Here is a 113,654-nt window from a genome sequence, read left to right on the forward strand (position 1 = left end):
CACGGCGGTAGCCGTCCTTAAGTACAAGAACGGCGCCTTCGGCGTCATCCAGGGCACGACCTCGGTCTACCCGGGTATGGAAACTCGTTTTGAGGTGCACGGCGAGAAGGGCACGATCATCTTCGGCGACAGCGGCATCAAGGAATGGAAGTTCCTCGATTCCGACGAGCAGGCGCCGGACGTAGAAGGTACGCTCGCCGCGAGCAGCAGCGCCACCAACATCTCGGCGGACGGGCATTCGATTCTGGTGGAGGACCTCATTCAGGCGATCCGCGAAGACCGGGACCCGTACATTACAGGAGAAGAAGCGAGCAAAGCCGTCAAGGTCATTCTCGCCATCTACGAATCGGCGCGCACCGGCAAGGAAGTCAAGCTATAAGCGATATATGAGCAATGGCCCAGGCCCCGACTCCCGCGAGGGAACCGGGGCTTTGTTCTGTGGTTGACTCCTGTGAGCAACATGCGCCGCCTATTTCCGAGTTTGCTCCCCCCCACGGCTTTCCGACTCTATCCCCAGCCGGAGGCGTATAGTATAATGAGGGGCAAATGCCGACATGGCGATTCATGACCGAGGTGGTACCGGTGGCAATCTCCAGCTCCCCCTATCCGTTGCTCCATCAGTTTGCGTACAAGCTCGACAAGCCGATCGGGACGGCGTTTCACTCTCATGCCCAGTACGAGATCTATTATTTTCATTCCGGCAAATGCCGCTACATGCTTGGCGACCGGATGATCGACCTCGTGCCGGGAGACCTTATCCTGATGAACGGCATGACCCGCCACGCGCCTCAAATGGACCGGAGTACGGCCTATGTCCGGACGACCTTTCTGTTCGATCCGTCCTGCCTGCAGATGCTTGAGGAGAAGCCTCGGCACCTGAACCTGCTCATGCCGTTCCAGGTGCTGCGCAACCATCATCTGCGGCTGGACGGCGAGGAGCGCCGCGAGGCAGAGGAGCTGCTCGCGCGCCTGAACGCACATTACGGCAAGGACGATCTCCTCGCCTATCACCGGCTGCGGCTCGCCTTTCTCGATTTCCTGCTGTTCGTCTTTGGCCAGTGCCGGGAGGCGATCGACCTACAGGGCGGCCTGCCGAACGATAAGGAGCGCAATGTCCAGAACGTGCTCGCCTTCATCGAGAACCGGTACACGGAGGAAATTCACCTCGAGCAGCTGGAGGAGGAACTGCACGTCAGCCGGTACTACCTGTCCCGGATTTTCCGCGAGGTAACCGGACAGACGATCTTCGGCTACCTGTACCGGCGGCGCATCAACCAGGCCAAGATGCTCTTTCTGCTCGACCGGGAGCAGACGGTGACCCATGTCAGCTACCAGGTCGGCTTCAAGCACCCGGCCCACTTCAGCCGGCTGTTCAAGCAGCAGGTCGGGATGACGCCCGACCAGTACCGCAAGAGACTGTTTGCGGCAGCTGCACCTTGATTTCTCCCCTCGACTCTGTCTATAATAGGGGCATCCTTTAGAAACCGGAGGTAACCATCGCGCTCATGGATCATTTACATGCGTAATCCCAACATGCCTATAGCGAATCAGCTTATGCAGGACGGCTTCGCCGTGGCGGAGCACAGGGAGACGTATGTTCTTTTTCGAGAGTGCGATGGATTCGGTTTCGAGTTACGGAATCGGCGTTCGCAGGGCGGGAATCCAGCCTTGCGGATCGCCAGAAGCAGGCGGCGGCTGGCATAGATCAGCTGTCTCCGGCCCCCCTATCGGGCGTCCCGGAGACCTTGCGCCGCTGCGCGGGGCTGGCTGCCTTTTCGCCGAGCGCGACAAGTGCATCGCTGCCGCCATGCGCTTGCCGAGCGCGCGGAAGCGTGCTTGCTCCGGCGTCCCCTGCTTCCTTACGAATCCATGAGTGGCGGCTGGTATCCCCGCCGCCTTTGCCTCTCCCCTGTGCAATCCCCGCCACTGGCTGCTGCCGGTGGTTTTTTTTGTATGCAACCGAAGGGGTGAAGAAGCATGACATGGATCGTAAAAGGGAAAGAATTGACGAAGGAATGGAACGGTCGGCTGGTCTTCGAGAACGTCAGTGTGGAAATTGCCGAAGGCGAAAAGATCGCCCTGTTCGGCCGTAACGGCGTCGGCAAGACGACGCTGCTGAACGCCCTGCTGGGGCGGACGGAGCTGGAGGGCGGCAAGATCTCGCGCGCTTATCCGCCCGAAGAATGGGGCGTGCTGGAGCAGCGTCTCGATGTGCCTGCAGGGCAGACGGCGCTGGCGTTCGTCCAGTACGGCGTTCCCGCGCTCGTCTCGTGCCGGGAGGAGCTGGACGCACTGGAGAGCGCCATGGCGGACGGCGGACCGGACAGCGAAGCGCTGCTGGACCGGTACGGCGAGGCATTGGACCGTTTCGCCCGGCTGGACGGATACAACTGGGAGGTCCGGGCGGAGAAAGCGCTCGCACGCACAGGGCTAGAGGAGGCGGTCTGGCGGCGCGCCTATGAGGAGCTGAGCGGCGGGCAAAAGACCAAAGCCCAGCTGGCCCGGGTGCTGCTCGCCGAGCCGGCGTTCCTCCTGCTTGACGAGCCGACGAACCATCTTGACCAGGAGACTATTGTCTGGCTGGAGGAATGGCTCGCGGACTACAGCGGCACCGTGCTCCTCGTCTCGCACGACCGGGCTTTTCTGGATCGGGTCGTTCACGCCGTCCTCGAGCTGACTCCTGCGGGAACGAAGCGGTATGAGGGCGGCTACACCGCCTACCGTGCTCAGAAGGAGCAGGAGCGGCAATCCCAGGAGGCGCTGTATCGCAAGCAGGAGCAGGAACGGCAGGAGCTGCTGGCCAGCATCCGCCGCTACCAGCAATGGTTCCATACTGCGCATCGGACGGCGGGGGAACAGTCTGAAGTCCGCATCACCAAATCGTTTTGGCTCGCCCGCGCGAACAAGAACATCTCCCGCTACCACGCCAAAGAAAAAGCGTTGGAGCGGCTCGAGGCCGAGCGCGTCGAGAAGCCCCGAGACGCGGCGCAGCTCAGCATGCAGCTGGATGCCGAAGCGATCGGGGCGCCTACGCTGCTGACGTTCGAAGACGTCTCGTTCGGCTACGACGAAGCCGACCCGCTCTTTCGCGACGTCCGCTTCTCGGTTGAGCGGGGAGACCGGCTGGCGGTTCTGGGACCGAACGGCGCCGGCAAGTCGACGCTGCTGCGGCTGCTCGTCGGCGAGCTCACTCCTGCATCCGGACGCATCACGCGCAACCCGCAGCTCAAGATCGGGTATTTCTCGCAGGAGCTGCGCAGCCTGAAGATGACCGAGACGCTGCTCGACAGCCTGCTCGCCCTCCCCGATATGACGGAGACGCAGGCCCGCACCATTCTGGGATGCTTTTTGTTCTCCCGAGAGGACGTATTCAAGCGGATCGGCGATCTGAGCATGGGCGAGCAGTGCCGCGTCGCCTTCCTGAATCTCTACTTCAGCGGAGCGAACCTTCTCGTGCTCGACGAGCCGACCAACTACCTCGACGTGGAGACGCGGGAGCGGATTGAGGATACGCTCAGCTCTTATCCTGGCGCTTTCGTCGTCGTCTCGCACGACCGGTACCTCGTCCGCAAGCTTGCGAACCGCATTCTGCATCTGGATCGGGGCCGGGCTCTCTACTACCCCGACAGCTACGACGCCTTCCTCGCCTCCGGCGGGACCCGGCCGCTGACCGCAGGTGAGCAGAGCCGGCTCGCGGAAGCAAGCCGGCTGGAGCTTGCGCTGAGCGCGCTGCTGGCAGGGGAAGCCGGCGAGGAGCCCGAGGCGGCGGCACAGCTGCTGGAGGAGGCGAAGCGGCTCAAGACGCGCATCGCCGAGCTCCGCGTGCTGGAGCGCGATCAGTAAACCCGCGCAGAGGGGCGAGTGAAGTGGCTGGTGTCGGGACCGGGGCTCAGGAACCGTTACTTACGATGCACGAGTCCCTGCAGGCTTCCCGGTGACTTCCGTACGGCCTCCACGCCACTCCTCCCTCCCATACAAAAAAGAGGAACGAGCGATGCTCGTTCCTCTTTTGGTATGTTTGGCTTAGCTTCAGCTCGGTCGGAATCGGCAGCCCCTTAGAACGTGCCGAGGTTCGCCTTTTCCCAGTCCTCACTGAACTTGGCGATACCGGCATCGGTCAGCGGATGCTTAATCATCGCCTCGATGACCTTGTACGGCATAGTCGCGATATGCGAACCGGCCAGCGCTGCCTCGATGGCATGCGTCGAATGACGGACGCTTGCTGCGATAATCTCGGTTTTCAGACCGTGAGTGTTCATTATGGAGCTGACCTCGCGAATGAGGTTCATCCCGATCTGGTTGATGTCGTCCAGACGGCCGATGAACGGCGAGACATAAGTAGCGCCAGCACGGGATGCAAGCAGAGCCTGCGTGGACGAGAAGATTAGGGTGACGTTCGTGCGGATGCCCAGCTTGCTGAACTGGTACGTCGCCTTCAAGCCCTCCTCGCACATCGGCACCTTCACCACGATGCCCGAGCCGAGCTCGACCAGCTTTTTCCCTTGCTCCACCATCTCGTCGGATTGTAGGCTGATTACCTCGGCGCTGATTGGAACGTCGTCGCCCACAATCGAGATCATTTCCTTCAGGGTGGCGAATATATCTTTGCCTTCCTTGGCGATCAAGGACGGGTTCGTCGTAATGCCGGAGACGACTCCGAGCGCGTGGGCCTTGCGGACTTCCTCCACGTTGGCCGTATCGATAAAGATTTTCATTCCACTCAAACCTCCCGTATAGTCTGGATGTGCCCTCGAGCAGCTTGTCCTGCTTCATTGTTCCCCATCGGGCCGCTATGTACATGCCCCGGATTCAGGCAAAAAAAAGAACCCGCATATGCCGTCCGATTTGGCTGTTTCAAACCCGCTCTCGCAGGTGGGTGTCCGCAGAACCGCATTTGAAGTCCCCTTTCGAGGGCAGGTCAGCTGACGGTCCGATCTAGGACTCCCTAGAAACAAACATTGGTTCAAAACAACGTTAAACCGAGACGTACATCGCAGGATGTGTTCTTATTATAGTGGCTCCGAGAGCAAAAGTAAACCGGAAGCCGATCCGATTCCGCTCTTATTCTCCCGATCTCGTCGATCCGGACGGCTTGCGCCCGTCCTCATCCGTACGTGGCTCGTTGATGCTTCCATTCTCTCCGCCCTCCGGTAGTTGCCCCGGCGTCTCGGCTGTGCTCTCCCCGGGAGCCTCTTCCTCCGTCTGGCGGCCCTCCTCTTCCAGGGCTTCGCGCTCGGCCTGCTCCATCCGTTCGCGCTGGTCCTGCAGCTTAATGTAGCTGCGGTGGAAGTACCAGAACGACGCCGTCGCGATTAGGCTGCAAACGAAGAAGGGAATGAGAAAAGTGAACTGGTAGCTGAAGAACAGAATCGCTCCTGCCGTGACGACGATCGAGACCGAGGTGATAGGCCGGCCGATCGTGATGAAGAAGCTGTTCTTCAAGAGCTGGCTGAATTTCATGTGAAAGTGGACCATGATCGACAGGAAGTTCAGAAACGAAGCGGCGGCAATGAAGAACAAGGTGATGAACAAGAAGGACAGAACCCGGAGCATGCCCTGCTGATTGCCGTAAAAATGATAGTTGACGTACAGCAGAACGCCAAGGAGGAGGTAGAACAGCCCGCCCAGCATGCTCTGCTTATAATTCTCCTTGTAGCCGCGGAAATACGTTTTGAACAGCGGCACATCCTCGTCTCCCGTTACCCATTTGCGGGCGACGGTGAAGACGGCGGCGGTAGCCGGGACGAGCGTGAAGGGCGATAGGATGCCCAATATGACCAGCCCCTGCTTCAGCATGTCCACCGTGACGTCGGGACTGACCATCAGGACGAGCCCGAAGTAGAAAAACGGCAATGAGCAGACGAGCCACAGCAGATTGATGACGGTGAGGCGCATCACCCACTCCGAAATACGGTAAAATCCTCCCATGATGCCTCTGAATTCCAAAATCCGGTTCCCCCTTCAACTCACCTAAAAGCGTTTTCGTATTGTTCCATTATAACGTACTCGCTGTACAGAAGTGAAGCCATCCTCCTCATCGTTTGAACCTGATTTGTTGAGGATAAAAAAAACAGACGGGGCGGATGCCCCGTCTGTCTGAGAGCCCGGATATATGGATGACGGTTAGTCGCGGTAGCCGCCGTCGCGGTCACGGTCCCGATCGCGGTTGAAACTGCTGCCGCGGTCGCGGTTATAGCCGCCGCGCCCGTCGCCGTCACGGCGCTGGTAGCCGCCTCTGCTGTCGCTGCGGCCGCCGCCAGGCCGGTCGTTGCGGCGGTAATTGGAGCCGTAGCCGCCGCCAGGCCGGCGTCCGGACGAGCGGACGTCGTTGCGTCTTTTCTTCGCACGGATCGGATCCTCCGGCGTGAGCTCGATGTTGACTTCCTTGCTATCGCCGGTGATCATCTTGAGCGAAGCCGCGAGCAGGGCTACCGAATCGTATTGCTCAAGCAGCTGAATAGCCACTCCCTTGAACTCGCCGGCCGACTCGCTGTTGACGATCTCGAGCAGGCGCTCCGCCACGATCCGCTGCTTGCCTTCGATTGCTTCCGCGAGGGAAGGAACAGGCTTACGGGTGATCTTGTGACGGGTGACGCGCTCGATGAAGCGCAGATGGTCGATCTCGCGCGGCGTAACAAAGGTCCAAGCAGTCCCTTCCTTGCCGGCGCGGCCGGTACGGCCGATGCGGTGAACGTAGCTCTCGGGATCCTGCGGCAGGTCGAAGTTGACGACATGGCTGACGCCGGAGACGTCGAGGCCGCGAGCCGCCACGTCGGTCGCGACGAGTACGTCAATGCTTCCGTCGCGGAACTTGCGCATAACGTTGTCGCGCTGGTTCTGCGACAGGTCGCCGTGCAGGCCTTCCGCGGAGTAGCCGCGCTTCTGGAGCGCTTCGGACAGCTCGTCGACGCGGCGCTTCGTCCGGCCGAAGATAATGGCAAGCTCAGGTGCTTCCATGTCGATCAAGCGGCAGAGAGCTTCGAACTTCTGCTTCTCCTGCACTTCGATGTACGCCTGCTGGATAAGAGGTGCGCTAACCTGCTTCGGAATGACCGAGACATGCTCCGGGTTCCGAAGGAACTGGTTGGCGAGCTTCTGGATGTTCGGCGGCATGGTGGCCGAGAACAGCATCGTATGGCGATCTTCGGGCACGAGGCTCAGGATGGACTGAATGTCTTCCATGAAGCCCATGTCGAGCATCTCGTCCGCTTCGTCGAGCACGACGGTCTCGACGTCGTCGAGCTTGATCGTCTTGCGGTTGATATGGTCGAGCAGACGGCCCGGCGTGCCGATAATAATCTGCGGACGCTTCTTCAGAGCACGGATCTGCTTCACGATATCCTGGCCGCCGTAGATCGGCAGCGAGCGGATGCCCTTGAACCGGCCCAGCTTCTCGATCTCCTCGGCCACCTGAATGGCCAGCTCGCGCGTCGGGCACATGACGAGCGCGACGATCTTGTCCTGGGTAGTCTGAATCTTATGAATAAGCGGAATGCTGAACGCAGCCGTCTTCCCGGTACCGGTTTGGGCTTGGCCAATCAGATCGTGGCCTTCCATGGCAAGCGGAATCGTTTTTTCCTGAATCGGAGTGGATTCTTCAAACCCCATCTCGGTAATGGCTCGGAGGACCTTGGGTTCGAGACCGAATTCACTAAATGTTTTCAATGCGACATTTCTCCTTTAAATAGGCGCTGTCCGCGCCTCTTCTGTTTAGTTGACTTAAGTGCGACGGTTCGACATGAATTCTCCACTTCTATCTTCTCCATCCGGACCTCTCACGATTACAAACAAAAAAGCATTTTCCTTCATCGGAAAATACCGCCGTACTGCCGTACTTAAGAGCAATATAAGAAAGTATAGCACATCCCGACTATTCTTTACCAGTTTCCAGCCCGCCTTTTTGGAAAATGCGAAACCGGCCGGCCGCAGGGACGTATATAAAAGTATGTTCCCACCCGATAGAGGAGAGTTGACCTTATGTCCATTATAAAACGTATCGGCTCCATTCTGAAGAGCAACAAACAGCAGCCCGCCCCCGTCGTCTCCCTCCCGTTCGAGGATTCGGCTGTCGGCGATATCGTCACCGTCGATCTCGAGCAGTACGTGATCAGCGGCAAGGTTTCCTACTACGACCGGGGGCATGCCCCGCACCGGTTCGCCTATTATTTGCAGAACGGCAGCGAGATTTCGTGCCTGATCGTCGAGAAGGGGCGCAAGTACGAGTGCTTCCTTTGCTCCTTCCTCGAAGGAGCGCTCGATGACCCGAACGACGTGCCTACAAGGCTCGACGTAGACGGTGAGGTTCACTATGAGCTCGAGTGGCACCGCTCCGACCTGACCAAGGCCGAAGGCAAGACCGACTTCCGCAGCGGTGACGAAGCGCTCCTGTGGCGTTATTTTTCCACCGAGGACCGGTACTTCTTCCTGCAATGGCAGGACGGCAAATTCATCGCCCTGCAAGGACACCGCACCCCTGAAGCCGACGTCAAATTCATGAGAACCGCCCACTAAGACAGGAGGTGATCGGCATGAACGGGAAGAAGCGTTGGCCGGCCTGGATCGCCGCCCTGCTCGTCTTCACCCTTCTCGTCGGCTGCTCCGATGCCGGCAGCTATGTCAAGGAGCATTATCCGCTGACCGACGTGCAGGGCTCGGGCAAGGACATCTCCAAGATCTATCTTGTGGAGGGCAAGAACGTACCCCAGGTGGCGAAGGAGATTGCCTCTTCGGAGAAGCCCAAGGAAGTCAGCGAGGACAGCAATGACCGGATGTTCCTGCTGTACACCGACAAGCTGATCAATCTGCAGAAGGATCCCGAGGACGACAGCAACACGCTCGTGGAGGTCAGCACGGTCGAGTACGTGAAGAACCATTACGACAACTCGTTCCTGGAGGGCTATCTGACCGCCAGCCTGCTGCAGTCGCTGTTCGGCAGCGGCGGAGGCTTCTTCGGCGGAGGCTCCTCCGGCAAAACGTACCGCGGCTATTCGTCGGATACGAAGAATTACTCTGGCCGCGGCGATCCATCCACGGACAGCTCGTCGAAGACCAAGACGCCGGCGACGACCGACCGGACGGGAAGCTTCAACACGAAGCCCGGCTCGAGCGATTCCGGCTCCTCCTCGAGTACCGCGCCCAAGGCCGGATCGTCCGGGAGCTTCAACACCAAGCCTTCCACAGGCTCGAGCTCTTCGAGCAGCAAGAGCTCGAGCAGCTCAAGCGCCCGCAAGAGCGACGGCTCCAGTCCGTCATATAAGAGCAAAACTACGGCGCCGAAGACCAGCAGCCGATCCGGCTCGTTCTCAAAAAGAAGGTAGCCGGCTGAGCAGCGGCCGGCCCGCCCCTTCCCCCTTCCGATCGCCGGAAGGGGTTTTGGCATGCAGCCCTACTATGGCAAAATAGCCCATTACTACGGTGCTTCAAGACAGTGATTCCGCTTCTCGAATCGATTATACTGGCAGGAGACAAACTACTAAGCAAAAAAAGGTGTGGACCTGCTTGAAAAGAACCGTCGGCGAAATTCTCGTGATTATTTTGGGTGCGCTGCTCATCTCCTCCAGCTTCAATCTGCTGCTCATTCCCCACCAGCTGCTGAGCGGAGGGGTATCCGGGATCGCCATGCTCGTCGGTTACTTCACCGACTGGAATATCGGCATATTGTACTTCATCTTCAACCTCCCTCTCATCGTCTGGGGACTTCTCGTCATCGGGCGCCGCTTCGTCGTGCTCAGCGTCGTCTCCGTCATCTTCACCACCTGGTTTATGCAGCTGGTTCCGGTTGTGCAGGTGACGTCCGATGCGATTCTCGGGGCCGTCTTCGGCGGCGTGCTGATCGGACTTGGCACCGGCATATCCCTGCGGGCCGGCGGGTCAACGGGCGGCTTCGACATTGTCGGCTCCATCATCACCCGGAAGCACGATTTTCCGCTCGGGACGTTTCTCTTTGTACTCAATGGCGTCGTCATCATCGCACTTGGGTATTTTAAAGATAATTGGGATCTGGCCCTCTACTCCATGCTGTCCATGTATATCACAGGCAAGCTCGTCGATACGATCCATATCCGTTATGTCAAAGTAACGGCCTTCATCGTGACCCACCGGCAGCAGGAAATGCTGGACGAGCTTGTCCGCCTGCCGCGCGGGGTGACGGTCATGGAAACCGAAGGCGGCTACACGAAGTCCAAGCACTGCATGCTCATGACCGTGACGACCCGATACGAGCTGGCCGAGCTGAAACGGATCGTCCGCGAGACCGATCCGAAGGCGTTCGTCAACGTGGTGGAGACCGCGGCCGTCTGGGGAGAGTTCCGCCGGAATTTATAACGGCACCACGGCCCAGACCAGCATATTTTTCCATCCTGTTCCCAGGAACGTTCGGACTTCCCGCGAATTGCCATACTTTTCGGCGTTTGGCTATGGTATACTTAAGTTGTCAATTTCATAAGTTCTGGCAAGGCAGCTTTCCTTGTTTCGGGTTCGAATCTTTCCCTGAGCGCCAACCTTACTACTAAGATTGGAGAGGTGATGAAGATGGAAACCGTAAAACTGTCCAGGATTGTTATGAAATTAACACCCGAACTATATTCGTCTTTAAAGCCTAACGAACTCAATTCCGAAATTGTCCTTGCCAACGGCATCGATGCATTAGAGAGCGAAGATGCGCTGGAAATTATCCAGTACAGCATCTCCGAGCACCAAAAAGACGCGCCTCTGCAATAGAGGGCGTCTTTTTTTCGTTTGGCGGGGAAGCCTATCCCCAAGAGAGGCCTGCCCTGCCCCGCTCCGTCCGATCTTCCGGCGGCAGTCCCTCGGATTAAGCAAAAATAGGGACGCGGGACCTTCCTCCCGGCGTACCGTTCCCCTATAATAAAGATGTTTCATCGCGAAACCGGACGGTTAAGGAGAGAGACATGTCCGCACATTTTGACGTGTGATTCGGCAAGCAAGACAGGGGAGAGATGGCATGGAAATGATACTGGCATTGTTGATGATGGTCTGGGGGAATGCGTCCGCCGCCGATCCCGGCCTAACGCTCGACCGGCTGGTGCAGGCCGCCGAGGCCGCGCCCGCCATCGCCCAAGCGGACGGCTCCGCCGATCCGCTGAAGCCGCTCATCAAGAGCGATCCGCAGAAGGACGCGCCGAAGGTCAAGGGAGTCTACGCCACCGCCCACAGCGCGGGAGGCGCCCGGCTCGATACGCTGCTGAAGCTTCTCGACGAGACCGAGCTGAATTCACTCGTTGTCGACATCAAGGACGACTGGGGCAATCTTACATACGATATGGGCAGCGACAAGCTGAACGAGCTCGGCACGACCCAGCGCATCATTCGGGATATGCCCGCGCTGATGGAGAAGCTCAAGGAGCATGACGTGTACCCGATAGCGCGGATCGTGGTGTTCAAGGATACGATGCTGGCCAAGAAGCGGCCCGATCTGTCGTTCCTCAACCCGGACGGCACGTTGTGGGGCAACGGGAAGAACCCGCCGGACAGCTTCGTCAATCCTTACCAGAAGGAAGTGTGGGAGTATAACGTCGAAGTCGCCAAGGAGGCTGTCAAAGCCGGCTTCAAGGAGATCCAGTTCGACTACGTCCGCTTCCCCGAAGGCTTCGAGAACCGGGCGGATATTCTGAAGTACGAGAAGGACGAGCGGTCGCGCATCGACGCCGTTGCCGGCTTCATCAAGTACGCCCGGGAGCAGCTGAGCCCGCTGGGCGTCCGGGTGTCGGTCGACATCTTCGGCTATGCCGCCTCGGTGCCCGCGGCCGAAGGGATCGGGCAGGATTTTCAGAAGATCTCGCAGAACGTCGATGTCATCTGCCCGATGATCTATCCGAGCCATTACAGCACCGGCTGGTTCGGCGCCAAAGTGCCGGACGCCGCCCCTTACCAGACGATCAGCGGAGCGAGCGTCGACACGCACAAGAAGCTCGAGCCGCTGGCTGAGCTGAAGCCGGTCGTCCGGCCGTGGATTCAGGATTTTACCGCCACCTGGGTGCCGGGACATATCAAGTACGGCAAGCAGCAGCTGGACGACCAGATCCGGGCGCTAAAGGATAACGGCATCGACGAGTATCTGCTGTGGAACGCGGCCAATACGTATACGCCGGGCGTCCAATACTAGCGGAAGAAGCGACCCAACGAGAAAAAGGCTGCCCCGGCCCGTACTAGCGCGGAGGCAGCCTTTTTCGATATCCGATCCATGCCGAATCGGACGGGTCAGGGAGCCGGCTTCGTTTCGATGACGAATCCGGTTCCCTTCTCCAGCCGCTTCTTTTCCACGAGGACCGTCTCGCGGACATCCGGGGCTTTGACATAATGGCGAACGAGCTGGCTTTCCGCCGCGGCGAACGCCTTGTCGTCGGACTCCGCCGCGACGATCAGATAAATTATCTGAATCCTCCAGCGTCACTTCAATCTTGTATAGATACATCCTGTCCACCTACCGCTACTTTTCTCAGTTTAGCACGCCCGGCGGCTCTCCGCACTGCTGCGCGAGCCGAAACCGCCGTTATCATCTCTAACCGCTAGGAGGAACCGCTCATGCACATTGTAGCCGCCACTTCCCTGAAGATGCTTCCCTTCGTCGAGCAATGGCCCGCCGATCTCCAGAAACGTCTCCGCATCGCCTGGTTCGCCTCAATCGACGAGGCGGAGCCGTATCTGGCGGAGGCCGACGCTCTGCTTGTCCAAAGCCGCTTGAACGCCGCCCAGCTGGCCAAAGCCGAGCGGGTCCGCTGGATCCATTCGCTCTCGGCGGGAGTCGACCGGATGCCGCTCGCCGAGATGGCGGAGCGCGGCATCCGGCTGTCGAACAGCTCGGGCGTCCATACGATCCAGATGAGCGAATACGCGCTTGCCATGATGCTGCAGCTCGTGCGCGAGGCGCCCGCCTACCTGCGCATGCAGCAGCAGAAGCAGTGGAAAGGCGGCCCCCCGATCGGCGAGCTGTATGGCAAGACGGTCGGCGTCCTGGGCCCCGGGGCGATCGGCCGGGGCATTGCCCCCCGCGCAGCCGCATTCGGCATGCGGGTGATCGGCTACAGCCGGTCGGGCCGTCCGGTCGAAGGCTTCGAGACCGTCTATACCGGTTCCGACGGCCTGACTGCGCTGCTTGAGGCGAGCGATTTCGTCATCAATCTGCTGCCCGGCACGGCGGAAACCCACCACCTGCTCAAGCTGGAGCAGTTCCGGCAGATGAAGACGTCCGCCTGCTTCCTCAACCTCGGCCGCGGCAACGTGGTCCGCGAGCCGGACCTGATCCGCGCCCTGGAGGAGGGGACGATCGCCGGCGCCGCGCTGGATGTATTCGAGGAGGAGCCCCTGCCGCCCGAATCGCCGCTCTGGACAATGGAGCAGGTCATTCTGACGCCGCACATTGCCGGGCTGTCTCCCCATTACGCCGAGCGGGCTGCCGAGATCTACTTCCGCAACATTCGCTCGTATCTGAATGGAGAGAAGCTCGAGAACGAGGTGTCCTACGAGAACGGATACTAACTAGAGCCGGCAGCAGGCGCCCCCTTACCAAAAAAACGACCGCCAGAACGGCGGTCGTTTGTTATGACTTCCTTAAGACCCTGTCTGGAGTCGTACGGCGGCTGGCCGCGATCGGCTTACTGAGACAGACGAAGCGCCAGGTTGTACAGCTCCATGTTGAAGTCCTTCTTCGTATTCACCACGAGATCGATGTCAGTCGCCACGAGCTCTCCCTTGATAACGCCGCAGCCCTTGCACGAATCGCCTGCGATCAGACGACGCACGGCGAAGTCGCCGAGCCGGCTCGCCAGCACGCGGTCCATATGGGTCGGCGTACCGCCCCGCTGGATATGGCCGAGCACAGTGACGCGCGCCTCCATGCCGTTATAGGACTGAATCGTCTGGGCAATCTCCTCTCCCTTGCCGATTCCCTCTGCGGAGATGATGATACTATGCCGCTTTCCATTGTCGAAATTCTCGCGCATGCGGGTAGCGACCTCCTTGAGGTCGAACGGCACCTCGGGCACGAGAATCGTCTCGGCTCCGCTCGCCAGACCAGCGTAGAGCGCGATGTCGCCGCAATGGCGGCCCATAACCTCAACGACGGACGAGCGCTCGTGCGACGTCATCGTGTCTCTCAGCTTGTTGACGGCGTCGACAACGATGCTCACCGCGGTATCGAAACCGATCGTGAAATCGGTGAACGCGATGTCGTTGTCGATCGTGCCCGGCAGCCCCATCGTCTTGATGCCGAGCTTGCTGAGCTTGTTGGCTCCCTGGTAGGAGCCGTCGCCTCCGATGACGACGAGGCCGTCAATGCCGCGTCTCTTGAGATTCTCCGCCGCCTTCTGCTGCCCTTCCTCCGTCATGAATTCCATGCAGCGAGCTGTCTGCAGAATCGTCCCGCCGCGCTGGATAATATCGCCTACGCTGCGCAGATCCATCTGCCGGATGTCGTCATGAATCAGGCCGAGGAAACCTCTCTGCACCGCATAGACCTCCAGATTGTGAAACAGGGCGCTCCGCACGACGGCTCGGACGGCGGCATTCATTCCCTGACAATCTCCGCCGCTCGTCAGGACGGCAATCGATTTGACTGACATACGTGGTTCCTCCTTAAGTCTGTATGATGGATCAGAATGTAGTACGAATCCACATGCTGTTCATCCAAAAAAACAAGCGGGTCATTGGGCTGTTCTTCATCAGTTCGCGCGAAACCGCCTGGACCTCGCGCTGTCCCTTCACTTTGGGATCGGACAGATAGAGGGCGATCAGCCCTTCGATGATCATTCTATGAAAAGCGGGCGCTTCGAGCGCCTCGACCTTTTTCCTGGCTTGACGGACGATGATCGCGATCCGCTCGACCGCCTCGTCCTGCGACAGATAGTAGCTGCAGAAGTTAAGATCCCCGCCGATTCGGTCCTCTTCCTGGTCGATCAGGTAGTCGAGCAGGATGTGCAGGCCGCATACGTAAGGAAAATACGCTTCGCGGATGCAGGTAACCTCCTGGGGCTGGAGCGCCGGGTTCTGCGCCGACAGGAACAGCATGAACACGCCGAGCGTCGAGCCTGTGGCTGCGGCGAATTCGTTCCAGCCGAGCTCCGCGTATCGGCTGCGGTGACCGTCCCACCATCGATGGAGCGCCTGCTCGCGCTGATCCTTGCGGATGTGCTTGTACACCTGCAGATCGCCGTACAGCGAGACGAGCTCGCGTACCTCTTCGGCAACCAGCGAATAGGACGGGAGCCGGCGGATGTTCTCCTGGCAGGTCTTCACCAGGCTCGCCAGATAGCCGCCGTCCTCCTTCTCCTCGCGCAAGGCGTAATAGTCGTGCAAGGGCGCCTCGGGATCGACGGCGTCCAGCATCGACTGGTGCAGCAGCCGGAAGTCCTCGGGATCGAGCGAGGTGCTGCGGTCACACAGGTTGTCGAGGTAGTCGCTGATCGTCTGGAACGCCACGATCAGCGGGATGAGGATGTGGCGCCCCGGCAGGTTGGCGGCGGCGTAAACCGAGCCTCCCTGGCAGTGAAATTTTTTATGAGTAATGCTGGCAAGCGCTTGGGTGCGCAGCTCTTCGTCGGGCATACGGTTCGCCATATCCCGCCAGCGGTCCAGCTCCTCTCGCACGCCCGGCAATACATACCGGTATACTCTGTGCATCAGGAGAAGCGGAGATCGGGGGATGGCGCCGATTCGTTTCTGTTGATTCCTCAAGTGGTGAACCTCCAAAGTGCTGGTACGGTGGACGGGTTCGGCGGGCACCGGACCCTCGGCTGCGGGAACGCCTGCGTCAGGGAACGCGGGCTCTTCGGTTACGCAAAGCGGCTGCGGCAAGAAACGCCGAACGCCTGTCTTAGGTATGGCTCTTCGTGTCCGTCCGGTCCTGCTGAACCCGGTACCAGATATGCAAATCGGTAATTGTGCTCGCCAGCTCCGCGATCTCGCTGTTCAGCCGGCAGGATACCGCAAAATCGTCTTCTCTGTCCAATTGGTCTTGCTTCCGGATAATGATCCTCTCCAGCCGGTAGATCCGGTCGGGAATCGTCCCGCGGATCGCTTCCCATTCCAGGAGAATCGACGCCTGTTCGGCAGCGGAGTAGTCATCCCACTCCCGAGACAGCGAGGGCACCGGGATCCCCAGTCGTTCATCGTAAACAAACTCTGCTCTCACCTCTACCGTTTCCCCTTTGCCGGTCAGGATTCGTTCCTTTAACTCTACCATGTTCGGGCCGCTATCGCCAGTCCGTGTCAGGTTTGCGGACGCAGGGGAACGTTATTGCGCCGGAAGCTTTTTCCCCACCAGTCACTGGAAAGGTGCTATACTGAAGGCAAATCTTAAGACACGTGAAATGGTTCACCCTTGCACCATCGCCACGCGACCCGCCAAAGGAGATTCATCCATGCCCGCCACCCAGGAGCTACTGCAACCCGTCCCGGAGAGAAGGCAAGTGCCGCTCTCCAAGCTGTTCGCCTTCTTCCTGCCGCTCGGTTTTTCGGCGAGCCTCGTCACGATCTCGCACGTCATCATCAACTCCACGCTCGCCCGCGCGGCGCATCCCGAGATCGTGATCGCCACCTATTCGATCGCGATCAGCCTGATGAGCATTACCGAGAAGCCCGGGGTGCTGCTCCGCCAGACCTGTTCGGCCCTCGTCCGCGACCATGTGTCGTTCCGCGCGCTGGCGCAGATCGCCTTCTATGTCTTCTCCTGCATTCTGGCCGCTGGTCTTCTCGTCGCCTATACGGGACTAGGCCCTTGGCTGTTCCGCAGCGTCTTCGGCGTCGAGGAGCGCCTGCTGCAGGAGACGGTCGGCGTCTATCGGATCCTCATGTTCGTCACGATCTTCTCCGGCATCCGCTGCTTGTATCACGGAATTATCATCTTCAACAAGAGGACCGCCTGGATGACGATCGGGATGATCATCCGTCTGGCGGGCATGTACGCGCTCGCCCAGTATTTTATCAGGACCGACCAGATCAACAGCGGGAACGTCGGCGCCTACATCTTCCTCACCGGCATGGTGATCGAATGCCTGATCGCCGTATGGGAGGGACATTCGCTATTGAAGAAGCGGATTCCGAAGAAGCTGGAGGGCCATACGGTCGAGAACAAGCGGCAGATCTTCCGATTCTACCGGCCGCTCCTGTTCTACTCCCTGCTCGCGGTCATCGTCTCGCCGGCCATCAACGCGCTGCTCGGCAAAACGAGCCAGATGGAGCTCGCCATCGCCTCCTACGCGATCGCGCTCAGTCTGGCGAACCTTGTGCAGAGCTTCTTCTCCTACGTGCATCAGATTGTGCTCAACTATTACAAGACCGACCGCGAGCAGGTCATCCGGTTCACGCTTCTGCTCGGCTTCCTGCCCGCCATTCTCGTGGGTGTGCTTGCCTACACGCCGGTCGGTCCCTGGTTCATGCAGAATCTGATGGGCGTGAACGAACAGCTCATGCACGCGAGTCTCGCCGCCCTGCGCATCTTCATGCTGATGAATCTGATCTTCCCATGGCTTGACTTCTGCAACGGCATCATCATGCTGCGTGGACAAACCAAGATTATGGTCTGGTCGCAAAGCGCCAACGTAGCCGTGACGCTGCTTACTCTCGTCGTCTGCGTGCTCGCCGTCCCGTCGTGGAACGGCATGATCGGCTCCTTCGCCCAATCGCTCGGCTTCGCAGCGGAGCTGGCGGTCGTCCTCTTCGTGCTCCGCCGGATTGCCAAGGAAGGCGCCGTCGACACGCTCCCCGCTTCCCGGGGCTGACGAGGCTCGGCTTGCTGCTCCGATCCGGCCTTTACTACATCGAGAAAGAAGGATAGACATGTCCAGCATCCAGGAGGCCACACCGGCCATGTCTCCGCGTGATTCGGGGGCCCCACTCAAGGCGTTCTCCTTTACGTTCTACATGATGATGGCCGTCACGGTCTCGGTCTTCCCGATTTACTTCAGCTCGCTCGGCTACAGCAAAATGCAGATCGGCGTCCTTTACTCGATCGGCCCCACGGTCGGCATCATCTCAAACTTGTTCTGGGGCTTCCTGAGCGACAAGCTGCAGCGAATCCGGATTATCCTGTTCATTGTGCTGTCAGGCCAGCTCGCCGCCGCACTGCTGCTGTTCCAATTCGACGCCTTCTCGGTCGTCTTCGTTATCATGACGGCGTTCTACTTCTTCCAGACGCCGCTCGGCGGCCTGACGGACAGCCAGATTCTGCTCACGGTCGCCCGCAACGGCAAAAGCTACGCGTCATACCGCGTCTGGGGCTCGTTCGGCTTCGCCTTCGCCTCCGTCGCCTTCGGCCTGCTGCTCAAGGAGCTCGGCGGCGGCTATGTCCCTTACTTCTCCATCGGCACGCTGCTCGTCACGCTGCTGCTCGTCTTCGGGCTGAAGGATCAGCGGAGCACGTACACCAAGATGGACTTCAGCGGTCTCTTCCAGGTGCTGACGTCCCCGAGGCTGATCCGCTTCCTTCTTTTATGCTTCATCCTGGCACTAGCCGCGCGGGTGAACGACGGCTTCCTGGCGCTCTACCTGATGGACCTGGGAGCCGGCGAAGCGGTCGTCGGCTATGCCTGGATGGCGTCAGCCATCAGCGAGACGCCGATGTTCTTCCTGCTGTCGCGCTACGGCCACCGGTACAAGGAACTGCCGCTGCTCGGCTTTGCCGCGCTCGCCTATGCGATCCGTTTCTTTCTCATGTCCATTGTGCATGATCCCAACTGGATTATCGCGACCCAGGCGCTGCACAGCTTTTCGTTCGGCATCTTCCTGTTCACCGCGCTGCGCTATCTGACCCAGCTCGTGCCCGACCGGTTCCGTGCAACGGGACAAGCTGTCTTCAACGTCATGTGGGGCGGATTCGCCGGCCTCATCAGCGGGGCGCTGGGCGGCCGCGTCTTCGATTATTGGGGCGGCCAGACGCTGTACCTCATTGCCGCAGCCTGTGCGGCAGCGGCCTGCCTCGGGTTTTTCCTGACCCATATTCTCAAACGGTTCCAGGAGTAAGAATTTCGCATGATCCACATCCACAAGCACCATCACTTTAACGTTAAGGAGCTGGTTTTTCGCATGCAGCATTCTCCCGTTACGTTCTTCTCCGGAGCTTTGCATAGAAGACTGACCTACTATCTCTTCCTGCCGCCGAGCTACGAAGCCGAGCCTGAACGCCGGTATCCGGTCGTCTACCTGCTGCACGGCCGGTACGACAGCGAGATCAGCTGGCCGGTCCGCGGCTCCGCTTACGAGACGGCGGATCGGCTGATGAGAAGCGGAGCGATCCCCGAGGCGATCCTCGTCATGCCGAGCGACGGCGGCTACGACCGGGGCACTTACTACATGGATTGGTACGACGGCAGCGGCCGGTTCGAGCAGTACTTCGTCCACGACCTCATCCCGCATATCGACCGGATGTATCGGACTCTTCCCGGAAGGGAGACACGGGCGATCGGCGGCTTGTCGATGGGCGGCTACGGCTCCTTGCTGCTGGCTCTGCGCAATCCGGATCTCTTCGTCGCGGCCTCGAGCATGAGCGGGGCGCTCGGGATGATGCCGGACTCGGCCCATCTCCACCTCGCGCCCGACTGGCAGGAGGCGGAGCTTGCCCGGATCGCCGGCCCTCTGGACGGCCCTTACGCGCAGGAGCACAACCTCGCGTTTCTCGCCCGCCGGGTGCTCGCCGGAGAGCATCGCCCTTCTCTGGCGTTCGACTGCGGCACCGAGGACTTCCTCCTGCCTGCGAACCGCTGGCTGAAAGGAGAGCTTGAGTCCATGGGCTATCCGTTCGTCTACCGGGAGTATCCCGGAGCCCATACGTGGGCCTACTGGACCGAGCATCTGGAGGACACGCTCGTCTTCCTGAGCGGCCATCTGGGGTCTGCCGACGACGAAGCGGGCGCATGAGCCCGTGCCCCCTTTGCGGGAATGCGCGAAAAAGCTTACACTAAGAAGGCGAGCCCGTCAGACCGTTCTCCCGGGACGCAGGTTAACCTATGAACAGAAAGGCTGAAGGTACATATATGGAAACTTCCATCGACTCGCAACTCGACTATCAAAAATTCAAGCAAATCGTGCTGGACCGCCGGAGCATCCGGAAGTTCACCGAACAGCCCGTCTCGATCGAGGACATTCGTGAAATCATCGATTGTGCCCGGTACGCGCCGAGCGATACGAACTCCCAGACGTGGCAGTTCGTTGCCGTCCGCAACAAGGACAAGATCAAGGCGATCGAGGAAATGACGTGGGAGCAGCTGCGGCAGCGCGCCGCCGACGCCGAAGCCCGCGGGCTGTCGCGGGAGGGCCGGCTGCTCGTCAAGTCGTTCGGCCCGTATGCGACCGCTTTCTCGGATGCGCCCGTGCTGATCGTCTGCCTGGCCACGCCGTACGCGTCGAAGTTCCGGGACAAGATCTTCGATCCGATCGGGCTCGTGGAAGATCACGTCTGGGCCGAGGAAGGCATCAAGAGCAGCTGCCTCGCCTCCCAGAACCTGATGCTCGCCGCCCATGCGCGCGGTCTGGCCACTTGCCCGATGACCGGTCCGGTTCTGCTGGCTGCCGAACAGCTGAGAGCCTACCTCGACCTGCCGGCCGACAGCCAGATCAACATGGTCATCGCTCTCGGCTATCCGTCCGAGCAGCCGGGTCGTCTCGCCCGCAAAGAGATCGACGAGATTCTGACGATCATCGATTAGCGGCGGGACACTCGCGTGAGCCATTCATTTGAGACGTTCGCAAGGGTGAGAAACTGAGAAAAAATAGAATGGATAGAGGTTCAGAGAAGATCTGAACCTCTATCCATTTCTTTTTGTTATTTATCGGTTACGGGTTCTCGTAGTTTTTTAGCGGCATGCCTACATATTCCCGGAAGGAGCGGATCCGGTCCTTCTCAAACTCGAAGACGATGGTAAGCTCATTGTGGAACGGGCTACCGTTCAGCAATCCTACCGAGCGAAAGACGACCATCCCGTAACTCTCATTCTCCAGCTCGATCAGAGGAGTGAGCCGCATCGGAAAGATGGAGCGCTCAAACCGGATCAGGTCCTCGAACCGCTCACGGCCTTGCTGCTTCTCCTTCCACCCATCCAGCGGGAGCGGAACGAAGAAATGAAAATCATCTGTGACCTTATTAAGGAAATCGACTGTCTCCCCTGTTTCCAAAGCACGCTTAAACGCATCAAACGCTTCACGGGTTGTCATCTAGCGGCCCCCCTAATTTCATAGTAAAATCTAACTCTGCTCTATGCACCCAATCGGGGATTTTCATTTGATGAGCTTAAGCTGGCTTGATAGAACGCCAAGGTGAAGGGCTTCATGGATCAAAGCGAAATTAAACAATTCTCCTGCTGTAACGAATTGGAACGGTCCCATTTCAAACGGCGATGGCAGCTTCTCTTCGAGCATTTGGGGTGTCCATTCAGCAAGGCGGGAAAGCTGTTCCGCCAATCTTCCGATCAGCTCTTCCTTGGATGGAGGGATAACCGTCCAATCCGAAGGTTTCGTTCCTGAGTTGAACAACGTCTCGTAATGAGACGGGATGGCCGACGGGGATCCGAAGCTTAGGGAAGCGTATTTATCGAACCAATAGACGATATGACCGATATTCCAGCGTACCGTATTGCGAAAGCCCTCCGGTTGAATGTCCATCTGCGCCTCCGGCACGTTCTGAAGCTGGCCGATTGTAAGTTGACGAAGCACTTTCCCCGTATGAAGAATCGAATGTTCCATTTTGAATCCTCCCTGTACCTGAGTTTGTTCGTTTCTTATCTAAAGCTTACGTCACGCACCTCTGCTCAACAATCACGAGATTCCGATGCAATCGATCGGTTTCAGTAATGATGAATTAGCAATTGTTGGCCCTCAGGTGGAACGGTATAATGGCGGAGGGAGATCGATTATCGAAGGGGGACCGGGCATTGGAACTTCGACAGCTTGAATATTTTGTTGCCATATGTAAGGAAATGCATTTCTCCAGGGCGGCGGAAACTCTCTGTACCACACAGTCGAATCTGAGTCAGCAGATCAAGTTTTTAGAGAACGAGCTGGGGCTCCCTTTGTTCGATCGGATCGGCAAGCGAATCCATTTAACCGACGCAGGGAAACTACTACTCGAACAAAGCGAACGGATCTTTCAACATGTTGACTATGCAAAAAGGGCGATAACGGATCTGAAGAGGATGGAAGGAGGCACGCTGGATATCGGCATATTACCGGGGGACGGGGATTTGCTGTTTGACGCACACGCACTACTCATCGATTTCCACAAGTCGTATCCTAAGCTCGCGATAAGCGTCACGGAGACCACGGATGTCTACGAGCAGGTTCTTAACGGCACCAGAGATCTCGGCGTGACTACGGTACCCCTGAACCTTGATGAGCGGATTTCGATGATTCCTTTGTTTCACGAAGAGTTTGCTTTAGCGATCCGGTCGGACCACCCTGTTGCGAAGGCAAAGGCGATTCCATTCGAACAGCTTCAGCATCTCAAGATGGTCATGTTCCATTCGGACCATCAGATCACGAAGGTCATTCATTCGTGCTGTCGGGAGAAAGGAATAGCGATCGACAATCCGATTGTCACGTCCACTTTATCGACGCTGCTGTCCTTGGTCGAACAAGGCATAGGAGCCTCTATTCTTCCGCGGATGCTGCTGGATTACAGGAATCAAGAGCAGATCGTCGCCGTAAAGCTGCTGAATCCCACCCCTGCTCAAGACATCTGTATCCTCTATCGTACGGACAAATTCATGGGACAGGCGGCGAAGGTATTCATTAAGGAATTGCAGTCTTTCCTTCAGAGCGTTATGAATCATACCGATCGCTCGTTGGGTTAGTGGATCGGGAATAATAGCTGACACGCCTGGCTTTTGCGACCGGAGAGGCACTGTCCTATTGCCCTCCCGAAACAGCGAAAAAGCTCTGCATCGCTGCAGAGCTTCCGTTGCTGAACCATCATTTATAAGGGTCGTTCGTTATCTTATAATTTAATGACGTTAGCAGCTTGCGGTCCACGGTTGCCTTCGGTAATTTCGAACTCAACCTCTTGGCCTTCGTCCAAAGTTTTGAAGCCGTCACCTTGGATAGCGGAGAAGTGAACGAATACGTCGTCACCGTTTTCCACTTGGATAAAGCCGTAACCTTTTTCTGCGTTGAACCACTTAACTGTACCTTTCAAGTAAACAACCTCCTAAAATATCGTCATTGAATGACGAATGTACTTTATTATAGCACCCGGTTTCGGCAATTTCAAGCGATTCACCGGCCGCAATTTCTATTTTTTTGCAGGACGAGCAGGCGGTCCGATCCGGGCATAAACGGCAGCTCGCTCGGCTCGTACCGGTAGGAAATCGAGGCGCCGTCCAGCTCGCCAAGAAGCCGCTCCACGAACGCCGACGGTTCATACCGCAGATTAACGAGGGGATAGATCCTGGCCTCCCCTCCCGATCTCAGCACACGCAGCATGTCCCGAACCGCGGCCGCATGCAGCTCATACGGCAGCTGCTCGTCGTAGAGAAACAAAAAATGGCTGCACAGCACCAGATCGAACGATTCGCTCTCAAACGGCAAATTCGGAACGCCGCCGCACCGGTAAACCGTCTCGCCCTCCTCGTGCCGCTTACGGTAATCGGCCGTAAACCGCTCGAGCGACCGCTTCCTTATCTCCAACTGCCGCTCGGGCGAGCCGTAGAAGGACCAGTCCATATGGCGGCTCAGCCGCCCGATCTTGCCGGCGGCCGTCTCCATCTCCCGCCGTCCGAATTCTTCCATCTCCGCCGGCGTCTTGGCATATTGAGGGTCGACCGCATAGGCCCGGACGCCATGGAGCCGTGCCTCGGCCGTGTAGGAGGAAGCGCCGGCCGCGACGTCCAGGACGTCCCGCTCCGCCGGAAACGGCTCCTCCAGAGCGAACATGGCGGCATATTCCTCGGGCGATCGGCAGGTTACCGCGAATCCGGCCTGCTCGTAGACCGGCTTGCTTGCTTGCATTGGGTTCAATTCAACTCGTCTCCTCTCAACTGGCTCATCTCATCTAATCTCGTCTCCTCGGCTCTGCATGCACCGCATGCAGGCGCCGCTTGAGGCTGCTCCTTGAGCGCCTTCCCATAGTTTACCAGCGGGGGAATCCGCCTGCAACGGGGGAAGCAGGGGCGCAGACGGTTTTTTTTGATATCCGGGGACGTTTCGTGCTAAGGTATGGAGAGAAGGAAACGGGCCTCTCCGCCCTTCTCCCGCGGCACGGCCGGACAGAGGGGTCTGCGCCCCGCAGCCGGCGGCTATGCAGGCGTGAGCTTGTGCGGATGTGCCCCATTACCACTACGAAGCGAGGGACAGGCCTTGAAGAATCAGGGAGTCAAGAAGCACACCATCTATAAAACCGACAAATGGAATATGCTCACCGTCGAGGTGAACGGCAAGTCGCTGATCGTCCGCGAGATCTCCGATCAGTGGGGCGAGGACTGCTATACCTTCCTCAGCCGGCCGGAAATGATGCGCTGGGTCGAGGAGCGCTTCCCCAAGGACAAGTACGAAGGAACCGAAGAGGAGTGGGAGGCGATGATGCAGGCCTTCCGCGAGGTGTAAGCTTATTTTGCGTGAGGAAGCTTGACAGGGCCAAGCTGCATTCTCTATACTAAACGTAATCGAATAGCATCCTCAAAGGGGAGTAGCTGTACAGTAAAGTCGTCAATTCGGGATTCGCGTCCCCGGCTTTATTGGCAACGTAACGTTGTTAGCAAGACCTTTGCCCGTTAGTGGTGAAGGTCTTTTCTTGTGTTTAGACCTTCACCGGAATCGGTGAGGGTCTATTCTTTTTTGAGCCATACTATCTAAAAAAGGAGCTGTTGCAACTTGGATGTGCTGTCCACGGAATTCCTGCTTGCCCTCGTCAACATCATTATCATTGATCTCGTACTCGCCGGAGATAATGCGATCGTGATCGGTCTCGCGGCCCGCAACGTGCCGAAGCACCAGCAGAAAATGGTCATCCTATGGGGAACTTTCGGCGCGGTCGTGCTGCGTGTCCTCCTTACGCTCGGGGTCGCCTGGCTGCTCAACATCCCCGGTCTGCTCCTGCTCGGCGGCTTGCTCCTCATCTGGATCGCCTTTAAGCTGCTCGTCGACAAAAAGGATCACGAGCTGGATGCGAAGCCCAGCATGATGGGCGCCATCCGCACGATTCTGATCGCCGACGTCGTCATGGGCCTCGACAACGTGCTGGCGGTAGCAGGCGCGGCACACGGCAGCTTCTTGCTTGTCGTTACGGGTCTCGTCATCAGCGTACCGATCGTTGTCTGGGGCAGCACACTGTTCCTGAAGCTGATGGAGAAGTTCCCCTGGATTCTGTATATCGGCGCCGGTGTGCTGGCCATGACAGCCGCCAAGATGATTGCCGAGGAGAAGTTCATGGTCGATTACCTGGCCTTCCACCCGCTCGTCAAATGGGGCTTCGTCGCAGTCGTAGTGACCGCCGTCCTGACCGCCGGTCTCGGCAAGAACAAACGGGACGAAAAGAAGGTCAAGTCGGCGGCGTAACGGTCCGCCGGCGTTCGCCAAACGATTGTTTCACGACCAACAAGATTTGTTGCACAATTTCGACAATTATTCTTCTTGGCAGGCCGTATACTTGCCGCCATCCGCACCATCGCACCAAAAAAAGCAAGGACGCCGTCCCGCCGACATTCGGCTTGGGACGAGCCCTTGCTTTTTGTTTTGTTTAGAGGCCGCCGTTCCGGCAGCTCTCCTAACGCTTCTTATTTGAAGACGCGTGCGCCGCCTTTGTAATGGTTCTTCCAGTAGCCCTTGGTCAGATCGCTGATCGTGACGTCGGCCTTCGGACTCAGGTTGTGAATGAACTTGCCGTTGCCGATGTAGATGCCGACATGGCCGATTGTCTTGCTGCTGCCTACGCTGAAGAAGACGAGGTCGCCGACCTTCAGATTGGCTTTGCTGACGTGCGGGAATTGGTTGTACTGGAGCCTTGCGCCCCACTTCAGCTTGACGCCTTGCTTCTCATACACATATTTGGTAAAGGACGAGCAGTCGAAGATAAACTTCGTCCGATTGTTGACACCCCATTGGTATTGAACCTTGCCCTTCAGCGATTTGGCGAGAGCGACCACGCGCTTTGCTTTTACCGCCGACGACGCGGACGATACGGTAGCCGTGCTGTTCGCTGCCGCCGAAGCCGGAGCCGCGGCCAGCCAGGAGCCGGTTCCGATGAGAGATACGGCCAGCGTTACAGTGAGCGCCTTCTTCTTCCAGTTGTTCCTTAAGCTTATGTAGTTCACAAGCAGTTCCTCCCCTAGGTGTTTATCTTGGTGTACAACCCGAGTATACCAGAGGGAGCTTTCCCACCAATTCCCTCGGCTGCCGTGAACATGCGAAGGATAGGGGGTTCCGCCGGTTTCTGATAATTCGATGAGAAATTTCTCAGGAAATGCTCCTTGCTTCGCCATCAGGTTTAACGGGGAGGATAGAGGACACAAAAAAACCGGCCGCTCGCGCGGCCGGTCTATCCGGAATCCATCCGGTACAAGAAGAAGAGACAGGGTTACAGATTCAGCACCTGCTTGAACTTCGTCACGTTCATGCCGAGAATCTTGTTTTCTCCGATGACCGTTACCGGTACGGACTGCATGCCCATGTTCCAAAGCTCTTCGGCGAACGCTTCGTTCAGCTCCACGTTCTTCTCGACATATTCGATATTGTTGGTCTGCAAATATTTTTTCACTTGATCGCAGTACGGGCAATGGTTACGGGAATAGACGGTGACTTCTTGGGTTTCGGACATCGGTCAGCACACTCCTTCTGGAATTAAACGCACATTGGCGGTAAAGAGACGCCGGATAAGCCTCTCTCTCTCGACGCCACACGTTGAGAATCATTATCACTCTATCTTCTAGTATAGCAAACTCCAGATGAAAATCAATCCTTCTTTATAATAATTATAATCTGGAAAGACAGAAAAACCGGCTTCCGCCGGCCTTCCTACTCTTCGTTTCGCTTGCGCAGATGCTGATCGCGGTATTCCTGAGGCGTCACTCCATAATGCTTCTTGAACACGTGAATGAAGGAGTGTGCTCTTTGGTACCCGATTTGCGCGGCGATCTCGTATATTTTATCCTTGCTCTCCTTGAGCAGAAAAGCCGCCCTCTCCATCTTGAGCCGCTGGACATAGTCGCTCAGATTGTCTCCGGTCTCCAGCTTGTAGATCTTCGATAGGTAGACTGGATGAAGATATACGTGATCGGCGATCGCCTGCAGCGAGACGTCTCCGTCCAGATTGCGCTCGACGAACTGGCGCACTTGACGGATGATGGTCGTCCGCGTATCGCGGGACTCCTTCTCCATATCCGAGCGGAGGAGGCGCAGCACCCGCCCGGTCCATTCCTTCAGCTGCGACAACGTCTGAAACGGAATGCCCGCGGACAGCCGGTTGTAGTCCTCACCCAGAATGGAAGCGAGCGGCCGTCCGTTCTTGTGCGCGATAAAGGAGAACGCCGCCGTCACGGTAAAGTAAACCTCCAGGGCATGCTCCTCCGACTCCGCTCCTTTGGCATCGAGCTCCGCCATAATCTGCTGGAGGCGCTCCTCCGTGTCCTGCCATCTCCCCGCTTCCAGCAGATGGGTCAGAGACGGCGTCTCGTACAGACTGCCGATCGTCTGGATTTGGGGAGGCCGTTCCTCCTCGCCTACCGGCAGGAAGAGCCCCTGCTCCTGGCCGACCTGCTTGCGCAGCGCCGACAGGGCGCTGGTGTACAGCCGGCTCATATCCGACGGAAAGACGCCGCCCCGGCTGACCAGCACAGAGACGCTCCCCTTCAAATACGTCCGGACGGCGTCCTGCAGACGGGCCGCGCCGCGCTGAAGGGCATCCTGCCAAGATTCCGGCGACCTGCCCGATCCAGCGGCCTCCGCCGCGTCTCGGTCTCCTGCAGGCCCGTCCCCGTCCTCCCGCGTCACGACGAACACGAGGAAATCGTGGGAATCCCGGCAGGTCCACAGCCGGTAGTCCGGTGCGAACAGCTCCTCGGCCATGTTGCCGATCGCATAATCGAACAGCGATCGGCTGCGCGTATCGGCACTTTGAAACGGGTCCTCCGGCCGGATCAGGAGCAAAGCAAACGAGCGCCCGTACAAATCGGGCATCTCCAGCACGTCCAGCTTCTCACGAAGCTGCTCCTCTCCCATTCGTCTGCCCTGCAAAAGCTCGTTCAGGAGGTTACTGCGCAGCAACGGCAGATGCTCCTTGAACGTACTCGTCAGCCTCCGGACCGACGTCAGCTCGGCCCACTCGCTCTTCAGCTGCTCGACCTGCCGGGCGACCGTAGCGAGCAGTTCCTCGTCGCTGACCGGCTTGAGCAAATAATCGGCGGTGCCGTGCTGGATCGCTTCCTGGGCGTAGCCGAACTCGGCGTGCCCCGACAGGAGGATGCACTTGGTCATCTTCCACCGGTCCCGGATCGTCGAGACAAGCTCCAGGCCCGACATGCCGGGCATGCGTATATCGGTGATCACTATGTCGATCGTCTCCGTCTCCAGAATCGCTAGCGCTTCCCCTCCCGACAGCGCCTTGAAGACCCGGCCGATGCCGATCTCTTCCCAAGGCAGCAGCTCGGACAGCCGCTCCACGACGTGAAGCTCATCATCGACGATTAACAGACTGAGCATGATTCTCCCCCTCTTCCCGGCCGTCCCCCCGTGGAGACGGCCTTCCTGACGCCTTGAACGCGGGCCGGCAGGCGTCTCTTTCTATTCGGAGGCCTGTCCCTCTCTCCCGCTCATAATTCGTTTCACACGTCCTACCTGGCCGCTTGTCAGCCTCACCTTGATGCCGTGCGGATGGGTCGGCGAGTTGGTGAGCAGGTCCTTCACGACGCCGCCTGTCAGCTTGCCGGTTCGCTGATCCTGCTTGAGCACGATTTCCACCTGCATGCCAGGCTTGATATGGGCACGGACTTGACCATTGTTGTCCATTCGTTATCCATCCCTTCTCTGCTTGCATCGGCCATCCTGACGGTCGTCCCCCGACCCACGGGCATCCACGACACCCTCCAGCGATTGTGCGGGGCCAACGGAGCGGCCGTGGCGGGACAGCGGCACCGGACTTACAGGCTGCCCGTCCCGCCGTTCTCCGCCAGTCTCGGCTCCCGCCGCCAGACGAGCGTCACCCGCAGGCCGCCCTCCGGCCGGCTGGCGAAGCGAAGTCCCGAGCCTTCTCCGTACAGATAGACGAGCCGCTGGTGAACGTTGCGGACTCCTGTCCCGATTTCCTCCTCCGCAGGCGCCTGAATCCGGCTCTCCAGCTGGGCAATCTCCTCCGGCGTCATGCCGACGCCGGTATCCTCGACGGCGATCCAATAATACGTATCGTCCTGCCCGGCCGTGAGGAGAATGACACCGTCTCGCGGGAGCGGCTCAAGCCCGTGGACGACCGCGTTCTCGACGATCGGCTGCAGCAGCAGCCTCGGGATCAGGAGGCCGAGCATCTCGCCCGGAATTTCGACTTCATAGTGAATGCGCTGCATGCGCAAATTCTGAATGACAAGGTAATTCTTGACCAGCTTCAGCTCTTCCGACAGCGGGACGAGCTGCTGCGCCGTCTTGGTGGCATACCGGTAGTATTCGCCAAGATTGTGCGCCATAGCGACGACCGCCTCCCGGTCCCCGAGCTTCGCCGTGTTGACGATGAAGAACAGGCAATTGTACAGAAAATGCGGATTGATCTGCGATTGAAGCTGCTTGAGCGTCGCCTCGCGGGACCGGATTTTCTCCTCGTACACAGTCTCGATCAGCTGCTGAATCTGCTCGGCCATCTCGTTGAACCGCTGAAACAGCAAATCGAACTCATTGTTCGAGCGATAGCCGATTCTCGTGGAGAAATCGCCCCGCTTGAGCCTCTGAACGCCGCTCAGCAGGTTGAGAATCGGAATCTGCACGTTGCGGTACAGCAGGAACGCGGCCAGAATGCCGGTCATCAGCATAAGCGATAGCACGATATAAAACAAGTTGCGGCTGGTCGTGATCGGCTTGACGATCTGCTGGAGCGGAACATAGTCGACAAGCAGCCAGCCCAGATTTTTGCTCTCGACGGCGTTGACCAGGTAGCTCTCTCCGTTCAGCTTGACGATCTGCCTGCCCTCCTGCTCCAGCACGGACAGATCCATGAGAGGGATCAGCTGCTGGACGAGCGCCTGCTGGGATGAGGAATTGAGGATCGGTTCGTAGCCCGGGGCGTAGAGAAACGGATCTCCCCGGCCGCCCTCTTTGTACTGATCAAGCGCATGCGTAATGTTCGCCGTCCCGATGCTGACCTGGATAAGCGCAGTCGCCTCCTCCAGCTGGCGGGCGTAGGGAGGCTCGACCACCTGGCGGACGAACCGCTTACGCTCCGGCTGGGTGGGATCGCCTTCGTACGCCCATCCGTTGAAGATGTGCGTGCGCAAATACGCCTCGTCGTAATCGAGATACTTGTTCGACGAGATCACTTTCTTCTCGTCAGGCAAGTACAGAGAAAGAACGTTCAGATACGAGCTGGCGACGCTTTGAAGGCTCAGCTTCTCATACAGCCGGGATTCCTTGCGCAGCTGCTCGAACGAGCCCGCCTCCCGCCGGTCGATCACCTCGCGCACATAAGGATCTGCGGCGACGATGACGGGAAAGAGCGACAGCTGATCAAAATCGGCGTCCATCTGGCGCAGGAAAAAGGTCAGGCGGTTCATGCTCGAGGTCAGCAGCTCTTTCTCCACGACGTTCACGCTCACCTTGCTGGACAAGCCGAACAGAATCAGGATCGGCAGGAGCAGCAGGACGAGCAGCAGCACGATTTTGCGAAATATGGTAGTCCGAAACATGGCCGATCCCTCATCCTTCCATGGGTCACTGGCGAAGCATAGGCCCGTCCGGCCGGAGCCGGACAGCCGCTTCCCCTATTATCGCAGAGAAGGGAACCCGCCGTTAGTCCCCGAACGGCTCCCCGGTTAGGAGTCGCTCTTCTCGACCGAATGCCCCCCGAATTCGTTGCGGAGCGCCGCGACGACCTTCCCGTGGAAGGTGTCGTCTTCAAGCGAACGGTACCGCATGAACAGAGACATCGCTATCACCGGTGCGCTCGCCTGCAGCTCGAGAGCGGTCTCTACCGTCCAGCGTCCCTCGCCGGACGAATGCATCACGCCGCGGATCGTCTCCAGCTTGGCGTCCTTGGAGAATGCCCGCTCGGCCAGCTCCATCAGCCAGCCGCGAATGACCGAGCCGTTCGACCAGACACGAGCCACCTGCTCGAAGTCGTAGCCGAATTCGCTCTTGTCCAGCACCTCGAAGCCTTCCGCGACCGCCTGCATCATTCCATATTCGATGCCGTTATGCACCATCTTGAGAAAATGCCCGCTGCCCGGCTTCCCCGTATACAGATAGCCGCCCGGCACGCAGAGCGAGGCAAAGAGCGGCTCCACCTGCCGGAACGCCTCTTCTTCGCCGCCGACCATCATGCAGCCGCCGTGGCGCGCGCCCTCCATCCCGCCGGACGTGCCGCAGTCGAGGAACGCGATGCCCTTATCCGCGCACAATGCCGCATGGCGGATCGAATCCCTGTAGTGCGAGTTGCCTCCCTCGATCACCCGGTCGCCCGGCTCGAGCAGCTCCGCCAGCTCACCGACGACTGACTCGACAGGCCCGCCGGCCGGCACCATTACCCAGACGGTACGCGGAGCCTGCAGCCTGCCTGCCAGATCGGCGAGGCTGTCCGCCGGCTCCGCACCTTTCGCACGCAGCTCCTCCGCCAGCGCCGGGTCCCGGTCATATACGACGACCTCGTGCCCCTGCTCCAGCAAATTCTTTACCAAGTTGCTTCCCATTTTTCCGAGCCCGATCATTCCCAGCTTCATGCTGTAGTCCCCCTTCATGTAATCCAGTATCGGCGCGCTAGGCCGATGAACAGAAACGGCCCCGGCGCCGGGAAGGCGGGAAAAGCCGGCCATATGCCCGCATGCATGCGGCAGGTCGGCATTTCCCGGCAGTCTCTCCCCGTCCGAGGCGTTATCCGTTGTCTTACTATTCTTACACCACTAGGGCCCTGCTTAACCGGAAAGCGCCCGGGATGTCCCGGGGCGCCGAACCTCTGTCCGCCGGCATGAAAGCCGCGAGAGAGGAAGAAGAATCAGCCTTTGACCGCTCCAGCCGCCAGACCGCTGACGATATAGCGCTGTGCTACGAGGGCGATGATCAGAACCGGCAGCGTGATGATGCAAGCGGCCGCCATCAGTGCGCCCCAGTTGGTCTCGGAGTACGAGATGAAGTTGAACACGGCCACCGGCAGCGTCTTCGTCTTGTCGCCCGCGAGAATGATCGAGAACATGAAGTTGTTCCAAGAGAAAATGAACGACAGGAGCGACGACGTGATCACGCCGGGTCCCGAGATCGGCATAATGATCTTCAGGAATACTTGGGATTTGGTGGCTCCGTCGATAAGTCCCGCCTCCTCAATCTCGTGAGGCAGCCCTTCGAAGAACGACATCATAACCCAGATGATGAACGGCAGACCGACCAGCATATGGCTGAGAATAAGCGCCGTATACGTATCGACAAGTCCGATCTTCGAGAACAGGATGTACCAGGGGATAAGGAACGTAATCCCCGGCACGATCCGCGCCACGAGGATGACCAGGCTGAGCTTTTGCATCTTGTAGCGGGCGATCGCATAGGCCGCCGGCAGGCCGAGCAGCAGCGAGCCGATTGTGGACACGACGGCTACCACCAGGCTGTTAACGATGAAATCCAGGAAGTCATACTGCTCGAATACGCTCTTGTAGTTGTCGAAGGTCGGCTTGAAGAGAAGCACATCCTCTGTGGACATGATCTGCGCCTGCGTCTTGAAGGAGGCCAGCAGCATCCACAGGAACGGGAACGAGAAGATCAGGATGACAAGGACGGTCAAAATCCCGAGAATGATGTTCTTTACCCTGTTTTTTTTCTTCATCGCCTCACGCCTCCACTTTCTTGCGCACCCAGATGAGCGCGAGAGTCAGCGCCATGACCAGCAGGAAGAACAGAACGAGCAGCGTCGACGCCGGGCCCATCTTGAAGTACTGGAACCCGAGCACGTATCCGTACAGGTTGAGCGTCTCCGATGCAAAGTTAGGTCCGCCTTGCGTCGTTGCGTAAATAATGTCGTAAGTCTTGAGCACGTCGATCAGCCGGAGCAGCAGAGCGACGACGATCGTCGGCCGCAAGAGCGGCAGCGTGATGTGCCGGAACTTCTGCCAAGCTGTCGCGCCGTCCACGTCCGCCGCTTCGTACGGATCGTTAGGCAGCGTGGACAGACCGGCCATGATGATGAGCGCGATCATCGGTGTCCATTCCCAGACGTCGATAATGATCAGCGAGGGCAGTACCTGGTTCGGCGAGCCCAGCCAAAGAAGCGGGTCGAGACCGAAGAACTTGAGCATCTGGTTTGCTGCGCCGATCGTCGGCTCGTAAATCAGCATCCAGACAAGACCCATCGCGACCGGCGTTGCGACCATCGGCAGCAGAAACAGCGTCTTGACGAGGTTCTGGCCGCGGAACGTGCGGTTCAGCAGCATCGCGATGGCGATGCCGAGAATCGCCTGGAAGAACAAGGCGCCGGCGGTAAAGGTAAAGGTTGCCCCGACGGCATGCCAGAACCGGCCGTCCGTCAGCAGGGCTTTATAGTTTTCGAGGCCTACCCAGCGGGGAGGCTCCGTAGCCGACATGCTCCACTCATAGAAGCTGATTCTGCCCGTGTACAGGATTGGAAATACCATCATGAGAAGCACGAACAGGAGGGCCGGCATCGTATATATCCATTTGAGGTTTCTGTCAAACCAGTTGTAGCCCATATTGCCACCTCCATTATTGCTATCCGAATCCGGACTCCGCCTCCCCGGCAGCGCCGGAAGAAACGCCGCTGCCCGCGGCCCCTCTGAAGCTGCCGGGAATACGGACTGCGGATCCATGAAAGAAGAGGGTCTGAAGAAGACCCAGACCCTCCATCTGCTGCGAGACTTACTTGCCTTTTTCTTTATCGATCAGCGCTTGCAGGTCTTTGTTAGCTTTCTCGGCCTGCGCTTTGACGTCCTCGCCCAGCATCGCCTTGAGTACGATGCCGCCGACGATGTCGCGCGCTTCGCCTACGTTGATCAGTACGGGACGGTCGTGGTCGACGCCGATCTTGGACGATTCCTTGATGACATTGACCAGCTCCGCCGGCAGTCCCTTCACGCCTTCTTCGGTGTTCCAGATCGAGGCACGGGCGCCTGTGTTGCCTTTTTCCTGCGTCTTCATGACGATGTCTTTGCTTGTTGCCCACTGCATGAACGCCCATGCTGCGTCTTTGTTAGCCGCTTTGGCGTTCATCGCAAGACCCCAAGAAGTGATGTTGTAAGGCTTGGCGCCGGCTGCACCAGCCGGGAAGACTGCGAAGCCTACTTTATCCGCAACCTTGGACTTGGAAGGGTCCGTTGCGTTGTTGTAGATGGCGCTGGCGTCGGTGTAGAACGCTGCTTTGCCTTGGGCGAAGATGCCCATCGCCTGGGTCCAGGCCATGTTCATGACTCCGGGAGGACCGTAGTCCTTCAGCAGCGAGCCGTACGTGGAGAACGCCTTGATCGCTTCCGGCGTGTTGACGGTCGCCTTGTCGTCCTTGATGAAGTCCCCGCCCTCGGAATAGAGGAAGGACGAAACCTGAGTCACGAGCGGCGATTGTTGGCCGCGTGCGACGAAGCCGTAGATTTCCTTGCTCGGATCATGCAGCTTCTTGACCGCTGCCACAAGCTCGTCGATCGTCTTCGGCACCGCGATGCCCGCCTGCTGGAGCAGGTCTTTGCGGTAGTAGAGAATCTCCTGCTCGGTGATGACCGGAATCCCCGTCAGCTTGCCGTCGACGGTGGTCGAGCCGATCGCCGATTTGGAGAAGTCGTCAAAGTTGTAATTCGGATCTTTCTTTACATATTCGTCCAGCGGCTGCACGAAGCCGTTCTTGGCGAACTGCTTGCCTTCCTGCAGCGGACGATACATGAAGACGTCGGGTGTGGCGGAGCCGGATGTAAACTGAACGGTCAGCTTCTGGGTCAGCTGGTCCTCGAAGTAGCTTTGGACGTCGACCTTCATGCCGGTTTCTTTTTCAAATTCGGGAATCAGCGGCTTGATGGCCTCGCCCCACGGGTGGTTGGCGGTGACGACCGTCAGCTTTTTGCCCTCGAACGGCTTTGCTGCCGACCCGCCTTCTTTGCCGTTGTCGGTTGCGGATCCTCCTCCGCAGCCGGCAAGCATGCTTGCCGCGGTAACGGTTACAAGACCTGCGCTAAACATTTTCTTTGTCATCCGCTTCATGGATAATGCCCCTCCTTAAGTCCAAGACCACATACTCTTTTTGGCTTAGTCCTAGCTTATCGAATTTTGTCGGATAGCGATATAACGCGAACTTAACATTGATAACCCATCGTTAGTCAGAAACGGAGAATTCGCGTCTGATGCCAAAGTCCCGGTGGGACATGGATTGACCCATCCATCATAGGCCTCTGGTCTAGCATCGGATTTTTTTAATATGCTTGATTCAGGACAGAAGTATGTGGGGATTGTTCTTACAAACTGTCTAAATTTCAAGCAAAGGGGACTGTCCGATGAACCAGCCACCGGAAAGCTATACTCGAGTTGCTCCCTCTGTTATGACCGACTTCGTCGTTGCCCTTGCCTGCCGCGCCGGCATGCCGGAGGACAAAGGGCGATTCCTCGCGGGCCTGCTCGTCGACAACGATCTGCGCGGCGTCTTCAGCCATGGCAGCCGCCAAATCGCCACTTACGCCCGCTTGATGCGTGACGGGAAGCTGAACCCGGATCCGCACGTCCGCCTCGTCCGGGATGATGACGCCACTCTGCTCGTCGACGGGGATGGCGGCCTCGGCTACTTCGCCTCCTACCGTGCGGCCGAGGAGGTCGTCTCCCGGGCGAAGCGGTACGGCATCGCCTCGGCCGTCACGCGCCACCACGGCCATTTCGGGGCGGCGGGCATCTATTCCCGGATACTTGCATCCGCCGGACTCATCGCCTACGTCACTTCCGGCCATCAGCTGGAGCTTGCGCCCGGCCGTTCGATCCTGGAGGCGCCCGGCGGCTCGCCGATGTCGTTTGCCGTTCCCGCGGGGGATGCGCCGGCCATGGTGCTCGACTTCGGCGCGATGCACGACCTGTACCCCGGCTCGCCCCATGTGCCCGGCCTCATGGCCAACACGCCCGGTCTCGTCTTCCGAAGTCTGGGGCTCGGCTATATGTGCCAAGCGCTGGGAGGCTTCCTGGCGGGCGTGCCGCTGGAGGAGGAGCGTGCGGTCAAAAGCCACCCGGGCGCCAACCAAGGCTCGCTCCTCGTCGCCATCGATGTCTCCCGCTTCCTCCCTCCGGAGCAGTTCGAGCGCGAGGTCCGCGCGTACAGCGAGATGGTGACACAGATGGAGCCACTGCCAGGCCAGAGCCGGTCTCTTGTCCCCGGCGCGCTGGAGGCGGAGCGGGAGAAGGAATGGCGGAACAGCGGCATCCCCGTAGGCGACGAGCACAAGAGGACGCTCGCTGAGGCGGCCCGCGAATTCGGCTTGTCCCTTCCTTTTTAAAAGCAAGAGCGTCCTGTCGAACCGCCTAGCCCCATAAACAATAAAATTCTCCTCTATTCAACCCTCTGGCCTCTGCTATACTGATGCCAAGGTACCAGAAAAAGGAAAGGCGGAGAGCTATGGAAGGACATTCGGTCGGTGTGGATATCGGAGGGACGAATACCGTCATCGGGCTGTTCGACGGTAACTTCGCACTTGTCGGCAAATCGGTGATCGCGACCGAACCGCATCGCGGTCCCGGACGGACGAGCAACCCTGCGTCTTATCTGGACGCACTCGCCCGGGAGATCGGGCTGCTGGTCGAGCGCGAAGGCGGAGGCAGGCATCCGGTCCGCGTGGGAATCGGCGTACCGGGGATGGTCGATCCGCTGGCGGGCGTCGTCCTGGGTGCCTCCAATCTGGCCTGGTCGCAAGTACCGCTGGCCGCCGAGTTGGAGGCACGTCTGGGCATCCGCGTCACGATCGACAACGACGTCCGGATGTATACGCTCGGCGAATGCATGGCCGGCGCCGCCCGAGGACGCCGCCACGTCCTCTGCGTCACGCTTGGAACGGGCATCGCCATGGGAATGATGTCGGACGGAAGGCTGATCCGGGGAGGCAGCTGGTACGCCGGCGAAATCGGCCACGACCCGGTGGACGGCGAGAGCTCCCGCTGCCCGTGCGGCAAGACGGGCTGTCTCGAGACGGTGGCGTCCGCGACCGGCATCGCCCGGCTGGCTTCCGAGGCGATCCGCCGGGGGACGGACACGCGGCTGCGGGAGCTCGGCCGGCCGGTCAACGCCTACGACGTGTACGAGGCCGCGGCGGCCGGCGACCGGGAGGCGGCGGCTATCTTCCGTTTCGCCGGAGAAGTGCTCGGCGGCAAGCTGGCGACGGCCGTCTCCCTGCTCGATCCCGAGATGCTCGTCATCGGAGGCGGGGTGGCGGCGGCCGGCGACTATTTGCTGGAGCCGCTTCGCCGGACGCTGAGCCTCCGGTACGGCAGGAAGCCGGGGCCGGTCGTCACGACGGGGACGCTCGGCGACACGGCCGGCCTCATCGGCGCCGTGCACTACGCATTGGCAAGAGAATCCGAAGACCGGAAGGATGAAGCGAGATGAGAACGCTATGGACGAATGCCGCCCTCTATCTGCCGGACGGCAGGCGGGAGCAAGGGCGCCTTCTAGTGGACGAGACAGGACGGATCGAGGCGGCGGGCGGAGCCGAGCTGACGGCATCGGGGCCCGTGCGCCAAATCGATGCCGAGGGACTCACGATGCTGCCCGGCTTCGTGGATGTCCATATGCACGGAGGGAACGGGTACAACGTCATGGACGCCCGCTACGAGAGCCTGGACGGCATCAGCCGGTTTCATGCGGCGCACGGCACCACCGCCTTCCTGGCCACAACGAATACGTCGACCGGAGAGCGTATCCGGGAGGCGCTGCGCTGCGCTGCGGCGGCCGTGGAACGGGGCGTCGGGGGCGCCGAGCTCGCCGGCATTCATCTGGAAGGGCCCTTCCTCGACGTCGTGCGCAGAGGCGCCCAACGGAAGGAGGACGTGCGCCCTCCGACGCCGGAGGAGATCGACCAGTTCCTCGAAGCGGGCGGCGGCCACATCCGGCTCGTGACGCTCGCCCCCGAGCTGCCGGGCGGGCTGGAGGCGGTCCGCCGTTTCCGCGGCCGGGGCGTCACCGTATCGGCGGGGCATTCCGACGCCACCTACGCCCAGATGGAAGCGGCCGTCGAGGCGGGCGTCACCCATACGACGCACCACTTCAACGGGATGCGGCCGCTCCATCACCGGGAGCCCGGACTCGCCGGGGCGGGCCTTCTCCTCTCCGAGCTGACGACCGAGCTCATCGCTGACGGCATTCATGTCCACCCGGCGGTCGTGCGGCTCTTGTTCGCCGTCAAGTCGCCCGGCCGGGTCTGCATGATCACGGACGCCGTCGGATGCTGCGGCCTTCCCGACGGCGATTACGGGCATGTCCGCATGACGGGCGGCCAGGTCTACCTGAAGGACGGCGAGACGCTCGCCGGCAGCTCGCTGACGATGCTCCAGGCGCTCCGCAACGTGCTCGCCTTCACCGGCCTTCCGCTCGAGGCCGTCCTTCCTTCCCTAACCTCCGTCCCGGCTCGTCAGGTCGGTCTCGACGGCCGCAAAGGGACGCTGGAGGCCGGCAAAGATGCGGACTTCCTGCTCGTGGACGACGAGCTTCGGCTGGTCGCCACCTATGTCCGCGGACGGGAGGTCTACCGGCGCGAGGAGCCGGCGGCCGAATAGAGCCTTTGCCCCTCCCTCTACATAAGAAAGAGCCGCCCGTGGGCGGCTCTTTCTTCTATTGCAAACGGCGGATTACTGCAGACGGCTGGCGATCTCGAGCAGCGTATCCTTGCCGACGGCGGGATCCTCCGCCCCGACCTGGTAGACGACGGTCCGTCCCTCCTGCTCCTCCATCCAGACGACCTCGCGGTAGGTGCCGGTCTGGCTCAGCAGGTAGTTGGGCGATTCGGTGTAGACCGCGTCCCGTTCCCCGATCCGGACCTGTTCGGCGACGGCCTTCTTGTCCTGCTTGCCCTCCACCCGGAAGACGCCGTCCTCCTCGCGGAAGACGATATACCGGATTTGGACGTCCTCTCCCGTCTGCGTCCGAATGACGAGCCCCGGGGTCGGCAGCAGCGGATAGGTGCCGGACTCGGCAGCCTTTTCCCAGGCGTAGCCGCTGCCCTCCGCTTTTGCCCGCTTCTTCAAGCCGGGCAGTACACGCTCGCTATCTTCCGGGGAATATCCTTGGTAGGCCGTCTCCAGCTCGCCTCTTACGAGCTGCCAACCCGTTGGCAGGGCAGCGGGAGTCTTGAGCGGACCGTAGACGGGCAGCGTCCGCTCCTTCCACTCCGCGAGATCGGGGATTGGGACCGGGTTCGTCACCTTGGTCAGCGGCGGGAGCTTCCACTTCTCAAGCTCGGTGCTGTAGACGAACGCGGCCTCCCCCGGGGCCAGCTGCCGGCGAACCGCTTCCAGCTGGCTTCCGACCCGGGCGGCCGCTCCTTCCGGGAGCGTCAGCTCGCCGGACAGCGTCATCCGGACCTGGCTCGTCTGGAGCGAGTACAGATAAGTGGAAGCATAGGCGACGCCGGAGATGAGCATCAGACCGACGAGGATCGCCGCGCTCCGGACCCTTGGCCGGGTCCGCCGTCTAGGCACGCGGTTCTCGCGGCCTCTCATCCGAGCCGACGCTGCGGCGGCAATCCGCTCATCCAGCGCCCGGGACGGCCCCCTGACGGCTTCCCCTTCCTGGTATGCCAGCTTCAATTCCTTTTCAATGGACATGGAACAAGCCCCCTTCTCGGATCTCTCCGGCAAGCTCCGCCCGACGGCGCAGCTGAGCCAGCGCTTTGTGATGCCTGGACTTGGCGGTCCCGACCGGGATGTCGAGCAGCCTCGAGATCTCTTCGTACGTGCACTCCTGGTAATACTTAAGCACGATGACGCTCCTCAGCTTGTACGGCAGCCGGCCGACCAGTTCCCGCAGCTCCTCGCGCCTCTCGTCGCGCAGCAGCCGTCCGTCCGTCCCCGGTGCGGCCGGATGCCGGTCGAGCAGCATCCGGCTGCGGTCCAGCAGGCGTAGCTTTCTCCACCGCTTCCGGTTCCAGCTGCCTGTCTGCCGGACGACCAGCCCGTTCAGCCAGGGCCGGAACGGACGGCTGGCATCATATGTCTCCACGGCCCGGATCAGCTCCAGATAGACTTCGCTAACGATATCGTCCGTCTCCAGCCCTCCTCCGGTCAGATAGGAGACCAGCCGGTACACATGCTCCTTCGTCTCTTCATAGACGACGGAGAACGCCTCCTCGGAGCCTTCTCCCAGCCTGCGGACCCATTGCCGCAGCTCTTCTTCGTCCATATGCCTGCCCTCCTTTCGTGTCGTTACTCTGTATTGGTCGCGAAACGCCGGACGGTTCCCTTTTTTTCTTGACCCCCATCCGATTTCTGATGACAATGAAGGAGTTCCGTCTCTTGCTGGAGAAGCTAGAGAGACCCGCAGTTCCCGGGAAAGGAGGTCCCAAATTGTTCGAGCCAGGCTCCGTGCTCTTGTTCATCATAGTCTCGTTCTGCCTCGCCTGGATCCTAATCATGAAGAAGGACGCGATCCCCCCGTCACTAAGGCCGTTCATGGCCGGCACGACGCTGGTCATGGTTCTGTTCTCGTTCTTCCTGCTCATGTACAGCCTGGTGAAGGGTTGAGCAAATGATTTATAATGAATGGAAAGAAGGCCCATACTAACGGCAAAAACGAAGACGGGAGAGCTTTCCTATGCGAAACCTGCCGGTCGTGCTGTCGTTCTGCCTGCTGGCCTGTGCCGTCCTGCCCGCAGCACCGCCTGCGGCGGCGGCCTCTATTACGAAACCGTCAAGGAGGGTTCCCATGAAGCAAGTCACGACCCGGGCCGAAGTGCCCCAGGAACACCGCTGGTCGATTGAGGATCTGTTCGCCGATACGGCGGCATGGAACAAGGAATACGAGGAAGTGAAGGGATCCCTCGCCAAGCTGGAGCCGTTCCACGGCAAGCTGAACAACGCGGAGACGATCAAGCAGTGCTTCGTGCTGGAGGACGATATTTCTTTACATACCGAACGACTATATGTCTACGCGCATATGAAGCACCACGAGGATATGGCCGATCCTGCCTATCAAGCCTTGTCCGAGAAGGCGACCAAGCTGAGCGTCGAGGTGAGCGAAGCGCTCTCCTTCATTACGCCCGAGGTGCTGGCGCTGTCCGAAGACAAGCTGCAGCAGCTCATCGCCGATCCGGCGCTTGCCGCGTACAAGCGGACGCTTGAAGAGATGCTCCGCCAGAAGGCCCACATCCTCTCCAAGCAGGAGGAGGCGCTGCTCGCGCAGGTCGGCAATCTGTCCCAGGCGCCGAGCAACATCTTCGCCATGCTGAACAATGCGGACATGAAGTTCCCCAAGGTCAAGGACGAGAACGGCGAAGAGGTCGAGCTGACGCACGGCCGCTACATCCAGTTCCTCGAGAGCCGGGACCGCCGGGTGCGCCAGTCCGCCTTCGAGGCGATGTACGGCACGTACCGCAAGCAAAAGAACACGATCGGCGCCACCCTCAGCGCCAACATTACGAAGAACCTGTTCTATGCCAAGGCGCGGAAGTATCCGTCCGCCCTTGAGATGTCGCTGTTCAGCGACAACATCTCCAAAGAGGTATACACGAATCTGATCGACACGATCCACGAGTCGCTGCCGATCCTCCATCGCTACCTCGAGCTGCGCAAAAAGCTGCTCAAGGTCGACGAGCTGCATATGTACGATTTGTTCGCTCCGCTCGTCGAGGAGTTCAAGATGGACATCACGTACGAGCAGGCGAAGCAGATGGTCGAGGACAGCCTCGAGCCGCTCGGCGAGGAGTACGGCAAGGCACTCCACCAGGGTCTCGACGGTGGCTGGATCGACGTATACGAGAACGAGGGCAAGCGCAGCGGCGCGTACAGCTGGGGCGCTTACGGCACGCATCCGTATGTGCTGCTGAACCACAAGGACAACCTGAACAGCATGTTCACGCTGGCTCACGAGATGGGACACGCGCTGCACTCGTTCTATTCCGACGCGAATCAGGACTACCGTAACGCGCAGTATCCGATCTTCCTCGCCGAGGTGGCGTCCACGCTCAACGAGGCGCTGCTCATGGATTACATGCTGAAGAAGACTACAGATCCGAAAGCCAAATTGTATCTGCTCACCTACTACGCGGACCAGTTCCGCACAACGGTCTTCCGCCAGACGATGTTCGCCGAATTCGAGAAGATCACGCACGAGAAGGCCGAACAGGGCGAATCGCTGACGCCGCAGGATTTCAGCAAAGTCTACTACGATTTGAACAAAGAATATCACGGACCGGGAATGGCCGTCGACCAGGACATCGAGATGGAATGGGCTCGCATCCCGCATTTCTACAACAGTTTCTATGTCTACAAATACGCGACCGGCTTCTCCGCGGCGACCAGCTTCGCCAAGCAGATTCTCGAGGAGGGCCAGCCGGCGGTCGACCGCTATCTCGGCTTCCTGAAGAGCGGCGGCAGCGATTATCCGATCAACATCCTGAAGCGCGCCGGCGTGGACATGTCGACTCCGGAGCCGATCAAGCAGGCGATGAGCGTGTTCAAGGATCTGGTCGAGCAGATGGAAGAGCTGACCAAATCCATGTAGCAGCATATATCACGACAGACGAACAGCCGGTACGGTCCATGACCTGTGCCGGCTGTTTGTGCTTTCCTTACAATTACATGCGGGCCAGGTACCGAAGAGAGCTTACTTGCGTAAGCTCCCAGCATTCTTCTTTCGAAAGGGGGTCCCTTTCTTTAAGATAGGATTTTTAAAGAGGAGTTTTCTTGAGGAAGCCATGCTCGTTCGCTGCTCGGCCGGCCTTCACATACTTCAGCTGGGCAACGATGATGACGCTGATGATGACGAGGAGGAACCACGAGCTGATCTTGCCGAACCCTACCAGCCGCCAGGCTTCCTGCTGGTCCGGATATTTCCATGCGCCCAAAAAGGTCGCTATATTCTCAGCCAGCCAGATGAAGAACCCGACGAGGAGAAACGCAAGCGACAAAGGCATGCGATACGTAACGGTCCGCACCCGATAGTAGATCCATGTTTTCCAGAAGACGAGAAAGACGAGCGGCGTCAGCCACCAACGAAAGTCGGGCAGAAAATGATGTGTGAAAAAGTTCAAGTAGATGGCGCCTCCCAGCAGCATAGAGGCTGCGGTCCCCGGCCAGCCGCTCATGTCCATCTGCAGTCTCCGCCAAATCTGACACATATAGCTGGCTACACTAGCGTACATAAACCCGCTGTAAAGCGGAACACCGAACAGCTTCGTATACCCGGGCTCGGGATAAGCCCATGACCCCATTCTTACTTTATAGAGCTCGAGCATAAGCCCAATGACGTGAAAGACACAGATGACTTTGATTTCATCCCGCGTCTCCAGCCCTGAGCGGTACATGAGAACTTGCACGAGAAGCAGAACCAGCAAGATGGCATCATAGCGAGGAAGGAAGGGAATGGGGATGGCGCTGGAAAGAGCTAGCGTTCCGAAAATGGCAACCGGAAAGATGCAGCTCATCGCTTGTTGATAGCCAAAGTGCAGCAGCTGTATGATCGGCTTCAATCCAGATCTCCCCCCTCTCCCGCTTAATCGCAAGTTTCGCCTCCATAATAGACGTCCCCCTATGGAGCAGCTTTTCCCCATCATAAAAGAGTCTGGGCTCCGAAAAAAGAGAAACTAGTTCCGTTCCCTTTTCCCCTTTTCCCAGCAGCCGTTCGGACGTTAGGCAGCACAAAAAAGCTGCCGCTAACAAAGCTCGGCAGCAGAGAGGCTATCTCACCATGTCCTTACCCCTGAATGTCCCGTCTCGCTTCCTGCTCGGCAAGAATCTCGTTGTCTTCGGCGTTATCCCTCGTCACTTTCTGAACGCTAATCGCGCTGTAGGAAATCAGCAGGATAACAGCTATGTAGTATCCTTTTACATTAAGCTCGAACGGGGCGTTGTAAAGACCGATAAAGAACATCGCAAACCCGATAACGAGCCCCGCAATGGCCATCCCCGTAAAGGCGGCGGTATTCCTCATCCGGTGTTTTGGGTTCTCCAAGCGCAGCTCCCTATCCTCCGTATTGTCCCGAACGACCTTCTGCACGACGATACAGGAAATCGTAATCAACACCATGCACAGCAAATAATACCCTTTCACGTTCAGTTCCCAATCGGCGTTGTACACACCGAGACAGAACAGAACGAGACCTGCCCCCAATGCAGCGTACGATGCCGCCGTAAAAGCTACCGTGTTTCGTTTGCGATATCTCTGATCCATACCGACGATTCCTCTCCCTCTACAATGGTTCTGCATCCTTCTTCACTATAAGGGGAACCCGAATGGAATTCTACCCTGAATTTCCATCATGTTCCATCAATTTCGCCCGCCCCCTCAAGTGATCTTATAGCTTTCCGTGAAGAACTTTGCCGATCCTTCTGCCGTCTAGCAACTTTTTACCCGGCCGCTCCGTCTGGTAGACAACTGTAAGATTATTCCTTATTGGAGGTTGGCTCCATGAAGCGTGATCGCTTAGTCAAACGTCTGCTCCTTTCCCTTCCCCTTGCCGCTCTGCTCGCCGCAGCCGGAGGCTATGCCGGCAGCGGGCTCGCCGGCAATGCGGATCCCGGACCTCCCCTTGCCGCGGCTCCTTCCTCCGCCGGGACCCTTTCCTTTTCGGTCGACGGGGTACCCCTCGCGTTCTCGTCTGCTTCCCCCTATCTCGAAGGCAGCACGCTGATGGTGCCGCTGCGGGACTTGGCGAGCGCGCTCCAGGCCGAGGTCGCCTGGGATGCCGGCGCCGGGGAAGCAACCGTGACACGGCAGGGCGAGGCGGTTGTCATTCGGCTGGCGGACGGAACCGCTTCCCGGAGAGCGTCCGTCTATCCGCTTGCCCCGCCTCCCGTTCTGACAGGCGGCAGCACGATGGTGCCTCTGCGCTTCCTAAGCGAATCGCTAGGCTTCGCCGTCAAGTGGGACGGTCCCGGCGGCCGGGTGGCGATTACGAGCGAGGAGCACGCGCTGCAGGCGGTCGGCTCGGAGGAGAAGCTGCTTCAGCTGCTTGCGGCCGGCGCTCAACCGACGACCGGGATCGCCGAACGCGCCATGACGACGGCCGAGTCGGCGGCTGCCGCGCCGGCGGCGGGGGCCGCCAAAGATGCCGCACCTGTCTCGGCGCAGAAAGCCAAGGAGGCCGAGAGCCACTCGACTACGAACGTCCAGGTTGAAGGCGTCGACGAGGGAGACATCGTGAAGACGGACGGCAAGTACTTGTATCAAGTGAACCGGGGCCGCGTCGTCATCACGTCCGCCGTTCCGGCGGCGGAGATGAAGCCGGTCGCCTCTCTGCAGCTGGAGGACGGCCTGACTCCGCTGGAGCTCTACGTGGAGGACGGCCGGATGATCGTCGTCGGCCATACCTACGGGGCCATTACGGTGCGGCCGATGCCCGCGTCGGGCGCCGGTACGGCCGAACGCGCCAGTCAGGCCAAAGAAATGATGCCGGCGGCCAGCCGCGCCCAGACGCGTGCGGTAGTGTACGACGTCACCAAGCCGGAGACCCCCGTCAAGCTCCGGGAGGTCAGTCTGGACGGCAACTATGTCGCCTCGCGGCGGATTGGAAGCAGCTTTTACCTGGTCGGCAACCAGTACCCGCGCTATTACGGCTTGAAGCGGGACGACGAAGCCCGCAAGCGCGAGCCGATCGCCCCCGCTTATCGGGATACCGCAGGGTCGGGAGATTGGACGCTCATCGGGTACGACAAGATCCGCGTGTTCCCCGATACGCAGCCGAACGCCTACCTGCTCGTCGCCGGGTTCCGGCTGGATTCGGCGGAGCCTGCCCAAGTGAACGCCTATCTGGGCAGCGGACAGTCCGTCTACGTCTCCGCGGACCATCTGTATGTGACGATGGCCAAGTATGAGGCGGCGCCCGCTTCGTCCGCCAAACGCAAATCTCTGGGCAGCGAGAACACGAGCATCGTGAAGTTTTTGCTCGATGAAGGGCGCGTACGCTACGTGGCCTCCGGGGAAGTGCCCGGCCGGGTGCTGAACCAATTCTCTATGGATGAACACGACGGCTATTTCCGGATCGCCGCTACCACCGACGGAGGCTTCGCCAAGGGTGAGCCGCTCACGGAGAACAACGTCTACGTGCTGGACGAAAGCCTCATGCCGGCCGGCCAGCTCATAGGGCTCGCCCCGGGAGAGCGCATTTATTCGGTCCGGTTCATGGGAACCCGCGCCTACATGGTGACGTTCCGCAACGTCGATCCGCTGTTCGTGCTCGATCTGGCCGATCCGCAAGCTCCCCGGATGCTCGGGGCGCTCAAAATTCCGGGCTACAGCGACTACCTGCACCCTTACGACGATACGCATCTGATCGGCTTCGGCAAGGATACGGTAGAGCTGCCGACCGGCAGCAAAGCCTCCGGCCAGGAGACGGCCGCCTACTACCAGGGCATGAAGCTCGCCCTGTTCGACGTCAGCGACGTCGCGAATCCGGTGGAGCTGTTTAAAGAAACGATCGGCGACCGCGGCACCGATTCGGAGCTGCTGCGCAACCATAGAGCGCTGCTGTTCTCGCGGGAAACGAACCTGCTCGCCTTTCCCGTCAGCGTTGCCGAAGTTCCAGGCGGTGCGGCGGTCAAGAATGGAGCTCCCGCCTACGGCGAGATCACGTTCCAGGGCGCCTACGTCTACCGGCTCGATCTGGCGAACGGGTTCCAGCTCCGAGGCAAGCTGACGCATTACACGGAAGCAGAGCTCGCCAAGCAGGGCCGGATGGGCGGGCAGCCCGACAAACAGATCGAGCGGCTGCTTACGATCGGAGACGGCCTGTACAGCCTGTCGCCGGCGCAGATTCAGGTGCACGATCTCGGCACGCTGCGCCAGACCGGAGCCGTCCCGCTCCCCTAGTGGCTCGCTTACTTGCTTAGATTCTAGCCCTGTGCATGCCAGACGCCCGGCTTCCGGACGACGGGGAACCGTCTGTACCGAAGGCCGGGCGTTTGCTGTGGGACAATATTCTATTCTTTCACCAATTCTTCCAAATTAAAGAAAGATTGCATTTTCAACCCCTGTGTTAGATTGACAATCTTGGAGATCATTCCTATGATGAAAGGGGGTATTTTCTTCTTTTTCTGTTATCATTTCGGAGAAAAACACCACAACCACAGTTAGTCAGAAAAAGGGAGGAGTCAGTTTGAAGCATGTAAAGAAGTGGGTCATGGTTTTGGTTGCAATGGTTATGGCGATCGTTGCAGGCTGTTCCGGTAGCGGTTCCAAGCCAGCCGGCGATGCGTCGCCGAGCGCGGGTGGAGGAGCCAGCAAGAATCCGGTCGAAATCACGTTCTGGACCATCTCGCTTAGCCCGACATTCGACGACTACATAAACGGAGTTATCAAAGATTTTGAAACGAAGAATCCCGGCGTTAAGGTCAAATGGCAGGACGTGCCGATCGACGCCATCGAGCAGAAGACGCTCACCTCGGCTGCGTCCGGTACGCTGGCCGACGTCATGAACCTGAACACCGACTATCTCAAGAAGCTCGCAGCGCTCGGCGCCGTCGCCAACATGGATAAACTCGCAGGCGACGTCAAGAAGGATTTCTACGAGGGCATCTGGTCGGCAGGCGAATTCCAGGGCGTATCTTACGCGCTTCCCTGGTACCTGTCCAACAGCGTCCTCCTGTACAACAAGGATATTCTCAAGAAGGCAGGCTTCGACAATCCGCCGAAGACCGAAGAGGAAGCCTGGCAGATGTCCAAGGTTATCAAGGAAAAGACCGGCGCTTACGGCAGCACGCTGAAGGACATTCACCTTTACCTGCCGTCGAACGGCGTTCCGCTTATCAGCGACGACTTCAAGAAAGCGGCGTTCAATACTCCGAGAGCGCTTGAAATCTTCAAGGCGTTCAAGCAGCGTTACGACGACAAGCTGCTTCCCGACGAGATGCTCCTCGGCCAGGCGAAAGCCCAGGAATGGTACGCCCAGGAGAAGATCGCTTGGTGGAGCACCGGTCCTCAGCTCTTCCGTCAGGTCAAGGACCTGTCTCCTCAAGTATATGATAAGTCTGACGCCGCTCCCGCTCTGCTCGGCTCTACCGGCAAAGTGCATGTCGCCATCATGAATATCGCTGTCGCCGAGAAGAGCAAGCACCAGAAGGAAGCCGCAGACTTCGCGAAATTCATCACGAACGCCGAGAACCAGCTGAAATTCAGCAAAATCGTCGCCGTTCTGCCGTCCGTCAAGAAGGCCGCGGAAGATCCGTTCTTCGCCGAGGGCAAGGATTCGAAGGATCCGGCTGAAAAGGGCCGTTACTTCGCCGTCCAGCAGCTCAAGGACTCCGTGAACAACATTCCGCCGGTCGAGAACATCTCCAAGATCAACAAGGCGATCAACGACGAGTTCCATCGCGTGCTCCTGGAGAAGAAAGACCCGGCCAAGGCATTGTCCGACGCGGAAGCCGAAGTCAATAAGCTGCTCAAATAAGCTACTCATCCTATCACAGGAACAACCGCAACTGGCCGCGTATAACGCGGCCAGTTCGGTAACAGGGAGGTCATAACGTCGTGTATAAATCCGTCCATGCTTGGGCTTTCCTGGCTCCTGCCGGACTATTCCTGCTTGTGTTCAGCTTAGGGCCCGCGGTTGCCGCACTCATTCTGAGCTTTACATCCTACAACATCTTCGAGCCGACGGAATTCGTCGGTTTTAACAACTACATGGAAGTTTTGAAGGACTCCGATTTTTGGAGAGCGATGTTCAACACCTTCTATTATTGGATTCTCGTAACTCCCGCGCTTGTTGTGCTGCCGGTCTTTTTGGCGGTACTCGTCAATCAGGCGCTGATCGGCGTCAAGCTGTTCCGGCTCGTCTTCTATTTTCCCGCTCTTGTCTCGGTCGTCGTCACGGCCTTCCTGTGGGGATGGATGTTCAACAGCGAAGGCGTGCTCAACTACTTCCTGTCTATTATCGGAGTAGAGCCGGTCAAGTGGCTGACGAGCAAGTACGTCGTGATGCCGAGTCTTGCGATCGTCACGGTATGGCAGGGGCTCGGTTACTATATGCTGTTCTATCTGGCCGGCCTGCAGTCGGTTCCGGAGGATCTGTACGAAGCGGCCGAGCTAGACGGAGCCGGCTTCTGGCGCAAGCATATCTCGATTACATTCCCGATGCTGCGCCCCGTCATTTTCTTCGTCGCCGTCGTTTCGACCATGTCTGCGTTCAAGGAATTCACACTGATGCTGACGATGGTCGAAGGAGGACCGCTCGGCGCTTCGACGACCGTCGTCTACTTGGTGTTCGACGAAGCGTTCAAGCAGCTGAACATGGGCTACGCGAGTGCCGTCTCGTTCCTGCTCTTCGCGGTTATCCTGGCTTTGACACTGCTCAACAAACGATCTTTGGACAGGGAGTGAGAAACCGATTATGCAGACGACAAGTCTCCCTACCGCACGGACCTCACCGTCCCGCCGGTTTTGGAACAAACGCAAGCTGCTTCAGCATACCGTCTCTTATTTCTTCCTTGTGCTGTTCGCCCTGATCATGGTCGTGCCGTTCCTGTGGACGCTATCCACCTCGCTCAAGGGACAAGACGAGGCGATCTACTCGATGCCGCCCAAGTTCATCCCCCAGAATTTCACGCTGGAGAACTTCGCGACGGTTTGGAACTCGCTGCCGATCCCGCTCTATATCTGGAACAGCCTGATTCTCTCGTTCTTCGGCGTCGTGCTGCCCCTCCTGTTCTGCTCGCTTGCGGCGTTCCCGCTGGCGCGGATGAACTTCAAGGGCAAGCAGCTCGTCTTCCTGACCATCGTCGCCACGATGATGATCCCCGGGGAAGTGACGATGATCCCGGTCTATCTCATCCTGAACAAGCTGGGCCTGCTGGGCACATTCGCCGGTATTATCCTTCCCGGCGCCGTATCGGCCTTCGGCATCTTCCTGATGAGGCAGGCGTTCGTGGGGATTCCGAAGGAAATCGAGGAATCCGCCATTATCGACGGCGCCTCGGTCTGGCGCATCTGGGCTTCAATCCTGCTGCCGATGGTGCGGCCGATGCTGGCTACGCTCGCCATCCTGAGTTTCATCGGCGCCTGGAACAACTTCCTGTGGCCGTACCTGATTCTCGAGGACGACAGCCAGTACCCGTTGACGCTCGGCCTTTACAAGCTGAAGGGTACGTTCGTGACCAACACGCGTCTCATTGCGGCAGGCTCCATCCTAGCGCTGCTGCCGATTCTGATCGTGTTCGTCGCCTTCCAGAACTACTTCATCAAGGGCGCCTACTCCGGTGCCGTCAAGGGCTGACGGCAGGTCGCACGCTCCCTCCGGGGAGTTTGCGGCAGCCAGTCTCCCAAGAGCGCCGTCCTGACGCCAAGCATAAAAAAGCTCCTCACGGTTCCCGTGAGGAGCTTTTTGTTCGTTATTTGGCTCTTCGCTTACTTCATCGAAATGGTGAGACATCCGGCGGATTCGGTTCCCCAGAACAGCTCCAGCCGGTCGCCGTCTGCCAGGCCGCCGACTCCCGCGGGCGTTCCCGTGAAGATCAGGTCGCCCTCGCCGAGGCCGTACTGTGCAGCCACATAATCGACCAGCTGCTGCGGGGAAAAGATCATCTCCGCAGCAGTGCCGCGCTGCACCGTCTCACCGTTCTTCTCGAGCCGGAAAGCGGTCTCCCGGAACGCTTCCGTCCCCGGATACGGCCGAAACGGCCCGAGCGGAGCCGAGTTCCGAAAGCCTTTGGCCTCCAGCCAAGGATGCCCCTTGCTCTTGAGCTCGCTCTGCACGTCCCGGAGTGTCAGGTCCAGGCCGATCGCGAAGCGGTCGACGAGCTCGTCGACTGTCATTCCCTTCTCGTAGGCACGGCCAACCCGGAGCACGAGCTCAGCCTCGTAATGAATCTCGCCGCGGCCGGCCGGGAGAACGGCTGTACCGCCGTCCATCGGCAGAAGGGCGTGGGTCGGCTTCATGAACACCATCGGCTTCTCCGGCACGGCATTGCCGAGTTCAGCGGCGTGCTGCGCATAGTTTCTTCCAATGCAGTAGATATTGCCTCTCGCTTCGTTCATTCGGTTCGTCTCCTTTGGTTAAGGGGAAGTGCTCGAAACGGTCGAGCGGATGCGTCCGTCTCTCCCGATCGCCGCCTGGGTCGACACCGCGGTCAGCCGCTGGAACAGCTGGAGGCTGTCCGCCTCGCCCATCACGACCGGGTGCGCCCATTTGGTGAAGATCGGTACCATCTTCAGCTCGCAGGACCGCTCCTTCGAGCAGCTCGCCTCGAGAATCATGGAATCGAGCGTCTTCGGATAATTGTTCGTCGTGAAGATAAAATTGCCGAGGCTGTAGGCGATCCACTTGCCCTGATAGCGTTCGAAGCCTTGAAGGACGTGCGGATGCCCGCCGATGATGAGATCCGCTCCGGCGTCGATGTAAGCTCGGGCCAGCTTCTTCTGATGCTCATCCGGGGTGTCACTGCGCTCCACGCCCCAATGCGCGATGACCACGACCAGATCGGCCTGCTCCCTCGCCTTGCGGATCGCATCGACCGGAGCTTTGCTGTCGTACGTGTCGGCCAGTCCCGGCCGGCTCGTCCCCGCCTTCCAGCTGTTGTCCGGCACGTTGCGGGTGAAGCCGACGAAGGCGATACGGATGCCCTTGCTCTCCAGAATAACCGGACGGAACGCTTCCGCGCTCGTCCGTCCGGCCCCTACTCGCTTGATCCCCAGCACGTCGAGATGGTCCATTGTATCGAGCAGCCCTTGTTCGCCCTGGTCCATGGAATGGTTGTTGGCCAGGTTGACCAGGTCGAAGCCCGCCTCCTTGAACGCTGGCAGTGCCTTGGGGCTGGAGCGGTAGACGTAGTCCTTCTGCTGAGGGGTTCCCCGCTCGGTGACCGGCGTCTCCAGATTGGCGATAGTGAGATCCGCGCCCTGCAGAAGCGTCTTCACATCGGAATACGGGTAATCGTAGCCCTTCTCCTTCAGCACGTTCTCCACCGTGCTGCCGAGGAGCACATCGCCGACGAACGCGAGCTTGACGCGGCCCGCCTCCGTTCCCGTAGCCGGCGCTCCTCCCGCTCCGGCGGCTGGTGGGGACGCCGGCGGTGTCGGGGTGGGAGCCGTGGGCTCGGTAGAGACAGCCGGCGGAGTCGTCTTCGGCTCCTCGGCCAACGCAGGCGTCGGCGCAAGGGAAGCCGGTGGGGTCGGGGTCGGCCGAGCCGCGTTTGCCGACGCTGGCGTCGCGGACGGTCCCGCCCAGCCAGGACGCAGCTCCGGCTTCTCCACGCCTATGTAGATCCCCACAATGCTTGCGATCAGAACAAAAAATAAAATAACGGTGCCTGCCATCATGCGGCGCTGGTTTTGCCTTCGCTTCGCCTGTTGTTTCTTGGTACGGGATTCCATTCTTCTCTCCTTTTGCTAACTGCTGCCTACCCATTATAGCAGAATTTCTTCTCGTCTCTCTTACGAAAAGATGAAGACTTGCGGCACTCCTGCAAAATAACCGTTGCGCTGGAAGGGATTGGTTTGGTATACTGGCTCTCGCTGTCTCCTTTTTTTTCTCTACGCTATTTCATCCGCAAGCAAAGCGCGCACCGGCCTGCTCCGCCGTCCGCCGCTCGCCAAACAGGCTGTTCAGCCGCCAGCATTCCTTCTTCTAAGAGTAAGCAGACGTTACTCGTCCCTATTCCAGCCGTTTCAGCACGTTATATGGTTTCCACGCTCCGTAAAGCGCTTTCTTTACGACAACTACATAGGAGGTGTCCCATGCTGTTTGCCGTTCTGGCGCGCAAAGCATACGCCCGCAACCTCCAGTACCGGGGCTCGCACCTGCTCAATACGATCGCGAGCTCTCTCTTCGGCTTCGTCTACGTCTCCATCTGGATCGGCGTCGGCGACAATAGGACGCTCGGCGAATACGGGGTCGACGGCATGGTCAGCTACGTCGCCTTCAACCAGGCGTGCCTGTGGCTTACCGTCTTCCTGACGAACGGACTGGGCTTGGAAACCGCGGTGCGCAGCGGCCAGGTGTCCCTTGACCTGATGCGGCCGGTCCATCTGTTCTACGTCCTGATGAGCCGGGAATGGGGCCAGCTGCTCTACCAGCTGTTGTACAAGGTCGTCCCGATCTACCTGCTGTATGTTCTGGCGCTCGGCATTCGGATGCCCGAGCGGCCGGTCACGTGGCTATGGACGATTCTAGCTCTGGCGCTGGCCTCTTATCTCTCGATCTGCATTCAGTATCTGATCGGCGTCTGCGCGCTCTGGACGACCGAATCCCGCTGGCTCGTCTGGGTCAATATTGCCCTCTCGCAGCTGCTGTCGGGCTTCCTGATCCCGCTCGAATGGCTCCCGGGCTGGCTGCAGACGGTCAGCCGGGCTACGTTCTATCCGTTCTTGCAGTACATGCCGACACGCATTTATCTGGAGATGGAGGGACCGAACGTTCTAGCCGGCACGATCGGCTGGTGCCTCGTCATGACCGTTCTCTGTCTCGGCATCACGCGGCTCGTCCGGCGCAAGGTGGAGGTGCAGGGAGGATGACGATGCTCCGTCTGTATTTGCTGCTGTTCCGTGCCAGCGTCCGCAGCCGGATGCAGTATAAGCTGAATTTTCTGCTCTCGTCTGGTCTTGCGGCGTTCATTAACCTGATGGAATTTCTGCTGATCGCCATCATTCTGCAGCGGTTCGGCGACATCAAGGGATGGAGTCTGTACGAGATCGGGTATCTCTACTCCGTCCTGCTGCTGTCCCGCGCGATCTACCGCATCCTCGCCTCGGACGTCCACCATATCGAGAAATACCTCGTCGGCGGCGAGCTCGATCAGCTGCTGACCCGGCCGATCCCCGTCCTCCTCGCGCTCATGACGCAAAACGTCACGATTCTGCTCGGTGAGGTGATCCAGGGGACAGTGCTGCTCGTCCTCTGCTTCCAGGGTCTGCTGGCAGCGGGACAGATCGGCTGGCTGGCGATTCCGCAGACGGCTCTCGTCATTCTGGCCGGCAGCGTCATTCTGTTCGCCATCGGCCTCCTGTCGGCGACGGCGGGCTTCTGGCTGACCCGGGTCCGCGACCTGCAGAACATCACCGAGGATGCCGCCCGCAACGCAGCGCAATATCCGCTCGTGCTGTATCCCGGCTGGCTGCGGATGATTCTGCTCACCCTCGTACCCGTCGGCTTCGCCAATTACGTGCCCGCGCTCTATATCCTACGCGGCGAATATGGCCCTTGGCTGCTGCTTGTCTCGACGGCTGCCGCGGTCCTCCTGCTTTGGGTAAGCTTTCGCTTCTGGAGGCTCGGCCTATCGCGGTACCAAAGCGCCGGCAGTTGAGCCCAGTCCTGCTTAAGAAGATTTGAAAGGAGACATCCGGATGATCGAAGTCAAGCATATCTCCAAACGGTTTCGGACTCCTCTCGTCCCCGAGGGGCGATTCGCCGGAGTCCGGGCGTTGTTCTCCCGCAAGTACAAGGAAAAGGTCGCCGTCGACGACATCAGCTTCTGCATCGGCCAGGGCGAATTCGTCGGCTATATCGGGCCGAATGGAGCCGGCAAATCGACGACGATCAAGATGCTGACCGGCATTCTTCATCCGAGCACGGGCGAGGTCGCGATCGGCGGCCGCAGCCCGCACCGGGACCGGCGCCATGTCGTCCGCGGGCTCGGCGTCGTCTTCGGTCAGCGGACCCAGCTGTGGTGGGATCTGCCGACTCGCGACTCTTACGACATCCTCGCGGCCATGTACAAGCTGAGGGAGCGGGACAAAGCCCGCAAGCTCGCCGAGATGAACGACCTGCTCGGACTGGGTGAATTTATGGATACCCCTGTCCGGAAGCTGTCGCTCGGCCAGCGGATGCGGGCCGATCTGGCCGCCGCTCTGCTCCACGATCCGGCGATCCTCTTCCTCGACGAACCGACGATCGGGCTGGACGTCATCGCCAAGAAGAATATCCGCGGCTTCCTCAAGACCATCAACCGGGAGCTCGGCAAAACCATTCTGCTGACCACGCACGATATGGACGACATCGAGGAGCTGTGCCAGCGCGTCATGGTTATCAATCACGGGCGGCTGGCGTACGACGGCTCGATCCCGGATTTGCGCAGCCGGATCGGGCTGCCGACCGTCATCCGTGTAAGCTTCCGGGAGCCGCTGCCGGAACGGCTTGAGACAGACGGCGCCCCCTTCTCGATCGCCGGGCGCAACGGTCTGGAGCTGACGCTACAGTGCAACCGGCAGGACATCCCCGCTATGGACGTCCTCCGGCACGTCAGCCAGTGGGGCGAGATCGCCGATGTCCATATGGAGGAGCCGGCGTTCGAGGAGATTATCCATAAAGTCTACTGAGCGGCTCTGGCCCGCCATGCCCACCGTGTCCATAGCCACCGCACGAAAGCCCGCCCCTCCGTCATACGGAGGAGGCGGGCTTTTTCGTACGGGTGGGGCCGGCCGTCAGGCAGCTACATCTCTCCTGCGGAAGACGGTCCAGCTCATCGCCAGGAAGAGAAGGTAGTAGCAGGCCATCACAACCAAGGAGAAGCCGATCGTCGTGCCCGGCACGATGGGCCTGCCCTCTAAGGACTGGCGCAGGTCAAGATGCGTGAACAGCAAATAGTTGACCCACGAATACTTGGCGAATTGCGCGACGATCATCGTGCCGCCGAGCAGCAGGCCGGCTGAAAACCCAATCGCCATCGTGCTGCTGCGGAAAACGGTCGAGACCATGAAGGCGAAGGTAGCCATCAGCAGCAGGCTGATGCTGTTCAGCCCGTATGTCTGTAGAGCCAGCGCGGCATAGCTCTTTTCCGTCACCGTCCCGTCCGAGCTTACCGCCAGGTACGGCTGCTCCGGGCCGAAGCCGTACAGGAGGCCGTTCACCCCGATCGCCGTCACGAACAGCACGGCCAGCAGGAAGAGTGCGAACAGCAGCATGGCGGCATACTTGGCCAGCAGAATCTTGCTCCGTGAAGCCGGCCGGATGAGAAGCAGCTTGATCGTGCCCCAGGCGAACTCTCCGGCCACCAGATCGCCCGTCACGATGATCACGAACAGCGTTACGACGGTAATGAGGTTCGCCGAATGGCTCACCATCTGCCACATCGTATTGACGAACGGGTTGATGTTGTGGTCAAGCGCATATTGCGATTCGCGAATGGAGTCCTGAATGTTACGGACCGCCTTCTCTCCCAAGCCATCTTGCTCCTGCTCCAGCATCTGCTGCATGTCCCGAATGTGCGTCTCCAGCTCCGGACGCCAGTCGCTGACGCCTATGGCCGTTGCCCTGTCCCTCCATTCCATGAAAAACAGCAGCGAAACGATCGCGATCAAAAGACCGACGAGCAGCCACGTCCTCGGTCTGCGGTAGATCTTCATCTGTTCATTGCGGATCAAGCCTGTCAAGTTAGCCAACTTGATCACCTCCCGTCATCGCCAGGAACTGCTCCTCTAGCGTAGACTGCACCTTGCGGATGCCGAAGACTGCGATGCCTGCCGCAATTAGCTGGGCGGTCATGCCGGGAATCCGCTCACGCTCCGCCTCGACCTCCAGCTGTTGATGGCCGATCGCTGCCGGTGCCAGCCCCATCGTCCGCTGCAGGACGGCGGCCGCGTCCGCAGGGCGGTCCACCTCAAAAACATGACGCGGCGCCGCGTCCCGCCCCATCCATTCCTTTAGGGATTTGACCGTCACAAGCTTCCCCTTCTGGAGGATCGCCACCCGATCGCACATCAGCTCCATCTCGGAGAGCAGATGACTGGAGACGATGACCGCCGTCCCCTCCTTGGCCGCGAGCGTCCGCAAATAATCGCGGAGCTCCCGGATGCCCGCCGGGTCCAGCCCATTCGTCGGTTCATCAAGAATAAGCACGGCCGGCTTGTGCAGCATCGCCTGCGCGACGCCCAGCCGCTGCCGCATGCCGAGCGAGTAGGTTTTCACCTTCTCGTGGATCCTCTGCCCGAGGCCCACCAGCTCGACAACCTCGTCGATCCGCGATTTCGGGATTCCCGGGTGCATCCGGGCGAAATGAATAAGATTCTGATACCCGGTCAAAAATTTGTACATCTCCGGATTCTCCACGATCGCCCCGACCCGGGAGATGGCTCGGGTGAAGTCCTTTTTCACGCTGATCCCATCGATCAGCACCTCGCCGCCGCTCATGCCCATCAGTCCGACCATCATGCGGATGGTTGTTGTTTTGCCCGCTCCGTTCGGACCCAGGAATCCGAACACTTCACCGCCCGGCACGTCGAATGTAAGCGAGTCGACGATCGTCTTTCCCTTGATCCGCTTCGTCAGCCCGCGGATTTGCACTACCGTTTCCCTCGTCATTGTTCCCTCCGTCATCTTCTCTATTGGGCGTACAGGCGGGTGGCGCCCGCATAGGCCCGATTCCGGTCCGGAGACCATGTCCGGCCCGACCAGAACCCATTGTAGATGGAGAATCTTAAGGAAACCCGTGGCGTTTTCTTAACGAACCCTTAACAGAATCTTACAAAAGTTCATTAGTCTCCAAATCGGGTAAAGGGAAATCGAGGCCGTCCACGCCGGCAGACTCACTTTCTCCTCATAGGAAACAAAGGGCTGGCATGGGGGAAGACTGCGGCGCGGCAGCTTTCTTTTTTTACGTGCACGTAAGACTTTTTGTGTCATTTTTTGCTATACTAATGCTATTCGCTTACGAGCGGCAACAAGTTTCGACAGAAAAGAGGAGACGTCTGTGGCCAGATGGCAAATCAACCTGACCGTGCTGTGGTTCGGTCAATTTTTCGTTATGGCCGGCATGACGATGATCATTCCGTTCCTGCCGCTGTACTTGCAGGATCTGGGCATTCACGATCCGAAGGAGCTCTCGTTCTGGGCCGGGATCGTCTTCGCCGGTAACTTCGTCACATCCTTCATCTTCCAGCCGATCTGGGGAAGCCTCGCAGACCGGTACGGGCGCAAGATGATGCTGCTGCGCTCCGGGTTCGGCATGGCGGCGGTCATGGTGCTGATGGGGTTCGCCCAAAACGCCTGGCAGCTTCTGCTCCTGCGGATGCTGAACGGCACCATCTCCGGCTTCGCGCCCGCGGCCGTCGCCCTCGTTTCGGCCAGCACCCCGCGCGAGAAGATCGGGTTTGCGATGGGAACGGTGCAGTCCGGAGGGGTAGCCGGGACGATCTTCGGCCCTCTCATCGGCGGGCTGCTCGCCTCGCACTTCGGGTTCCGGCCGATCTTCTTCATTACCGGCGGCAGTATTTTTCTCGCTTCGATGCTGGCGCTGTATCTTGTGAAGGAAACCTTCAACCGTGCCGAAGCGAAGGAAAAGCCGCGTGTGTCGGTGCTGAGCGGCTTCAAGCAGCTGGCCAGCATTCCGCAGCTGCCAGCTCTTTTCTCAGTCACCTTCCTGATCCAGTTCGCGCTGCTCAGCCCGCAGCCGCAAATGGCGCTGTACGTGCAGGAGCTGCACGGCACGACGGCGATGCTGGCCTTCTGGGCGGGACTGGTCGGCTCGATCAACGGTTTCTCGAACATGATTTCCTCCCCTCTGCTCGGCCGCTGGGGGGACAAGCTGGGCTCCCAGCGGATTCTGGCCGTCAGCCTGATCGGCTCGGCCATTGCCTTCCTGCCGCAAGCGTTCGTCGGCAGCGTATGGCAGCTCCTGATCGTCAGGTTCTTCGTCGGCATGTTCATGGGCGGCCTGCTGCCTTCGGTGAACTCCCTGATCCGGAAATACACGCCGGACGGCATGGAGAGCCGCGCTTACAGCTTCAACACGAGCACGCTCGCGCTCGGCAACCTGATCGGTCCGGTCATGGGCGGCCTGTTGTCCGGATGGATCTCGATCCGCGGACTGTTCGTCATATCGTCCGTGCTGCTGCTGCTGAACTTCTTCTGGGTACGCAAAACGCTGTACGCCGGAGGCAAGGCGTCGGCCGTCGATTGAAGGGAAACAAAAAAGGACCGCCTGTGGGGCGGTCTTTTTTTGTTTCTGGCATGCCGGCCGGCTGGCGCGGTCTTCCCGTTGCTAAGGAGACGGGTATCAGCCGCGCACGCGAGCAAGCACGAGTCCGTCGTAAGCCGGCAGCAGGGTCGCCTCCAGCCGCTCATCGCTGAGGGCGCGTTCATTGAAGGCCCGCACACTCTGCACGGAAGGGCCGCTACGCTCCGGGTCCAGGGTTTTGCCTCGCAGAAACGCGTTGTCACCCAGAATCAGCGCGCCGGGGTTCGCGAGCCGGATGGCCTTCTCGAGATATGCCGGGTAGTTGCCTTTATCAGCGTCGATCAGGAACAGATCGAACCTCTCGTCCTCGGCCTCCAACCGGTCCAGCGAGTCGAGCGCCTCGCCGACCCGGTAGTCCGCGCAGTCTCCAAACCCGGCGAGCGTCAGATTGCGTTTTGCGAGCTGTGCGTACTCTTCCTTCAGCTCCAGCGAGACCAGCTGCCCGCCGGGTGCCAGCCCCCTAGCCAGGCAGATGCCGCTGTAGCCGCCGAGCGCACCGATCTCCAGAATGCGCTTCGCTCCGCTGATCTTGACGAGCAGCGTCAGCAGCCGGCCGTAGCCGGGTGCAATCGAAACCTCTGGCATTCCGCTCTCCTTAATCGACTTCAGCACCCTTTCCAGCTCCGGGTCCTCGCCGAGCAGCGAGTCGGCATACTGCTCCTGTGTCATGCTTTCCATCTGGTCGTCCTCCTTAAGGCTGCCGCGGCCGGGGCGGCCGGCTATCCCGGAACCGCTGCTTCGGTCCTGCGGCAGGGCGTTCCGTCCGTTGTATCCAGTCGCGGATTCGCCTATACTAGTACCTATTGTAGGGAATTGTGCGGCCTGCCACAACGGGCAGTCCGTTTGGCGCAGCGGGCGGCTCAGGCTCCCCGCTTGGCGCCGCTCGCTTTTTCCGCTAGACCTTGACAAAATGAGGTGGACCCAATCGAATTGATAGCTACGTGCCCGATGGGACTCGAGGCGCTCGTCGCCCGGGAGCTGAAAACTTTGGGCTATGAAGATTTGCTGGTGGAGAACGGACGCGTCACGTTCCGCGGCGACGCATTGGCCGTCGCGCGGACAAACCTGTGGCTGCGCACCGCCGACCGGATTCTGATCAAGATGGGCGAATTCAAGGCCGTCACGTTCGACGAGCTCTTCGAGGGAACGCGCGCCCTCCCTTGGCCGGATTGGATTCCTGGCGACGCCGAGTTCCCGGTAGAGGGCCGCTCGCACAAGTCGCAGCTGTCCAGCGTACCGGCCTGTCAGGGAATCGTCAAGAAGGCCGTCGTTGAGAAGATGAAGGAGCGCTATCGGACCGATTGGTTCCAGGAGTCCGGCGCGCGCTTCGTGATCGAGGTGGCGCTGCTGAACGACATCGCCACCTTGACGATCGATACGACCGGGCCGAGCCTGCACAAGCGGGGCTACCGCAAGCTCGTGACTGAAGCTCCGCTAAAGGAGACGCTTGCCGCCGCCATGATCCAGCTCAGCCGCTGGAACCCCGAGCGGCCGCTGTACGATCCGTTCTGCGGCTCCGGCACCATTCCGGTGGAAGCCGCGATGATCGGCTGGAACATCGCGCCAGGACTGCGCCGTTCGTTCCCGGCGGAGCATTGGCCGATCCTCGGCAAGGCTGTATGGGAGGAAGCTCGCGAGGAAGCGTACGATGAGCTCCGCGACGACGTGCCGCTCCAGATCGCGGGTTCGGATATCGACCCCGCCGCCATTGAGGTGGCCCAAGCCGCCGCCAAGAGCGCGGGGCTCGGCAAGGAGCTGAAGTTCGAGGTGCTGCCGGTCGCGAAGATCCGGCCAAAGGGCGACTACGGCGTGATCGTCACGAATCCGCCGTACGGCGAGCGGCTCGGCGACAAGGCCGAGGCCGAGAAGGCGCTTCGGCAGCTCGGTTCCATCGTCACCCAGATGCCGACCTGGTCGTCCTTCGTCCTGAGTCCGAACAAGCAGCTCGAGCATTATTGGGGCAAGCCGGCGGACAAGCGGCGCAAGCTGTTCAACGGGCGGATCGAATGCGCGCTGTACCAGTTTTTTGCGCCGGGCGGGCTGCATCCGAAACGAAACAAAAGCAACGATTCCGGCCAATAGCCGGGTCGTTGCTTTTTTTCATGGAGGACACTTTATCGGTCTGTTGGCACTTTAGCCAATCCGTCCCCTTCTCGTGGAGGAGCCGCTGCTGCGGCTCTTGTCCGATCGGCTGTCAGGGATGTCGGTGAGTACGCGGCGGGGTGTCCCGGCGAGTCCATGACGGTCCCACGCAGGGTTACCTCTCAGACCCGGCGTTCGCAGGGACAGGGGCTTCTCCGTCAGCGGCATCCGAAGCCGGCCGCTTCATCGCTTCCGCAAGCTCGAAGCCGTACTGCCGGTAGAGCCCGTGCGCATCCTTCGTGCGCAGCGACATGCTGCATCCCGCTAGCGCCGGGTGGGTGACAAGGCAGTCCATCAGCCATTTGCCGAGCCCCCTGCCCCGTTCGTTCTCGTCGATGACGACATCGCATACCCAAGCGAAGCATGCGTAATCAGTGACCACCCGGAGAAAGCCGAGCTGCCGATCCCCTTCATAAAGGCCGAGGCAGAGCGAGCCCTCGATCGCCCGGGCGGTCTTCTCCCTTGGCCGCTCCGAAGCCCAATACGTCCGGGACAGCATCTCATGAATCTTGTCCAGCTGCAGCCGGGCCTGGTCGTCACTGATCAACAAGCTGCCTCTCGTCCACTCCATTCTCCCACTCCTCGTTGTATATCCGTTGTATTCCCTTCCTCGATTGGATCCGGGAAGGGCTTTGTAGAACAAGATACACCTCGCACAGAGCGGGGACAAGCCTTTCTTCCGCCAGTGCTTGTTATCGGCGGTCTCTTGATCCGTAAAGCGCTAGACAAATGTCGGAGGCAGATGTACTGGCCGAACGGCTGAACAAAGCCTAACCCGCATCCCTTTTCACGTGTGAACAGCTTGAAAAACACCTGCTAACGAACTCGGTGAACGCTCCAATAGCGGTCGATCGGACCGAGGATGCGCAGCGGAACGGTCGTCCGCTTGACTGTTCCGTTGGCATAAACCAGCTCGAATGCAACATCGTACAGTCCCTCGGGCAGTGCCTCCTCTACCGTTCCGAGCCTAGCATCGTACAGGGAGCCGGTGAACCGGGAATCGGCCCATTCCTGCCTCAGCTCCTCGACCAGGTCCACCAATCCTCCATCCGCAAGTACGGCGCGGAACGAAGCGGTCGCGCGGTCGATCGGAACAGTAGGAGGCCCGGCGGCCGCGACCAGCCAGCGTTCGCCCGAATAAAAGTCTTTGGGCGCAAATGTGACCTGATGGCCTCTCGCCAGGTGGTTCGCATACCACTCCGGCGTATGCGACACATCCGCCTCGATCGTCAGCTCCCGGATCGGAATACTCTTGGTCACGGAAGCCGATGCCCATCCATCCGAGACGGTCAGCGTCACCTTCACTTCTCCCGGCACTGTCCAGCGCCGCGAGAAAGAGGATGCGGTTCCTCCCGATTCAGTCCCCTGGGCAGTCACGATCTGCCAAGAATACGTGAGCGGATCGCCGTCGGGATCCTCAGCTCGGCTCACGACACGGACCGTGTCCCCTTCCCAGACGGGCTGCGGCGACCAGTCAAAATCCGCCGTCGGCGGACGATTGATGAGCATCCAGACCGGAGCTGACCAGTCCGACCAGGAGAGACCATCGTACACGCGTACGCGGACCTTCAGCTTCTCCCCCGCAGGCAGATCGGTAGGAACCGCCCATTGCCCTTTGGCGTCCGTTGTTTGCTGCCAGTGTTCACCCGAGTCCAGCACCATCCGGCCATCCGAGGCGCGAGTGATCTGCAATTGAAAATAGGTGAACACCGTCCCGGGGTCCGGGTCGCTCTGCTTCCACTCCAGCACCGGTCTTCGGCTCGCAAAGACGGTTGGCCGGGTTTCGCTGCCATCCGGAACCGTCATGACGGCGACCGGGGGGCGGTTGATCCGCATCCACGTATCTTCGGACCAATCGGACCAGTCGAGGCCGTCGGAAACCCTCACCCGCACCCGCAGCTTTTCCCCGGGCGGGAGAGGGGACGAGGCGGTCCAGCTGCCCGCCGAAGAAGTGGTATTCTGATCCTGCCTGCCGGAGTCCAGCAGCACCCGGTTCTGCTCATCGGCTATCTGCAGCTGAAATCCTCGGAAGACCGTGCCGGCATCCGGGTCCGTCTGCGACCAGGTCAACCGGGGAGTCGTTGTCGGCATGAGAGTAGGATTCTCCCGGGTCCCTCCCGGATCGATCATGCGAGCGAGTGGAGGCGAGTTGGTCCGCATCCAGCCGACGTTCGACCAGTCCGACCAGAGCAGCCCGTCGCTGACCCGGACCTGCACCTGGTAGCTGTTCCCTCGGACGAGCGCCTGCGTCATCGCCCACTGCTGAGAGACGGCCGTCGTCCCCTGCCCCTGCACGCCTGTATCGACTACCACTGTACCGGCTTCGTCCTTGACCAGCACTTGGTAGCCGGCAAACAGAGTGCCCGGATCCGGATCGGTCTGGTTCCATCGAATGGTTGGCAGCAAGGTGTCGACGGGAGTGGGGGTTGTCCGGGAGCCTGACGGAAAGGTAAGCTGAGCAGCCGGCGGGCGATTAGACAGCGTCACCGAGACCTCGACGCTCTGCTCGGCCCAATCGCTCCATACCCCGTCCTCCTGCATGACAGCAAGGCTAACAAGGTACGTGCCCTTCTGATTAGGCCGGCTTGGGAATCCGAAAGCCGTTGTGCCGTCCGGAGCCGTATACTTCCAGCGCCGGTCCAGGATACCCCGGTTCGTCCCATACCCCGCTTGGTAGTTCGACGGGCTGAGCCAGCGATCGGGGTTGTAGCTTTGGTCATCCGACTGGAGGGACTGGTCCGCGTTTCGTTTGATCGTGAACTGTGCGACCGGCTTCCGGACCACTTTGGCGTATTGCGTGTAAGGGTCCGAGAATTTGCTATAGCCGGCGAAGGTGCCGTCCGCGTATTTGTAAGGCGCAGGTGACGGATCGTCCGCCTGCTGGAAGTCAACCTTGTAATAGCCGACCCGGTCCAATGTCGGGATCGGTGAGGTGACTATCCGGTTGCTGTAGCTGTTGGCCGGCGGTGTATCCGAATAGCCGTCCCCGCTGTTCAAGTACTTGTATGGCTGCTCGTTACGGAACGTCCATTTGATGGTTTGCGGCAGCCCTGGGTCTCCCTCGGGATCCGAATAACTCGTGTTGTAACGGATCGGCTGCCCCACTACAACCACATTGTCTAGATACTGCACGCCCGGATATTCGAGTATGGAGAGTCCTTTAAACTCGGTATTTCCTTTGGTCGCATACGGCCCATAATAGCCGGCTCCCGTGATCCGGCTATCCGTCACGTCGATCAACGGAACTCCGTTCACGTATACCTTAATCTTGCTGCCGGTTACCTTTACCTTGGCGCTGTAAAACATCCCGGCGCTGATCGGATACGACTTGGATCCAAGCACCGTCCGAGCCCCATTCACATAGGCAACCAGGCTCGTCTTGTCCTTGTCGTGCTCCACTCGGTAGAAATTCTGGTTGTTGACCATTCGGAAGGAAAAGCCCGCTTGCTCGCCCGGCGTCGTCTCGCTGTCGAACTGGAAGGCATATTGGAATTCGGCGTTTTGGACCGATTTCCCCGGATGGTAGAACTGCCCGTAGGTGAAATAGGGCTCTTTCATCGGCCGGTTCGTCAGAGGGCCATCCAGCACCTTGTAGTAATAGTAAGTGGACTCCGAACTGTACGTGTATTCCAGGTAAAGCCTCCCGTCCTCTAACAGGTTAATGTCCCGGGAATAGGCATCAATATATTCTTCATTGCTTTCGTAAAAGAGGCGTTTGGTCGCAACAATGCCGCCATTGCGAAGATCCACCTGCATCAAGTCTATGATCGCTGCGTAACCTCCGCCTGCGGGTTGGTTTCCGCCTGGGTTCATCGCATACAGGTAGCCATCCTTGGAAATGACCCTTGGTCCGGTTGGAACTCCCCACGCAGCCCAGCGCCGATTCCCGTTCCAATCATAGGCCCGGAGCTCGCCCGATGTAGCGACCAGGATGGTGTCCCCGTAGGTTCCATAAATGGTGCCTCCTGCTACCTGGCCGGAAGGTTGTACGTCCGCCAGCCAGATGCTTCGGATTAGATTCCCGTTAGAGGCATTCCGGATTCTTAGGAAGGTCTGGTTTTGGGTTCCTTGGAAAGCAGAAGAGACATACGCAAATTGGGATAGGTCCGGACTCAGGAAGGCACCGGTTAACTTGTCCACCCAAAAAGCTGTCGAGCTGTCCTCCAGCACCCTCCACTGTTCTATGCCATCGACAGTTTTGGATATTTCCAATGGGTCATGCATGCTTCTGTTCTCCAGCTTGATGAACGGAAGCGCGCCAGATCCTCTTTTGATTCGTTCGGACGCATTAGCATCCCGTAAAGTGGTAGGCTTTGACAGGTCCAAACCGTTAAAGGGAGACTTGAAGTCCCGAAGCGTCGGCTGGTTAAAGAACTTTATGCTCTTCAGCGTGCCGGCGGCCGTCTTATACCAGCGCTGATCGGTCACTTCACCGTCCAGCGAGTTTCTCTTCCATTCGTTAAGCAGCGCATCCGTCCCTATGACGATCGGCAGGCCTAAAGGCGGCGGCTGTACTTCCCCCTGCATCGTGAAAGAGACATTTGGTTCCTCGTTGACCACTTCAAAGAAAAAGTCCTTGTCTGCCGTCCGCTTGTATCCAAGCCCTTCCTGCAGATGAATGTGAATACGATATTTGCCTACCTTCGTCGGCCGGTAGGTGAAGGTTCCGCTGCCGTCCAGCTTGATCGTCGCTGCCGCTTCGTCGGCGAACGATCCGTTATTATTGGAATCGTAGGCCAGCGTGACGGTATGGACCGCGATGGGATCGTCATCCGGGCTGTACGACGTATCCCGGAAGTTCATCGTTATGTTGCGGACGCCGGTTCCCGGATTGACGAGCTGCGCGATCGGCGGCAGGTCCGGAAGGACGTTCAGCCGGGCCGTCGCAGGGGCCAGGGACTTGAGCCCGACATCATCGATTACGTCCAGCTTGATCTCATAGCTGCCGGCTGTCGGGTAGACCGATTGCTTGGTGCCGTACCACTCATACGAGACAATGCGCCTGTCCTTGATTGGACTAAAGCTATACGCGCCGCTGATTTCGGGTGTGAATGTCCGTCCCTCTACTACCTTCGGCGGCAGCGTGATGATCGGAACGGGGTTCGGATCGGTAACAAAGAGCGAAACCGTCAGCTTTCTTGAATTTCCGCATAGATCCATCCCGTAGACATCAATCGTATGCGTTCCTCTTTCTGCTTCGGTAACCACCGCTCCATTGCCGAAGGTAAAGCGCGTATCGTACTCCCAAGGACTGTATAGATCTCGCAGCTTCTTCAACCAAGGACTGGTCACGTTTTGCCAATCCCAACGGAAATAGTAACCGTCTCCGTCTGGATCGTATGGCGTTGGTGGCGTGGACTGGTTATCCTCGATGATCTGCAGCCCGAGGCGGTTGCCGATAACGGCCGTCTCGAGCGGATTGACGGCGGACGTATTGCCGCTGTAAACCCAGCCTGCTTTGAACACTGGAGGCTGGTTTCCTTCCTTACAGGAAGCCGGTTTTACAATCTCGAATGTCTTGGGTCCTACCGTCTTCGTGGTACCGCACGTTGTTTTGAGCTCCATGGTGACGGATACCGGGCCGTTGGTTATGCCGGCAGGGTATGGGGGGCCGGCAAACGAAACAGCACTCGCTTGTTCGTTTACGACCTTGTAGGTCTGGCCGTTTTGTGTGACCCTCCAAGTGACGGTCGCGATGGTGCAGCTGTTGCCGCCGGTTACCGATATGGAGGGCTGGAACCAGTTGGATTCCCCGTAATTAATCCTCGGCTTCTCGATTTTAAAATCTGCGGCAACCTGTTCGGGACCACCACCACCGCCGCCACTACAAGAAGTGCTTGCTGTGATGGAGAAGGAGGCTGTATTGTTGTCCCTCTGCTTCTCTTCGACCGCGCCGGCCGTGTCCAGCTCGATCGTGAAACGAACGGTTGCAGGCTCTGTGAAGTTATATGGAAAGGAGCCGGTTACTTTCTGGCCGGCGTTAGCTCCGTTGTATCCTTTGTTCTGAAGTTGGGTGCCGTCCGCCAGGACGCGAACGTTAAAGGGGGTCGAAAACTCCTTGCCGCTGTTCGTGAAGGTGAATCCGAAGGTGACCGGCTTTCCGACTTCTACACAGCCTGGCGGCGTGAGAACGATGCTGCCGAGATCCGGCGTTTCAGATGGAGTGTAGGTGAGGGTGACGGTGCCGGCAGAGTATTTATAGGTGATGCCCTTCCAGTAGAGGTTTGCTCTCATAAAATAGTTTCTATCTTCCGCTATATCGCCGAGTTTTTTAAGTTCGTAATCAACACCAGCTAATAATTTTTCTCCTAATATTCGTCTGATTTTTAACTCCCCGTACCCAGTACCGGATCCTCCCCAAAAGTAGGGAGCTGCATCGGGTGTGCTGCTATCGGCTTCTGCCTCAAACACTTCTATGCTCGCAGGGGCCAGTTGCTCTTTCAGCACAGCGCCTTCCTGGAGGTTTCCCGGCTTTCCTGTAATTGGATCTGGGTCATAGTATTCTGTAGGTGATTCCACCTCATAGGCATGGGTAACGGCTGCCCCTTCAAAATTGTAGTTTGGCTTCAAATCATCAGGATCTTTACCAAACGTATATCTGAGGTCAATAGATTCCGGAATCCTACGATCGTTATTATCTGCGTCATACCCTTCCGTTGGAATTATACCGGGGTATTGACTGATACCATCTTTGAAAGTAGAAGGGCTCGGATCAAAGCGGATGCGTGCCGTTCTTGCTCCCTCGTGTTCCCATCGTTTACCAGTTGGTAAGCGATAGACGTGATGACCAGGGTTAGTCGTAGATTTAGAAACTTTTGTTTCCTCTTTTCCTTCTGCCGTTACTGTTAACACGCTTCCTGAAATAGAAGAAGCCACCGTCTTCCCGTTAACGGTTACGGTGGCTTTTGTAATGGTTCCGGGAACATCGCTAACATCTAAGTCAAAAATGCTAACCTTTGAAGCGGAGTAAAAGTCCTCGACATTCTCTGTCGTTATTTGCTTATTTGCAAAGTCAATGTTGTATATTTGCTCTGCAGCACTGGCTATCCCTGAAAAAAAGGGGATAATCAAGCTAATTAGCTGGGTCAGCAGGATAAATAAACTGATTTTTTTTTTTACGTATTTCAACTCGCTCACCTCTTATTTCCCTTTCTTACTAATCCATACTTTTTCTTTATTGCTGTCCAAGACCAAGGCAATTTGCTTTCCAGATTTATTAATCTCATCAATGACGTTCTTGTCCTGACTGAAGCAGATCCATCCCGAAGCTGGTCCTTCCTGATCCAACCAAAGGGAAACCAGGTCTTCTTTGATGTAAATTCCATTCCAAGGATACATGCTCAATAACATCCGCATAGCTGCTGTATCATGAACCTTCGCTCCTTCGTTGGTTACGCTGATGTGATAAGCTAACACATAATCGGTGAAGACCGAAGTATCCGGACGTTTGATCGCATCTTTGAACATGTCATACTGGTAACTCGACGAATCAGTCATATCGACCACCAGAACCTGGTCGATGACCATTTTTATATCGTTTGCAATATACGCTTCCAGCGGAAGAGGGACGATTTTAAATCCCCACATCGTTTCTGTGTTAGTCCCTGTAAGAGCAATTTCCGCCGCACTCTGCGCCGCCTTGTCCACCTCCAGCTTTTTCCCACTGTTCAGCGACAGAATGCGCTCAATGATCGTCACGCTCTGAGCCCGCGTCGTCGTCTCCTCCAAGCCGAGCTCTCCTCCAGCCAAGCCCTGCATCAAGCCGCGCTTGGTCGCATTGAACACGAACGACTTGTCGTCCATCTGCATGGCCGGATTCTGCAACAGCTTATCTGTAGCACGGACAGCAATCCGGGCCATTTCTTGGCGCGTGATCGGGGTATTCCAATCACCGGTTGTAAAGTCATGATACCGGTGAATATTTGCATTTACGGCCGCGTTCACATAAGGGACATACCAGTCCTTTGCCGTGCCGGACGTTACGGAAAGGTTCATGGCGGTCGCCGCCATTTTCAAAAACTCCGCTCGGGTGACGAGTCCTTCCGGACGGAACGAGCCGTCCTCGTACCCGTCTACATAGCCTTTGCGCGCCGCTTCCGTAATCGCTGACTTCGCCCAATGGGATTCCGTATCGCGGAACGAAATGGTCTCAAGTGCTGCCCGTACACTGGTTCCCGAAGCATTTCCTGCTCCGGCGGCAGTACCGCGGGAAGCGGCCACGCCGGCCTCTTTTTCCGCCTGCACCGGCAGTTCTCCCAGCGCCAGGACTGACGCGCCCACAAGCGCTACTCCTATGCCCAGGCTGACCAGCAAAGTATTGGCAGTTCTCTTGTCTCTCTTCATCGTTCGACGACCCCTTTATATGTAAATAGTTTTACTAGATGGTAGAATCATCCAGACTTTGCCAGTATGCCATGTCCCCTCCTGGCTGTCTATCCGAACAAACAAAAAACACCGCCCCTTCCTCGGTAGAGAAAAGGGCGGTGCTTCCGCTCGCTTTGTTAAGCCAATTGTAGGCGACAATGCCAAACTTTTCAAGAGAAACTTTCCTTCGCTTCCTCCCTAGTGCCCGCTCTTGGGCGGAGCGCGGGTTGTTCAAATCGCGCCGCCTTTGCTAAAATGAGCGAATACCGAGTTACTTTATGCCTGTACGTTAAGGAGATCTTACTCAATGAAAACGTTAGTCTTAGCCGAAAAACCGAGTGTCGCCAAAGAGCTCGCCCGGGTCCTCGGCTCCCCCAACAAGCAAAAATCGTATTATGAAGGCCCCCGCTACGTCGTGACTTGGGCGCTCGGGCATCTCGTCACGCTGGCCGAGCCGGAGGATTACAGCCCCGCTTACAAGACGTGGAAGCTCGAAGACCTGCCGCTCGTTCCCGAGCGGATGAAGCTGAAGGTCATCAAGGAAACGTCCCATCAATACCGCGCCATTGAGCAGCTCTGCAAGCGCAAGGATATCGGCGAGCTCGTTATCGCGACGGACGCCGGACGGGAGGGTGAGCTGGTCGCCCGCTGGATTATGGAGATGGTGCACTGGCGCAAGCCGTTCAAACGGCTGTGGATTTCCTCGCAGACCGACCGGGCCATCCGGGAAGGCTTCGAGCAGCTGAAGCCGGGCGAAGCCTACAACCGGCTGTACCAATCCGCCGTCTGCCGGGCAGAGGCCGATTGGCTCATCGGGCTCAACATTACCCGGGCGCTGACGACCAAATACGACGCCCAGCTGTCTGCGGGCCGGGTACAGACGCCGACGCTGGCGATGCTGATCCGCCGCGAGACGGAGATCCGGCAGTTCCGTCCGGCCGAATATTGGACGCTGACCGCCGATCTCGGCTCGTTCCAGGTCCAATGGCGGCATCGCGGCACGAACGACGCCCGGCTGTTCGACCAGGAGGGAATGAACCGAATTCTCGAAAAGCTCGGGGGCAAGCCGGCGCGCGTCGCCTCCGTGAAAAAAACCGAGAAGGCCGTCCCTCCCCCACTCGCTTACGATTTGACGGAACTGCAGCGGGACGCCAACAAACGGTACGGCTTCTCCGCCAAGCAGACGTCGAATCTGCTGCAGCGCCTGTACGAGCAGTATAAGCTGGTTACTTATCCGCGAACGGACTCCCGTTACCTTCCTTCCGACATGGCCGCGACGTTCAAAAGCCGGCTGCAGAGCGTCCAGACGGGGCCGTATGCGCCTATCGTCCGCGACCTGCTGCGCAAGCCGCTTCCGATCACCAAACGGATCGTCGACGACAGCAAGGTAAGCGACCACCATGCCATTATCCCCACGGAGCAGCCGCTCCTCCTGCACCTGCTGTCGACGGATGAGCGCAGGCTCTACGATCTGATCGTGCGGCGCTTCCTTGCCCTGTTCGCCCCGCCCTCCCGGTATGACCAGACGGCGGTTCAGCTCGAGATTGGCGGGGAGCTGTTCACCGCTTCCGGCCAGGTCGTGAAGGAGGAGGGCTGGAAGGCGGTCTACGGTGCGGCCGGCTGGGACGACCAGGACGAGGAGGACCGCGATCCGAACGCCGAGGAGCCGGCCGCGGTCCAGAAGCTTCCGGAGCTGACCGTAAACGAGACGCTCGCGGTCCGCAAGCTGAACAAGCGCAGCCAGATGACGCGCCCGCCAGCCCGCCTGACGGAGGCCGGTCTGCTGACGCATATGGAGAAGCATAACCTCGGTACACCGGCCACCCGGGCGGATATTATTGAGAAGCTCCTCGGCTCCGATACGATTGAGCGGCAGGGCAGCCACCTGTCTCCTACCGGCAAAGGGTGGCAGCTCATCGAGCTCGTCGCCGAAGAGCTCCGGTCGCCGGAGCTGACCGCCGAATGGGAACGCCAGCTGGAGCAGATTGCCAAAGGGAGCGGGGCGATGGAGACGTTCCTCGCCGGCATCCGACGGGAGGCGGAACGCATGGTCCGGGAGGTCAAAGCGAGCGAGGCGGTCTACAAGCCGCATAACCTCACCGGCAAAAAATGCCCGGACTGCGGGGAGCCGCTCCTGGAGCGAAACACAAAACGGGGCAAACTGCTGGCCTGCTCAAGCCGGGACTGCTCGTACCGGCGGGACGCCGAGCCTCCGGTCAGCAACCGGCGCTGCCCGCAGTGCCATAAAAAAATGGAGCTTCACACCGGCAAAGCGGGCAAATATGTGCAGTGCCGGCGCTGCAACATCGTGGAGACACTCAGCAGCGAAGCCCGGAGCGGCAAAGCTTCCCGCGCCATGCTGAAAGAATACACCGACAACAAGCCAATCGGCAACAGCCTCGGCGATGCGCTCCGGGCTGCTTTGGAGAAAAAGGAATAGCTTGCATGAAAAAAGAAGCGACGCGGTCGCTTCTTTTTTTCTGCGCAAAGCCCCCCTGTCAGGACGGGCGGGCGACTACGCAAAATCGTTTGTATGCCGGCACCTCGCAGTCAACGCAGAGCCCGCAGCGCCTCGCAAGCGACCGCGAACTCGTCCTCCAGCCGTTCCACGATCGGACCCGCACCCTCGAGGCAGCCCGCTTTGCCCATCTTCTCCAGCTCGGCGAACAAGCCGGCCAGCCGCTTGACGCCGATGCTCAGGCTGCTGGACTTGAGAGCGTGGGCCAGCTCCGCGAATTCGGCCGCATTTCCGTTCCCGAATGCCTGCTTCAAGCCTTCCAGCTGAGCCGGCGTCGTCTGTTCGTACAGCACGAGCAGCTCCGCCAGGATCGACGTGTCGAGATCCTCGTGCAGCTGCTTCAGCTCGTCGATAATCGACTGGTCGATCACATCGTCATTCTCCGGCTTCCCTTTGTCCAGGCCAGCTGCGGTCTCCTGCATCTGCGGGCGGTCGGGCAGCCAGCGGAGCAGAATCGCCCGCAGCGTGGCGATCAGGACGGGTTTGGACAGGAAGTCGTCCATGCCGGCCTCCAGACACTTGTCCCGGTCGCCTTGCATCGCGTTCGCCGTCATGGCGAGGATGGGGGTTCGGCGGCCGTCTCCGCGCCCTCGTTCCAGCTCGCGAATGGCGCGCGTCGCGGAGAAGCCGTCCATAACCGGCATGTGATTGTCCATCAGGACGAGGCCGAATGAATCCCGCTCGAACGCCCGGACGGCCTCCTCGCCGTTCGCGGCCGTTGTGACGCGGGTCAGGCCGAGCTTCTTGAGCTGCAGGATGGCCACCTGCTGGTTAATCAGATTGTCCTCGGCAATCAGAATAGGCGTGTCCAGCTGCTTGCTCCGCCGCAGCGCATCCTCCTCGGGAGAGTCCGCAGGCGTCCCCGGCTCGTCCGAGGAGGACATTCCTGCCTTCTCGAGACGGAGCTCGAACGAGAAGGACGACCCTTCTCCTTCCCGGCTGAGAACGCCGATTCGGCCGCCCATCAGGTCGACCAGCCGTTTGGAGATCGACAGGCCGAGCCCTGTTCCGCCGAACCGGCGCTTGGTGGACGCATCCACCTGTACGAACGGCTGGAACAGCTTGGCGCTGTCCTCTTCGGACATGCCGATTCCCGTATCCGTTACCCGCACCTCCACCGTCTCATGCGTCTCGCTTCCCTGCTTGCGGCGGGCCCGTACCGTAATCGAGCCCTTCTCCGTGAACTTGATGGCGTTGCCGAGCAGATTGAGCAAGATCTGCCGAATCCGGCTCGGGTCGCCCACATAGCTTCCCCACAGCTCACGATCCACTTCGAGCTGAACGGTGTTCTTCCGTTCGGCCGCCCGGCTGTCGAGCAGCTCCAGGACGCCGTCCAGCAGCTCGTGAAGCTGAAACGGGGTATGCTCGAGCTGCATTTTGCCAGCCTCGATTTTGGACAAATCAAGAATATCATTGATAAGCGACAGCAGCAGGTTCGCCGAGTCCAGGATGAGCTTGGTCCACTTCCGCTGCTCGGGAGGCTGCTCGGACTGCGAGAGCAGCTCCGCCATCCCGATAATGCCGTTCATCGGCGTCCGGATCTCATGACTCATAGTCGCGAGGAACAGGCTTTTGGCCTGGTTCGCCTGCTCCGCTTCCTCCTTGGACCGCTTGAGCTCGGTATTCGTCTTGGCGAGCGTCCGCTGGACGGAGACCAGCTCGTTGTTCAGAATCGTGAATTCCTCGTAGGCCCGCTGCTCCTGCTCCAGCGCTCGCAGCCGTTCGGTCGTCAGTGTCTTGATTGTGCCGCGAAGCGACACGATCTGCTCGTTGTTCATCCGCATCAGTTCATCGTAGAACTGGTAGTAGACCGAGCTCGTATTCGAGCCCATAATCATAATCTGTTCCTCGAACACGCCTCCGTTGAAATAAAACAACCGCGGCCGCCCGTCGATCGTGAGATTGAGCTCCCAGTTGAACAAGGCTTTGTTTTTCTTCAGCTCGCGCAGGAAGTGGCTGAATTTTTGGGCGCTGAGCTCGTCCAGCACGGTAAAGAAGCCCCCGGGGCCGCTCAGAATAGCGGACAGCTGAAAATCATCTCGCAAGACGCGAAGCACTTCCCCCTTCTCGCTCGACAACACCGCCAGGATCGCTTTTTGGTCCTCCATCACTTGGCAGACTCCTCAAGCTCCGGGCTGGAGGCGGAGAATGCCAGCAGGCGCCGGGCCTCCTGGATCGCTGCATCCGCATCCGGTGCGTATCCGTCTGCGCCCACCTGCTTCCATAGCTCGCGGTCGATGTTGAAGGGCAGGCCGCCTACTAAAACAGTCAGCGAGCCCAGCTCGTCCGTCTCGCGGATCGAAGCGATCAGCTCCTTGACCTGGTGAACATGGTAAGTCATCGTGGCCGAGATCGCCAGCACATTCGCCTCGCGCTTCTTCACTTCCGCCACGATACTGCGGGTCGGCACGTTGGCCCCGAGGTAATACGTATCCCAGCCGTCCATCTCGAAGTAATCCGCCAGCATCCGCAGGCCGATCTCATGCAGCTCCTCGCCGATGCAGGTAGCCACCAGCCGGTACCCGCTGCGCACTCCGGAGAAAATATACGGAAACAGCTGCGACATTATTAGCTGCGTGGCGGCCGAGCAGTAATGCTCCTGGGCCACGTTGATCTTGTTCGTTTGCCACAGCCGGCCGACCTCGTACTGCGACGCCTGGAAAATATAGCGGTAGATATCCCGAATGGGCCGGCCGTTCTCGACGAGCCGCATGACGGTAACGGAAGCGGTCCGCCGGTCGCCCTCCAGAAGTGCATTGTGATAAGCACGTGCTTCCTCCGCGAGCGGACTCTCGTCGGCCAGGAAAGTCTCCAGCTCGAGCGGGAGCCCCTCCACCTGGCTCAGGCCGAGCTCCACGTACGGCTCTATAAGCTGATAGACTTCATCGCCCAGCTCTTCGCGGACCGTTTCTCCGATCAGCCTCAAATTAACCGCCACGTCATCCGCGCTTACATGATACCCCGCCAGCAGCACCTTGAGCCACGAGATGTAGCTCGCAAACAGCTTGGGGCTCTGGATCATCAGGCTTTCGGCCAAATAGTTGAGGTTAAAGACGGTGTCTTCCATAGTTCGTCTGCGACCGTTCGGCCCGAACCGGCCCATGAGCTCCGGCTGCATCTCGTAGGTCTCTCGCGTGACGCGTTCTGCGAACTCCCCCGCCTTGCTCTTGATCGCCAGCCCTGTCTGCTTATATCGATCGTTTCCTTCGTTCATGTCCTCAACTCCTTCAGCGGCCCGCTGGCCGGCTGTTCGATTGGATTGCCGTCCGTACCTGGTCGTCAGGCTGGACGTCCATTCTGCTTATCTTTGCTATAGATGTCTATGAATTCATTTATCCATGCCTCTAGAGAGACAGCTACTTTCTAGGGAATTCTCTCTAGTTTTCTACCCATACTCCTTATAGTATAACAAACCTGAGAATAATATTGGCTTTCGACGCCCAGTTTCCCTTTTTCTGTATCCTGTCCCGCCAAAGGAAGAAACAAAAAAAAAGATCCCGGACGATTCGCAAAAATGTGGGTAAGACGGTACACTATATAAGAAGAAGCTCCAACGAAGGGCAGAACGAAACGAGAAAAGAGGGGGATCCGATGTCGGGTTGGAAACTTGCGGGATGGATAGGGGCGGCCGGCGCGGCCGCGGTTGCCGCCGGCGCGGCGGTCGTCTGGAAGATCACGGTCAAGAGCCAAACGCCGATGCGCCGGCCCATGATCGGGCTGCCCCCGGAGCCTTACGAAGCCGTCTCGTTCCCAAGCGGCGGCGCCACGCTCAAGGGCTGGTTCGTCCCGCCCAAGACTGGATCCGCATCCGGCGAGGGCGCCAGGCATCCGCTCATGATCGTCGTTCACGGCTGGGGCTCGAACAAGTCGCGGGTGCTGCGGTATACGGACCGGCTGTATAACGAAGGATACGCGCTCCTGCTCTTCGACGCGCGAAGCCATGGGGACAGCGACGAACATCCGACGCCGACCGGCCTCACGTTCCGTGACGACGTGCTTGCAGCTATCGCTTACGCCCGCTCCCGCGAGGATGTCGATCCCGAGCGGATCGGCCTGCTCGGCCATTCGATGGGCGGCTACGGCAGCCTGCTCGCACTCGGCAAGCAGGCTCCGGTCCAGGCGGTGGTCACGGACTCCATGCCGGTTCAACTCGATACCGTCGTCCGCGCCGAGCTGAAGCGGCGGAGAATGCCCGCCTTCCCGCTGTCCTCGGTTATTCCCCGAGTCGTCTACCTGCGCAGCGGCATTACAAGGCGCAACCTGCATGAGCTGGACGTCGTCGCGGCCGTCCGCTCCTCCCGGACACCCGTCCTGCTCGTGCATTCCACGGGCGACATGTTCATCCCTTCGAGCGAGCTCGACTATCTGGTGGCCGGAGCGGAGCGGCCCGGGCTCGCCCATCTGTTCGTGAGCAGCGAGGGGCACAGCAGCTCGGAGACCGACTCCCGCTTCTGGGAGCAGGTGCTCCCCTTTCTGCGCCAGCATGTGCTGAAGCAGCAGGTGCCGGCAGGCGAGGGTCGGCCCGCTTACCTGTCCGCCCAGCGCAGAGGCCCCGCCTCCGCCCCCCCGCAGACCGCGCCAGCCGCGGAGACGGCGGCCGACGTGCCGGTTCCCGCCCCGCTCATCCCGGGCGAGAGCGGGTAGCCAGCGCCTGCGCCTTCCCCAGCACGCAGCAAAGCCGTCCGTCCGGCATCCGCCGGCGGACGGCTTTGTGCTGTGCTGAGGCTGTACGGAGCGAACGTGCCGACGCGGCACGCGGAGCTTCTCCGGCGCGTCGCTTAGCTAGCCCGCATAGCGGCGGCAGACCTGTTTGCTTCAACCGGCCTCCCCCGCTCCCGTCTCCCGAGCCTTCGCTCTGCCTCCGGCCGAGAGCTCGCCTGCCCGGTAGAACCAGATCGAGAGAAGCGTGAAGACAGCCATGATGAGGAACATCGTATGCCCGCCGAATTCCGTCAGCAGCAGACCGCCAAGCCATGGCCCGACGAAATGGCCAAAATTCTGGAACGATTGAGCGCCGTAATAGGTGCCCCGCATTTCTCTCGGGGCAATACGGTCGATGAGCAAATTACCCGCCGGGAAGCTGAGAATTTCGCCAAGCGAGAAGACAACCATCGAGACGAGAAAGGCCGTTGTGCCGGTAGAATACGCAAAGCCGAGATCGCCGAGCGCGAACAGGACACTGCCGCAGGCGATGGCGAAGAGCGGCGACCGCTTCTCCAGCCAGCTGACGAGTGGCACCTGGCAGACGACGACGGTGATCGCGTTCACGCTCATCATCCAGGCGAACAGCTTCACTCCTTCCTCCAGCATCAGGCCTTCCAAATACTGCGACAGCGTAACCGTCATCTGGGAATAGCCCACGGCCGCTAGCATTCCGCCTCCGAGGAACAAACGGAAGGCGGAGTCCCGGCGAATGACGGCCCACGCGGCGCCGAACGTAAGCGGCTGCTTCTTCTCCCCCTCGATGCGCCGGATGCCGAACCGGTTCAGCAGCCGCTGCAGCAGGAGAGCGTACAGTAGATAAACGCCACCCGTCAGCAGGAAGGGCAGCCCTCCTGATACGGTCCCCAAATAAGCCCCGAGCAGCGGGCCGACGGCCACCCCGATATTAATAGCCAGATACCGGAGCGAGAAGACGCGGAACCGCTTGTCCGCAGGGGTAAGGTCGGCCATCAGCGCCTGGGAGACGGGCTCGTAGAACGACCGGCAGAGGCCGTTCGCCATGTTCAGCAGCAGGAACAGCAGCGGACTGCCCGCCGTGCCGAAGCCGAGGAACACAAAGCCCCACACATACAGCGCGGTCAGCATGACCAGGCGGCGGCCCACCCGGTCGGACAGCGTCCCGCCGATAAAGCCCCCGAACGTGCCGGCAAGCGAGCCGAGGCCGATGACGACGCCGATCAGGAACGGGCTCATGTCTGTCGTCCGGGCCAGGTAGAGCGCGAGGAACGGCATGCTCATCGACGAAGCGGCGCGCGCCATGACCGTTCCCGCCAGCAGTGTATGGACGATTGGATGATAACTCCGGTAAAACGATTGCAGCCGATTCAAAACAGCAAGACTCCTTCATTTCCGAATGCACGGCATCAAAAAAAGACCGCGGACGCGGTCCTTTACGCCTTGATATATTTCTTCGCCTTGTCCAGCGCTTCGTCCTCGGTGGTCCCGGTGAGATACCGGCCGTTGACGAAGATGAAGGCGGAACGCTTGCAGGGACCGCAATAGGACTTGCAGGCCACCTTGATCTCATCGTGCGGGGCCAGCTTCTGCAGCTTGGGCACCAGCGTTTTGACCTGGGTATGCGTGCACTTGTTGCAAATTCGAATATCGTTCTTCCCCATGATGGCTGACTCCGATCGCGGACGGCCTAGTGGTCGCCGTGGTTGCCCTTGCTCGGATTGGTGATGACGAAGCCTTCCTCCGGCAGGTACAGGTAGTCGATCTTCACACCGTCCAGAAGCGGCTCGTTCTTATCGAGCAGGACGCTGATGCCCTTGTCCGTCTCGATTACTTCGTCGTTCTCGCCGGGCTTGTCCAGATCGAGGCCGTAATGGGCATGGTCGCCATGGCTGTGGGTGACGAGCACGCGCAGCATAAGCTCCTTATTCTCTTCTTTATCCAATTCGCGCTGAATGACTTTGGCCGCGTTACGGGTGATTTTGCATTGCATCGTGTCTCTCTCCTTAAGTGAAAGGTCTATCCGTCCATTGTATCGGAAGCTCCCGGAATGCGCAACAAACAGCGGATACGAACCCCCGCGCCATGCTGGCGTCTGCCTCCCGTTTCCGCTATGATAGCAAGTAGCTGTCCCTTCGTGATTATTTTTGGATGAGGTGACCCCGGCATGCTCGCTTTTTGGAAACGCTACTACAAAACCATCCTAGACATTGCCCTGATTGTCTTTACCGTGTACGTCTTCATGCTCTTGTTCAGCTTTCTCTACTCGATCGCGGCGCCGATCTTCTACGGCCTGGTCATCTTCCTGTGCATCGAGCCGCTCGCCAAGTTCCTGAACAAGCGGGGCCTCCCCAAGCCTATCGCTGCTACGATCTCGACGCTGCTGTTCATCACGGTCGCCGTCGGCGTCCTCGTCGGGCTCGGCGCCATCTTCACGAGCCAAATCTACAACCTGGCTCAGAAAATTCCCGCCTACCAGCTGATTCTGCAGGAGAAGATTCTGCAGAACGCCGACTACTGGCAGGGCAAGATCGAGGCGCTTCCGCCGGATCTGACCGAGAGAGCGAAGGAATGGACCTCGGCTATCATTGCCAAAGGCTCCCAGTTCGTCACCTGGTTCCTGACCGGGCTGTTCCACAGCCTCTCGTCCTTCTCGTCGTTCATGCTGAACGTCGTCGTGGGGCTGATCCTGGCGTTCTTTCTTAGCCTGGAGATCGCCGATTGGAAGAAGCTCGCGCGGCGCAATACGCCGGAGACGTTCAAAAAGGTGTTCCAGTTCCTGCGCGTGAACGTCGTCGCCGGCATCGCGGGCTACCTGAAGGCCCAGCTGAAGCTGGTGTCGATCACCTTCGTCGTCATTTTCGCCGCTCTGCTGATTCTGCGGGTCAACAATGCGTTCTCGATCGCCCTGCTGTCCGGCGTCTTCGATCTATTGCCGCTGCTCGGTGTCACGACCGTCTTCGCGCCGTGGATCATCTACCTGTTCATCGTTGGCAACATCAAGCTCGCCGTCTCTCTATCCGTACTGCTGGCAGTCGTACTGATCGCCCGCCAGATTCTCGAGCCCAAGATTACCGGCGATTCGCTCGGCGTCTCGGCGTTTACGATGCTGTCGTTCATGATTATCTCGCTCTCCCTGTTCGGGGTCGCCGGTCTTATTATCTCGCCGATTCTGATCATCACAATCAAAGCGCTCATGAACGAAGGCTATCTGAAGCGCTGGATCCGCCTGCCGGAGGGAGAATATAACAGACCGCGTTAGGAAGGAGGCCGCTCCATGTTTCTCAGATCCGTCTCCCTGCTGCCGTCCGCCGGAGAGGAAGATCCGAGCGGTTACCCGTTCTCCATTCCGTCCATCCGCAGGCTGCCTGAGCTACGCTTCACCACCCCCGTGACGTTCCTCGTAGGCGAGAACGGCTCGGGCAAATCAACGCTTCTCGAGGGCATCGCCGACCAATGCGACTTCAACACCGCCGGGGGCGGGCGCAACAACCGGTTCGAGGTTCACGCGTCCGGCTCCTCCCTCGGCCGGCACCTGCGGCTGTCCTGGATGCCCCGGACGGGCCGCGGTTTTTTTCTACGCGCAGAGACGTTCTACCAGTTCGCCTCCCATCTCGACGTGCTCGCCGAGGAGGACGGGGCTGCCATCGCCTACGGCGCTTACGGGGGCCGGTCGCTGCATGAACAGTCGCACGGTGAATCGTTCCTCAGCCTGTTCGTCAACCGGTTCACCGAGCCGGGCCTCTACCTGCTTGACGAGCCCGAGGCCGCCCTCTCGCCCGCCCGCCAGCTTGCCTTCCTCAGCATGCTGCACGACCGGTCGCGGGACAGCCAGTTCGTCATCGCCACCCACTCGCCGATTCTGCTCGGCTTCCCGGGAGCTCGCATCCTGTCGTTCGACGAGCCTCCGGTCCGCGAGCTGACATACGAAGAAACGCCTGCGTATACCATCACGCGGCGTTTCCTGGAGCGGCCGGATTCGTTCTTCCGCCATCTATTCGAGGATTAGCGTCAGCACCGGCCCGCCTGCGGCAGGGCTGCGAACCGCAGCAGCAGCCGCCCGACGTGGAACAGATGCAGCTTCATCTTCTCCTGCGCCTCGGCCGCATCCTGGCGCCGGATGGCCCGGTAGATCGCCTGGTGCTCGCCGAGCAGCTGCTCCGAGACGGCCGTGTCGCAGAAGATGCGGGTTGCGCGCGCATGCTCCGAGACGAGCTCGATCCGGTCGAGCACTGTCTGGAGCAGATCGGCCAGCATGGCGTTGCGGCTCGCCGTGGACAGCGCGAGATGGAACGCGGCATCCGCCTCCTCGCCCTCCTCGCCGTTGCCGATCGACTGCGCCATGGCGGCGAGCGCCCGCTCCATCGCCCGCAGATCTTCCTCCGACCGCCGAGCCGCCGCCAGAGCGGCCTGCGTCACCTCCAACGCCTTGCGCGCTTCGAGCAGGTCTGCAAGCGGGATGCGGCCTGCCAGAGACAGTTCGCACGCCGTCCCCTCCCAAGAGACCGCTCGCTCGCGAAACACGCTTCCATTGTCCGAATAGGGTACCGTTTCCACAGACATCCACCTTTCCGCTACAGGCGATATTTCTTCTCGAACCGGGTGGCGAACCAATTGGCGAGCAGCATGGTGACCGCGATATCGTCGATCGGCAGGAAGGGAATCACGTCCGGAAGTACCCAGTACAGCGCTGCCGGCACGACGAACAGCAGTTTCTCCTTCATCGGCACGCGGCTCGATACCAGCAGCCGGCCTACCCGTTTGAAGACATGGACCCAATGCTTGAGCGAAAGAAGCTTACTCATGAAGTCCCCTCCTCGCGATGCTTCACCCTCTTCTCTCAGTATCGGTCTTCTTCCCCCTATATACACCTCGGCGCCGTCCGCTAATCAAAAAATGGTTCTCCATGTATATGCGCCCCGATGTGCGTTTATTCGGCACGCCTCCCGGCTTCCGCCGATCGTTCGAGCTGGTCCGCGGACCAGCTCCGCACCCACAGTCGAACGCTGCGGGCCTCACGCTGGGACGAACGGCTTATTCTTGTTCACCCGCCCCAAGTCGAGCAGGAATCTGGAGGGCATGCGAGGAATTGGGAATGAATGGGAAGCCAAGAGAACGGAGGAAGCCATGAATCGTATCCTCTCCCGATCCCCTGGGGGCAAGCTGCCCTACCTCCTGCTCCTCGTCTGTCTGGCCAGCTTCGCCTGCACCCTGGCGCTGATGATGGCGCTACGCTCCTCCCCTCGGCCGTATACATACACCAAAGTGAACGCCGCCGGGCCCGTCACGATGCACGTCCTGAGGACGACGCCCGACGCGATCGGCCTGAAGGCGATTGAGGGAAACGTGACCAAGATGGCGGAGGACGGCATCAACGGAGGGTTTTTCTGGCAGGGATACCTGCTCAGCATCGCCGTGAAGAACGACCACCCGGTCAAAGGCAATCCCGGCGATTACGGCTCGGGCTGGTACAATATCGACCGCCCTCGCGGCACTCTCGTCTGGGACGGCCGGACGCGGACGTTCTCCGTCCAGGTCGTGGACGACGCGGGTCTCCTGCAGGTGACCGACCGCTCCAACTATTGGGCGCAGGGCGGCGTCAGCATGAGCCTCGGCCGCAGCGAAGGCTGGGAACGGATCGCCGAAGCCGAGGAAATGCCCGCCATGGACGAGAAGCGGATGCGGTCCGCCGTCGCCTACGACCGGGACAACCGCGTCTGGCTGCTCGTCAGCCCGACCCCCTGCACCGTCGCCGTCTTCCGCGAGGCGGTGCGCGAGACGGTCGGGCGGGACCGCATTGTCGACGGCGTCTTCCTGGACGGCGATGGCTCCTCGCAGCTGAAGGCAGCGGGGGTGGCGCTGCCCGGCGACAGACGCGCCGTCTATCAGATGATTACCGTCCCGCGGTCTTAACCGGGCTGCTCATCCGACCCCGTCTTGGTACCTGTGCTTGCTTGGGCAATCGACGACATCCTCGTGACCGTCTGCCCGGCAGTGCCCCTCGGACGGCACTCACAGCACGATGACTTGCCGCTTACCTTACTCCGCACCATCTGCCCACCTGGCGCATATGCTGGCGCCATAGAGCCGCCCGCGAAGGGGCGGCGGTCAGGAGGAAGGTCCATGCCCGCACGCCGCATCATCGTCGATCTGTCCGAACGGCGCCTCTATCTGCTCGACGGTGGCAAAGTCATCCACGCCTACCCGATCGGGATCGGCACCGCGCTTACCCAAACCCCGGTTGGCGAGTATACGATCATAAACAAGCAGCCGAATCCCGGCGGACCGTTCGGCGCGTTCTGGATGGGATTGTCGCGCCCGCATTACGGCATTCACGGAACGAACAACCCCGGCTCCATTGGCGGCCCGGTTTCGCACGGCTGCATTCGCATGTACAACCAGGACGTTCTCCAGCTGCAGAAGCAGGTACCGGTCGGCACCCGGGTTACGATTCGCCGTTGAAGCTGCGAGGGCATGGGGAGCCTGCCGCCGGCAGGGAGGCAGGCTCTCGCTAGAGGCAGGCTCTCGGCAGGAAGCCGCCTCAAGTCTACTTGCCGAATGTGAACACCCCGGTGGCAATGTCCGCGGGCGAAGCTCTTGCTCCGGCCAACGCGAGTAGAACGGTCCTCTTTTGGGTAAAGGAAGAGGTAGGCTCCATTGGCGGCCTGCAGGCTGATCTATGGGGCGTAACCGAAAGGAGAGGGACGAGAATGGACAAGCTGTATACGGCGACGGCAACGGCTGTCGGCGGCCGCACGGGTACGGTTAAAACGGATGACGGCAAGCTGTCGTTCCAGCTGACGACACCAAAGGAGATGCAGGGGGAAGGCGGAGAAGGCACGAACCCGGAGCAGCTGTTCGCCTGCGGGTATTCGGCGTGCTTCGGAAGCGCGCTCCAACTGATAGCCAAGCAGCAAAAGGTCGATGCCGACCAAGCGGAGGTAACCGCCCATGTAACGCTCGGCAAGGACGCCGAGGGCGGATTCCAGCTGGCAGCCCGGATCGACGTCCGTATCCCAGGCATGGAGCGGGAGCGGGTGCAGGAACTGGCGGATGCGGCCCACCAGGTGTGTCCGTATTCCAAAGCGACGCGGGGCAACATAGAGGTGGAGGTCCGCGCCGTCGACTGAATGGCCGGAAGTCCGGCCGGGCCGGCAAACCTACCGTTATAAAGAAAGAGAGTGACGGCAAGTGAATCCCTTTATCTATCAGAACCCGACCAAACTGATCTTCGGCAAAGGCCAGCTGGAGCAGCTGGTGCAGGAAGTGCCGCGATACGGCCGCAAGGTGCTGCTCGTCTATGGAGGCGGCAGCATCAAGCGGACCGGCCTGTACGACCGGACGCTCGCCCTGCTCAAGGAAGCGGGGGCCGAGGTGGTCGAGCTCGGCGGCGTGGAGCCGAATCCGCGCCTCAGCACGGTCAATCGAGGCGCGGCGCTGTGCCGGGAGCATAACATCGACCTGCTGCTTGCGGTCGGAGGCGGCAGTACGATCGACTGCACCAAGGCGATCGCCGCAGCCGCCAAGTTCGACGGCGACTTCTGGGACGTCGTCACCAAGAAGGCTGCTGTCAAGGACGCCCTGCCGTTCGGCACGGTTCTGACGCTGGCGGCGACGGGCTCGGAGATGAACGCGGGCTCGGTCATCACGAATTGGGAGCTTAACGAGAAGCATGGCTGGGGGAGCCCGCTCGTCTATCCGCGCTTCTCGATCCTCGATCCCGAGCATACGTTCACGCTGCCGCGGGAACAGACGGTCTACGGTATCGTGGATATGATGTCGCATATTTTTGAACAGTACTTCCATCACCGGACGGATACTCCGATCCAGGACGGATTCTGCGAAGCGCTGCTGCGCGCGATCCTCCAAACCGCGCCGGTCGCCCTCGAGCGGCCGGACGATTACGAGGCGCGCGAGACGCTGATGTATGCGGGGACTATCGCGCTGAATGGCTACCTGTCGATGGGTACGCCCGGCGATTGGGCGACGCACGATCTGGAGCACGCCATCTCCGCGGTGTACGACATTCCGCATGGCGGCGGTCTCGCCATCCTGTTTCCGAACTGGATGAAGCACGTCGTCCGCGACAATCCGGCGCGGTTCAAGCAGCTGGGCGTTCACGTCTTCGGCGTCGATCCGGCTGGCAAAGCGGATCTCGAGGCCGCAGAGGAAGGCATTGCCGCCCTCCGCGCGTTCTGGAATTCGATCGGGGCGCCGAGCCGCCTCGCGGACTACGACATCGACGATTCCAAGCTCGGCGTGATGGCCGACAAGGTCGTCGCCAACGGGCCGAGAGGCCGTTTTCGGCCGCTCGAGCGGGACGATGTGCTGGCGATCTACCGTTCCTCGTTATAGGACCATCGAGAGAAGCGATCGGCTAGTGTTCCCAGGCAAAACCCTCTGCGCCATACCGCGCAGAGGGTTTTGGGCTTCCCGCGGATACGCAGCGGGCTGCGAACTTCCGGCGCACACAAAGAAAGGCTATCCCCTGTTCATCCATGATGACGGAAGGGATAGCCCTTTCTTATGGGACGGGCCGGCGACCGGCTCTCGCCCCGGTGCCCCGCCGGGCAGGCGTCTTGGTTCAGGAGCCCCGCCAGATTCTAAGCTCTGGAGCGGCAAGCGCTTCGCACGGCCGGCCCTCCGGCTGCTTCGAAGCCAGGGTACCCCTTACGGCTGTCGCCCGCCGGCACGGCGGCGGCTTAGCGGTTGCGGTTGCGTGCCTCCGCTCCCTTGCGGCCCGCTTCCTCACGGCTCATTTTGCCGTCGCCGGAGCTATTCGAATCGCCGCGGGCTTCGCCGCCCTTGCGGCCGATTTCCTGATAGAACTCGCGATCGTGCGAATCGGATGTCGCTTCCCCGCCCTTGCGTCCGATTTCCCGGTAGAAGTCGGAGTCATGGGAGTTGGAAGTGGCTTCCCCGCCTTTTCTTCCAATTTCTTGGTAGAACTCGCGATCATGGGATTTTGCGGTAGCTTGTCCGCCTTTGCGGCCAGCTTCTTCTCTGCTCATCTTTTGATCATCGTTGCGTGCCATTCTATCCACACTCCTTTTGGTTAGTTGGTGACATCCCGTCACGCTCATTTCTTAACCCCTTCTACCGGCGGCTAAACGGATATTCAACAAAATCCTATTTATTCCTACACGTACTTAGCAAAAAGAAAAACGCCCGGAGGCTCCGGGCGTTCGAGCGTACGACGTGAGGCGTTACGAAATCGTAGGGACCCGCCAGACGACGGGAGTCACCTGGATCTCTTCCTTCAGCCACGATTGGGCGATGGAGCGGAAGAGATGCGGATCTCCACTGCAGAAAAACTGGTGAACCGGCTCCTGGTTCGACTGCGCCAGCTGGCCGTTGTGGTACAGAATCGTACTGATCTCTCTGGCCGTCTCGTCGGCGGAACTGATCAGCGCTACCGATGGCCCCATCGCTTCCCGGATCGCGCCGGTCAGGTAAGGGTAATGGGTGCAGCCCAGGATGAGGCAATCCAGATGCTCTTCCCGGAAGGGCCGCAGCACGTGCTTTACCTCTTCCCGCGCGATGTCGTCCTCGTAGCGGCCCTGCTCCACGATCGGCACGAAGCTCGGACAGGCCATGCTGACTACCTGAAGCTGCGGCGAAATCTCGCGGAGTGCGGTCTCATAAGCCCCGCTCCGAATCGTGCCTTCGGTGCCGATGACGCCGACTCGCCCGCTGCGCGTCGTCTTGATGGCCGCCCGTGCGCCCGGATGGATGACACCCACGACCGGCACGGACACGCGCGAGCGGATATCCTCCAGAGCGACGGCCGTCGCCGTGTTGCAGGCGATGACGATCATTTTGGGCTTATACTGGAGCAGATAATCGACGATTTGCCGCGTGAACTGAATCACCTGCTCCGCGGGACGGGGGCCGTATGGCGTCCGCGCCGTATCCCCGAAGTAAACGACCTTTTCCCGGGGGAGCTGCCTCATCACTTCTTTGGCGACCGTCAGGCCGCCTACGCCGGAATCCAAAATCGCTATGGCATGCTGCACAATGATACGCTTCCTTTGCTGTTTGAGTAGGGCATCTGCTGCTCATGTATAGATTATGAGAATGCCACACGAAAGGTACTAAGTCAACCGAGCCCGTCTCTGGCGCCGGCGGCGCGAGCGGACGACTAGGCGGACCAAGAGAGACGTTACGGGCAGGCACACGGTCTTTCGCTACCAAGGGGGACATAGCCTGCCGCCGGATAGAATCGCCGCTTGGGGGCTTCTCCGGCGGCCTGCTTGCCTGCCTGTTCCTAGCGGTCCGCAAAATCCGTGAGCAGGCCGAACTCGTACCCTTCCTTCTTGATCGCCTTGAGAATGCGGTCCAGGGCGTTGATATTGTCCTTGGATCCCTGGTGCATCAGAATAATGTTGCCGTCATGCAGGTTGTTCATAATGTCGTTGTAGGCGTCGTCGGGACCGTTCGCCCGAGGCTCCCAGTCGCGCATCGCCGTCGACCAGAACACCGACTTGTAACCGAGCTCGGCGGTCAGATCCAGCAGATGCAGGCTGTATGTGCCGTACGGGAACCGGAAGATAGGCGGAACGGCCTTCCCTGTGATGTCCTTGTACGTCTTCTCGAAATCGAGCATTTCTTTCTTGAATTCAGCGTCCGAGACGGTCGTCATGTCCTTGTGCGACATCGTATGGCTGCCGACCATATGGCCATCGTTCACGAGACGCCGGATGAAATCCGGATGGGCTTTGGCATTATAGCCTGCGACGAAGAATGTTGCGTGCACGCCGTTGTCTTTCAGCACCTTGAGCATCTTGTCGACATCGCCCAGATCGCCGCCGGTGTCGAGCGTCAGGTAGACCTTTTTGCCCGTGCCGACCCAGACGGCCTGCCCCTTCTTGTACTGCTTCGTCTCCGCCGGGAAATTCGGAACCTTGCCCTTTCCCTGCTTCATGTAATACCAGGACACCGCCTTGCGGCTCGCTTCCGTCCCGGTGCCCGCCGGCTTCTCGGACGCCTTGGGCGTCGGCGATACCAGGGGCGCCTTGGACGGTGAGACGGAAGGCTTGGCGCTCTCCGAAGGCTTGGGCGTCTCGGTCGGCTTGACCGATGGGGACGGCGTGGCCGTTGGCGAAGGCGTAGCCGTCGGAGACGGAGACGGGGAAGCCGTAGCAGCCGGGGAGGACGCGCCGGCCGACGGAGACGGACTGCCTCCAAATTGCAAACCGCCCGAGGAGGAGCCGGAGCAAGCGGCCGCTACGGCCGCGAGCGAGACGAGCAGAACGACGGACGGCAAGGTTTTCTTCATCTTGATTATCACCTCATGGGAGAGTTAAGACTCTACAGTCCTCTACTCTATTCGACATTCCTTCGCCATTCCCTTGTCGGAACCGCCCATGATTCGGGCGGTCAAGCATCGGTACCCATTCTCATCCCGGGATGCCGGCGGTTAAAAAATGGGTATAGTAACATTGATAAGCAAATGGTAGAGAAGGAGTGATACGCGATGACCCCTTTCAAGACCGCCATCGTCGGCTGCGGCAAAATTTTTCCGATGCATGCCACCTCCGTTCGGCTATCCGAAATGGCGGAGCTGGTCGCGGTATGCGATATCAAGGAGGACCGCGCAAAGAAGGCGGCACAGGAGTACAACTGCAGGTATTATACCGATTATGATCAGATGCTGAAGGAAGCCGACATCGACGTCGTCCAGATCTGCACCCCTCATAACACCCACGCCCCGCTCACGATAGCGGCCGCCAAGGCGGGCAAGCATGTGCTGACGGAGAAGCCGATGAGCATCTCGGTCGAAGACGCCCGCGCGATGATCGAGACGTGCGAAGAGAATGGCGTCACACTCGGCGTCATCTTCCAGAACCGCTACAACCCAGGCTCCCAGCTCATCAAGAGCGCGCTGGAGGACGGCAGCCTCGGGCAGGTGCTCGGAGGCAAATGCTCCGTCACCTGGAAGCGAACGGACGATTATTACAGCAAGAGCGACTGGAAGGGCACCTGGGCGCAGGAAGGCGGTGGCGTGCTCATCGACCAGGCGATCCATACGATGGATCTGCTCCGCTGGTTCGTCGGCGACGAGATTGAGTATGTAGACGCACAGATGGGCAACCGGGCCCATGAACGTATCGAGGTCGAGGACAGCGTCGAAGGCGTCGTCAAATACCGGAACGGCGTGTTCACCGGATTCTATGCTATCAACTATTACAGCTATGACGCGCCGGTCGAGATCGAGCTTCACTGCGTCAAGGGAACGGCCAAGATGGTGGCCGACCGCGCGACCATCACCTACAACGACGGCACCGTCATCACACGGGACAAAAATCCTAACGACACGATCGACTACGGAGAAGGCGTCAAAATTTATTGGGGCGTCAGCCATTCCAAGCAGATCCGCGCGTTCTACCAGTCTCTCGCCACCGGCGAAAAGCCGTTCATCGACGGCCGCGAGGCGTTCAAGACGCAGGAGATGATCGCCTCCATCTATCGGTCCGCCAAGGAAGGAAAGCGGGTCTATCTGGCGAAGTCCGAGTAAGCGGACGGCCTAAGATGGACGACCGCCTATTCCTTCACGGCTCTCGCCAGCTGCCACTGCAGCAGTCCGATGAGGATGAATGCGGTCAAGGCAAGAAGCGGGATGGTAATGATGCCGAAGTAATCGAGGTAGTCGTAGGCGCACGACGCGTCCCCGCATGCCGAGGCGTTCTCGTGAAAGTAAGGCACCTTCTGAATCATGTAATGATAGAGCGAGATCAACCCGCCGATGCCGGCGAGCGGCAGCACATATAGATACACCTTGTTATCCTTGCGGAAGGTGGCGACGGCGAGCAGCACGACGAGCGGATACATGAAAATCCGCTGCAACCAGCACAGCTTGCACGGCTCGAAGCGCAGCACCTCGGACAGGTACAGGCTTCCGAGCGTCGCGACCAGCGCTACCGCAAAGGAAAGCTGCAGGGCGTTCGCCAGGATGAATTTTTTCCAGGCCATGGTAGGTTCCTCCACTCAACAAATGCGTTTTTTGGCAATCGACCGTGCGGCCTCTCTGCGACGATAGCGAAGCATGGATGCCCAAACAGGAGAATACGGAAGGCCGCGGCGGATTATGCAACCTTTTTGCGGGAGAATCGTCTATACTGGTAATATCCAGCATTCTCCAGGAAAGGAAGCGTTATGGCTAATTCCACCGTTACACAGGCACCGCCCACCGCCCGGCCCCGGCGCGCCAAGGGGAAGCGGCGCCGCCTGCTCCGGTTCGCCGCCATGCTCGCCACGATCGTGTTCGCGGTCGGCATCGGATTCGCCATTTGGCTGTTTCTGCTGCCATCCGGGCAGCAGTTCAAGACGATGATGGCCGACACGCTCATCTCGACCCAGCACCGGCACTGGGCCAAGTACCTGATCGGCCAGGAAGCGCTGGACAAGCGGGTCGACTCATACGCCGAACAGTTCGAGCAGTATGCCGAAGCCCCGGTCGTCGAGGTGCCCGTACTCGAGCCCCCCAAGCCGGAGGTCGTGAAGCCTCTCTACGAGATCGAGCCGATCGAGGGCAAAGGCTACAAGGGCTACCTGCTGTCGATCTCCGACCCCAAGAAGCTTCGGATCGGCGTACCCGGCAAATACGGCAAGGGAGAGAAGGTTTCGTCAATGGTCCAGCGGACCGGAGCGCTCATCGGCGTGAACGGCGGCGGCTTCATCGATCCCGAATGGATGGGCAACGGCTTCCAGCCATCCGGCATCGTCATGTCCGGAGGCACCATCTATTATCTCGATGCCGCCAAGACCACGCCGCTGCATATCGTCGGCATCGACCGGGACGGGCGGATGATCGCGGGCAAATATTCTCCGAACGAGCTGCTGCAGATGGGCGTCACCGAGGCGGTTACCTTCTCGCCGCGATTCATCGTGAACGGAGTCGGCCAGATCAAGAATCCGGCCGACGGCTGGGGCATCGCTCCCCGCACCTGCATGGCGCAGACCGCCGACGGAACCATTCTGTTCGCCATCATCGACGGGCGCCAGCCCGGCCACAGCATCGGGGCCACCCTGTACGACGTGCAGCAGCTGTTCCTTGAGCGGGGCGCCATTCTGGCAGCCAATCTCGACGGAGGCTCGTCCACCGTTCTGGTCAAGGAAGGGACCATCGTGAACAAGCCGGCGAGCGAATACGGAGAGCGTTACCTGCCGACCGCCTGGCTTCTGTTCGACAAGCCCGAGGAAGCGAACATCCGCAACATATGGGAGGGCGTCGATATAAGTAAGATCGACCCATCCAAATGGTAGCTCCCGCGCAAAAACCTGGTTTCCCCCATCCGGACGGATGGGAGAAACCAGGTTTTATTCGTTTGGCGCGAATTGCGGGCGAACCCGCTACTTCACGCCGACGGTCTCCCGCTCTTCGGCGGCTTCCGTCTTGGGGGCTGCTTCGTCCGCGGACAGAACCGGCTCCGACGAAGCCTCGGAAAGAGAGGAAACCGTCGCTTCGGCCGCCCGCTCCCCGGCCTGCGCTTCTTTCCACGACTTCACTTCGGAAGCGACGGCCTGGGCAACCTCCCGGGCCTTGCCGACCCAGTCGCTCGTCTGCGAGCCGATCGACCGCGCCACCTCATGCGCCGACTGGCTTACCTGGCCGGCGATCTCCTGCGTTTTGTCCGACAAGGTCGTCACCTGATCGGCGATGTCCTTGCGCAGCTCGCGGCCCGGCTTGGGGGCGAGCAAGAGCGCCGTGGCGGCTCCCATGACCGCACCGACCACCGCGCCGATTACAAAGGGTTTGCCATTCTTTTGCTCTGCCATCGCACACACTCCTTACTTGGCTTGGGATTGCTGCGTATCTTCCTTCTCCGAAGCCGCCTTCTTAGAGGCGCTCCGTTCCTTCCAGACCTGCCACAGCTTGGCGCCTACCGCCGCCCATTCGACGATGCCGGCGACCTTCTGTTCCTCCTGCCGCAGCGCGCGTTCGGCGCTTGCCGCTGTCCGGGAGAACGCGGCGGACACCTCCCGGATGGAGGTCGTCACTGCCTCGATGCTCTGGCCGGTCTGCCGGGCCGAGCGGAAGAGCGGGTCCACCGCCTGGAGCTTCTGCTCCACGTCCCGCGCCAGCCGGTCGCCCGTGCGCACCAGCTCCGCCGTCTCCCTGCTGACTGCGGTCACCTCGCTCTCCAGCCGCTCCAGCGCCTCCCGGCTTCTCTCGAGCGACCGGTTGACCTCCCGCAGCGTCCGGACGAGGAACCCGACGAGCACCGCAAAGGCCACCGCAATTACAGCCAAGCTAACCTGCCAGATCATCCGATCACCTCATTCTCCGAATGGGCGGGACACCCGCCCAGTTCTTACCAACAGTATAGGTGCGTCCGCCGCAATTTGACACTCGCTTCCGCCAAAAGTTTGGCAGAGCTCGTCCGGCAAACCGCTAATTTAGACTGCTTACCGTCCGTTTCACGCCTGGCTGGGGATGACGGACGCCCCGGCCTCCTCCGTCCGGACGAAGCCGTCCAGGACGAGCGCCTCCTTTATCTTGGCAAGCGCGTCGTCCGTATCGACGGCCTGAATATGCTTGACGACTCCCTCATACTGCTTGCCCGCGTGCTCGTAACGCGGATCGTAATAGTGCTCGAGCAGCAGGCCGACCGCTTCCTCGAACTGCTCCTGTTCGAGCAGCAGCTCGATCTCCGCGGCGATCGGGGTATGCATGCGGCGCTGAATGCGGCGGAACGCATCGAGACAGGCTTCCTTGTGGGCAGCCGGCTGGTAATCCTCGACGATCATGCGGATGCGCTCGGCGCGCGGCAGCTCGAGGACATAATGCGTGCCGTTCTTCTTGGCCTCTACCAGGAACGGCGGCAGGCATGCCTTGCCCACCCGCTTGCTCTCGGCCTCGAGGATCACATAGGGCGAGTCCTTCAAACGCAGCAGATCCATCAGAAGCAAGGACTCAAACGTTTTCTGGTTATTCGGCTCGCGGCCGACGTGTCCGAAGATTGACCCTCTGTGGTTCGCGAGCCCCTCCAGGTCGATGACGGGGTAGCCTTCGTCAGCGAGCCGCTGCAAGAGCAGCGTCTTGCCGGAGCCCGTATAGCCGTGGATGACGACGCAGCGCTGCTCCATCCGGTACGAGTCGAGCGTATCCACAACCCACTTCCGGTACGAGCGGATGCCGCCCGTCAGCCGCTGGACATGGACGCTCATCAGCGACAACAGCGTCGCCGTCGTCCGGCTCCTCATGCCGCCGCGCCAGCAATAGACGACCTTGGGGACGTCACCGAGCTCCTGGAACGACTTGATAAAGGCGGGCAGCTTGGCCGAGATGATCTCGAGTCCCCGCTCCTTCGCCTTCTCGACGCTGACCTGCTTGTACAGCGTGCCGATCTCGCTCCGCTCCTCGTCCGTGAAGAACGGAATATTGATGCTGCCCGGAATCGTCATCTCCTCGTATTCCGACGGAGACCGGACGTCGATGAGCGTCAGCTCGCCTTCGTCCCGTTTGCGGAGCAGCTGGTCAATCGTAATATCTTGAAACATGTTCGTGCACCTCTTCTTCCTGCTTAAGCCTGACCGCCTGCGTTAGACGACCTCGATGTGTCCCGGATGCTCGGCCACCGCTTCCCCGATAAGGGCCGCTTCCACGCCGGCCGCCACCAGCTCCTCCAGCAGCCGCTCGGACTGGTCGAAGGAGACCGAGATGAGCAGCCCCCCGGAGGTGACGGCGTCGCACAGCATCCATTGGCCGATCTGGTCAATGTGACCCGCAAACGTGACCGCGCCCTCCAGATGGGCGAAGTTGTTCTTCGTCCCGCCCGGCACGAAGCCGGCCTCGGCCAGCTCGCGGACGCGCGGCAGCATCGGCACCTTCGCGCTGTCGATGCGGATGCCGACGCCGCTGCCCTTGGCCATCTCCGAAGCGTGGCCGAGCAGTCCGAAGCCCGTCACGTCGGTACAGCCGCCGACATCGTACGGCTCCATTACCTCGGCCGCCGTCTTGTTCAAGGCTGCCATGACGCCGGTGACCCGGCGGACTTCCTCTTCACTCAGCTGATCCTTCTTGATCGAGGTGGTCAGAATGCCCACGCCGATCGGCTTCGTCAGAATCAGCTTGTCCCCCGGTCTTGCGCCTGTGTTGGCACGGACCTTGTCCGGATGGACGAGGCCGGTTACCGCGAGGCCGAATTTGGGCTCGTTATCGTCAATCGAGTGGCCGCCGACCAGCGTGGCCCCGGCTTCCTTCACCTTGTCTCCCGCACCGCGCAGAATCTCGGCGAGCACTTCCTTGGGCAGCTTGGAGATCGGGAAGGCGACGATGTTCAGAACCGTCAGCGGCTTGCCGCCCATCGCGTAGATGTCGCTGATTGCGTTGGCCGCCGCCACCTGCCCGAACGAATACGGGTCGTCCACGATCGGAGTGAAAAAATCGACGGTCTGCACGAGCGCCAGCTCGTCGCTAAGCTTGTACACACCTGCGTCGTCGCTCGTGTCTAGGCCGACGAGCAGATTCGGATTCGGCTCGGCCTGCGGCAGCTGCCGCAGCACCTGGGACAGATCCGCCGGTCCGATCTTGCAGCCGCAGCCGCCTTTGGTCGAGTAAGATGTTAACTTGATGCGTTCCCTTTCCTCCATGGTTCATCCTGCCTCTTTCCGTGTAATAGTCTTAGTTAAGAGCGTACCACAAGCAAGCGCAAAAAAACAGTTTTCGGCCCCAGCCCGCCCCCCTTGACAGCTCCCTCTCCTGCTCCCTTTCCAGTGTTGCCCGGCATACGCGGCCGGAACCCTTCGGAGCTCGTCCTTCCTTCGTGGACGCCCCTACCGCCGCGGGGTATAATGACAGAGTAACCAGACAGGAACGAAACGGAGTGACGAACCAGATGAATCGTGAACAAGGCTTGCAGCAAATCGAACAAACCCGGCTCATCGCCATTCTGAGAGGAGTGGAGCACAAGGACGTGTTCCGCATAGCGGATGCCCTGCTTGCGGGAGGCGTTACGGTCATGGAGATCACCCTCAATACCGAAGGGGCGGCCGGCATGATTGCCGATCTGCAGAAGGAATACGGAGACCGGATGTTCATCGGTGCCGGTACGGTGCTGGACGCGGAGGATGCCCGCAGGGCACTGGACGCGGGAGCTTCCTTCCTCGTCACGCCGAATACCGATCCCGAAGTGATCCACATGGGAGTGGAGGCCGGGCTGCCGGTATATCCCGGCGCGATGACGCCGACCGAGATTGTGACCGCCTGGAAAGCCGGTGCAACCGCGGTCAAAGTCTTCCCGAGCACAGGCCTCGGCCTGCCGTATCTCAAAGAGCTGATGGGACCGCTTAACCATATTCCGCTCGTCGCCGTCGGCGGCGTGAACGAGGACAATGTCGGCGATTTCCTGCGTGCCGGCTGCTCCGCAGTCGGCATCGGCGGCTCGCTGATCAATCTGAAGGAGATCGCAGCAGGCAACTTCGACTGGGTCCGCGACAAGGCCTCGCGCCTCACTGGCGCGATCCAGGCGGCCAGGTAGCAACGCGTGGATACACTCACTTTCCTCGGCACCGGCGACTCGATGGGCGTCCCTCGCGTCTATTGCTCTTGTACGGTCTGCGAGGAAGCGAGGACGACGGGACGCAACCGGCGTCTTCGCTCCTCCGTCCTGCTTGAGAGCGGCAGGGAGCGGCTCCTCGTCGACTGCGGGCCGTCCTGGGGGTGGCAGATGGAGCGGCTCGGCGAGCGATCGGCCCCGCCTCTTCTCATTACCCACGCCCATTACGACCACATCGGCGGCCTGCCCGAATACGCGGATGCCTGCCGCTGGCTGCACCGCAAGGGAACGGTGTACGCCCCGGCAGAGGTAGCGGACACGCTGCGCCGGATGTTCCCCTGGCTGGAGAACAACCTGGCTTACCAGCCTGTGGACGAAGGCCTCGTCTGGGCGGGCTGGGAGATCGCCGCGTGGAAGGTGTGCCACGGCCGCAACGGCTTCTCCTACGCCTACCGATTTGAGAAGGCGGGGTACCGCATGGTCTACTGCCCGGACTCCATCTCCCTGAACGAAGAAGAGAAGCGGCCGCTCCATGACCTTGACCTCCTCGTGCTCGGCACCAACTTCTTCAAAGAGGAGGCTCCGCAGGCGAGCCGTTCCGTCTACGACGTCACGGAGGCGCTGGAGCTTGCAGCCGAAGTGAAGCCCCGGCGGCTCCTGTTCACCCATCAGTCGCATGGCATCGACCTCGATACCGTCTACCCGCTGCCGGAAGGGACGGCGTTCGCCCGAGAGGGCATGACGGTCCCGCTGCGCCGGGAACAGCCCTAACTCGTGCCCAACGCCGCCCGTTTCCGCGGCAGCAGGCTGCATTCCGCATCCGGGAGCCGACCCTGTCTCTCGCTCCATCCAACAAAACCCTCCTGGCCCTCAGGCTGTGCGCCTGGGCAGGAGGGTTTTTGCATTCGCTTCTCTTGCTCTTGCTATAGAGAGTTACTCGGCTTCGGGAGAGAGGCCCGCGGCCTCCTCCCGTCCGGCATCCGGTACGAGAGCGGACAGGGGACGGATCCGGTAGACGCATCGCGTCCCTTCCTCCGTCAGGCATTCCGTCCGCTCGACATCGGCTTCGAGCAGCTCCGCGAACAGCTGCTGCTCACAGCGGCAGGCCGCTTTGTAGCGGCTTGCCACCTGGGCGATCGGACAGTTGTGCTCCCGGAAGAAGTAGCCGTCTTCCCCGTCCTCTTCCCACTCTGCCATGTAGCCGTTCGCCTGCTGGATTCCGGCGAGCAGCTCGACGCGTTCGGCAAGCGGCTTGCCCGCCAGCTCGCCTGCATGCGTCCGGAACAGCTTGCGCTTGCGGCCCTCAAACAGCGCCGCCACCGCCTCCCCCCCGGCATGGGCCTCGAGCTCCTCCAGCAGATCCAGAGCCAGCTGCCGGTAGTTGCGGGGGAACAGCTCCTCCGTCTCCGAAACGAGCGAATACTGCAGCATGGGACGCCCCACTCCCTGCCGGGAGCTGCTGGAGGCGACGATCCCCGTTCTCTCCATTGTATGCAAATGGCGCCGGACAGCCATCTCGGTCAAACCGAGTTCCCTGGCCATTTCCCCGACGCCAATCGGTCCTCTCGTCTTCAGCATGGTCAACAGCGCTTGTCGGGTCGACCTGTCTTGACCGTTCATTGGGTTTCACCACCTGTCCCCCATTGTAGCTCATTTGGGGTGTCCCGTAAATCACAGGGACGGCCGGCCCGGTTATCGGGAGATCCGCCGCGGCCTAGCCGGATAGGCGTGAGCTGCCCGCCAGAGGGGCGGACGCCGTTCCCCGTCCGGTCCGGTTTAGAGGCCGATCGCGCCGAGCTCCTTACGGACGAACGCCTCTACCGAGCGGGCGAATACTTCAAAGACCTCCGGAAGCTCGGGCAGGAGCGGATGCATGGCGGAGCGGTCCCAGCTCGTGTAGTCCTGGGCGATCGCCCGGCGCAGCCGGACGAGCTCCAGAAGCTTGGCCCCGGTTGCTGGGTCGAAGACCTGCTCCCCGATCAGGATCTCGACGATATCCTCGTAGCTGCTCGCATCCCGCATCATGAAGCCGTCAATGAGAAAACTCCCGACATCCGTGACCGCCTCGATGCCCAGATACAGCACGCGTTCCTGGGCGAAGGCGTGCAGAATGTCGTTCTTCCAGCCGGAGGCAAGCTCCTTCGCCGCTTGTCCGACCTGCGGAAGGAACGTCAGACGATTCCCGATTTGCTCTTGATTTACGTAATACATGCCCTTACCTTCTTTTCTTTTTTTTGTAGGATGACCATGCTAGCAAAGCCGCAAACGTAAGCGGGATGATTAAGATAAGCAGGACGCCCTGCATCAGATATTCCATTGACATGACCGTACTCCTCCTTGGCAGCGCCCCGCTTCCGCGGATCGTTCAACCTACTCAGTGTATCGCCACCGCCGAAATTCCGTCAAGCCGGGCGCCCAGAACGGGCGTCCGGCCGCCCGGGCCGCGTTCACCGCTTCCAAAAAGCGAGCAGCGCCCATCGTCTCTCCGACCGCCGCTTGTACTTGGGCAGACTTCGGTACAGCTGGACGGTCTCGGCGAACGCGCGGCGCGCCTCCTCCTCGCGGCCGAGCCGTTTGTACAGCAGGCCAAGACGGTAATACGCCTCGCACGAGGAAGAGTGGACCTCCCGGAACGCCTCGAGGTAGGCGAGCGCCCGGTCCGGAGCGGACTCCGCCAATGCCTCGCCCAGCCTCAGATAAGGCTCCCCATAATGAACGCGGGGATTGAGCCGCAGCGCCTCCCGCATCTCCCGCTCCCCTTCCTCGCGTTCGCCGAGACGCAGCCGGCACAGACCGATTCCGAAGCGAACCTCGGCCGAATCCTCCATCACGGGCAGCACGCTCTCGTAATAGTCCAGCGCCTCGCGGTACTTCTTCTTCTCCGCCAGCAGCTGGGCGGCCTCCAGACGTCCCCGCGAATCGTGCGGGTGCAGCCGCAGCTCCTGACGGAGCTTCGCGAGCCGCCTCGTCCGCTTGAGCGGCTTCAGGAAGCTCGGCGACAGGCCGAGAAAACGCCGGTCAAGCACATACAGAATTACGAGCAGCACGACAATCGCGAGGAACGGATTGCCGAGCAGCCACCACAAGAGCGAGAACAAAACAAACTTGCCCACGAATGCACCTCCGGAAGCGCTGGCCGACCCAGCGCCCTTCTATTGCTCCACATTTTACCACAATTCGGTGACATTGCCGAAAAAACGCCGGAAAAGACCTGCCTGTCTGGTTGCCAGAATCGGCGCCGAGCCGCTACAATGAAACGGATGACCAACAGAAAGAAGGCGTAAGCATGAACGCACAGCAGGCGGCCCGCTGGGAACGCCGGCGCCGGATCGGACGAACTTCCTTTATCCAGCGCTATTTTGCCCTGGGTTTCGGCACAGCCGTCGCCCTCCTCCTTACCTTAGTAGAATATTTGACCCAGAATACGGTCAACGGCTGGTATTTCGCCATTCGACTCGTCGTCTTCCCCATCATCGGCGGATTCGTCGGTACGGCCGTCTGGCAGTCCAAGGAGCGCGGCTACGAGGAATACCTTCAGCACAATCGCCAGAAACCCAAAAAAAAGAAGTCCTGAGACACGGGCAGCCGACCTTGAATCGGCACCCGGGCCGCAGGGCTTTTTTTTGTGTCCGCCTATCCCCCGCCGTGTCCCGCCGCATCTGTTTTTTGCCAAGCGTTCCTGGGCTTCGCACGGCCCGGCGAATCGTCCGGGTCGATACCGAAACGCATAAGAATTGGCCCGCTTGGAAGAATGATGAACAGACATCCGGACCTGCTCCGGTCCGGCTTCCGACAGGAACCAAAGGAGGGTACCGACATGGCCGACACCGCATATGAGCCCCTCATTGCCTATATGAAAAGCCAATTGAACGACCCGCCCGACCTGCAGACGCTGACGCTCAAGCTGGACGATCGCCTTGCGGAGCTGCTCTATCTGTCGAGCATGACGGACGAAGCCAAGCTGCAGTCGGACCTTGTGAGACCCTTCTTTGAGGCGGGAGCTCAATACGACAGCTACCTCGCTTCCCTGCCCGGCAGCAGCCTGCCCGCCACCTGGGACGAATCGACCGGCCTTCTACTGAGCGGGTACGTTCTCGTCATGATGAAGGACGGAGTGATCTACGCCTGCAGCGGCCTGAAGAAGCTCACGACCCAGCTCGGTACCGTGACGTCGGAATCGACGGTCTACGGCTCGGAGAAGGCGTTTTCGGAGGACATTTCGGTGAACATGAACGCTCTTCGCCAGTCCTATCCAGTCGCCTCGCTGCACTATGATATGCGCCAGATCGGTTCCGTCTCAAAGACCAAGGTAGCCATGGTGTACGACAATCAGGTGGTCGACAAGGAGGTTGTCCGCCTGCTGGAGGAGCGGCTCGACCAGATCCAGATCGACGTGCTGCTGGCCTCTGCGCAGCTGGAGCGGCTGATCACGTCGCGCAAATTTTCTCTATTCCCGACATTAAACATCTCGCAGCGGATCGATCGGGCGGTGCAGAGTCTGGGGGAGGGAAAGGTGGTCCTGCTCGTTCAGGGAACGTCGTTCTGTCTCATCGCCCCGGCCGTTCTCTTCGACTTCGTCGCCTCGATGGACGATCTCTATCAGTCGTACTGGGTCTCCCTCGCGCTGCTGACACTGCGGTATATCGGCATCATCGTGACAATCATGCTGCCCGCCGCCTATGTGGCGATCGTCTCCTACAACCCTGAATTTTTCCGAGTGCAGCTCACGCTGTCGATCGCCGGGAGCCGGGAGGCGGTTCCTTATCCTTCGTTCGTCGAGGTGGCCGTCATGCTGTTCCTGCTTGAGTCGCTGATCGAGGCGAGCATCCGGCTGCCCAAGACGATCGCCTCCACCGCCACGACGGTAGGCGGCCTCATTCTGGGACAGGCCGCCCAGCAGGCGGGTCTGGTCAGCAGCATCATGATCATCGTCATCTCCACGCTCGCGATCGCCAACTTCGTCATTCCGATCAATGCGATGAGCTTCTCGCTGAGGCTGGTTAAATACCCGCTCATCCTGCTAGCCTCCTTCTTTGGCCTGATCGGCCTCATTGTCGGGCTGTTCGGCTTCATCGTCTATCTGGCCGATCTGCGCAGCTTCGGCAAGCCTTACCTCAAGCTTCGCTTCAGCAGGCTCGGCCGCCCGCGTCCGGGCAAATCCTGACGGAAGGAGGAGATTCGATGAACCGTTACTATCTTTACTGCATTATGTGCAATCTGCTGACATGCTTCATTCTCTATATCCCCAACGTGCTGATCGAGCAGCGCTTCGACGGCGCCCTGATGAGCATGATTCTCGGCATCCCGATCAGCTTCTGTCTGGCCGGAACGTTCCTTCTCGTCATGCGGCGCGTGCCGCGGATGGACCTGGCGTCCTATCTGCGGACTCTTCTGCCCCGTTGGGTCTTCCTCCCGTTCACGGTTTACCAGGCATTGATGTGGTTCGCAGCCTCCTGCGGAGCGATCGGGGAATTAACGCTCGTGCTGCGGCGTTACACCGTTCCCGACATTTCGTTCACCATGCTCCTCCTCCTGCATCTGGCGGCGATTGCCTGGGCGGCCTCCCGTTCGACCAAGACGGTACTGGCCATCCTCGAGATCGTCAGTCTGCTCTGCGTCCCGCTCATGACCTTTCTCGTCCTAAAGGCGTGGGCCAACGAGAGGATAAGCTGGGACTCCATCTACGTGCTGACGGATTACGTCGTGCAGCCGCCTACGTGGATGGGACTCGCAGCCTCGACGTACGTGTTCAGCGGGTACGTTAACCTTGCGGTCTTCCACAAGGTCTTCCGTCACCCGATCGGCTGGCGGTCGCTCCTCGCCAGCGTGGTAATGGGGACGGGCGTGCTGTTCACCATCGTCCTCGTGCCGGTCGGCTTCTTCGGCACCTACGGCGTAGCCGATTTTCCTTACATAAGTGCTTCTACGGCGGACTCGATGCGGCTGGACTACGGCTTCATCGAGCGGGTCCTCTATCTCTACATGCTCTGCATGCTGCTGAGCATGCTCAATTTCGGCATGATGATTTGGCATGTCGGCATTGAAATGCTGAAGACCTGCATGCCGGCCCGTCTGCTCAGGACCAATGTCCGGGAGCAGCTCTTCGCGCTGTCCGTCTGCCTGCTCCTCTCGATTGCGACGCTGCTGTTTTTTAACCTTCTGGACGAAAAATCCATGCTGACCTGGACGACCGGCTGGCTGTCGTTTCGGCTTTTCAGTGAGATTGCGACCGTCGCGTTCCTCGCCCTGCTGCTGCTGCGCAGGAGGAAGCCGGCATGAGGGCGGTGCGGCGTTGCCTCGTCCTGCTGGTGCTGTGCAGCCTTCTCGTCCCCCTTTCCGGCTGCGCCTTCCGGGACATCGACAAGCGATTTTTCGTTCTCGCGATCGGCTTCGACAAGTCGAAGGAAGAGGGCAAGGCGTTCCGCATCAGCTTTAAGCTCGGACTGCCGACCGCTCAGCTGCAGGCGAACCAGCGAACCTCCCAGACGATCAGCGTCGACGCCTCCTCCATCCCCGAAGCGGCCCGCCTGCTGAAGTCGAAGGTCGACAAGGAGCTCGACTTCGGGCATGCGAAGGTGTATGTGTTCGGCGAAGAGCTCGCCCGCGAGTCGATCATCGTCCCGCTCGATTGGCTGACCCGCCGGCGGGACATGCAGATGGTGGGCTTCACCGCGCTAGGCTCTCCAACCGCCGAGGCGGTACTGCGGCAGAAGGTGGCCGGCGAGCGCTTCCCGGCCAACGCCCTCATGCTCAGCTTCGGAGATACCGGCACAACCTCTCCGTATATCTTCACCGTCTACCTTTACCAGATGTACCGGCGGACAACGGAGCAGGGGCTCGATCCCTACCTCCCGGTCATCCGGCCGGCCGGCGACCATCTGGAGATTGACCGCGTCGCGCTGTTCGACAAGGAGCGGCTCAAGCTCATTCTGAACCCCCACGAAACGGAGGTGCTTAAGCAGATCATCTCCCGCCGCGGCAGCAGTGGCATGAACACCAATATCGAGACACCGACCTTCTCGCTGTCAATTACCGAGTTCCGGGCTTCCTACAATATCGAGGAGAGCGAGCCTCCGACGCTCAAGGCCCGCATTTATCTGTCCGGGATCGCTGAATCGTCCAAAGCGCCCAAGACCAAGCCGTTCACGCAAAACTGGGGGGAGCTGGAGGAGGAGGCGGCCACGGTCGTCCGCGAGCGAGTGGCCGCGCTGCTCAAGAAGCTTCAAAGGCACAAGATCGACCCGATCGGCTTCGGCCTGCGGTATCGCGCCACCCAACACCGGGGACACGCGGAATGGAACGACTGGGTGCGGATCGCACCGAAGCTGAACTACGACATAGAAGTCAAGGTTAAGCTGGAGGGCACGGGCACGCTACGATGACCAGTTTCACGCAGACAGATGCCTCCTAAAAGCAAATGACTGCGGGACGTTGCTCCGGCGGAAGCAGCCGATTGCCGGAAAGGGACATCCAAAGGAGTCGAATTTAGCCCCGAAGGGCAGGGTCTCCGCCTCCCTTTGCCTCCGATCTGGAAGGATCAGGACACAAAAAAAGAGCGGGGCCGTCGGCTCCGCTCTTCTCCGGATGAGTTAAAACGCTAATAGGATGGCAATTGCACTGCTCTGCATGCGGCCGTGCCGCGCGAAAGATTAGTAGCGGATTTCCTTGCCGGACTCCGCCGACTCGTAGATGCCGCACAGAATCTTCATCATCTCGACGCCGTCCTGCACCGGACTGAGCGTCTCCTTCATACCGCGGGCCGCATCGAGGAAGTGATTGATCTCGTTGCTGAAACCGGCGGCGAACTCGAACGTGCGCTTGTTGATCTGAGGATCGATGTTCAGAATCGTGTCGTACTTTTCGGCGATTATGGTGAGCTCCGGCTCCACCTCGGCTCCGCCCTTGGTGCCGTAAAGCTTGACGCTGAGCTCGTCTTTCTTTGCGTGCAGCGTGAAGCTGACGTCCACGAGCATCGAGGCGCCGTTCTCGAATTTGATCAATGCGTTCGCTGCGTCTTCGACCGTGTTCTTGGACGCATCGTAGTCGGACGCACGGTAGAACGCGAGGTTTTCTACGTTCGCCCGGTTGCCCAGGCTGTTGTATGTATTGCCGGAAATCGACTTAACCTTCGGCCGGCCCATCAGGTACCAGGCGAGGTCGATGACGTGTACGCCGATGTCGATCAGCGGACCGCCGCCCGACCGTTCCTTGTCGGCGAACCAGCCGCCCGGGTTGCCGAGTCGGCGCAGACAGGTCGCCTTGGCGAAGTAGACGTCGCCGAGATCACCTTGGTCGATGAACTTCTTGAGCACCTGAGCGTTCTCCGCATAACGGCGCACGAAGCCAACCTGCAGCAGCTTGCCGCTGCGTTTGACGGCTTCCTCTACTTGGAGAGCTTCCTCGACGGTCATGCAAAGCGGCTTCTCGCAAAGCACATGCTTGCCCGCATCCAGTGCCGCGATGCTGATGGGAGCGTGGCTGTTGTTCCATGTGCATACGCTTACAGAGAAGATCTCCGGGTCTGCGAGCAGCTCGTTATAGTCGGTGTAAACTTTGGTCGCCCCGTACTTGGCCGCTTTCTCCTTGGCGCGCTCCTCGTTCAGGTCGCAAATGGCGTAAATTTCGACTTCCGGATTCTTCGCATACGAATCCAGATGTACCTGCGAAATGGAGCCTGCTCCGATTACGCCAATTTTCAGCTTGTTCATCCAGTTCCCTCTCCTGTCTTCATTTTACTTAACTGCTAGCTCTTAGTGTATAAGAACTAGCCTCCGGATTCAACCAATACTATGGAAATTTCCTCCGAAAATGCGCGGAGACCGGCCCGCACGGGAAGCCTATCGGGGGCTCCCAGCGGGCCGGTCTCGGTCAGCGAAGCGAGCGGCGCCATTCGTTGGCTTCCCGGGTGAGCTGCTCCCCGCCTCCCTGCTTCCACTCGGCGACGAACCGGTCGAATTCCGTGAGCGGCTTCTTCCCGTCGATGATGGCGGCGAACATATCGCGCTGCAGCTCAAGAAGGCTTGCCTGGTACAGCCCTTCGGACGGAAGCGGCGACTTGACCGCATTCTCGTAGCCCGCACCGGGAAACTGGAACAGCCTGGCTTTGAGGGCGAGCAGCTCCGGATTCTGCTGCTTCTTCAGAAACTCCGGCTGCGCGAACGGAGTGAACGTGATATGCGCTCCGATGCGGGCCTGCTCCACCGGGTCGCGGAAGCCTTCCTTCATGACGATCGAGTACCCGTCCTCTCCGATCTCGTAGTGCACGCCCTCCTCCCCGAATTTGGCCCTGAGGAAAAAGGAGTAGTCGCTGTAAAGCGCATCCCAAATCTGCATGATCCGGTGCCTCTTCTCGGGCTCCGCCTGCTGGCCGAACGCCATATAGCTTCCGCCGACGAGTCCCGGCGTGCTGTTGCCGAATTTGCCCTCCGGCCCTACCGGCGGCGGGCCGAGAGCGATCCGCCCCCGGCCTCCGGTCGCCTCGGCGAGCAGCTTGGTGTTATCCCCGCCGGACGAGCTGCCGTCCCCGCTCGCCGGCAGCCAGTGGTAGTAGGAGCCGTGCGTGGTGACGCCGATCCTGCCGTTCACGAACGCATGCGAGACGGCCCAATAGCCGCCATTGTTCTCGCCGGCCGCCCATTCCGGGTCGATCACGCCGTCCTGCCGCCAACGCGCCAGCGTCTCGAGCGCGCGCCGAGTTTCCGGGAGAATGCCGCTCCAGACCAGTTCCCCGCCGCGCTCGGTCCACATCTCGGGATGAACGCCGTATGCGCCGTAGACGTCGATCATGCCGTCCTTGCTCATGCCGTGCGTATCCCGGAGCCCGTTGCCGTTCGGATCGCCGTTCCGGAACCGGTATACGGCCTCCTCGAACTCCTCGAGCGTCTCCGGCGTCTTGGTTATGCCGACTCGCTCCAGCCAGTCCTGGCGCCATGCGGTCGCCAGGCTGTAGACGCCGTCGCTGTTGATGCCGGGAATGCCGATGTACTCGCCCTTGTAGCGGACATACTCCCAGAGGCGCGGATCGCAGGAGTCCACAAGCCGCTTGTAATGGGGCATATACGTTTCGAGCTCCTGCTGGGTGAACCCCGCAATGACGCCCTGCCGGGCGAACTTCTGCAGATCGCTGCCCGAATAGACGGTCATGAAATCCGGAATCCGGCCCTCGGACAGTTTCTCGCCCAGCATCTGCCCGCGCTTCGTCACATCCAGATTCCAGACGTTCAACCGGACGTTGAAGCGCGCCTCGAGCCATCGCTTCACCGGCGCGTCCTCCGCCACCGGCCCGTATTGGTAAGTGAGCCAGTCGATCGAGAACGGGCGGACAAAATCCGTGCTCGCCGCCCCTTTGCTGTCCTCGCAGCCTGCAATCCCGGCGGCCAGTGCGCCGGCCAGCAGCGCGCCCCCTATCCGCAGCAGCAGATCTACCTTCATTGCTGTCCAACTTCCTTCCTGTTGTCGGATCGGCCGATTCATCCTTATCGGGGCCTAAGCTTGCGGGGCGGCCGCACGCGCGTACTCCTCCCAGCCCATGCCGACATGCTCCGGCTTGTGGGCGTCCGAGCCGTAGACGACCGCAATCCCCTCGTCTATGCAGCGGCCCAGGAACCATTCCGGCACATAAGAACGGCCGCATGTCGGTACCCGCAGCCCCGCCATATTCACGTCCAGGCCGACTCCCGCTGCCGCGAGTCTGGGCACTAGCCGCTCCAGCCTCCGCTCGATCTGGGCCATGTCGATCGGCGGCAGAACGAGCCGGAATTTCTCGATCAGGTTGACGTGCCCGATTCGCTTCGTCCCGCCCGGCAGCCGGGCCGCGATGCCGATCGCCTCCTCCACATGGTCGTAGTATTCTTCGACCACCCGCTCCATTGAGCCGTAGTAGGAGATGAGCCCCTCGCGAAAGTCGTCCGGCGTGAAGTCGATACACCGCATGCCGCGCTTGCCGGGCAAATAGTGCACCGAAACGATATAATCGTCCAGCCGTTCTCCGAACCGGTCGACCAGCCCGAACGTGAACGCCTCCGCGCCGGGCAGGTAATCCAGCTCGAGCCCGGCCAGCACCTCGAGCCTTCCTTCGTACGCGCACTTATGCCGCTCCACCTCATCCAGGTAAGCCGGCATCTCGTCCATGCCCATCGCCAGTTCGGCCATCAGCCCTTCATCGTCGACCCACCGCTCGGGAAGCGGCGGATGCTCCGTGACGCTGTAGCGCGTAAAGCCAAGCGCTGCCGCGCGCTCCAGATACTCCCCGAGACCCGCCGGATTGCCGTGCTTGCAGAACGACGTATGCGTGTGCCCGTCCCATTTGACCATGGTGCCACTTCCTTCCCCGCAAATAATCCTAATTATAACGCGGTTTGTCCGTTATACAAGATCCCGCCGGACGGACAGACAACAAAAAAAACCGGCGCCCGAGAGGCGCCGGTTCCTGCCGTTTCCCCTAACGGGTCGGCGTATTGGTATCGATATCACTATCCTTGAAGCGGTTGGTCCAGGTATCGTACTCCCGCTCCGCGTCGTCCTTCGTATGGCCATAGCGTTCCTGGAGCTTGCCGACCAGCTTGTCCTTCTCGCCGCTGATTACGTCGAGGTCGTCATCTGTCAGCTTGCCCCACTGCTTTTTGGCTTCGCCCTTCAGCTGGTTCCATTTGCCCTTGAATACGTTGCTATCCATAGTCTGCACTCCCCTTTTTCAAACAAAGTGATGGTGCGTCTACAGATCCTTTTTACCCAAGAACGGCCAGCCTGAATCTTTGGCAGCCTCCTGCCGCACTCACGCGCTCCGGTGGCGCAGCCCCTGGATGCCCCCTGCCGGCAGGAGCCGCGGGGACCTGTCTCCGGGATCCGCGTCCGGCGGTGCGGCGGCGGAACGCTGGTCCTCAAGCCACGCGTCGAGATCCTCTTCCTGCCGGAAGGCGCTCCTTAGCCAGATCTCCACCCACTCAGAAAAAGGCAGCTGCCGCACCCACGGCTGGTTTTTGGCCACATAGGGACTGGAATAGAAATCGCCAAGCTTGTCCAAGAGACGGTCGTCGATTGTCATAGCGGTCTCCTCCTTTGGGCATTTCTAACCGGGCGGGTGCTGCGCACGCCGCAGAGCGGAGGCCCTGACGCTGTATCCAATTTCCACTTGCCGAACAGGGCCGTCCAGGTCTACAATAAAACCGAGAAACAGGGGAACAGGTGTTTGCCTATGGATTCCAAGCAGTCTTATCAAATTCCCGGCACGCTGGGCGAAGCCGATCAAGCCAGAATCAAGGAGCTTGTGCTGCTGCCCATTTTGCTGACGCTGCTCGAACGGGACCGCCGGGCGGTCGAATCGTCCTCTCTCAAGATGAAGGAGGCCTATCTGGCCTGGCTGGAGCGGGCAGCCGACGCGGTGCACCGCGACCTCGCCGCGATCCGCCGCTCTCTCAAGGAGAAGAAGATCTCCCTCTACCTCGAAGCCAAGGACGAGAGCGGCATCCGCTATCTGTATGTATACCGCGGCTACCAGGACCGGATGTTCCTGCGCTGGGAATACGTGAAGGCCGAGGTGGAGGAGCGGCTCGCCGCCTATACCCGTCCGGCGGGGCATCCGCCCGAATAACGGGCCTCTTCCGTGCGCGGCGCCGTGCCGAAGCGCGTAAGGCCCGGGGAACGCGTCTTGAAGACGGCTAGATGGCGTGGGCGACCGGCTCGGCATTCAAGTCCGTCCGCTTCCCCGCCGATTCCGGCCAGCTGAGCGCATACTCCTCGACTGAGACTAGCAGGATGTCGCGGATCGTAGGCAGCTGGAGAACGGGCTCGCTCTGGAGGACCGTGTGCTTCAGCCGCGCAGCGGAAGCCGACACCGTCCAGGCGTCGCCCGGCTCGGCGGGTCCGGCCAGTTCCAGCTGCAGCCGGCCGCTGACGTGAAACCGGTGGCTGTATTCCGTCTCGCGGACCTGTATCCATTCCAGCGAGCGAATGCCCGCTACCGGGACCAGCATCGCGGCTCCTTTCTCGTCGGCCAGCACCAGGCTCTGCAGGTGGAGATTCCAACGATTCAAGGTGGACTGCGCTTGCTGGATGGCCGCTTGCTTGCTCAGGGCAGGAACGGTTAGTGTCACAATAGCTTCAAACATGCCGCGGGAAATGCCCGGTTTGCTCATCATTTTCGGAATGCTCCTCCTTCATGGTGGATCTTCAGTTGCATCCTTTCAGATCTATGCGATCCTTTCCGAATCTATACCCGCATTCAAGTATAATGCCTCGCCTTCGCAAAAGTTGTCTAACGGGCGGGGACAATCCGGCAGAGGTTTTGTCGAACCTTGCCGCTGTTTTCTCCTTCGCGTAAGCGGGTAAAAGGGGATAAAGACGATATGCGCAAAGGACAAACTGCGCAAGGAGGGACGAGCATGGCCAAACAAACCTACTACGTGAGCATCGCCCCGAACGAGATCGTACCCGATCCTCTGCCATCGAACACGACCCAATTCGAGATTCTCGCCGACGACGGCGACCTCGCCCGGCTCCAGGATCTGTTCGAGAAGACGACGGATACCGAGAACCGGCTGGTCGAGCGTGCTTCTACCCCGTATGAGGAGTTCGAGCAGGAGGAAGAGCAGGACGAGAAGAACGAGCTGTACGATGAGCGGCTGCAGAATGTGTACCGGCTCATTTACGAGCTTGGGACGGAGAAGACCCGGGCACATATCCGGAAGATGGACGTCCTGTCGGGAGAGCTGCACGAGGATTCCTGAGCCCGTCCGGGAAAGGCGAAGGTACACAAAGAAGATCTGCCCAGTTAGAGAGCTGCCGCGAGCGGGGCTCTTTTTTTATGCCGCTCGTTCAAGATGGAGAGAGCAGCCGCGGATAGCCAGGCGTGCGCGGAACGGCCGGGGTGCCCCGGGCATACGCTATGACAGCGGCGGTCCGATCGGCCGCGAGGAGAGGGAGAGTGGGAACGATGAGCGCCAAGCCCGAGAAGAAGCCGACCGGGACCGGGGAGACGAAACGAAGCAGGCCCTCGCGCAAGGAAGTGCTCGATGCGCGCAAAGGAATGCTCGCGCTTCGAAAGGAGCTGGAGGGCAAGCGCAAGAAGCTCGAGGGCCAGACCAAGCAGCTGCGCAAGCTGGCACGGACGCAGGATATGCCCGTTTGGGTCGACGAGGCCGCGAACCTGTACACCAAGGAGAATTACAGTTATATGGACATGCTGAAGCATCTTCGCAAGAATAAGATTCTCTAAGCCTTCGCATGAGAGAGCGAGGCAGCCAGCTATGGCGGCGGGCGAAGCGACGGCGCTGTGCGGAGACGGGGCGCGCAGCGGAGCGAGGCGGCTGCGGGCTGCCCGCACAGCGGGGTGGCGGGCGGTTCCGCGGCCGGCTGGATCGGCAGCAGCGAGCGGTGCGCTTGAGCCGGGGAGCGGAGCTGCTTCGCCTCCGCACCAGCGGGGACAAGCCCGCCGCAGACGGAGGAGCCGCTCCGAGCGCCGCTGCAGGAGCCGCCGCGTGCTCACGGGTTGGAGCACGCCCTGCATCCCCCGCCCACCGCTGGGCCGCTTTCGCCCGCCGCACGGCCGCCTCCGGCAGCGGCCGCGCCGGCCTCGCCGGCGACGGACGGAGCTGGCAGCTGCCGAATATGCTTGGTGCGGCTGTCGGCGTGCAGCTGCAGGAGGGAGCCGACCTGCAGCACGGCACCGACCGACAGCGAGGTCACTCTGACCGTCCCCACCTCAATCAGCGGGTTTGGATTGTCGCGGCGGAACGTCACTTCCTCTGTCTCGGGCAGATGGCCAAGCGGCATCTCGAACAGCGGATCGCCGGCGACCCCTCCCTCCCTGCCCTCAAAGTACTCAACCTTGCGCTGCACCGCATATATTTTGGCTTCCGGCGTCAAATATCCGATATCCCCAACATGCAGGCTGGAGCCGAATAGCACAACGTTGACACTCACCGATCCGGCGAGAGACGTTCTCCACTGCATGCTGTCCTCAAGGCTCCGGGGGCAGCAGCTGGAAAGGACCGGTGAGGCACGATTCCGGCGGCGTGTCGAATGCCGACGACAGGGAGATCACCTCGGCGTCGCCTACGATCGCCACGGATGAGCCGCCCACCCCGTAAATCTTGATCATTCCAACCTGAGTCCCTTCGTTTACCACATGCATATTTACGCTCATTGCGAATCTCCTCCTAAGGCTGCCCGTTCAAAATATTGCTCCAACGCCAGCCGGATGTCCCGCTTGACCTTCTCCCCAATCTCTCTCTCCAGGGCCGGATCGTGCTCCGCCCCTGTGCCCGCGGCCTTGTGATAGACAATGGTCCGCTGGCGGGCCTGCTGCCGGATGTCCGCAACCATAGCCTGCCGGAACTCGTCCGAAAGCGGAACTTGATACCGGTCCTCCAGCTTCCGGATCTGGGACGGCACCTCCACCACCACATGGCGGTCAATGTCCTCCAGCAGTCTAGGCAAAAAAGGCGCCCCTCCCACCGGCATGCCGGCAAAGGTTGACGGCGGAACGGGCGGTACGGGGGGCGGTCCACCTCCCGCCGTTCCGCCCACGGCCCCGGCCATACCCGGCGTCCCTGCGGTCCCGCCGCTCCCCTGAGCGGACGTCCCGCCAGCGATGCCTGAGCCGGCCGGGACTGCCGCAGAACCGGAAACGGAGGCCCCGTCGCTTCTCCCGAAACCTGCCCCGGCATGCCCCGTGACCGTGCCGCCAGGAACTGTAGCCGGACCGGGACCACCTTCTACCGTGGCGGGTGCCTCCACTATTTCCGGAGCGGCCGGGCCCACCGGCAGGCCGGCGCCGCCCGGAGCCGGTTGGGTGCCGCCGGCCTGCTGCGCCTGCTGAACGGCCCATTCCTCGATGGCGCCTACGCCTCCCGGCGTAATGCCGATGTTCAGCGTTCCTTCCAGCGTCTCTACCTTGAGCTGGTCGAATGTATATTCGATCTTTTCGATAACCGTTTGCTTGCGGTCGCCGAGGGCATCCACGCTGGCTTGGAGCTCCTCCAGCCTGGCGGACAGGGACGCCAGCTGATCCCGCTGCATGGCAAGCGCTCCATACAGATCCTGAAGCAAGCGCAGAACCCAGGGATCCAAGTACATGCCGGCACCTCCTCCTTGTTCATCTTATGCGGAGGCGGACATATCCCATGCCAGAGGTGTTCGAGAGGAGCGGACCCGGCTGGCAGATTCTGCGTCTCCCGGTAGCGGCTGACAGCATGCCGCATGGTCCATTAGCGGCTGACAGCACGCCGCGTTGCCCGTTACCGGCTTACGGCCGGGAATGGCACCAGCGTCCCCGCCTGCGTGGCGGCCTCCGCGGCCTCTGAACCCGCGGTCTGCCCATAGCCGCCCGTATTGTATTGGTTGGAGAGGGACCGGATGGAGCCTGCGCTGCCGATCTGAAGGACCGACGAGTTCGTCACGGCCTCGACCCGCAGCGTCTGGATCGTAATGGTTTGGTGAACCGTCAGGTTCATTACGGCACCACCCTCGTCACATTGTTATCCACGAGATCCCGGTCATTGGTATTCGTCGCGCTGACCGCGTTGTTGGTCATCGGCAAATCCCCGGTATTGAACGAGCCCGCACCCGCGTACGATTTGGAGGAGCTGCTCGGCGACAGGAAGACCGCATCTCCGAACTGGATGATGGAGCTGGGACCGACACTCAATATTTTGACGTTTCCGACGATCGCGGGCATGGCATACCTCCCTATGAGCCGGGAATGGGCCAGGAATGCGGCTTGACAGCCACGCTCCCGGCTTCCCTCTATAAGGCAATGTATGAACGACCGGGCCGGGATGTTCGCCCAACCAGCCGAAAAAAGAAGCTCAGGTGAGCGTCCGTCACGTCCCGGTCCGACTGCGCATAAACTGGCAGAAAACGTTGAAGCACGGTGTCCTCCGGACAAAGAAAGGACCGATCGCATGGCCGACAAACCGAATCTCTTCGATTGGAAAGCACTGGAGCAATGGCTCGGCGGGCAGCTTCCCTTCCTCCCTCAGGGCTTCCAGCAGCAGATGCGGCAAGGCGAGAACTGGGTGGAGTCCTATGTGAAAAATATGCTGGATAACACGCTCAATAAGCGCGGGGGGGATACAGGGCTTGCCCACGAGCAGTTCGAGACCCACAGCGACGTCATTGTCCGCATTACGGTGCCGGACTCGCTCTCCGTCCGCTCCCTCCGTCTCTTATGCGGGCCCCGTCAGCTGAAGCTGGAGGGGCTGCCGAGCGGAACCACGCAGTCGATCGAGCTCCCCTGCCCGGTCCTGTTTGAATCGGCGCGGGCCGTTTACAAACGCGGGGTTCTCCAGGTGAGAATGCCAAAGGAGATCGAATCGGACTTTCTGCAGGAGATTCCGATCCGCATCGCCCCGCGGCGGCCTACCAAAAAATAGCCGCGCGGAAGCAGCCGTACACGATCGCCGGATTACAGCCCGCGTGACGGCCAGTCTCACGGACGGCCGGCTCTATGCGGCGGTTGGCCTCATGCGACGGCTTGCCCCATGCGACAGCTGGCCCCGTGCGATGGCTAGCCTCATGCGACCGCTGGCCAAGCGCGACGACTAGCTGCGGCACGGCTGGCCTCGTGGACAGCTAGCCTCATGCGACGGCCGGCCTCGCGGACAGCTGGCCAACTAAAAGAGCAGCCTTCCAAAAAAGGAAGGCTGCTCGCCTGCGTCAAGCCAGCTTGGGCGGGACGGCCCTTGTCCGGCCGCCGCCCGGTGTCTCAACCGGCTACCGGCGCTCCGCGATCCAGCCCGCGATGGCGTCGATGACCGTGCCCGGCACATTGCCCGGCTTGGCGTATTCCTCGCCGGTCGAGGGCTGCTCTGCCGGAACGAAGAAATGATTCAGCTTCGGGAACGAGCGGTACGTCACGTCGGTGCGTGTGCCCAGAGCCTGCTTCCACTTGTTCAGCTCCTCCGCCGGCACCTGGCTGTCGTTCTCGCCCTGCAGCAGCAGCATCGGCCCCCGCTGCCTGGCAGCCAGCTTCGCTCCCTCGTAATTGCGGAAGTCGAACCACCAGTAAGGGTTCGAGACCGCGAATTCCTTAGGCAGATTGGATATGCTGTTGCCCGGGTCCTTCAAGAGCGCGTGCATCGCTTTCCACTGCGCAGCCTGCGCCTCGAGCGCCCCGACGACCACCGCCGGCTGACCGGCCGCCTTTGCCCGCTCCACCGCCTGCTGCAGCTGCCACAGCAGCAAATCCTCGAGCGGCCCGGAAGGAGCGGCTAGCAGAATTGAGCCGGCAATCGCATGCGGCGTGTCCTGCTCGAGAATCCGGGGGACGAGCATGCCGCCCTGGCTGTGCCCAA

The 113,654-nt window shown here is 60.1% G+C and carries 112 protein-coding genes, 1 other RNA gene and 1 pseudogene (2 of these 114 cut by a window edge); 50 read left to right on the forward strand and 64 right to left on the reverse strand.

All coding sequences use genetic code 11. The annotated features are described in order from the left end of the window. From KJS47_RS06290 to abc-f, 3 genes are all read left to right on the forward strand, one after another. On the forward strand, positions 1–379 hold the 3' end of the coding sequence (locus KJS47_RS06290; protein ID WP_213523728.1) for a Gfo/Idh/MocA family protein. 647 nt of this gene lie to the left of the window's left edge; only the last 379 of its 1,026 coding nucleotides appear in the window; its start codon lies off the left edge, out of view; the stop codon is at positions 377–379. Between the two features lie 167 nt (positions 380–546). Next, on the forward strand, positions 547–1,440 hold the full coding sequence (locus tag KJS47_RS06295) for an AraC family transcriptional regulator (protein WP_213523730.1): 894 nt from the start codon (positions 547–549) through the stop codon (positions 1,438–1,440). Positions 1,441–1,977: 537 nt separating this feature from the next. Beyond that, positions 1,978–3,843, forward strand: a complete 1,866-nt coding sequence (gene abc-f / locus KJS47_RS06300) for a ribosomal protection-like ABC-F family protein (RefSeq protein ID WP_213523732.1) — start codon at positions 1,978–1,980, stop codon at positions 3,841–3,843. Between the two features lie 212 nt (positions 3,844–4,055). Here abc-f and fsa read toward each other — a convergent pair whose 3' ends face one another. The 4 genes from fsa to cshA form a co-directional block, all read right to left on the reverse strand. Further along, positions 4,056–4,715 (reverse strand): fructose-6-phosphate aldolase, encoded by a 660-nt coding sequence (gene fsa / locus KJS47_RS06305; protein WP_213523734.1) that lies wholly within the window; start codon positions 4,713–4,715, stop codon positions 4,056–4,058. 105 nt (positions 4,716–4,820) lie between these two features. Continuing rightward, positions 4,821–5,003: non-coding RNA, 6S RNA (ssrS, locus tag KJS47_RS06310), on the reverse strand. Between the two features lie 58 nt (positions 5,004–5,061). Continuing rightward, positions 5,062–5,946 (reverse strand): YesL family protein, encoded by an 885-nt coding sequence (locus KJS47_RS06315; RefSeq protein WP_213523736.1) that lies wholly within the window; start codon positions 5,944–5,946, stop codon positions 5,062–5,064. Positions 5,947–6,123: 177 nt separating this feature from the next. After that, positions 6,124–7,665 (reverse strand): degradosome RNA helicase CshA, encoded by a 1,542-nt coding sequence (cshA, locus tag KJS47_RS06320; protein ID WP_213523737.1) that lies wholly within the window; start codon positions 7,663–7,665, stop codon positions 6,124–6,126. A 312-nt stretch (positions 7,666–7,977) separates the two neighbouring features. On the opposite strand from cshA, the gene KJS47_RS06325 reads away from it, so the two are divergent. The 5 genes from KJS47_RS06325 (at position 7,978) to KJS47_RS06345 (ending at position 12,124) form a co-directional block, all read left to right on the forward strand. After that, the gene (locus KJS47_RS06325) at positions 7,978–8,511 is read left to right on the forward strand and encodes a DUF4178 domain-containing protein (protein WP_213523739.1); all 534 of its coding nucleotides are present in this window, start codon (positions 7,978–7,980) and stop codon (positions 8,509–8,511) included. Positions 8,512–8,528: 17 nt separating this feature from the next. Further along, positions 8,529–9,317, forward strand: a complete 789-nt coding sequence (locus KJS47_RS06330) for a DUF4247 domain-containing protein (RefSeq protein WP_213523741.1) — start codon at positions 8,529–8,531, stop codon at positions 9,315–9,317. A 181-nt stretch (positions 9,318–9,498) separates the two neighbouring features. Further along, positions 9,499–10,323 (forward strand): YitT family protein, encoded by an 825-nt coding sequence (locus KJS47_RS06335; RefSeq protein ID WP_213523743.1) that lies wholly within the window; start codon positions 9,499–9,501, stop codon positions 10,321–10,323. A gap of 201 nt (positions 10,324–10,524) precedes the next feature. Then, complete coding sequence (locus KJS47_RS06340; protein WP_213523745.1) at positions 10,525–10,719, forward strand: hypothetical protein; 195 nt, start codon at positions 10,525–10,527, stop codon at positions 10,717–10,719. A gap of 244 nt (positions 10,720–10,963) precedes the next feature. Beyond that, complete coding sequence (locus KJS47_RS06345; RefSeq protein WP_213523747.1) at positions 10,964–12,124, forward strand: putative glycoside hydrolase; 1,161 nt, start codon at positions 10,964–10,966, stop codon at positions 12,122–12,124. A 95-nt stretch (positions 12,125–12,219) separates the two neighbouring features. On the opposite strand, the gene KJS47_RS06350 is transcribed toward KJS47_RS06345, so the two are convergent. Further along, positions 12,220–12,399: a DUF3906 family protein gene (locus KJS47_RS06350; RefSeq protein WP_306433025.1), complete on the reverse strand. Its 180-nt coding sequence runs from the start codon at positions 12,397–12,399 to the stop codon at positions 12,220–12,222. A 144-nt stretch (positions 12,400–12,543) separates the two neighbouring features. Between KJS47_RS06350 and KJS47_RS06355 the strand changes: the two genes are divergently transcribed. Beyond that, positions 12,544–13,497 carry a D-2-hydroxyacid dehydrogenase gene (locus KJS47_RS06355; RefSeq protein ID WP_213523749.1) on the forward strand — a complete coding sequence of 318 codons (954 nt, stop codon included), beginning with the start codon at positions 12,544–12,546 and terminating at the stop codon, positions 13,495–13,497. 116 nt (positions 13,498–13,613) lie between these two features. Here the strand turns inward: KJS47_RS06355 and pfkA are convergent, their stop codons facing one another. From pfkA to KJS47_RS06370, 3 genes are all read right to left on the reverse strand, one after another. Beyond that, a complete protein-coding gene (pfkA, locus tag KJS47_RS06360) occupies positions 13,614–14,579 on the reverse strand; it encodes a 6-phosphofructokinase (protein ID WP_213523751.1) in 966 nt (321 codons plus the stop codon). Between the two features lie 31 nt (positions 14,580–14,610). Beyond that, a complete protein-coding gene (locus KJS47_RS06365; protein ID WP_374706971.1) occupies positions 14,611–15,690 on the reverse strand; it encodes a tetraprenyl-beta-curcumene synthase family protein in 1,080 nt (359 codons plus the stop codon). A gap of 139 nt (positions 15,691–15,829) precedes the next feature. Beyond that, positions 15,830–16,198 carry a hypothetical protein gene (locus tag KJS47_RS06370; RefSeq protein WP_374706972.1) on the reverse strand — a complete coding sequence of 123 codons (369 nt, stop codon included), beginning with the start codon at positions 16,196–16,198 and terminating at the stop codon, positions 15,830–15,832. A gap of 178 nt (positions 16,199–16,376) precedes the next feature. Here KJS47_RS06370 and KJS47_RS06375 point away from each other — a divergent pair, with 178 nt between their 5' ends. From KJS47_RS06375 to KJS47_RS06390, 4 genes are all read left to right on the forward strand, one after another. After that, on the forward strand, positions 16,377–17,735 hold the full coding sequence (locus KJS47_RS06375) for a polysaccharide biosynthesis protein (RefSeq protein WP_213523753.1): 1,359 nt from the start codon (positions 16,377–16,379) through the stop codon (positions 17,733–17,735). Between the two features lie 58 nt (positions 17,736–17,793). Further along, positions 17,794–18,975, forward strand: a complete 1,182-nt coding sequence (locus KJS47_RS06380) for an MFS transporter (protein WP_249716135.1) — start codon at positions 17,794–17,796, stop codon at positions 18,973–18,975. A gap of 9 nt (positions 18,976–18,984) precedes the next feature. Next, on the forward strand, positions 18,985–19,869 hold the full coding sequence (locus tag KJS47_RS06385; protein ID WP_249716137.1) for an alpha/beta hydrolase: 885 nt from the start codon (positions 18,985–18,987) through the stop codon (positions 19,867–19,869). A gap of 116 nt (positions 19,870–19,985) precedes the next feature. Then, positions 19,986–20,657 (forward strand): nitroreductase family protein, encoded by a 672-nt coding sequence (locus tag KJS47_RS06390; RefSeq protein ID WP_213523755.1) that lies wholly within the window; start codon positions 19,986–19,988, stop codon positions 20,655–20,657. A gap of 127 nt (positions 20,658–20,784) precedes the next feature. Here KJS47_RS06390 and KJS47_RS06395 read toward each other — a convergent pair whose 3' ends face one another. Together KJS47_RS06395 and KJS47_RS06400 are read right to left on the reverse strand one after the other, a co-directional pair. Continuing rightward, positions 20,785–21,162, reverse strand: a complete 378-nt coding sequence (locus tag KJS47_RS06395; protein WP_213523757.1) for a nuclear transport factor 2 family protein — start codon at positions 21,160–21,162, stop codon at positions 20,785–20,787. A gap of 63 nt (positions 21,163–21,225) precedes the next feature. Then, positions 21,226–21,690 (reverse strand): DinB family protein, encoded by a 465-nt coding sequence (locus tag KJS47_RS06400; RefSeq protein ID WP_213523759.1) that lies wholly within the window; start codon positions 21,688–21,690, stop codon positions 21,226–21,228. Between the two features lie 188 nt (positions 21,691–21,878). On the opposite strand from KJS47_RS06400, the gene KJS47_RS06405 reads away from it, so the two are divergent. Continuing rightward, a complete protein-coding gene (locus KJS47_RS06405; RefSeq protein ID WP_213523761.1) occupies positions 21,879–22,796 on the forward strand; it encodes a LysR family transcriptional regulator in 918 nt (305 codons plus the stop codon). A gap of 143 nt (positions 22,797–22,939) precedes the next feature. Here KJS47_RS06405 and KJS47_RS06410 read toward each other — a convergent pair whose 3' ends face one another. After that, a complete protein-coding gene (locus KJS47_RS06410) occupies positions 22,940–23,137 on the reverse strand; it encodes a cold shock domain-containing protein (RefSeq protein ID WP_213523763.1) in 198 nt (65 codons plus the stop codon). Positions 23,138–23,217: 80 nt separating this feature from the next. Continuing rightward, on the reverse strand, positions 23,218–23,949 hold the full coding sequence (locus KJS47_RS06415) for a class I SAM-dependent methyltransferase (RefSeq protein WP_249716272.1): 732 nt from the start codon (positions 23,947–23,949) through the stop codon (positions 23,218–23,220). A gap of 402 nt (positions 23,950–24,351) precedes the next feature. On the opposite strand from KJS47_RS06415, the gene KJS47_RS06420 reads away from it, so the two are divergent. Next, on the forward strand, positions 24,352–24,543 hold the full coding sequence (locus KJS47_RS06420) for a hypothetical protein (protein ID WP_213524993.1): 192 nt from the start codon (positions 24,352–24,354) through the stop codon (positions 24,541–24,543). Between the two features lie 267 nt (positions 24,544–24,810). Beyond that, positions 24,811–25,494: a TerC family protein gene (locus KJS47_RS06425; RefSeq protein WP_213523767.1), complete on the forward strand. Its 684-nt coding sequence runs from the start codon at positions 24,811–24,813 to the stop codon at positions 25,492–25,494. A 218-nt stretch (positions 25,495–25,712) separates the two neighbouring features. On the opposite strand, the gene KJS47_RS06430 is transcribed toward KJS47_RS06425, so the two are convergent. The 9 genes from KJS47_RS06430 to KJS47_RS06470 all read right to left on the reverse strand — a co-directional run bounded on the left by KJS47_RS06430 (position 25,713) and on the right by KJS47_RS06470 (position 35,307). Further along, entirely contained in the window at positions 25,713–26,249 is a 537-nt protein-coding gene (locus KJS47_RS06430; RefSeq protein WP_213523769.1) for a C40 family peptidase, read from the reverse strand. Between the two features lie 263 nt (positions 26,250–26,512). Then, positions 26,513–26,752: a glutaredoxin family protein gene (locus tag KJS47_RS06435; protein WP_213523771.1), complete on the reverse strand. Its 240-nt coding sequence runs from the start codon at positions 26,750–26,752 to the stop codon at positions 26,513–26,515. A 197-nt stretch (positions 26,753–26,949) separates the two neighbouring features. Further along, entirely contained in the window at positions 26,950–28,632 is a 1,683-nt protein-coding gene (locus KJS47_RS06440; protein ID WP_213523772.1) for a response regulator, read from the reverse strand. Positions 28,633–28,713: 81 nt separating this feature from the next. Next, the gene (locus KJS47_RS06445; RefSeq protein WP_213523773.1) at positions 28,714–28,938 is read right to left on the reverse strand and encodes a YwbE family protein; all 225 of its coding nucleotides are present in this window, start codon (positions 28,936–28,938) and stop codon (positions 28,714–28,716) included. A 131-nt stretch (positions 28,939–29,069) separates the two neighbouring features. Further along, entirely contained in the window at positions 29,070–30,815 is a 1,746-nt protein-coding gene (locus KJS47_RS06450; RefSeq protein ID WP_213523774.1) for a sensor histidine kinase, read from the reverse strand. Between the two features lie 126 nt (positions 30,816–30,941). Next, complete coding sequence (gnd, locus tag KJS47_RS06455) at positions 30,942–31,844, reverse strand: phosphogluconate dehydrogenase (NAD(+)-dependent, decarboxylating) (RefSeq protein WP_213523775.1); 903 nt, start codon at positions 31,842–31,844, stop codon at positions 30,942–30,944. Positions 31,845–32,116: 272 nt separating this feature from the next. Further along, positions 32,117–32,935 carry a carbohydrate ABC transporter permease gene (locus KJS47_RS06460; RefSeq protein WP_213523777.1) on the reverse strand — a complete coding sequence of 273 codons (819 nt, stop codon included), beginning with the start codon at positions 32,933–32,935 and terminating at the stop codon, positions 32,117–32,119. A gap of 4 nt (positions 32,936–32,939) precedes the next feature. Then, on the reverse strand, positions 32,940–33,815 hold the full coding sequence (locus tag KJS47_RS06465) for a carbohydrate ABC transporter permease (protein ID WP_213523779.1): 876 nt from the start codon (positions 33,813–33,815) through the stop codon (positions 32,940–32,942). 166 nt (positions 33,816–33,981) lie between these two features. Then, the gene (locus tag KJS47_RS06470) at positions 33,982–35,307 is read right to left on the reverse strand and encodes an ABC transporter substrate-binding protein (protein WP_213523781.1); all 1,326 of its coding nucleotides are present in this window, start codon (positions 35,305–35,307) and stop codon (positions 33,982–33,984) included. 290 nt (positions 35,308–35,597) lie between these two features. On the opposite strand from KJS47_RS06470, the gene KJS47_RS06475 reads away from it, so the two are divergent. From KJS47_RS06475 to nagA, 3 genes are all read left to right on the forward strand, one after another. Beyond that, positions 35,598–36,578: an Ldh family oxidoreductase gene (locus KJS47_RS06475; RefSeq protein ID WP_213523783.1), complete on the forward strand. Its 981-nt coding sequence runs from the start codon at positions 35,598–35,600 to the stop codon at positions 36,576–36,578. 119 nt (positions 36,579–36,697) lie between these two features. Further along, the gene (locus KJS47_RS06480; RefSeq protein WP_213523785.1) at positions 36,698–37,681 is read left to right on the forward strand and encodes an ROK family protein; all 984 of its coding nucleotides are present in this window, start codon (positions 36,698–36,700) and stop codon (positions 37,679–37,681) included. After that, a complete protein-coding gene (gene nagA / locus KJS47_RS06485; protein WP_213523787.1) occupies positions 37,678–38,847 on the forward strand; it encodes an N-acetylglucosamine-6-phosphate deacetylase in 1,170 nt (389 codons plus the stop codon). Before KJS47_RS06480 ends, nagA begins: the two co-directional genes overlap by 4 nt. Positions 38,848–38,919: 72 nt before the next feature. Here the strand turns inward: nagA and KJS47_RS06490 are convergent, their stop codons facing one another. Continuing rightward, a complete protein-coding gene (locus tag KJS47_RS06490) occupies positions 38,920–39,894 on the reverse strand; it encodes a hypothetical protein (RefSeq protein ID WP_213523789.1) in 975 nt (324 codons plus the stop codon). After that, on the reverse strand, positions 39,884–40,468 hold the full coding sequence (locus KJS47_RS06495) for a sigma-70 family RNA polymerase sigma factor (protein WP_213523791.1): 585 nt from the start codon (positions 40,466–40,468) through the stop codon (positions 39,884–39,886). Before KJS47_RS06495 ends, KJS47_RS06490 begins: the two co-directional genes overlap by 11 nt. A 164-nt stretch (positions 40,469–40,632) precedes the next feature. Between KJS47_RS06495 and KJS47_RS06500 the strand changes: the two genes are divergently transcribed. Both KJS47_RS06500 and pepF read left to right on the forward strand, forming a co-directional pair. After that, positions 40,633–40,809, forward strand: coding sequence for a hypothetical protein (locus KJS47_RS06500; protein WP_213523793.1), 177 nt, complete (start codon positions 40,633–40,635; stop codon positions 40,807–40,809). 181 nt (positions 40,810–40,990) lie between these two features. Further along, positions 40,991–42,787, forward strand: coding sequence for an oligoendopeptidase F (pepF, locus tag KJS47_RS06505; RefSeq protein WP_249716139.1), 1,797 nt, complete (start codon positions 40,991–40,993; stop codon positions 42,785–42,787). A gap of 166 nt (positions 42,788–42,953) precedes the next feature. On the opposite strand, the gene KJS47_RS06510 is transcribed toward pepF, so the two are convergent. The 3 genes and pseudogenes from KJS47_RS06510 to KJS47_RS24370 form a co-directional block, all read right to left on the reverse strand. Beyond that, entirely contained in the window at positions 42,954–43,754 is an 801-nt protein-coding gene (locus KJS47_RS06510; RefSeq protein WP_213523795.1) for a DUF817 domain-containing protein, read from the reverse strand. 224 nt (positions 43,755–43,978) lie between these two features. Next, positions 43,979–44,215, reverse strand: a complete 237-nt coding sequence (locus tag KJS47_RS24365; RefSeq protein WP_374707019.1) for a YiaA/YiaB family inner membrane protein — start codon at positions 44,213–44,215, stop codon at positions 43,979–43,981. Between the two features lie 57 nt (positions 44,216–44,272). Then, positions 44,273–44,491, reverse strand: a pseudogene (locus KJS47_RS24370) (YiaA/YiaB family inner membrane protein); the annotation flags it as partial. A gap of 201 nt (positions 44,492–44,692) precedes the next feature. Between KJS47_RS24370 and KJS47_RS06520 the strand changes: the two are divergent. From KJS47_RS06520 to KJS47_RS06535, 4 genes are all read left to right on the forward strand, one after another. Beyond that, the gene (locus tag KJS47_RS06520) at positions 44,693–47,092 is read left to right on the forward strand and encodes a beta-propeller domain-containing protein (protein WP_213523797.1); all 2,400 of its coding nucleotides are present in this window, start codon (positions 44,693–44,695) and stop codon (positions 47,090–47,092) included. A gap of 286 nt (positions 47,093–47,378) precedes the next feature. Then, positions 47,379–48,668: an ABC transporter substrate-binding protein gene (locus KJS47_RS06525; protein ID WP_249716141.1), complete on the forward strand. Its 1,290-nt coding sequence runs from the start codon at positions 47,379–47,381 to the stop codon at positions 48,666–48,668. A gap of 80 nt (positions 48,669–48,748) precedes the next feature. Next, positions 48,749–49,597, forward strand: coding sequence for a carbohydrate ABC transporter permease (locus KJS47_RS06530; RefSeq protein WP_213523798.1), 849 nt, complete (start codon positions 48,749–48,751; stop codon positions 49,595–49,597). Between the two features lie 10 nt (positions 49,598–49,607). Then, the gene (locus tag KJS47_RS06535; RefSeq protein WP_213523799.1) at positions 49,608–50,489 is read left to right on the forward strand and encodes a carbohydrate ABC transporter permease; all 882 of its coding nucleotides are present in this window, start codon (positions 49,608–49,610) and stop codon (positions 50,487–50,489) included. Between the two features lie 131 nt (positions 50,490–50,620). On the opposite strand, the gene KJS47_RS06540 is transcribed toward KJS47_RS06535, so the two are convergent. Next, positions 50,621–51,250 carry a fumarylacetoacetate hydrolase family protein gene (locus tag KJS47_RS06540; RefSeq protein WP_213523801.1) on the reverse strand — a complete coding sequence of 210 codons (630 nt, stop codon included), beginning with the start codon at positions 51,248–51,250 and terminating at the stop codon, positions 50,621–50,623. Between the two features lie 18 nt (positions 51,251–51,268). After that, positions 51,269–52,585 carry a CapA family protein gene (locus KJS47_RS06545; protein ID WP_249716144.1) on the reverse strand — a complete coding sequence of 439 codons (1,317 nt, stop codon included), beginning with the start codon at positions 52,583–52,585 and terminating at the stop codon, positions 51,269–51,271. 363 nt (positions 52,586–52,948) lie between these two features. Here KJS47_RS06545 and KJS47_RS06550 point away from each other — a divergent pair, with 363 nt between their 5' ends. Genes KJS47_RS06550 through KJS47_RS06560 form a run of 3 tightly spaced genes read left to right on the forward strand, consistent with a single transcriptional unit; the run spans position 52,949 to position 55,525 of the window. Beyond that, positions 52,949–53,725, forward strand: coding sequence for an ABC transporter permease (locus KJS47_RS06550; protein ID WP_213523803.1), 777 nt, complete (start codon positions 52,949–52,951; stop codon positions 53,723–53,725). Continuing rightward, positions 53,722–54,513: an ABC transporter permease gene (locus KJS47_RS06555; RefSeq protein WP_213523805.1), complete on the forward strand. Its 792-nt coding sequence runs from the start codon at positions 53,722–53,724 to the stop codon at positions 54,511–54,513. The genes KJS47_RS06550 and KJS47_RS06555 overlap by 4 nt, the downstream gene beginning before the upstream one ends. Positions 54,514–54,553: 40 nt before the next feature. After that, positions 54,554–55,525, forward strand: a complete 972-nt coding sequence (locus KJS47_RS06560; RefSeq protein WP_213523807.1) for an ABC transporter ATP-binding protein — start codon at positions 54,554–54,556, stop codon at positions 55,523–55,525. 105 nt (positions 55,526–55,630) lie between these two features. Here the strand turns inward: KJS47_RS06560 and KJS47_RS06565 are convergent, their stop codons facing one another. Beyond that, a complete protein-coding gene (locus KJS47_RS06565) occupies positions 55,631–56,587 on the reverse strand; it encodes an ABC transporter permease (protein WP_213523825.1) in 957 nt (318 codons plus the stop codon). Continuing rightward, positions 56,580–57,506 carry an ABC transporter ATP-binding protein gene (locus KJS47_RS06570; protein WP_213523827.1) on the reverse strand — a complete coding sequence of 309 codons (927 nt, stop codon included), beginning with the start codon at positions 57,504–57,506 and terminating at the stop codon, positions 56,580–56,582. The genes KJS47_RS06565 and KJS47_RS06570 overlap by 8 nt, the downstream gene beginning before the upstream one ends. Before the next feature lie 388 nt (positions 57,507–57,894). On the opposite strand from KJS47_RS06570, the gene KJS47_RS06575 reads away from it, so the two are divergent. After that, positions 57,895–59,103 (forward strand): MFS transporter, encoded by a 1,209-nt coding sequence (locus tag KJS47_RS06575; RefSeq protein ID WP_213523829.1) that lies wholly within the window; start codon positions 57,895–57,897, stop codon positions 59,101–59,103. A gap of 96 nt (positions 59,104–59,199) precedes the next feature. On the opposite strand, the gene KJS47_RS06580 is transcribed toward KJS47_RS06575, so the two are convergent. Next, on the reverse strand, positions 59,200–59,838 hold the full coding sequence (locus KJS47_RS06580) for an O-methyltransferase (RefSeq protein WP_374706976.1): 639 nt from the start codon (positions 59,836–59,838) through the stop codon (positions 59,200–59,202). A gap of 237 nt (positions 59,839–60,075) precedes the next feature. Here KJS47_RS06580 and KJS47_RS06585 point away from each other — a divergent pair, with 237 nt between their 5' ends. Further along, a complete protein-coding gene (locus tag KJS47_RS06585) occupies positions 60,076–61,242 on the forward strand; it encodes a THUMP domain-containing class I SAM-dependent RNA methyltransferase (RefSeq protein WP_249716146.1) in 1,167 nt (388 codons plus the stop codon). A 175-nt stretch (positions 61,243–61,417) separates the two neighbouring features. On the opposite strand, the gene KJS47_RS06590 is transcribed toward KJS47_RS06585, so the two are convergent. The 3 genes from KJS47_RS06590 to KJS47_RS06600 all read right to left on the reverse strand — a co-directional run bounded on the left by KJS47_RS06590 (position 61,418) and on the right by KJS47_RS06600 (position 69,645). Beyond that, the gene (locus KJS47_RS06590; RefSeq protein WP_213523830.1) at positions 61,418–61,873 is read right to left on the reverse strand and encodes a GNAT family N-acetyltransferase; all 456 of its coding nucleotides are present in this window, start codon (positions 61,871–61,873) and stop codon (positions 61,418–61,420) included. 245 nt (positions 61,874–62,118) lie between these two features. Continuing rightward, positions 62,119–67,536 (reverse strand): glycoside hydrolase family 78 protein, encoded by a 5,418-nt coding sequence (locus KJS47_RS06595; RefSeq protein WP_213523831.1) that lies wholly within the window; start codon positions 67,534–67,536, stop codon positions 62,119–62,121. Between the two features lie 906 nt (positions 67,537–68,442). Beyond that, positions 68,443–69,645, reverse strand: coding sequence for an S-layer homology domain-containing protein (locus KJS47_RS06600; RefSeq protein WP_213523832.1), 1,203 nt, complete (start codon positions 69,643–69,645; stop codon positions 68,443–68,445). 328 nt (positions 69,646–69,973) lie between these two features. Here KJS47_RS06600 and KJS47_RS06605 point away from each other — a divergent pair, with 328 nt between their 5' ends. Next, complete coding sequence (locus KJS47_RS06605) at positions 69,974–72,106, forward strand: DNA topoisomerase III (RefSeq protein ID WP_213523833.1); 2,133 nt, start codon at positions 69,974–69,976, stop codon at positions 72,104–72,106. Between the two features lie 110 nt (positions 72,107–72,216). On the opposite strand, the gene KJS47_RS06610 is transcribed toward KJS47_RS06605, so the two are convergent. Both KJS47_RS06610 and KJS47_RS06615 read right to left on the reverse strand, forming a co-directional pair. Then, the gene (locus KJS47_RS06610; RefSeq protein ID WP_249716273.1) at positions 72,217–74,292 is read right to left on the reverse strand and encodes an ATP-binding protein; all 2,076 of its coding nucleotides are present in this window, start codon (positions 74,290–74,292) and stop codon (positions 72,217–72,219) included. Further along, entirely contained in the window at positions 74,292–75,398 is a 1,107-nt protein-coding gene (locus tag KJS47_RS06615) for a cobalamin B12-binding domain-containing protein (RefSeq protein ID WP_213523835.1), read from the reverse strand. The genes KJS47_RS06610 and KJS47_RS06615 overlap by 1 nt, the downstream gene beginning before the upstream one ends. A 377-nt stretch (positions 75,399–75,775) precedes the next feature. Here KJS47_RS06615 and KJS47_RS06620 point away from each other — a divergent pair, with 377 nt between their 5' ends. Next, positions 75,776–76,828 carry an alpha/beta hydrolase gene (locus KJS47_RS06620; RefSeq protein WP_213523836.1) on the forward strand — a complete coding sequence of 351 codons (1,053 nt, stop codon included), beginning with the start codon at positions 75,776–75,778 and terminating at the stop codon, positions 76,826–76,828. A 171-nt stretch (positions 76,829–76,999) separates the two neighbouring features. On the opposite strand, the gene KJS47_RS06625 is transcribed toward KJS47_RS06620, so the two are convergent. The 3 genes from KJS47_RS06625 to KJS47_RS06635 form a co-directional block, all read right to left on the reverse strand. Then, the gene (locus KJS47_RS06625; RefSeq protein WP_249716147.1) at positions 77,000–78,235 is read right to left on the reverse strand and encodes an MDR family MFS transporter; all 1,236 of its coding nucleotides are present in this window, start codon (positions 78,233–78,235) and stop codon (positions 77,000–77,002) included. Between the two features lie 62 nt (positions 78,236–78,297). After that, positions 78,298–78,525 carry a YuzB family protein gene (locus tag KJS47_RS06630; protein ID WP_213523837.1) on the reverse strand — a complete coding sequence of 76 codons (228 nt, stop codon included), beginning with the start codon at positions 78,523–78,525 and terminating at the stop codon, positions 78,298–78,300. Between the two features lie 26 nt (positions 78,526–78,551). Beyond that, a complete protein-coding gene (locus KJS47_RS06635) occupies positions 78,552–78,854 on the reverse strand; it encodes a HesB/IscA family protein (protein WP_213523838.1) in 303 nt (100 codons plus the stop codon). Positions 78,855–79,028: 174 nt separating this feature from the next. Here KJS47_RS06635 and ytvI point away from each other — a divergent pair, with 174 nt between their 5' ends. Next, positions 79,029–80,123, forward strand: coding sequence for a sporulation integral membrane protein YtvI (gene ytvI, locus KJS47_RS06640; protein ID WP_213523839.1), 1,095 nt, complete (start codon positions 79,029–79,031; stop codon positions 80,121–80,123). A gap of 15 nt (positions 80,124–80,138) precedes the next feature. Further along, the gene (locus tag KJS47_RS06645) at positions 80,139–80,870 is read left to right on the forward strand and encodes an AAA family ATPase (RefSeq protein WP_213523840.1); all 732 of its coding nucleotides are present in this window, start codon (positions 80,139–80,141) and stop codon (positions 80,868–80,870) included. Positions 80,871–80,872: 2 nt separating this feature from the next. Here the strand turns inward: KJS47_RS06645 and KJS47_RS06650 are convergent, their stop codons facing one another. Both KJS47_RS06650 and KJS47_RS06655 read right to left on the reverse strand, forming a co-directional pair. After that, entirely contained in the window at positions 80,873–81,418 is a 546-nt protein-coding gene (locus KJS47_RS06650) for a FadR/GntR family transcriptional regulator (RefSeq protein WP_213523841.1), read from the reverse strand. Positions 81,419–81,435: 17 nt separating this feature from the next. Next, positions 81,436–81,666, reverse strand: a complete 231-nt coding sequence (locus KJS47_RS06655) for a hypothetical protein (protein WP_213523842.1) — start codon at positions 81,664–81,666, stop codon at positions 81,436–81,438. A 322-nt stretch (positions 81,667–81,988) separates the two neighbouring features. Here KJS47_RS06655 and KJS47_RS06660 point away from each other — a divergent pair, with 322 nt between their 5' ends. From KJS47_RS06660 to KJS47_RS06675, 4 genes are all read left to right on the forward strand, one after another. Next, positions 81,989–82,774 (forward strand): hypothetical protein, encoded by a 786-nt coding sequence (locus KJS47_RS06660; protein ID WP_213523843.1) that lies wholly within the window; start codon positions 81,989–81,991, stop codon positions 82,772–82,774. A 210-nt stretch (positions 82,775–82,984) separates the two neighbouring features. After that, positions 82,985–83,323 (forward strand): L,D-transpeptidase, encoded by a 339-nt coding sequence (locus KJS47_RS06665; RefSeq protein WP_213523844.1) that lies wholly within the window; start codon positions 82,985–82,987, stop codon positions 83,321–83,323. A 248-nt stretch (positions 83,324–83,571) separates the two neighbouring features. After that, positions 83,572–83,991 carry an organic hydroperoxide resistance protein gene (locus KJS47_RS06670; protein WP_213523845.1) on the forward strand — a complete coding sequence of 140 codons (420 nt, stop codon included), beginning with the start codon at positions 83,572–83,574 and terminating at the stop codon, positions 83,989–83,991. A 61-nt stretch (positions 83,992–84,052) separates the two neighbouring features. Then, positions 84,053–85,216, forward strand: a complete 1,164-nt coding sequence (locus tag KJS47_RS06675; RefSeq protein ID WP_213523846.1) for an iron-containing alcohol dehydrogenase — start codon at positions 84,053–84,055, stop codon at positions 85,214–85,216. Between the two features lie 347 nt (positions 85,217–85,563). On the opposite strand, the gene KJS47_RS06680 is transcribed toward KJS47_RS06675, so the two are convergent. From KJS47_RS06680 to KJS47_RS06690, 3 genes are all read right to left on the reverse strand, one after another. Beyond that, the gene (locus KJS47_RS06680; RefSeq protein WP_213523847.1) at positions 85,564–85,896 is read right to left on the reverse strand and encodes a KGG domain-containing protein; all 333 of its coding nucleotides are present in this window, start codon (positions 85,894–85,896) and stop codon (positions 85,564–85,566) included. A 171-nt stretch (positions 85,897–86,067) separates the two neighbouring features. Beyond that, positions 86,068–86,877 carry a glutamate racemase gene (gene racE / locus KJS47_RS06685; protein ID WP_213523849.1) on the reverse strand — a complete coding sequence of 270 codons (810 nt, stop codon included), beginning with the start codon at positions 86,875–86,877 and terminating at the stop codon, positions 86,068–86,070. 251 nt (positions 86,878–87,128) lie between these two features. Next, positions 87,129–88,139, reverse strand: coding sequence for a polysaccharide deacetylase family protein (locus KJS47_RS06690; protein WP_213523851.1), 1,011 nt, complete (start codon positions 88,137–88,139; stop codon positions 87,129–87,131). 198 nt (positions 88,140–88,337) lie between these two features. On the opposite strand from KJS47_RS06690, the gene KJS47_RS06695 reads away from it, so the two are divergent. Continuing rightward, on the forward strand, positions 88,338–89,378 hold the full coding sequence (locus KJS47_RS06695) for a Gfo/Idh/MocA family protein (RefSeq protein WP_213523853.1): 1,041 nt from the start codon (positions 88,338–88,340) through the stop codon (positions 89,376–89,378). Between the two features lie 26 nt (positions 89,379–89,404). Here KJS47_RS06695 and KJS47_RS06700 read toward each other — a convergent pair whose 3' ends face one another. Next, positions 89,405–89,833: a disulfide oxidoreductase gene (locus KJS47_RS06700; protein ID WP_213523855.1), complete on the reverse strand. Its 429-nt coding sequence runs from the start codon at positions 89,831–89,833 to the stop codon at positions 89,405–89,407. A gap of 183 nt (positions 89,834–90,016) precedes the next feature. Between KJS47_RS06700 and KJS47_RS06705 the strand changes: the two genes are divergently transcribed. Further along, positions 90,017–91,126, forward strand: a complete 1,110-nt coding sequence (locus KJS47_RS06705; protein WP_213523856.1) for a phosphodiester glycosidase family protein — start codon at positions 90,017–90,019, stop codon at positions 91,124–91,126. 87 nt (positions 91,127–91,213) lie between these two features. Here KJS47_RS06705 and KJS47_RS06710 read toward each other — a convergent pair whose 3' ends face one another. From KJS47_RS06710 to selD, 4 genes are all read right to left on the reverse strand, one after another. Beyond that, on the reverse strand, positions 91,214–91,639 hold the full coding sequence (locus KJS47_RS06710; RefSeq protein ID WP_213523857.1) for a YtxH domain-containing protein: 426 nt from the start codon (positions 91,637–91,639) through the stop codon (positions 91,214–91,216). A gap of 12 nt (positions 91,640–91,651) precedes the next feature. Further along, positions 91,652–92,131 (reverse strand): DUF948 domain-containing protein, encoded by a 480-nt coding sequence (locus KJS47_RS06715; protein ID WP_213523858.1) that lies wholly within the window; start codon positions 92,129–92,131, stop codon positions 91,652–91,654. 150 nt (positions 92,132–92,281) lie between these two features. After that, positions 92,282–93,364: a tRNA 2-selenouridine(34) synthase MnmH gene (gene mnmH, locus KJS47_RS06720; RefSeq protein WP_213523859.1), complete on the reverse strand. Its 1,083-nt coding sequence runs from the start codon at positions 93,362–93,364 to the stop codon at positions 92,282–92,284. A gap of 42 nt (positions 93,365–93,406) precedes the next feature. Beyond that, a complete protein-coding gene (selD, locus tag KJS47_RS06725) occupies positions 93,407–94,456 on the reverse strand; it encodes a selenide, water dikinase SelD (protein WP_213523860.1) in 1,050 nt (349 codons plus the stop codon). 245 nt (positions 94,457–94,701) lie between these two features. Between selD and KJS47_RS06730 the strand changes: the two genes are divergently transcribed. Both KJS47_RS06730 and KJS47_RS06735 read left to right on the forward strand, forming a co-directional pair. Then, the gene (locus KJS47_RS06730; protein ID WP_213523862.1) at positions 94,702–95,343 is read left to right on the forward strand and encodes a bifunctional 4-hydroxy-2-oxoglutarate aldolase/2-dehydro-3-deoxy-phosphogluconate aldolase; all 642 of its coding nucleotides are present in this window, start codon (positions 94,702–94,704) and stop codon (positions 95,341–95,343) included. Positions 95,344–95,349: 6 nt separating this feature from the next. Next, positions 95,350–96,132 (forward strand): MBL fold metallo-hydrolase, encoded by a 783-nt coding sequence (locus KJS47_RS06735; protein ID WP_213523863.1) that lies wholly within the window; start codon positions 95,350–95,352, stop codon positions 96,130–96,132. Positions 96,133–96,294: 162 nt separating this feature from the next. Here the strand turns inward: KJS47_RS06735 and KJS47_RS06740 are convergent, their stop codons facing one another. The 3 genes from KJS47_RS06740 to KJS47_RS06750 all read right to left on the reverse strand — a co-directional run bounded on the left by KJS47_RS06740 (position 96,295) and on the right by KJS47_RS06750 (position 98,474). Further along, positions 96,295–96,981, reverse strand: a complete 687-nt coding sequence (locus KJS47_RS06740; RefSeq protein WP_213523865.1) for a helix-turn-helix transcriptional regulator — start codon at positions 96,979–96,981, stop codon at positions 96,295–96,297. A 156-nt stretch (positions 96,982–97,137) separates the two neighbouring features. Further along, positions 97,138–97,572 carry a DUF86 domain-containing protein gene (locus KJS47_RS06745; RefSeq protein ID WP_213523867.1) on the reverse strand — a complete coding sequence of 145 codons (435 nt, stop codon included), beginning with the start codon at positions 97,570–97,572 and terminating at the stop codon, positions 97,138–97,140. Positions 97,573–97,808: 236 nt separating this feature from the next. Next, a complete protein-coding gene (locus KJS47_RS06750) occupies positions 97,809–98,474 on the reverse strand; it encodes a tetratricopeptide repeat protein (protein WP_213523869.1) in 666 nt (221 codons plus the stop codon). 173 nt (positions 98,475–98,647) lie between these two features. Between KJS47_RS06750 and KJS47_RS06755 the strand changes: the two genes are divergently transcribed. The 4 genes from KJS47_RS06755 (at position 98,648) to KJS47_RS06770 (ending at position 102,743) form a co-directional block, all read left to right on the forward strand. Next, positions 98,648–98,935 carry a hypothetical protein gene (locus KJS47_RS06755; protein ID WP_213523871.1) on the forward strand — a complete coding sequence of 96 codons (288 nt, stop codon included), beginning with the start codon at positions 98,648–98,650 and terminating at the stop codon, positions 98,933–98,935. A 243-nt stretch (positions 98,936–99,178) separates the two neighbouring features. Beyond that, positions 99,179–100,525 (forward strand): spore germination protein, encoded by a 1,347-nt coding sequence (locus KJS47_RS06760; RefSeq protein ID WP_213523873.1) that lies wholly within the window; start codon positions 99,179–99,181, stop codon positions 100,523–100,525. 17 nt (positions 100,526–100,542) lie between these two features. Next, positions 100,543–101,640, forward strand: a complete 1,098-nt coding sequence (locus KJS47_RS06765) for a hypothetical protein (RefSeq protein ID WP_213523875.1) — start codon at positions 100,543–100,545, stop codon at positions 101,638–101,640. After that, entirely contained in the window at positions 101,637–102,743 is a 1,107-nt protein-coding gene (locus tag KJS47_RS06770) for a Ger(x)C family spore germination protein (protein ID WP_213523877.1), read from the forward strand. Before KJS47_RS06765 ends, KJS47_RS06770 begins: the two co-directional genes overlap by 4 nt. A gap of 267 nt (positions 102,744–103,010) precedes the next feature. Here KJS47_RS06770 and KJS47_RS06775 read toward each other — a convergent pair whose 3' ends face one another. From KJS47_RS06775 to KJS47_RS06795, 5 genes are all read right to left on the reverse strand, one after another. After that, entirely contained in the window at positions 103,011–104,069 is a 1,059-nt protein-coding gene (locus tag KJS47_RS06775) for a Gfo/Idh/MocA family protein (RefSeq protein WP_213523879.1), read from the reverse strand. 160 nt (positions 104,070–104,229) lie between these two features. Next, positions 104,230–105,792 (reverse strand): type 2 periplasmic-binding domain-containing protein, encoded by a 1,563-nt coding sequence (locus KJS47_RS06780; RefSeq protein WP_213523881.1) that lies wholly within the window; start codon positions 105,790–105,792, stop codon positions 104,230–104,232. Positions 105,793–105,846: 54 nt separating this feature from the next. Next, positions 105,847–106,674, reverse strand: coding sequence for a histidinol-phosphatase HisJ (gene hisJ / locus KJS47_RS06785; RefSeq protein ID WP_213523883.1), 828 nt, complete (start codon positions 106,672–106,674; stop codon positions 105,847–105,849). A gap of 127 nt (positions 106,675–106,801) precedes the next feature. Continuing rightward, on the reverse strand, positions 106,802–107,035 hold the full coding sequence (locus KJS47_RS06790; protein ID WP_213523885.1) for a CsbD family protein: 234 nt from the start codon (positions 107,033–107,035) through the stop codon (positions 106,802–106,804). A gap of 99 nt (positions 107,036–107,134) precedes the next feature. Beyond that, complete coding sequence (locus tag KJS47_RS06795; protein ID WP_213523887.1) at positions 107,135–107,404, reverse strand: hypothetical protein; 270 nt, start codon at positions 107,402–107,404, stop codon at positions 107,135–107,137. Between the two features lie 150 nt (positions 107,405–107,554). Here KJS47_RS06795 and KJS47_RS06800 point away from each other — a divergent pair, with 150 nt between their 5' ends. After that, the gene (locus tag KJS47_RS06800) at positions 107,555–107,950 is read left to right on the forward strand and encodes a YhjD family protein (protein WP_213523888.1); all 396 of its coding nucleotides are present in this window, start codon (positions 107,555–107,557) and stop codon (positions 107,948–107,950) included. Between the two features lie 67 nt (positions 107,951–108,017). On the opposite strand, the gene KJS47_RS06805 is transcribed toward KJS47_RS06800, so the two are convergent. Then, positions 108,018–108,497, reverse strand: a complete 480-nt coding sequence (locus KJS47_RS06805; protein ID WP_213523889.1) for a hypothetical protein — start codon at positions 108,495–108,497, stop codon at positions 108,018–108,020. A gap of 243 nt (positions 108,498–108,740) precedes the next feature. On the opposite strand from KJS47_RS06805, the gene KJS47_RS06810 reads away from it, so the two are divergent. Together KJS47_RS06810 and KJS47_RS06815 are read left to right on the forward strand one after the other, a co-directional pair. Further along, complete coding sequence (locus KJS47_RS06810) at positions 108,741–109,085, forward strand: hypothetical protein (protein WP_213523890.1); 345 nt, start codon at positions 108,741–108,743, stop codon at positions 109,083–109,085. 197 nt (positions 109,086–109,282) lie between these two features. Then, entirely contained in the window at positions 109,283–109,573 is a 291-nt protein-coding gene (locus KJS47_RS06815; protein ID WP_213523891.1) for a hypothetical protein, read from the forward strand. A 266-nt stretch (positions 109,574–109,839) separates the two neighbouring features. Here the strand turns inward: KJS47_RS06815 and KJS47_RS06820 are convergent, their stop codons facing one another. The 5 genes from KJS47_RS06820 to KJS47_RS06840 all read right to left on the reverse strand — a co-directional run bounded on the left by KJS47_RS06820 (position 109,840) and on the right by KJS47_RS06840 (position 112,036). Further along, entirely contained in the window at positions 109,840–110,310 is a 471-nt protein-coding gene (locus KJS47_RS06820) for a spore germination protein GerPE (RefSeq protein WP_213523892.1), read from the reverse strand. Between the two features lie 7 nt (positions 110,311–110,317). Further along, on the reverse strand, positions 110,318–110,503 hold the full coding sequence (locus KJS47_RS06825) for a spore gernimation protein GerPD (RefSeq protein ID WP_213523893.1): 186 nt from the start codon (positions 110,501–110,503) through the stop codon (positions 110,318–110,320). Then, a complete protein-coding gene (gene gerPC, locus KJS47_RS06830) occupies positions 110,500–111,435 on the reverse strand; it encodes a spore germination protein GerPC (RefSeq protein ID WP_213523895.1) in 936 nt (311 codons plus the stop codon). Before gerPC ends, KJS47_RS06825 begins: the two co-directional genes overlap by 4 nt. Before the next feature lie 161 nt (positions 111,436–111,596). Beyond that, complete coding sequence (locus KJS47_RS06835; RefSeq protein WP_213523897.1) at positions 111,597–111,812, reverse strand: spore germination protein GerPB; 216 nt, start codon at positions 111,810–111,812, stop codon at positions 111,597–111,599. After that, positions 111,812–112,036, reverse strand: coding sequence for a spore germination protein (locus KJS47_RS06840; RefSeq protein ID WP_213523899.1), 225 nt, complete (start codon positions 112,034–112,036; stop codon positions 111,812–111,814). Before KJS47_RS06840 ends, KJS47_RS06835 begins: the two co-directional genes overlap by 1 nt. Before the next feature lie 226 nt (positions 112,037–112,262). On the opposite strand from KJS47_RS06840, the gene KJS47_RS06845 reads away from it, so the two are divergent. Then, positions 112,263–112,733 (forward strand): Hsp20/alpha crystallin family protein, encoded by a 471-nt coding sequence (locus tag KJS47_RS06845; protein WP_213523901.1) that lies wholly within the window; start codon positions 112,263–112,265, stop codon positions 112,731–112,733. Positions 112,734–113,073: 340 nt separating this feature from the next. On the opposite strand, the gene KJS47_RS06850 is transcribed toward KJS47_RS06845, so the two are convergent. Beyond that, positions 113,074–113,654, reverse strand: the end of a protein-coding gene (locus KJS47_RS06850) for an alpha/beta fold hydrolase (protein WP_213523903.1). The gene runs 1,099 nt beyond the window's last position; only the last 581 of its 1,680 coding nucleotides appear in the window; its start codon lies beyond the right edge, outside the window; it ends in the stop codon at positions 113,074–113,076.

Origin of the sequence: Paenibacillus sp. J31TS4 (assembly GCF_018403265.1) — a bacterium.
Lineage (GTDB): Bacteria > Bacillota > Bacilli > Paenibacillales > NBRC-103111 > J31TS4.

Coding starts and splice junctions, on each gene's coding strand:
- fsa (WP_213523734.1), bottom strand. CDS start 4,715: ATGAAAATCTTTATCGATACGGCCAACGTGGAGGAAGTCCGCAAGGCC.
- pepF (WP_249716139.1), top strand. CDS start 40,991: ATGAAGCAAGTCACGACCCGGGCCGAAGTGCCCCAGGAACACCGCTGG.
- KJS47_RS06555 (WP_213523805.1), top strand. CDS start 53,722: ATGACGATGCTCCGTCTGTATTTGCTGCTGTTCCGTGCCAGCGTCCGC.
- KJS47_RS06345 (WP_213523747.1), top strand. CDS start 10,964: ATGGAAATGATACTGGCATTGTTGATGATGGTCTGGGGGAATGCGTCC.
- KJS47_RS06645 (WP_213523840.1), top strand. CDS start 80,139: ATGTTTCTCAGATCCGTCTCCCTGCTGCCGTCCGCCGGAGAGGAAGAT.
- KJS47_RS06610 (WP_249716273.1), bottom strand. CDS start 74,292: ATGGAGGACCAAAAAGCGATCCTGGCGGTGTTGTCGAGCGAGAAGGGG.
- KJS47_RS06400 (WP_213523759.1), bottom strand. CDS start 21,690: ATGGAACATTCGATTCTTCATACGGGGAAAGTGCTTCGTCAACTTACA.
- KJS47_RS06570 (WP_213523827.1), bottom strand. CDS start 57,506: ATGACGAGGGAAACGGTAGTGCAAATCCGCGGGCTGACGAAGCGGATC.
- KJS47_RS06760 (WP_213523873.1), top strand. CDS start 99,179: ATGGCCGACACCGCATATGAGCCCCTCATTGCCTATATGAAAAGCCAA.
- KJS47_RS06845 (WP_213523901.1), top strand. CDS start 112,263: ATGGCCGACAAACCGAATCTCTTCGATTGGAAAGCACTGGAGCAATGG.
- KJS47_RS06810 (WP_213523890.1), top strand. CDS start 108,741: ATGGCCAAACAAACCTACTACGTGAGCATCGCCCCGAACGAGATCGTA.
- KJS47_RS06465 (WP_213523779.1), bottom strand. CDS start 33,815: ATGGGCTACAACTGGTTTGACAGAAACCTCAAATGGATATATACGATG.
- KJS47_RS06690 (WP_213523851.1), bottom strand. CDS start 88,139: ATGAAGAAAACCTTGCCGTCCGTCGTTCTGCTCGTCTCGCTCGCGGCC.
- KJS47_RS06665 (WP_213523844.1), top strand. CDS start 82,985: ATGCCCGCACGCCGCATCATCGTCGATCTGTCCGAACGGCGCCTCTAT.
- KJS47_RS06450 (WP_213523774.1), bottom strand. CDS start 30,815: ATGTTTCGGACTACCATATTTCGCAAAATCGTGCTGCTGCTCGTCCTG.
- KJS47_RS06825 (WP_213523893.1), bottom strand. CDS start 110,503: ATGAGCGTAAATATGCATGTGGTAAACGAAGGGACTCAGGTTGGAATG.
- KJS47_RS24365 (WP_374707019.1), bottom strand. CDS start 44,215: ATGAGGAATACCGCCGCCTTTACGGGGATGGCCATTGCGGGGCTCGTT.
- KJS47_RS06740 (WP_213523865.1), bottom strand. CDS start 96,981: ATGAACGGTCAAGACAGGTCGACCCGACAAGCGCTGTTGACCATGCTG.
- KJS47_RS06415 (WP_249716272.1), bottom strand. CDS start 23,949: ATGCAAGCAAGCAAGCCGGTCTACGAGCAGGCCGGATTCGCGGTAACC.
- KJS47_RS06325 (WP_213523739.1), top strand. CDS start 7,978: ATGTCCATTATAAAACGTATCGGCTCCATTCTGAAGAGCAACAAACAG.
- KJS47_RS06445 (WP_213523773.1), bottom strand. CDS start 28,938: ATGGACAACAATGGTCAAGTCCGTGCCCATATCAAGCCTGGCATGCAG.
- KJS47_RS06330 (WP_213523741.1), top strand. CDS start 8,529: ATGAACGGGAAGAAGCGTTGGCCGGCCTGGATCGCCGCCCTGCTCGTC.
- KJS47_RS06355 (WP_213523749.1), top strand. CDS start 12,544: ATGCACATTGTAGCCGCCACTTCCCTGAAGATGCTTCCCTTCGTCGAG.
- abc-f (WP_213523732.1), top strand. CDS start 1,978: ATGACATGGATCGTAAAAGGGAAAGAATTGACGAAGGAATGGAACGGT.
- KJS47_RS06800 (WP_213523888.1), top strand. CDS start 107,555: ATGGATTCCAAGCAGTCTTATCAAATTCCCGGCACGCTGGGCGAAGCC.
- KJS47_RS06460 (WP_213523777.1), bottom strand. CDS start 32,935: ATGAAGAAAAAAAACAGGGTAAAGAACATCATTCTCGGGATTTTGACC.
- KJS47_RS06495 (WP_213523791.1), bottom strand. CDS start 40,468: ATGGACGAAGAAGAGCTGCGGCAATGGGTCCGCAGGCTGGGAGAAGGC.
- KJS47_RS06770 (WP_213523877.1), top strand. CDS start 101,637: ATGAGGGCGGTGCGGCGTTGCCTCGTCCTGCTGGTGCTGTGCAGCCTT.
- KJS47_RS06600 (WP_213523832.1), bottom strand. CDS start 69,645: ATGAAGAGAGACAAGAGAACTGCCAATACTTTGCTGGTCAGCCTGGGC.
- KJS47_RS06550 (WP_213523803.1), top strand. CDS start 52,949: ATGCTGTTTGCCGTTCTGGCGCGCAAAGCATACGCCCGCAACCTCCAG.
- KJS47_RS06595 (WP_213523831.1), bottom strand. CDS start 67,536: ATGAGAGCAAACCTCTACTGGAAGGGCATCACCTATAAATACTCTGCC.
- KJS47_RS06490 (WP_213523789.1), bottom strand. CDS start 39,894: ATGTCCATTGAAAAGGAATTGAAGCTGGCATACCAGGAAGGGGAAGCC.
- gerPC (WP_213523895.1), bottom strand. CDS start 111,435: ATGTACTTGGATCCCTGGGTTCTGCGCTTGCTTCAGGATCTGTATGGA.
- KJS47_RS06755 (WP_213523871.1), top strand. CDS start 98,648: ATGAACGCACAGCAGGCGGCCCGCTGGGAACGCCGGCGCCGGATCGGA.
- KJS47_RS06480 (WP_213523785.1), top strand. CDS start 36,698: ATGGAAGGACATTCGGTCGGTGTGGATATCGGAGGGACGAATACCGTC.
- KJS47_RS06775 (WP_213523879.1), bottom strand. CDS start 104,069: ATGAACAAGCTGAAAATTGGCGTAATCGGAGCAGGCTCCATTTCGCAG.
- KJS47_RS06715 (WP_213523858.1), bottom strand. CDS start 92,131: ATGATCTGGCAGGTTAGCTTGGCTGTAATTGCGGTGGCCTTTGCGGTG.
- KJS47_RS06670 (WP_213523845.1), top strand. CDS start 83,572: ATGGACAAGCTGTATACGGCGACGGCAACGGCTGTCGGCGGCCGCACG.
- KJS47_RS06680 (WP_213523847.1), bottom strand. CDS start 85,896: ATGGCACGCAACGATGATCAAAAGATGAGCAGAGAAGAAGCTGGCCGC.
- KJS47_RS06745 (WP_213523867.1), bottom strand. CDS start 97,572: ATGTATTACGTAAATCAAGAGCAAATCGGGAATCGTCTGACGTTCCTT.
- KJS47_RS06295 (WP_213523730.1), top strand. CDS start 547: ATGCCGACATGGCGATTCATGACCGAGGTGGTACCGGTGGCAATCTCC.
- selD (WP_213523860.1), bottom strand. CDS start 94,456: ATGGAGGAAAGGGAACGCATCAAGTTAACATCTTACTCGACCAAAGGC.
- pfkA (WP_213523751.1), bottom strand. CDS start 14,579: ATGTCAGTCAAATCGATTGCCGTCCTGACGAGCGGCGGAGATTGTCAG.
- KJS47_RS06660 (WP_213523843.1), top strand. CDS start 81,989: ATGAATCGTATCCTCTCCCGATCCCCTGGGGGCAAGCTGCCCTACCTC.
- KJS47_RS06635 (WP_213523838.1), bottom strand. CDS start 78,854: ATGCAATGCAAAATCACCCGTAACGCGGCCAAAGTCATTCAGCGCGAA.
- hisJ (WP_213523883.1), bottom strand. CDS start 106,674: ATGGTCAAATGGGACGGGCACACGCATACGTCGTTCTGCAAGCACGGC.
- KJS47_RS06765 (WP_213523875.1), top strand. CDS start 100,543: ATGAACCGTTACTATCTTTACTGCATTATGTGCAATCTGCTGACATGC.
- KJS47_RS06620 (WP_213523836.1), top strand. CDS start 75,776: ATGTCGGGTTGGAAACTTGCGGGATGGATAGGGGCGGCCGGCGCGGCC.
- KJS47_RS06805 (WP_213523889.1), bottom strand. CDS start 108,497: ATGATGAGCAAACCGGGCATTTCCCGCGGCATGTTTGAAGCTATTGTG.
- KJS47_RS06580 (WP_374706976.1), bottom strand. CDS start 59,838: ATGGAAAGCATGACACAGGAGCAGTATGCCGACTCGCTGCTCGGCGAG.
- KJS47_RS06780 (WP_213523881.1), bottom strand. CDS start 105,792: ATGAAGGTAGATCTGCTGCTGCGGATAGGGGGCGCGCTGCTGGCCGGC.
- KJS47_RS06630 (WP_213523837.1), bottom strand. CDS start 78,525: ATGGGGAAGAACGATATTCGAATTTGCAACAAGTGCACGCATACCCAG.
- KJS47_RS06370 (WP_374706972.1), bottom strand. CDS start 16,198: ATGGTAGAGTTAAAGGAACGAATCCTGACCGGCAAAGGGGAAACGGTA.
- KJS47_RS06470 (WP_213523781.1), bottom strand. CDS start 35,307: ATGAAGCGGATGACAAAGAAAATGTTTAGCGCAGGTCTTGTAACCGTT.
- gnd (WP_213523775.1), bottom strand. CDS start 31,844: ATGAAGCTGGGAATGATCGGGCTCGGAAAAATGGGAAGCAACTTGGTA.
- KJS47_RS06380 (WP_249716135.1), top strand. CDS start 17,794: ATGTCCAGCATCCAGGAGGCCACACCGGCCATGTCTCCGCGTGATTCG.
- KJS47_RS06710 (WP_213523857.1), bottom strand. CDS start 91,639: ATGGCAGAGCAAAAGAATGGCAAACCCTTTGTAATCGGCGCGGTGGTC.
- nagA (WP_213523787.1), top strand. CDS start 37,678: ATGAGAACGCTATGGACGAATGCCGCCCTCTATCTGCCGGACGGCAGG.
- KJS47_RS06835 (WP_213523897.1), bottom strand. CDS start 111,812: ATGAACCTGACGGTTCACCAAACCATTACGATCCAGACGCTGCGGGTC.
- KJS47_RS06560 (WP_213523807.1), top strand. CDS start 54,554: ATGATCGAAGTCAAGCATATCTCCAAACGGTTTCGGACTCCTCTCGTC.
- KJS47_RS06820 (WP_213523892.1), bottom strand. CDS start 110,310: ATGCAGTGGAGAACGTCTCTCGCCGGATCGGTGAGTGTCAACGTTGTG.
- ytvI (WP_213523839.1), top strand. CDS start 79,029: ATGCTCGCTTTTTGGAAACGCTACTACAAAACCATCCTAGACATTGCC.
- KJS47_RS06545 (WP_249716144.1), bottom strand. CDS start 52,585: ATGGAATCCCGTACCAAGAAACAACAGGCGAAGCGAAGGCAAAACCAG.
- KJS47_RS06540 (WP_213523801.1), bottom strand. CDS start 51,250: ATGAACGAAGCGAGAGGCAATATCTACTGCATTGGAAGAAACTATGCG.
- KJS47_RS06730 (WP_213523862.1), top strand. CDS start 94,702: ATGAATCGTGAACAAGGCTTGCAGCAAATCGAACAAACCCGGCTCATC.
- KJS47_RS06655 (WP_213523842.1), bottom strand. CDS start 81,666: ATGAGTAAGCTTCTTTCGCTCAAGCATTGGGTCCATGTCTTCAAACGG.
- KJS47_RS06795 (WP_213523887.1), bottom strand. CDS start 107,404: ATGACAATCGACGACCGTCTCTTGGACAAGCTTGGCGATTTCTATTCC.
- KJS47_RS06520 (WP_213523797.1), top strand. CDS start 44,693: ATGAAGCGTGATCGCTTAGTCAAACGTCTGCTCCTTTCCCTTCCCCTT.
- mnmH (WP_213523859.1), bottom strand. CDS start 93,364: ATGTTTCAAGATATTACGATTGACCAGCTGCTCCGCAAACGGGACGAA.
- KJS47_RS06705 (WP_213523856.1), top strand. CDS start 90,017: ATGGCTAATTCCACCGTTACACAGGCACCGCCCACCGCCCGGCCCCGG.
- KJS47_RS06435 (WP_213523771.1), bottom strand. CDS start 26,752: ATGTCCGAAACCCAAGAAGTCACCGTCTATTCCCGTAACCATTGCCCG.
- KJS47_RS06790 (WP_213523885.1), bottom strand. CDS start 107,035: ATGGATAGCAACGTATTCAAGGGCAAATGGAACCAGCTGAAGGGCGAA.
- KJS47_RS06475 (WP_213523783.1), top strand. CDS start 35,598: ATGAACCAGCCACCGGAAAGCTATACTCGAGTTGCTCCCTCTGTTATG.
- KJS47_RS06340 (WP_213523745.1), top strand. CDS start 10,525: ATGAAGATGGAAACCGTAAAACTGTCCAGGATTGTTATGAAATTAACA.
- KJS47_RS06420 (WP_213524993.1), top strand. CDS start 24,352: ATGCTCACCGTCGAGGTGAACGGCAAGTCGCTGATCGTCCGCGAGATC.
- KJS47_RS06590 (WP_213523830.1), bottom strand. CDS start 61,873: ATGGAGTGGACGAGAGGCAGCTTGTTGATCAGTGACGACCAGGCCCGG.
- KJS47_RS06615 (WP_213523835.1), bottom strand. CDS start 75,398: ATGAACGAAGGAAACGATCGATATAAGCAGACAGGGCTGGCGATCAAG.
- KJS47_RS06390 (WP_213523755.1), top strand. CDS start 19,986: ATGGAAACTTCCATCGACTCGCAACTCGACTATCAAAAATTCAAGCAA.
- KJS47_RS06695 (WP_213523853.1), top strand. CDS start 88,338: ATGACCCCTTTCAAGACCGCCATCGTCGGCTGCGGCAAAATTTTTCCG.
- KJS47_RS06700 (WP_213523855.1), bottom strand. CDS start 89,833: ATGGCCTGGAAAAAATTCATCCTGGCGAACGCCCTGCAGCTTTCCTTT.
- KJS47_RS06440 (WP_213523772.1), bottom strand. CDS start 28,632: ATGCTCAGTCTGTTAATCGTCGATGATGAGCTTCACGTCGTGGAGCGG.
- KJS47_RS06840 (WP_213523899.1), bottom strand. CDS start 112,036: ATGCCCGCGATCGTCGGAAACGTCAAAATATTGAGTGTCGGTCCCAGC.
- KJS47_RS06385 (WP_249716137.1), top strand. CDS start 18,985: ATGATCCACATCCACAAGCACCATCACTTTAACGTTAAGGAGCTGGTT.
- KJS47_RS06395 (WP_213523757.1), bottom strand. CDS start 21,162: ATGACAACCCGTGAAGCGTTTGATGCGTTTAAGCGTGCTTTGGAAACA.
- KJS47_RS06535 (WP_213523799.1), top strand. CDS start 49,608: ATGCAGACGACAAGTCTCCCTACCGCACGGACCTCACCGTCCCGCCGG.
- KJS47_RS06375 (WP_213523753.1), top strand. CDS start 16,377: ATGCCCGCCACCCAGGAGCTACTGCAACCCGTCCCGGAGAGAAGGCAA.
- KJS47_RS06605 (WP_213523833.1), top strand. CDS start 69,974: ATGAAAACGTTAGTCTTAGCCGAAAAACCGAGTGTCGCCAAAGAGCTC.